Annotated in this window: 106 protein-coding genes, 2 tRNA genes and 1 pseudogene (2 of these 109 cut by a window edge); 55 read left to right on the top strand and 54 right to left on the bottom strand. The window is 69.9% G+C overall.

From position 1 onward, the window contains the following. The 3 genes from AB0K11_RS11930 to alc all read left to right on the top strand — a co-directional run. A protein-coding gene (locus AB0K11_RS11930) for an inorganic diphosphatase (protein ID WP_364976272.1) crosses the window boundary here: on the top strand, nt 1-401 show its 3' portion. 88 nt of this gene lie to the left of the window's left edge; the window shows 401 of its 489 coding nt (coding positions 89-489); its start codon lies off the left edge, out of view; its stop codon occupies nt 399-401. 80 nt (nt 402-481) lie between these two features. Then, nucleotides 482-1,003 carry a 2-oxo-4-hydroxy-4-carboxy-5-ureidoimidazoline decarboxylase gene (locus tag AB0K11_RS11935; protein WP_364976275.1) on the top strand — a complete coding sequence of 174 codons (522 nt, stop codon included), beginning with the start codon at nt 482-484 and terminating at the stop codon, nt 1,001-1,003. Between the two features lie 67 nt (nt 1,004-1,070). Beyond that, complete coding sequence (alc, locus tag AB0K11_RS11940) at nt 1,071-2,057, top strand: allantoicase (RefSeq protein ID WP_364976782.1); 987 nt, start codon at nt 1,071-1,073, stop codon at nt 2,055-2,057. A gap of 1 nt (nt 2,058) precedes the next feature. Here alc and AB0K11_RS11945 read toward each other — a convergent pair whose 3' ends face one another. From AB0K11_RS11945 to AB0K11_RS11985, 9 genes are all read right to left on the bottom strand, one after another. Next, nucleotides 2,059-3,024 carry a 2-hydroxyacid dehydrogenase gene (locus AB0K11_RS11945; RefSeq protein WP_364976278.1) on the bottom strand — a complete coding sequence of 322 codons (966 nt, stop codon included), beginning with the start codon at nt 3,022-3,024 and terminating at the stop codon, nt 2,059-2,061. 7 nt (nt 3,025-3,031) lie between these two features. Continuing rightward, nucleotides 3,032-4,378: a glucarate dehydratase gene (gene gudD / locus AB0K11_RS11950; protein WP_364976281.1), complete on the bottom strand. Its 1,347-nt coding sequence runs from the start codon at nt 4,376-4,378 to the stop codon at nt 3,032-3,034. Between the two features lie 87 nt (nt 4,379-4,465). Next, a complete protein-coding gene (locus AB0K11_RS11955) occupies nt 4,466-5,275 on the bottom strand; it encodes an IclR family transcriptional regulator (protein ID WP_364976284.1) in 810 nt (269 codons plus the stop codon). 11 nt (nt 5,276-5,286) lie between these two features. Then, nucleotides 5,287-6,006 carry a sulfite exporter TauE/SafE family protein gene (locus tag AB0K11_RS11960; protein WP_364976286.1) on the bottom strand — a complete coding sequence of 240 codons (720 nt, stop codon included), beginning with the start codon at nt 6,004-6,006 and terminating at the stop codon, nt 5,287-5,289. Continuing rightward, on the bottom strand, nt 6,003-7,022 hold the full coding sequence (locus AB0K11_RS11965) for an oligopeptide/dipeptide ABC transporter ATP-binding protein (protein WP_364976288.1): 1,020 nt from the start codon (nt 7,020-7,022) through the stop codon (nt 6,003-6,005). The genes AB0K11_RS11960 and AB0K11_RS11965 overlap by 4 nt, the downstream gene beginning before the upstream one ends. Further along, a complete protein-coding gene (locus tag AB0K11_RS11970; protein WP_364976291.1) occupies nt 7,015-8,037 on the bottom strand; it encodes an ABC transporter ATP-binding protein in 1,023 nt (340 codons plus the stop codon). Before AB0K11_RS11970 ends, AB0K11_RS11965 begins: the two co-directional genes overlap by 8 nt. Nucleotides 8,038-8,051: 14 nt before the next feature. Further along, entirely contained in the window at nt 8,052-9,038 is a 987-nt protein-coding gene (locus tag AB0K11_RS11975; protein WP_364976294.1) for an ABC transporter permease, read from the bottom strand. 10 nt (nt 9,039-9,048) lie between these two features. Next, nucleotides 9,049-9,978: an ABC transporter permease gene (locus AB0K11_RS11980; protein WP_364976296.1), complete on the bottom strand. Its 930-nt coding sequence runs from the start codon at nt 9,976-9,978 to the stop codon at nt 9,049-9,051. Between the two features lie 14 nt (nt 9,979-9,992). Then, nucleotides 9,993-11,585: an ABC transporter substrate-binding protein gene (locus tag AB0K11_RS11985; protein ID WP_364976298.1), complete on the bottom strand. Its 1,593-nt coding sequence runs from the start codon at nt 11,583-11,585 to the stop codon at nt 9,993-9,995. A gap of 325 nt (nt 11,586-11,910) precedes the next feature. On the opposite strand from AB0K11_RS11985, the gene AB0K11_RS11990 reads away from it, so the two are divergent. Then, complete coding sequence (locus AB0K11_RS11990) at nt 11,911-12,918, top strand: 2-hydroxyacid dehydrogenase (protein WP_364976301.1); 1,008 nt, start codon at nt 11,911-11,913, stop codon at nt 12,916-12,918. Here the strand turns inward: AB0K11_RS11990 and AB0K11_RS11995 are convergent, their stop codons facing one another. Further along, a complete protein-coding gene (locus AB0K11_RS11995) occupies nt 12,919-14,361 on the bottom strand; it encodes a carotenoid oxygenase family protein (protein WP_364976304.1) in 1,443 nt (480 codons plus the stop codon). 70 nt (nt 14,362-14,431) lie between these two features. Between AB0K11_RS11995 and AB0K11_RS12000 the strand changes: the two genes are divergently transcribed. Both AB0K11_RS12000 and AB0K11_RS12005 read left to right on the top strand, forming a co-directional pair. Next, nucleotides 14,432-15,085: a WHG domain-containing protein gene (locus AB0K11_RS12000; RefSeq protein WP_364976307.1), complete on the top strand. Its 654-nt coding sequence runs from the start codon at nt 14,432-14,434 to the stop codon at nt 15,083-15,085. A 68-nt stretch (nt 15,086-15,153) separates the two neighbouring features. Next, nucleotides 15,154-15,444 carry a hypothetical protein gene (locus tag AB0K11_RS12005; RefSeq protein WP_364976309.1) on the top strand — a complete coding sequence of 97 codons (291 nt, stop codon included), beginning with the start codon at nt 15,154-15,156 and terminating at the stop codon, nt 15,442-15,444. Between the two features lie 11 nt (nt 15,445-15,455). Here the strand turns inward: AB0K11_RS12005 and AB0K11_RS12010 are convergent, their stop codons facing one another. From AB0K11_RS12010 to AB0K11_RS12035, 6 genes are all read right to left on the bottom strand, one after another. Then, nucleotides 15,456-16,385: a LysR substrate-binding domain-containing protein gene (locus AB0K11_RS12010; RefSeq protein WP_364976311.1), complete on the bottom strand. Its 930-nt coding sequence runs from the start codon at nt 16,383-16,385 to the stop codon at nt 15,456-15,458. A gap of 67 nt (nt 16,386-16,452) precedes the next feature. After that, complete coding sequence (locus AB0K11_RS12015; RefSeq protein ID WP_364976313.1) at nt 16,453-17,718, bottom strand: glucarate dehydratase family protein; 1,266 nt, start codon at nt 17,716-17,718, stop codon at nt 16,453-16,455. Continuing rightward, complete coding sequence (locus tag AB0K11_RS12020; RefSeq protein WP_364976315.1) at nt 17,718-18,653, bottom strand: 5-dehydro-4-deoxyglucarate dehydratase; 936 nt, start codon at nt 18,651-18,653, stop codon at nt 17,718-17,720. The genes AB0K11_RS12015 and AB0K11_RS12020 overlap by 1 nt, the downstream gene beginning before the upstream one ends. A 29-nt stretch (nt 18,654-18,682) precedes the next feature. Then, nucleotides 18,683-20,278 carry an aldehyde dehydrogenase (NADP(+)) gene (locus tag AB0K11_RS12025; RefSeq protein WP_364976317.1) on the bottom strand — a complete coding sequence of 532 codons (1,596 nt, stop codon included), beginning with the start codon at nt 20,276-20,278 and terminating at the stop codon, nt 18,683-18,685. 174 nt (nt 20,279-20,452) lie between these two features. Continuing rightward, nucleotides 20,453-20,857, bottom strand: coding sequence for a hypothetical protein (locus tag AB0K11_RS12030; protein WP_364976319.1), 405 nt, complete (start codon nt 20,855-20,857; stop codon nt 20,453-20,455). A gap of 36 nt (nt 20,858-20,893) precedes the next feature. Next, the gene (locus AB0K11_RS12035) at nt 20,894-21,973 is read right to left on the bottom strand and encodes a TerC family protein (protein WP_364976321.1); all 1,080 of its coding nucleotides are present in this window, start codon (nt 21,971-21,973) and stop codon (nt 20,894-20,896) included. Between the two features lie 291 nt (nt 21,974-22,264). On the opposite strand from AB0K11_RS12035, the gene AB0K11_RS12040 reads away from it, so the two are divergent. Genes AB0K11_RS12040 through AB0K11_RS12050 form a run of 3 tightly spaced genes read left to right on the top strand, consistent with a single transcriptional unit; the run spans nt 22,265 to nt 28,772 of the window. Beyond that, entirely contained in the window at nt 22,265-26,179 is a 3,915-nt protein-coding gene (locus AB0K11_RS12040; RefSeq protein ID WP_364976323.1) for a Pls/PosA family non-ribosomal peptide synthetase, read from the top strand. After that, the gene (locus AB0K11_RS12045; RefSeq protein ID WP_364976325.1) at nt 26,176-27,510 is read left to right on the top strand and encodes a M1 family metallopeptidase; all 1,335 of its coding nucleotides are present in this window, start codon (nt 26,176-26,178) and stop codon (nt 27,508-27,510) included. The genes AB0K11_RS12040 and AB0K11_RS12045 overlap by 4 nt, the downstream gene beginning before the upstream one ends. Next, nucleotides 27,507-28,772: a hypothetical protein gene (locus AB0K11_RS12050; RefSeq protein WP_364976327.1), complete on the top strand. Its 1,266-nt coding sequence runs from the start codon at nt 27,507-27,509 to the stop codon at nt 28,770-28,772. The genes AB0K11_RS12045 and AB0K11_RS12050 overlap by 4 nt, the downstream gene beginning before the upstream one ends. Here AB0K11_RS12050 and AB0K11_RS12055 read toward each other — a convergent pair. After that, nucleotides 28,750-29,343, bottom strand: coding sequence for a TetR/AcrR family transcriptional regulator (locus tag AB0K11_RS12055; protein ID WP_364976330.1), 594 nt, complete (start codon nt 29,341-29,343; stop codon nt 28,750-28,752). The genes AB0K11_RS12050 and AB0K11_RS12055 overlap by 23 nt on opposite strands. Before the next feature lies 1 nt (nt 29,344). Next, on the bottom strand, nt 29,345-31,132 hold the full coding sequence (locus tag AB0K11_RS12060; RefSeq protein ID WP_364976333.1) for an amidohydrolase family protein: 1,788 nt from the start codon (nt 31,130-31,132) through the stop codon (nt 29,345-29,347). An 89-nt stretch (nt 31,133-31,221) separates the two neighbouring features. On the opposite strand from AB0K11_RS12060, the gene galE reads away from it, so the two are divergent. From galE to AB0K11_RS12095, 7 genes are all read left to right on the top strand, one after another. Further along, nucleotides 31,222-32,214: a UDP-glucose 4-epimerase GalE gene (galE, locus tag AB0K11_RS12065; protein ID WP_364976336.1), complete on the top strand. Its 993-nt coding sequence runs from the start codon at nt 31,222-31,224 to the stop codon at nt 32,212-32,214. After that, nucleotides 32,211-33,962, top strand: a complete 1,752-nt coding sequence (locus AB0K11_RS12070; protein WP_364976784.1) for a hypothetical protein — start codon at nt 32,211-32,213, stop codon at nt 33,960-33,962. The genes galE and AB0K11_RS12070 overlap by 4 nt, the downstream gene beginning before the upstream one ends. Before the next feature lie 56 nt (nt 33,963-34,018). Next, nucleotides 34,019-36,379 (top strand): EspA/EspE family type VII secretion system effector, encoded by a 2,361-nt coding sequence (locus AB0K11_RS12075; RefSeq protein WP_364976339.1) that lies wholly within the window; start codon nt 34,019-34,021, stop codon nt 36,377-36,379. Between the two features lie 163 nt (nt 36,380-36,542). Beyond that, complete coding sequence (locus tag AB0K11_RS12080) at nt 36,543-37,079, top strand: hypothetical protein (RefSeq protein WP_364976342.1); 537 nt, start codon at nt 36,543-36,545, stop codon at nt 37,077-37,079. Nucleotides 37,080-37,188: 109 nt separating this feature from the next. Continuing rightward, nucleotides 37,189-39,366: an EspA/EspE family type VII secretion system effector gene (locus AB0K11_RS12085; protein WP_364976345.1), complete on the top strand. Its 2,178-nt coding sequence runs from the start codon at nt 37,189-37,191 to the stop codon at nt 39,364-39,366. Between the two features lie 149 nt (nt 39,367-39,515). Beyond that, entirely contained in the window at nt 39,516-40,148 is a 633-nt protein-coding gene (locus tag AB0K11_RS12090; RefSeq protein ID WP_364976348.1) for a hypothetical protein, read from the top strand. A gap of 51 nt (nt 40,149-40,199) precedes the next feature. Further along, a complete protein-coding gene (locus AB0K11_RS12095; protein ID WP_364976351.1) occupies nt 40,200-41,075 on the top strand; it encodes an alpha/beta hydrolase in 876 nt (291 codons plus the stop codon). A 66-nt stretch (nt 41,076-41,141) separates the two neighbouring features. Here AB0K11_RS12095 and AB0K11_RS12100 read toward each other — a convergent pair. Both AB0K11_RS12100 and AB0K11_RS12105 read right to left on the bottom strand, forming a co-directional pair. Further along, a tRNA-Thr gene (locus AB0K11_RS12100) sits at nt 41,142-41,214 on the bottom strand. Between the two features lie 65 nt (nt 41,215-41,279). Continuing rightward, nucleotides 41,280-42,488, bottom strand: coding sequence for a DNA polymerase III subunit delta' (locus AB0K11_RS12105; protein ID WP_364976354.1), 1,209 nt, complete (start codon nt 42,486-42,488; stop codon nt 41,280-41,282). An 81-nt stretch (nt 42,489-42,569) separates the two neighbouring features. Here AB0K11_RS12105 and AB0K11_RS12110 point away from each other — a divergent pair, with 81 nt between their 5' ends. Both AB0K11_RS12110 and AB0K11_RS12115 read left to right on the top strand, forming a co-directional pair. Next, a complete protein-coding gene (locus AB0K11_RS12110; RefSeq protein WP_364976357.1) occupies nt 42,570-44,159 on the top strand; it encodes an adenylate/guanylate cyclase domain-containing protein in 1,590 nt (529 codons plus the stop codon). Nucleotides 44,160-44,209: 50 nt separating this feature from the next. Beyond that, nucleotides 44,210-46,963 carry an AAA family ATPase gene (locus AB0K11_RS12115; protein WP_364976360.1) on the top strand — a complete coding sequence of 918 codons (2,754 nt, stop codon included), beginning with the start codon at nt 44,210-44,212 and terminating at the stop codon, nt 46,961-46,963. Between the two features lie 8 nt (nt 46,964-46,971). On the opposite strand, the gene topA is transcribed toward AB0K11_RS12115, so the two are convergent. The 3 genes from topA to AB0K11_RS12130 form a co-directional block, all read right to left on the bottom strand. Continuing rightward, nucleotides 46,972-49,785 (bottom strand): type I DNA topoisomerase, encoded by a 2,814-nt coding sequence (gene topA / locus AB0K11_RS12120; protein ID WP_364976363.1) that lies wholly within the window; start codon nt 49,783-49,785, stop codon nt 46,972-46,974. A gap of 135 nt (nt 49,786-49,920) precedes the next feature. After that, the gene (locus tag AB0K11_RS12125) at nt 49,921-50,511 is read right to left on the bottom strand and encodes a hypothetical protein (protein ID WP_364976365.1); all 591 of its coding nucleotides are present in this window, start codon (nt 50,509-50,511) and stop codon (nt 49,921-49,923) included. A 114-nt stretch (nt 50,512-50,625) separates the two neighbouring features. After that, nucleotides 50,626-50,829 (bottom strand): cold-shock protein, encoded by a 204-nt coding sequence (locus tag AB0K11_RS12130; RefSeq protein WP_006243848.1) that lies wholly within the window; start codon nt 50,827-50,829, stop codon nt 50,626-50,628. A gap of 308 nt (nt 50,830-51,137) precedes the next feature. Between AB0K11_RS12130 and AB0K11_RS12135 the strand changes: the two genes are divergently transcribed. Both AB0K11_RS12135 and AB0K11_RS12140 read left to right on the top strand, forming a co-directional pair. Beyond that, entirely contained in the window at nt 51,138-53,486 is a 2,349-nt protein-coding gene (locus AB0K11_RS12135; protein ID WP_364976373.1) for a DEAD/DEAH box helicase, read from the top strand. 299 nt (nt 53,487-53,785) lie between these two features. Beyond that, nucleotides 53,786-54,796 carry a PAS domain-containing protein gene (locus AB0K11_RS12140; RefSeq protein ID WP_364976376.1) on the top strand — a complete coding sequence of 337 codons (1,011 nt, stop codon included), beginning with the start codon at nt 53,786-53,788 and terminating at the stop codon, nt 54,794-54,796. Nucleotides 54,797-54,861: 65 nt separating this feature from the next. Here the strand turns inward: AB0K11_RS12140 and AB0K11_RS12145 are convergent. The 7 genes and pseudogenes from AB0K11_RS12145 to ssd all read right to left on the bottom strand — a co-directional run. Further along, nucleotides 54,862-55,101 (bottom strand): annotated as a pseudogene (locus tag AB0K11_RS12145) (Rv3654c family TadE-like protein); the annotation flags it as partial. A gap of 25 nt (nt 55,102-55,126) precedes the next feature. Then, entirely contained in the window at nt 55,127-55,432 is a 306-nt protein-coding gene (locus tag AB0K11_RS12150) for a TadE family type IV pilus minor pilin (protein ID WP_364976379.1), read from the bottom strand. Nucleotides 55,433-55,467: 35 nt separating this feature from the next. Then, on the bottom strand, nt 55,468-55,671 hold the full coding sequence (locus AB0K11_RS12155) for a DUF4244 domain-containing protein (protein ID WP_364976786.1): 204 nt from the start codon (nt 55,669-55,671) through the stop codon (nt 55,468-55,470). Nucleotides 55,672-55,728: 57 nt separating this feature from the next. Next, nucleotides 55,729-56,310, bottom strand: coding sequence for a type II secretion system F family protein (locus tag AB0K11_RS12160; protein ID WP_364976382.1), 582 nt, complete (start codon nt 56,308-56,310; stop codon nt 55,729-55,731). After that, on the bottom strand, nt 56,307-57,092 hold the full coding sequence (locus AB0K11_RS12165; RefSeq protein WP_364976384.1) for a type II secretion system F family protein: 786 nt from the start codon (nt 57,090-57,092) through the stop codon (nt 56,307-56,309). The genes AB0K11_RS12160 and AB0K11_RS12165 overlap by 4 nt, the downstream gene beginning before the upstream one ends. Beyond that, on the bottom strand, nt 57,089-58,255 hold the full coding sequence (locus AB0K11_RS12170) for a TadA family conjugal transfer-associated ATPase (protein ID WP_364976386.1): 1,167 nt from the start codon (nt 58,253-58,255) through the stop codon (nt 57,089-57,091). Before AB0K11_RS12170 ends, AB0K11_RS12165 begins: the two co-directional genes overlap by 4 nt. Next, a complete protein-coding gene (ssd, locus tag AB0K11_RS12175; RefSeq protein WP_364976388.1) occupies nt 58,252-59,316 on the bottom strand; it encodes a septum site-determining protein Ssd in 1,065 nt (354 codons plus the stop codon). Before ssd ends, AB0K11_RS12170 begins: the two co-directional genes overlap by 4 nt. 425 nt (nt 59,317-59,741) lie before the next feature. Here ssd and AB0K11_RS12180 point away from each other — a divergent pair, with 425 nt between their 5' ends. Next, the gene (locus AB0K11_RS12180; RefSeq protein ID WP_364976390.1) at nt 59,742-60,599 is read left to right on the top strand and encodes an HAD-IB family hydrolase; all 858 of its coding nucleotides are present in this window, start codon (nt 59,742-59,744) and stop codon (nt 60,597-60,599) included. Nucleotides 60,600-61,056: 457 nt separating this feature from the next. Here the strand turns inward: AB0K11_RS12180 and AB0K11_RS12185 are convergent, their stop codons facing one another. Continuing rightward, entirely contained in the window at nt 61,057-61,806 is a 750-nt protein-coding gene (locus AB0K11_RS12185) for an oxidoreductase (RefSeq protein WP_364976392.1), read from the bottom strand. A gap of 126 nt (nt 61,807-61,932) precedes the next feature. Between AB0K11_RS12185 and acs the strand changes: the two genes are divergently transcribed. After that, on the top strand, nt 61,933-63,885 hold the full coding sequence (gene acs / locus AB0K11_RS12190) for an acetate--CoA ligase (protein ID WP_364976394.1): 1,953 nt from the start codon (nt 61,933-61,935) through the stop codon (nt 63,883-63,885). Nucleotides 63,886-63,895: 10 nt separating this feature from the next. Here the strand turns inward: acs and AB0K11_RS12195 are convergent, their stop codons facing one another. Next, nucleotides 63,896-64,570: a serine protease gene (locus AB0K11_RS12195; protein ID WP_364976396.1), complete on the bottom strand. Its 675-nt coding sequence runs from the start codon at nt 64,568-64,570 to the stop codon at nt 63,896-63,898. A gap of 170 nt (nt 64,571-64,740) precedes the next feature. On the opposite strand from AB0K11_RS12195, the gene AB0K11_RS12200 reads away from it, so the two are divergent. Then, complete coding sequence (locus AB0K11_RS12200) at nt 64,741-65,250, top strand: phage holin family protein (RefSeq protein ID WP_364976399.1); 510 nt, start codon at nt 64,741-64,743, stop codon at nt 65,248-65,250. Then, a complete protein-coding gene (locus AB0K11_RS12205; protein ID WP_364976402.1) occupies nt 65,250-66,230 on the top strand; it encodes an alpha/beta hydrolase in 981 nt (326 codons plus the stop codon). Before AB0K11_RS12200 ends, AB0K11_RS12205 begins: the two co-directional genes overlap by 1 nt. A gap of 4 nt (nt 66,231-66,234) precedes the next feature. Here AB0K11_RS12205 and marP read toward each other — a convergent pair whose 3' ends face one another. From marP to nth, 4 genes are read right to left on the bottom strand one after another with little or no spacing between them, the layout of a single operon-like run. Next, nucleotides 66,235-67,422, bottom strand: coding sequence for an acid resistance serine protease MarP (gene marP, locus AB0K11_RS12210; RefSeq protein WP_364976405.1), 1,188 nt, complete (start codon nt 67,420-67,422; stop codon nt 66,235-66,237). Further along, complete coding sequence (locus tag AB0K11_RS12215) at nt 67,419-68,213, bottom strand: CoA pyrophosphatase (protein WP_364976408.1); 795 nt, start codon at nt 68,211-68,213, stop codon at nt 67,419-67,421. Before AB0K11_RS12215 ends, marP begins: the two co-directional genes overlap by 4 nt. Then, the gene (locus AB0K11_RS12220) at nt 68,210-68,869 is read right to left on the bottom strand and encodes a TlpA disulfide reductase family protein (RefSeq protein ID WP_364976410.1); all 660 of its coding nucleotides are present in this window, start codon (nt 68,867-68,869) and stop codon (nt 68,210-68,212) included. Before AB0K11_RS12220 ends, AB0K11_RS12215 begins: the two co-directional genes overlap by 4 nt. A gap of 19 nt (nt 68,870-68,888) precedes the next feature. Further along, nucleotides 68,889-69,569, bottom strand: a complete 681-nt coding sequence (gene nth, locus AB0K11_RS12225) for an endonuclease III (protein WP_364976788.1) — start codon at nt 69,567-69,569, stop codon at nt 68,889-68,891. A gap of 294 nt (nt 69,570-69,863) precedes the next feature. Between nth and AB0K11_RS12230 the strand changes: the two genes are divergently transcribed. After that, a complete protein-coding gene (locus tag AB0K11_RS12230; RefSeq protein ID WP_364976790.1) occupies nt 69,864-70,157 on the top strand; it encodes a hypothetical protein in 294 nt (97 codons plus the stop codon). A 101-nt stretch (nt 70,158-70,258) separates the two neighbouring features. After that, on the top strand, nt 70,259-70,933 hold the full coding sequence (gene crp / locus AB0K11_RS12235; protein WP_005063269.1) for a cAMP-activated global transcriptional regulator CRP: 675 nt from the start codon (nt 70,259-70,261) through the stop codon (nt 70,931-70,933). Between the two features lie 52 nt (nt 70,934-70,985). On the opposite strand, the gene AB0K11_RS12240 is transcribed toward crp, so the two are convergent. From AB0K11_RS12240 to AB0K11_RS12250, 3 genes are read right to left on the bottom strand one after another with little or no spacing between them, the layout of a single operon-like run. Continuing rightward, nucleotides 70,986-71,777 (bottom strand): MBL fold metallo-hydrolase, encoded by a 792-nt coding sequence (locus tag AB0K11_RS12240; RefSeq protein ID WP_364976482.1) that lies wholly within the window; start codon nt 71,775-71,777, stop codon nt 70,986-70,988. Continuing rightward, nucleotides 71,774-72,229 (bottom strand): RidA family protein, encoded by a 456-nt coding sequence (locus AB0K11_RS12245; RefSeq protein WP_364976485.1) that lies wholly within the window; start codon nt 72,227-72,229, stop codon nt 71,774-71,776. The genes AB0K11_RS12240 and AB0K11_RS12245 overlap by 4 nt, the downstream gene beginning before the upstream one ends. After that, the gene (locus AB0K11_RS12250) at nt 72,226-72,387 is read right to left on the bottom strand and encodes a DUF4177 domain-containing protein (RefSeq protein WP_109860180.1); all 162 of its coding nucleotides are present in this window, start codon (nt 72,385-72,387) and stop codon (nt 72,226-72,228) included. The genes AB0K11_RS12245 and AB0K11_RS12250 overlap by 4 nt, the downstream gene beginning before the upstream one ends. A 60-nt stretch (nt 72,388-72,447) precedes the next feature. Between AB0K11_RS12250 and AB0K11_RS12255 the strand changes: the two genes are divergently transcribed. Further along, nucleotides 72,448-73,467: an ArsA family ATPase gene (locus AB0K11_RS12255; RefSeq protein ID WP_364976490.1), complete on the top strand. Its 1,020-nt coding sequence runs from the start codon at nt 72,448-72,450 to the stop codon at nt 73,465-73,467. A 34-nt stretch (nt 73,468-73,501) separates the two neighbouring features. Next, nucleotides 73,502-74,644 carry an ArsA family ATPase gene (locus AB0K11_RS12260; RefSeq protein WP_364976493.1) on the top strand — a complete coding sequence of 381 codons (1,143 nt, stop codon included), beginning with the start codon at nt 73,502-73,504 and terminating at the stop codon, nt 74,642-74,644. Between the two features lie 9 nt (nt 74,645-74,653). On the opposite strand, the gene AB0K11_RS12265 is transcribed toward AB0K11_RS12260, so the two are convergent. Further along, complete coding sequence (locus tag AB0K11_RS12265) at nt 74,654-74,971, bottom strand: WhiB family transcriptional regulator (protein ID WP_364976792.1); 318 nt, start codon at nt 74,969-74,971, stop codon at nt 74,654-74,656. Between the two features lie 323 nt (nt 74,972-75,294). Here AB0K11_RS12265 and ponA2 point away from each other — a divergent pair, with 323 nt between their 5' ends. The 5 genes from ponA2 (at nt 75,295) to AB0K11_RS12290 (ending at nt 80,900) form a co-directional block, all read left to right on the top strand. Next, the gene (gene ponA2 / locus AB0K11_RS12270) at nt 75,295-77,742 is read left to right on the top strand and encodes a transglycosylase/D,D-transpeptidase PonA2 (RefSeq protein ID WP_364976497.1); all 2,448 of its coding nucleotides are present in this window, start codon (nt 75,295-75,297) and stop codon (nt 77,740-77,742) included. Between the two features lie 74 nt (nt 77,743-77,816). Next, nucleotides 77,817-78,776: a metallophosphoesterase gene (locus tag AB0K11_RS12275; RefSeq protein WP_364976500.1), complete on the top strand. Its 960-nt coding sequence runs from the start codon at nt 77,817-77,819 to the stop codon at nt 78,774-78,776. Beyond that, entirely contained in the window at nt 78,773-79,876 is a 1,104-nt protein-coding gene (locus AB0K11_RS12280) for a PLP-dependent cysteine synthase family protein (RefSeq protein WP_364976503.1), read from the top strand. Before AB0K11_RS12275 ends, AB0K11_RS12280 begins: the two co-directional genes overlap by 4 nt. A gap of 268 nt (nt 79,877-80,144) precedes the next feature. Beyond that, nucleotides 80,145-80,218 (top strand) — tRNA-Pro (locus tag AB0K11_RS12285). 121 nt (nt 80,219-80,339) lie between these two features. Next, nucleotides 80,340-80,900 (top strand): hypothetical protein, encoded by a 561-nt coding sequence (locus AB0K11_RS12290; protein ID WP_364976506.1) that lies wholly within the window; start codon nt 80,340-80,342, stop codon nt 80,898-80,900. Nucleotides 80,901-80,928: 28 nt separating this feature from the next. Here the strand turns inward: AB0K11_RS12290 and AB0K11_RS12295 are convergent, their stop codons facing one another. Beyond that, nucleotides 80,929-81,348 (bottom strand): nuclear transport factor 2 family protein, encoded by a 420-nt coding sequence (locus AB0K11_RS12295; protein WP_364976509.1) that lies wholly within the window; start codon nt 81,346-81,348, stop codon nt 80,929-80,931. A 76-nt stretch (nt 81,349-81,424) separates the two neighbouring features. Further along, a complete protein-coding gene (locus tag AB0K11_RS12300) occupies nt 81,425-82,189 on the bottom strand; it encodes a lytic transglycosylase domain-containing protein (protein ID WP_364976512.1) in 765 nt (254 codons plus the stop codon). Between the two features lie 239 nt (nt 82,190-82,428). On the opposite strand from AB0K11_RS12300, the gene AB0K11_RS12305 reads away from it, so the two are divergent. Further along, entirely contained in the window at nt 82,429-83,256 is an 828-nt protein-coding gene (locus AB0K11_RS12305) for an acyl-CoA thioesterase domain-containing protein (protein ID WP_364976515.1), read from the top strand. Nucleotides 83,257-83,306: 50 nt separating this feature from the next. Continuing rightward, on the top strand, nt 83,307-84,326 hold the full coding sequence (locus tag AB0K11_RS12310) for an iron-containing redox enzyme family protein (protein WP_364976518.1): 1,020 nt from the start codon (nt 83,307-83,309) through the stop codon (nt 84,324-84,326). On the opposite strand, the gene AB0K11_RS12315 is transcribed toward AB0K11_RS12310, so the two are convergent. Together AB0K11_RS12315 and AB0K11_RS12320 are read right to left on the bottom strand one after the other, a co-directional pair. Further along, nucleotides 84,306-84,491 carry a CDGSH iron-sulfur domain-containing protein gene (locus AB0K11_RS12315; RefSeq protein ID WP_364976794.1) on the bottom strand — a complete coding sequence of 62 codons (186 nt, stop codon included), beginning with the start codon at nt 84,489-84,491 and terminating at the stop codon, nt 84,306-84,308. The two genes, AB0K11_RS12310 and AB0K11_RS12315, sit on opposite strands and share 21 nt — an antisense overlap. 44 nt (nt 84,492-84,535) lie before the next feature. Continuing rightward, nucleotides 84,536-85,234 (bottom strand): HemK2/MTQ2 family protein methyltransferase, encoded by a 699-nt coding sequence (locus AB0K11_RS12320; protein ID WP_364976520.1) that lies wholly within the window; start codon nt 85,232-85,234, stop codon nt 84,536-84,538. A 117-nt stretch (nt 85,235-85,351) separates the two neighbouring features. Here AB0K11_RS12320 and AB0K11_RS12325 point away from each other — a divergent pair, with 117 nt between their 5' ends. Continuing rightward, a complete protein-coding gene (locus AB0K11_RS12325) occupies nt 85,352-86,026 on the top strand; it encodes a phosphodiesterase (RefSeq protein WP_364976523.1) in 675 nt (224 codons plus the stop codon). On the opposite strand, the gene AB0K11_RS12330 is transcribed toward AB0K11_RS12325, so the two are convergent. Beyond that, the gene (locus tag AB0K11_RS12330) at nt 86,023-86,181 is read right to left on the bottom strand and encodes a hypothetical protein (RefSeq protein ID WP_264015798.1); all 159 of its coding nucleotides are present in this window, start codon (nt 86,179-86,181) and stop codon (nt 86,023-86,025) included. The two genes, AB0K11_RS12325 and AB0K11_RS12330, sit on opposite strands and share 4 nt — an antisense overlap. A 173-nt stretch (nt 86,182-86,354) precedes the next feature. Between AB0K11_RS12330 and AB0K11_RS12335 the strand changes: the two genes are divergently transcribed. After that, nucleotides 86,355-86,567 (top strand): three-helix bundle dimerization domain-containing protein, encoded by a 213-nt coding sequence (locus tag AB0K11_RS12335; protein ID WP_364976526.1) that lies wholly within the window; start codon nt 86,355-86,357, stop codon nt 86,565-86,567. 2 nt (nt 86,568-86,569) lie between these two features. On the opposite strand, the gene AB0K11_RS12340 is transcribed toward AB0K11_RS12335, so the two are convergent. Further along, a complete protein-coding gene (locus AB0K11_RS12340; RefSeq protein WP_364976529.1) occupies nt 86,570-87,556 on the bottom strand; it encodes an LLM class F420-dependent oxidoreductase in 987 nt (328 codons plus the stop codon). A 64-nt stretch (nt 87,557-87,620) separates the two neighbouring features. Next, nucleotides 87,621-88,085, bottom strand: a complete 465-nt coding sequence (locus AB0K11_RS12345; RefSeq protein ID WP_364976532.1) for a GatB/YqeY domain-containing protein — start codon at nt 88,083-88,085, stop codon at nt 87,621-87,623. Nucleotides 88,086-88,248: 163 nt separating this feature from the next. Between AB0K11_RS12345 and AB0K11_RS12350 the strand changes: the two genes are divergently transcribed. The 5 genes from AB0K11_RS12350 to AB0K11_RS12370 are packed head-to-tail and all read left to right on the top strand — an operon-like array spanning nt 88,249 to nt 93,595. After that, nucleotides 88,249-89,496 carry a glycerophosphoryl diester phosphodiesterase membrane domain-containing protein gene (locus AB0K11_RS12350; RefSeq protein ID WP_364976796.1) on the top strand — a complete coding sequence of 416 codons (1,248 nt, stop codon included), beginning with the start codon at nt 88,249-88,251 and terminating at the stop codon, nt 89,494-89,496. A 1-nt stretch (nt 89,497) separates the two neighbouring features. After that, nucleotides 89,498-90,151: a DUF4129 domain-containing protein gene (locus tag AB0K11_RS12355; RefSeq protein ID WP_364976535.1), complete on the top strand. Its 654-nt coding sequence runs from the start codon at nt 89,498-89,500 to the stop codon at nt 90,149-90,151. Then, entirely contained in the window at nt 90,148-91,281 is a 1,134-nt protein-coding gene (locus AB0K11_RS12360) for a DUF4350 domain-containing protein (protein ID WP_364976539.1), read from the top strand. The genes AB0K11_RS12355 and AB0K11_RS12360 overlap by 4 nt, the downstream gene beginning before the upstream one ends. After that, nucleotides 91,278-92,273, top strand: coding sequence for a MoxR family ATPase (locus AB0K11_RS12365; protein ID WP_364976542.1), 996 nt, complete (start codon nt 91,278-91,280; stop codon nt 92,271-92,273). The genes AB0K11_RS12360 and AB0K11_RS12365 overlap by 4 nt, the downstream gene beginning before the upstream one ends. Then, complete coding sequence (locus AB0K11_RS12370) at nt 92,273-93,595, top strand: DUF58 domain-containing protein (protein WP_364976545.1); 1,323 nt, start codon at nt 92,273-92,275, stop codon at nt 93,593-93,595. Before AB0K11_RS12365 ends, AB0K11_RS12370 begins: the two co-directional genes overlap by 1 nt. Before the next feature lie 16 nt (nt 93,596-93,611). Here the strand turns inward: AB0K11_RS12370 and AB0K11_RS12375 are convergent, their stop codons facing one another. Further along, nucleotides 93,612-94,604 carry a stage II sporulation protein M gene (locus AB0K11_RS12375; RefSeq protein WP_364976548.1) on the bottom strand — a complete coding sequence of 331 codons (993 nt, stop codon included), beginning with the start codon at nt 94,602-94,604 and terminating at the stop codon, nt 93,612-93,614. A 26-nt stretch (nt 94,605-94,630) separates the two neighbouring features. Between AB0K11_RS12375 and AB0K11_RS12380 the strand changes: the two genes are divergently transcribed. Further along, nucleotides 94,631-95,533 carry an RDD family protein gene (locus AB0K11_RS12380; protein ID WP_364976551.1) on the top strand — a complete coding sequence of 301 codons (903 nt, stop codon included), beginning with the start codon at nt 94,631-94,633 and terminating at the stop codon, nt 95,531-95,533. A gap of 10 nt (nt 95,534-95,543) precedes the next feature. On the opposite strand, the gene AB0K11_RS12385 is transcribed toward AB0K11_RS12380, so the two are convergent. From AB0K11_RS12385 to AB0K11_RS12395, 3 genes are read right to left on the bottom strand one after another with little or no spacing between them, the layout of a single operon-like run. Next, a complete protein-coding gene (locus AB0K11_RS12385) occupies nt 95,544-96,914 on the bottom strand; it encodes a DUF4253 domain-containing protein (protein WP_364976554.1) in 1,371 nt (456 codons plus the stop codon). 48 nt (nt 96,915-96,962) lie between these two features. After that, the gene (locus tag AB0K11_RS12390; RefSeq protein ID WP_364976557.1) at nt 96,963-98,279 is read right to left on the bottom strand and encodes a carotenoid oxygenase family protein; all 1,317 of its coding nucleotides are present in this window, start codon (nt 98,277-98,279) and stop codon (nt 96,963-96,965) included. Nucleotides 98,280-98,335: 56 nt separating this feature from the next. Then, complete coding sequence (locus AB0K11_RS12395; protein WP_364976560.1) at nt 98,336-99,112, bottom strand: SDR family oxidoreductase; 777 nt, start codon at nt 99,110-99,112, stop codon at nt 98,336-98,338. Nucleotides 99,113-99,266: 154 nt separating this feature from the next. Here AB0K11_RS12395 and AB0K11_RS12400 point away from each other — a divergent pair, with 154 nt between their 5' ends. The 6 genes from AB0K11_RS12400 to AB0K11_RS12425 all read left to right on the top strand — a co-directional run bounded on the left by AB0K11_RS12400 (nt 99,267) and on the right by AB0K11_RS12425 (nt 105,075). Beyond that, nucleotides 99,267-100,139 (top strand): helix-turn-helix transcriptional regulator, encoded by an 873-nt coding sequence (locus AB0K11_RS12400; protein ID WP_364976563.1) that lies wholly within the window; start codon nt 99,267-99,269, stop codon nt 100,137-100,139. Then, nucleotides 100,136-100,567 (top strand): ester cyclase, encoded by a 432-nt coding sequence (locus tag AB0K11_RS12405; RefSeq protein WP_364976566.1) that lies wholly within the window; start codon nt 100,136-100,138, stop codon nt 100,565-100,567. The genes AB0K11_RS12400 and AB0K11_RS12405 overlap by 4 nt, the downstream gene beginning before the upstream one ends. A gap of 109 nt (nt 100,568-100,676) precedes the next feature. After that, a complete protein-coding gene (locus AB0K11_RS12410; RefSeq protein WP_364976569.1) occupies nt 100,677-102,230 on the top strand; it encodes an NCS1 family nucleobase:cation symporter-1 in 1,554 nt (517 codons plus the stop codon). 105 nt (nt 102,231-102,335) lie between these two features. Next, on the top strand, nt 102,336-103,055 hold the full coding sequence (locus AB0K11_RS12415; RefSeq protein WP_364976572.1) for a PadR family transcriptional regulator: 720 nt from the start codon (nt 102,336-102,338) through the stop codon (nt 103,053-103,055). Between the two features lie 107 nt (nt 103,056-103,162). Continuing rightward, on the top strand, nt 103,163-104,206 hold the full coding sequence (locus AB0K11_RS12420; protein ID WP_364976575.1) for an NADP-dependent oxidoreductase: 1,044 nt from the start codon (nt 103,163-103,165) through the stop codon (nt 104,204-104,206). 14 nt (nt 104,207-104,220) lie between these two features. After that, nucleotides 104,221-105,075: an oxidoreductase gene (locus AB0K11_RS12425; RefSeq protein WP_364976577.1), complete on the top strand. Its 855-nt coding sequence runs from the start codon at nt 104,221-104,223 to the stop codon at nt 105,073-105,075. A 48-nt stretch (nt 105,076-105,123) separates the two neighbouring features. On the opposite strand, the gene glpK is transcribed toward AB0K11_RS12425, so the two are convergent. Together glpK and AB0K11_RS12435 are read right to left on the bottom strand one after the other, a co-directional pair. Next, nucleotides 105,124-106,641: a glycerol kinase GlpK gene (gene glpK / locus AB0K11_RS12430; protein ID WP_364976580.1), complete on the bottom strand. Its 1,518-nt coding sequence runs from the start codon at nt 106,639-106,641 to the stop codon at nt 105,124-105,126. A 36-nt stretch (nt 106,642-106,677) separates the two neighbouring features. Further along, complete coding sequence (locus tag AB0K11_RS12435) at nt 106,678-108,210, bottom strand: TIR domain-containing protein (RefSeq protein WP_364976583.1); 1,533 nt, start codon at nt 108,208-108,210, stop codon at nt 106,678-106,680. Nucleotides 108,211-108,256: 46 nt separating this feature from the next. On the opposite strand from AB0K11_RS12435, the gene AB0K11_RS12440 reads away from it, so the two are divergent. The 4 genes from AB0K11_RS12440 to AB0K11_RS12455 are packed head-to-tail and all read left to right on the top strand — an operon-like array spanning nt 108,257 to nt 111,637. After that, a complete protein-coding gene (locus AB0K11_RS12440; RefSeq protein ID WP_364976798.1) occupies nt 108,257-109,021 on the top strand; it encodes a class I SAM-dependent methyltransferase in 765 nt (254 codons plus the stop codon). 57 nt (nt 109,022-109,078) lie between these two features. Beyond that, complete coding sequence (locus AB0K11_RS12445; RefSeq protein WP_364976586.1) at nt 109,079-109,660, top strand: CDP-alcohol phosphatidyltransferase family protein; 582 nt, start codon at nt 109,079-109,081, stop codon at nt 109,658-109,660. Next, nucleotides 109,660-110,265, top strand: coding sequence for a lysophospholipid acyltransferase family protein (locus tag AB0K11_RS12450; RefSeq protein WP_364976589.1), 606 nt, complete (start codon nt 109,660-109,662; stop codon nt 110,263-110,265). The genes AB0K11_RS12445 and AB0K11_RS12450 overlap by 1 nt, the downstream gene beginning before the upstream one ends. A gap of 55 nt (nt 110,266-110,320) precedes the next feature. Further along, nucleotides 110,321-111,637 (top strand): MFS transporter, encoded by a 1,317-nt coding sequence (locus AB0K11_RS12455; RefSeq protein WP_364976593.1) that lies wholly within the window; start codon nt 110,321-110,323, stop codon nt 111,635-111,637. 9 nt (nt 111,638-111,646) lie between these two features. On the opposite strand, the gene AB0K11_RS12460 is transcribed toward AB0K11_RS12455, so the two are convergent. Continuing rightward, nucleotides 111,647-112,450 (bottom strand): MBL fold metallo-hydrolase, encoded by an 804-nt coding sequence (locus AB0K11_RS12460; protein ID WP_364976596.1) that lies wholly within the window; start codon nt 112,448-112,450, stop codon nt 111,647-111,649. Nucleotides 112,451-112,534: 84 nt separating this feature from the next. On the opposite strand from AB0K11_RS12460, the gene AB0K11_RS12465 reads away from it, so the two are divergent. Together AB0K11_RS12465 and AB0K11_RS12470 are read left to right on the top strand one after the other, a co-directional pair. Then, on the top strand, nt 112,535-114,028 hold the full coding sequence (locus tag AB0K11_RS12465) for a glutamate--cysteine ligase (protein ID WP_364976599.1): 1,494 nt from the start codon (nt 112,535-112,537) through the stop codon (nt 114,026-114,028). Nucleotides 114,029-114,038: 10 nt separating this feature from the next. Further along, nucleotides 114,039-114,580 carry the 5' portion of a class I SAM-dependent methyltransferase gene (locus AB0K11_RS12470; protein WP_364976602.1) on the top strand. Its footprint extends 130 nt past the window's final position, so the window shows 542 of its 672 coding nt (coding positions 1-542); the start codon lies at nt 114,039-114,041; its stop codon lies off the right edge, out of view.

The raw sequence follows: 114,580 nt of genomic DNA on the forward strand, positions 1-114,580 counted from the left end.
GCTATCTCTACACCGCCTTCGGCTACCCCACCGACTACGGGTTCATCGAGGACACCCTCGGCGAGGACGGCGACCCGCTCGACGCGCTGGTGCTGCTGCCCGAGTCGCTGTTCCCCGGCGCGGCGCTGGACGCCCGGCCGGTCGCGATGTTCCAGATGACCGACGAGGCCGGCGGAGACGACAAGGTGCTGTGCGTGCCCGCGGGCGATCCGCGGTGGGAGCACATCCGCGACCTCGGTGACATCGACGACTTCGAGCTCAAGGCGATCGAGCACTTCTTCGTGCACTACAAGGACCTCGAGCCGGGCAAGTTCGTGAAGGGTTCCAACTGGGTGGGCCGCGAGGAAGCCGAGGCCGAGGTGCAGCGGTCGGTGGAGCGCTTCAAGTCTCAGGGCCACTGACCGGCGCCGTCGCCGCGGAATTTGCCTGCCCGTAACACGGCGTAACGTCACCGTCCCATCGCCGCTGGACCATGGGGCACATGCTGATGCACCAGGGCATCGGACTCGACGCCTACAACGCGATGCCGCAGCGCCGGGCGGTGCACGCGGTCTACGAGTGCTGCGGCAGCGTGTCGCTGGCCGCCGACCTGGCCCGCGACCGGCCCTACCGCGACCACGACGCACTGTTCCGCCAGGCCGACGCGCTGCTGTTCGCGATGGCCGAGGTGTCGATCGACGCGATCCTGCAGGCGTATCCGAGCGTCGGCCGGCGGCCGCGAAGCACCCGGTCACAGTGCGAGCAGTGCGCGGTGTGGGACGAGCGGCCCGAGGTGATGGCCCGGCTGGACGCGCAGGCGCGCACCTACGAGCAGCAGTTCGGCTTCAGCTTCGTGATGTACGTCAACGGCTACGGCGCGACAGAGGTGCTGGCCGCGCTGACCGACCGGCTGCACAACGACGTCGACACCGAGCGCAAAGTGGTGCGCAACGAGCTGGCCCGCATCAACCGCAGCCGCCTGGAACGGATGCTGGGACCCGAAGGCGGCTACCACAACTGGTAGGTCACTGGCCTAGTCTCGGTGCGTGAGCACCCCGGCAGGCCCCGTGTCGCAGGCACACTTCCTCTCGCTGCCCGATCTGGCCGTCCGCTCTGCGGGCGGGGCGGTGGTGTGGGCCAACGACGACCTGTTCGCCGAGAAGGAGAACCTGATCACCCCCGGCCCGGCGTCGTACCGGCCCGCCACGTTCGGCCACAAGGGGCAGGTCTACGACGGGTGGGAGACCCGCAGGCGCCGAGGCGCGGGGCCCGACGCGCACGACGCGGCGATCGTGCGGCTCGGGGTCCCCGGGATCGTGCGCGGAGTGGTGGTCGACACGGCGTGCTTCACCGGCAACTATCCGCCCGAGGTCTCGGTCGAGGCGGCGTTCGTCTACGGCCATCCGCCGGTGTCCGAACTCGTCGAGAACACGCACTGGACCACGATCGTCGAACGCACCGGGGTCGACGGCGACACCCGAAATCTGTTCCCGGTGGCGACATCCCGGCGGTGGACGCACGTGCGGTTGTCGATCTACCCCGACGGCGGGGTGGCGCGGCTGCGGGTGCACGGCGAGGGCCTGCTCGACCCGCAGTACGCGGAGTTGCCGCTCGACCTGGCGGCGCTGGAGAACGGCGGGCGGATCACCGCGTGTTCCAACATGTTCTACAGCTCGCCGAACAACCTGCTGCTGCCCGGCACCGCCCGGCACATGGGCGACGGCTGGGAGACCTCACGCCGCCGCGACTCCGGCAACGACTGGGTGCAGGTCCAGCTCGGCGGCCACGGGGTGCTCGACTTCGCCGAACTCGACACGTCCTACTTCCTCGGCAACGCCCCGGGCGCCGCCACCCTGCGGGGCCGCGACGACCCCGACGGCGACTGGTTCGAACTGCTGCCGCGCACCGAGTTGCAGCCCGACACCCGGCACCGGTTCGTCATCGGCGACGACCGGCCGGTCACCCAGGCCCGGCTGGACATCTTCCCCGACGGCGGGATGGCGCGGTTGCGGCTGTTCGGCCGCCTCACCGGGCAGGGCCTGCAGCGGGTCGCCGAGAACTGGAGCCTGTCGGGCTGACTCAGCGGGCGACGAGATTGTGCAGCGCTTCGCCGCGATACAGCCTGCCGATGTTGGCGGCGATGTCGTCGGCCCGGCCGATGAAGGTGTCGCGGGTGACCCCCGACGAGTGCGGCGTCATCAGCACGTTCGGCAGGTCCGCGAACGGCAGCGCGCTCGGGGCGCCGTAACCGGTGCCATCGGGGTACCGGTACCAGACGTCGACGGCCGCGGCGGCGATCGTGCGAGACGAAAGCGCTTCGTAGAGTTCGTTTTCGACGACGAGCGGCCCGCGCCCGACGTTGATCAGCACGCCGTGCGGCCCGAGTGCGGCGAGTTCGGCGGCGCCCACCATGCCGACGGTCCGCTCGGTCAGCGGGGCCGAGACGACCACGACGTCGGACTGGGCCATCAGGTCCGCGAGCCGGTCGGTGCCCGCCGCCCATCGCAGCCCCTCGGCGGCCGCGTCGAGGTTGCCGCGGCCGGTGACGGTGGCGCCGTCTGCGCCGAACGCGCGGAACAGCTCCCAGCTGCGGCGGCCGATGTGGCCGAAGCCGACGAAGCCGATCCTGGCGCCCTGCAGCGACGCGGGCTGGGCGATCGAGCGGTCGTACACCGAGTTCGCCCACCGGCCGGCGCGCAGCGCCCGGTCCTGCTCGAGGAAGTTGCGCCGCAGCATCACCGATGCGGCGACGACGAATTCGGCCATCGACTGTTCGTGGTGGAAGGTGTTGGCCACCAGCGTGTCCGGTGACAGCGCGTCGAAGTCGATCTTGTCGGTACCCGCGCCCGCAGCGTGCACCAGGCGCAGTCTCGGCGCGGCGGCGGCCAGCTGCGCGGTGAACCGACCGCCGACGAAGACGTCGGCGTCGCCCAGTGCGTCGGCCATGGCACCGTCGGGCCAGCACACGTCGACCCCGTCGGGCAGTGCGGCGTCGAACCTGTCGCGGTGCGGGACGAGGTTGGTGTCGCCGACGACGACCTTCATCGGCGCGTCACCGGTGCAGCGCCGGGCGCTTGCTGTCGAAGGTCCAGCCCGGGACGAGGAACTGCATGGCCGCTGCATCGTCGCGGGCGCCGAGGCCTTCCTTCAGGTACAGCTCGTGGGCGGCAGCCACGGCGTCGTGGTCGATGTCGACGCCGAGGCCGGGACGGTCCGGCACCGTCAGATAGCCGTCGGCGATCGTGAACGGCTCCTTGGTGATCCGCTGGCCGTCCTGCCAGATCCAGTGGGTGTCGATCGCGGTGATCTCCCCGGGTGCGGCCGCGGCGACGTGGGTGAACATCGCCAGCGACACGTCGAAGTGGTTGTTGGAGTGCGATCCCCAGGTCAGTCCCCAGGCGTCGCACAGCTGCGCGACGCGCACCGAGCCGTTCATGGTCCAGAAGTGCGGGTCGGCCAGCGGGATGTCCACGGCGCCGGTGCGGATCGCATGGCCCATCTCGCGCCAGTCGGTGGCGATCATGTTGGTCGCGGTGGGCAGGCCGGTGGCGCGCTTGAACTCGGCCATCACCTCGCGGCCGGAGAACGTGCCCTCGGGGCCGACGGGGTCCTCGGCGTAGGCCAGCACGTCGGTCAGTTCGCGGCAGGTGCGGATGGCGTCCTGCAGCAGCCAACCACCGTTGGGGTCGAGGGTGATCCGCGCGTCGGGGAACCGGTCGGCGAGGGCGATGACGGCCTTGGCCTCGTCGGGTGCGGGCAGTACGCCGCCTTTGAGTTTGAAGTCGTGGAAGCCGTAGCGATCGCGGGCGGCCTCGGCCAGGCGGACCACCGCCTCGGGCGTCAGCGCCTCGTCGTGGCGGATGCGCAGCCACTCGTCGGCGTCGGCGTCCTCATCGGCGGCCGACCGGTAGGCGAGATCGGTGCGGGTGCGGTCCCCCACGAAGAACAGGTAGCCGAGCGCCTGCACGCGGTCTCGCTGCTGCCCGTCGCCGAGCAGCGCCGCGACCGGGACGTCGAGATACTGGCCGAGCAGGTCGAGCAGCGCCGACTCGACCGCGGTGACGGCGTGCACGGTGACGCGGAGGTCGAACGTCTGCGCTCCGCGGCCACCGCTGTCGCGGTCGGCGAAGCGGGTCCGGATCGCGGCGAGCGTCGCGTGGTAGGCGCCCAGCGACGAGCCGACCACCAGCGGGGCGGCGTCTTCGAGTGTGCGGCGGATCTGCTCGCCGCCGGGCACCTCACCGACACCGGTGTTGCCGTCGGAGTCGGTGAGCAGCACCAGGTTCCGGGTGAAGAACGGCCCGTGTGCACCGCTGAGGTTGAGCAGCATGCTGTCGTGTCCGGCGATCGGCACGACCTTCATCTCGCTGACGACGGGGGTGCGGTTCTGCGTGCTCATGATGTTCTCACCCTAGGATCGCCGTTCTATGCATGTCCAACACCAATGGGGCATGGACCAATGCCTGTATCGCATCAGTGCGCGTGCTCATCCGGCGAACCACCGATCGCCGTTGACCAGCGGCCGGACCACCCGGGACACCTTGTCGCAGACCATCCGCAGCGCGTCGACGATCTCGCGTTCCCGTTCGCCGGTGAGCCGCTCCAGCGGCACCGACGCGCTGATGGCGTCCTGCGCGGGCGTGACGTAGCGCAGCGGCACGGCGAAACACCGCACGCCCGGGGTGTTCTCCTCGTACTCGGTCGCGTACCCGCGCACCCGTGCCTCCTCCAGCGACGCGTCGAGCGCCGGCCGGTCGGTGATGGTGTGCGGGGTGAGCGGCGAGAGCGCCGCCGGGATGTGGGCGTCGCGCTCGGCACCGAACCGCTCGGCCAGCAGCGCCTTGCCCAGCGCACAGGTGTAGGCGGGCAGCCTCCGGCCGACCTTGTTCGACGTGCGGACGTACTGGCGGGATTCACGGGTCGCGAGGTAGACGACGTCACCGCCGTCGAGCCTGCCGATGTGGAAGGTCTCGTCGAGGTCGTTGCGCAGATCGTCGAGGAACGGCGCGATCACCGGCAGGTACGGGTCGGAGTCGAGGTAGCTGGTGCCGACGAGCAGCGCCCGGACGCCGATGCCGTACTGGCTGCCCGTCGGGTCCGAGCGCACCCAGCCCTGTGCGACCAGCGTGCGCAGCAGGGCATGCGCGCTGCTGCGCGGCATGTCGAGCGCGCCGCAGATGTCGCGGATGCGGGCGGGCCGGTCCGGCCGGGCGGCCAGGTATTCGAGCAGTTCGACGGTGCGCACCGCGGACTTCACCCTGCGGTCGGCCGCCCGTACCGGTTCACCCTCGCTCATCGCGTCCCCCTTCATCCCGTGATCTGACGGACGATCAGCACGACGGCGCCCACCGCGGAGACGGAGATCGCCAGCCACCGTTGCCGCTGCCGGTCGAGCACCCGGTTCATCAGCCGGGACAGCAGGTAGCCGATCACCACGGCAGGGCTCAGCAGCAGGAAGGACGTCACCGAATGCCGGTCGATCTCCCCACCGACGGCGAGCACCACGAGGGAGAGCACCGAACCCACCAGGAAGAAACCGCTCATCGTGCCGCGCAGCCTGGCGCCGGTCACCTTCTGCCACACCAGCGCCATCGGCGGGCCGCCGATGGCGGTCGCGGTGCCGAGCACGCCGGACGCCGCACCGGCGAGCACCAGGTTGCGACGGTGCGGCACCGGCGCCCAACCGACGCTGGTCAGCAGCACACCGCCGAGGACCACGCCCGCGAGTACGAGCGCGAGTGCCTTATCAGGCAACATCACCAGCAGCAGCGCCCCGGCGACCGTTCCGGGGACCCGGCCGGCCAGCGCCCAGCCGGTGCCCTGTAGATCGATCTGCTGGTGTTCGCGCGCGACCACCAGGATGGTGACGAGGGTGGCGAGCATGATCAGCGTCCCGGGGATCAGGCTCGGATCGACGAGCGCCACGAACGGCGCGGCCAGCATTCCCATCCCGAAGCCGATCGACCCCTGCATGCACGAGGCCAACAGGATCGCCGCGGCGATCACGCAGTACGCGGCGACACTCACGCCGACATCGTCGCCAACCCGCTCTGCTCGGACTGCAGCGGGTGGTGGCACAGAGCGGTGTGGCCGTCGGCCTGATGGTCGGCGGCCACCGGCGGCGTCTGCTCGGCGCAGATGTCGGTGGCCCGCCAGCACCTGGTGCGGAAGCGGCAGCCCGACGGCGGGTTCAGCGGTGAGGGCACCTCACCGGTGAGCAGGATCCGCTCGCCGCGCTGTGCGGCGTCGAGCTTCGGCGCGGCCGACATCAGCGCGGCCGTGTACGGGTGGGTGGGTCGGTCGAACACCGCCTCGGTGGGGCCGTTCTCGATGATGCGGCCGAGGTACATCACCGCGACGCGGTCGGCCACGTGGCGGACGACCGACAGGTCGTGGCTGATGAAGACGTAGGAGATGCCGAGCTGATCCTGCAGATCGTTGAGCAGGTTGAGCACCTGCGCCTGCACCGACAGGTCGAGCGCGGACACCGGTTCGTCGCAGATGATCACGTCCGGGTCGAGCGCCAGCGCCCTGGCGATGCCGATGCGCTGGCGCTGTCCGCCGGAGAACTCCTGTGGGAACTTGCCCGCGGCCTTGGCGCCAAGCCCGACGAGGTCGAGCAGGCCGCGCACCCGCATGTCGCGGTCCTTGCGGTTCGGGTGCAACGACTTGTGGGTGCGCCACGGCTCGGCGATGAGTTCGCCCGCCGACATGCGGGAGTTCAGCGACGCGTAGGGATCCTGGAACACCATCTGTACGCGGCGGCGGAACTTCAGCAGGTCCTTGCCGCGCAGCCCGAACGGGTCGACGCCGTCGAAGGTCACGGTGCCCGAGTCGGGGCGCTCGAGCATCATCAGCGTGCGCGCGAGAGTCGATTTGCCGCAGCCGGATTCGCCGACCAGGCCGAGCGTCTCCCCGCGGGCCAGGTCCAGGTTGATCCCGTCCAGCGCGGTCAGCCGGTTCTTGCCCCCGCCGGGCACGCGGAAGGACTTGCGCAGGTCGCGGACGGTCAGCAGCTGGCCGTCCGTTGCGGGGTCAGGCATTTCGGACCTCCTCTGGGAAGTGGCAGGCCGCCCGCCGGCCGGCGGTGCCGGTGGCCTCGAGTGCCGGGCGGGTGGTGACGCAGACGTCGCGGGCGATGGGGCAGCGGGCCTGGTAGACGCAGCCCTCGGGGATGGAGTGCAGGTCCGGCGGCGCCCCGCCGATCGACTTGAGCGCCTCGCCGCGGACCGCGTTGACGGGCACCGAGTCGAGCAGGCCCTTGGTGTAGGGGTGTCGCGGGTCGGCGAAAACCTCGGCGACGGGCCCGGTCTCGACGATGTTGCCGGCGTACATCACCGCCACCCGGTCGGCCTCCTCTGCCACCAGCGCGAGGTCGTGGGTGATCAGGACGACCGCCATGTGGAACTCGGCGCGCAGGTCGCGCAGCAGCGCCATGATCTGTGCCTGCACGGTCACGTCCAGCGCGGTGGTGGGTTCGTCGGCGATCAGCACGGTCGGGTTGAGCGCAACGGCCATCGCGATCAGCAGTCGCTGCCGCATCCCGCCGGAGAACTGGTGCGGGTACGAGTTCAGCCGCGACTCGGGCTGCGGGATCCCGACCCGTGTCATCAGCTCCACCGCCTTCCGCTTGGCGTCCTTGGCGCTCATCCCCTCGTGGATGCGGAACGGCTCCGACAGCTGGGTGCCGACGGTGTAGAGCGGGTTGAGCGCGGTGAGCGCGTCCTGGAAGACGATCGCCAGCTCCGTGCCCGCCAGCCTGCGCCGCGTCTTGCGGTCCACTGCCAGCAGGTCGTCGTCGCCGAGGCGGGCGGAGCCGGCCACCACCTCGGCGACGGGTTCGAGCAGGCCGACGAGCGCGGTGGCGGTCATCGACTTTCCGCAGCCGGATTCACCGAGCAGCGCCAGCGTCTCGCCGCGGTGGGCGGAGAACGTCACGTCGTCGACGGCGCGGACGGTGCCGGTGATGGTGCGGATGTCGACGGTCAGGCCGTCGACCTCCAGCGCCGGGTCGGCGTCGACCTTGTCGAGCGGCGGATGGTCTGCGACAGCGGTCATGTTGGGGCGCCCTTTCAGATTCGCGAGGTGCGCTTGGTGAAGCGGGACAGTTTCTTCTGCGGGACGGTGAGCCGCCACCGCTGGGCGGGATCGGTGGCGATGCGTGCCCACGCGGCCAGGATGGTGGCCGACACCGTGGTGATGACGATGGCGAGGCCGGGGAAGAACGACAGCCACCAGGCGCTGTGCAGATACGTCCGGCCCTGGGACACCATCAGGCCCCAGCTGATGTCGGGCGGCTGGATGCCGATGCCGAGGAAGCTCAGCGAGCTCTCGGCGAGCATCACGTAGCAGAAGTCCAGCGTCGCGACGGTCAGCAGTGTCGGCAGCACGATGGGCAGCACGTGGCGCCAGATGATGGAGTGTGCGCTGGCCCCGAATGTCCTTGCGGCGTCGACGAAGAGCCGGCTCTGCAGCTCGGCCGACTCGGCGCGGGCGGTCCGCAGGTAGACGGGGATGCGGGTGATCGCCAGCACCAGAACGATGTTCGCGGCGCTCGGTGAGAACACGTAGAGCACCACGACGGCCAGCAGCAGCGACGGGAAGCTCATGATGACGTCGGCGACGCGCATCGCGATGGTCTCGCGCCAGCCCCGGTGGTAGCCGGCCCACATGCCGACGGCCGAGCCGATCACGGCCGAGATCACCACCGCGGGGATCGCGACCGAGAGCGTGGTCTGACTGGCGACGATGAGCCGGGCCAGCATGCTGCGGCCCAGCGGGTCGGTGCCGAGGATGTTCGCCCAGCCGTGGGACAGGGTGAACGGCGCCTGGTTGGAGTTGTCCAGGTCGATGTCGGTGGCGAGATCGCCGACGAGCATCGGCCCGAACGCGGCGGTGAGGAAAACCAGGCCGAGCACGCAGGCCGCCACCGCGGCGACGCGGTCGTTGACCAGCAGCCGGAACCACGTCGACCGGTTGCGGCCCTTCGACAGCTCGGTGTCGGCCTCGCCGACGATCGCGGTGGTCGGTTTGACCGGCACCATATCGATCTGAGTCATGTTGTGCTCCTTAGACCTTCGCGGGTTCCCGGACGCGGGCGTCGAGCAGCGCGTAGCAGGCGTCGATGATGATGTTGAGCAAGAAGATGCTCACGGCGGTCAGCAGCACGGCGGCCTGCAGCACCGCGAAGTCCCGTTGCAGGATCGCGTCGATCATCAGCTTGCCGATGCCGGGCCAGCCGAAGATCGCCTCCACCACGACGGCGCCGTTGATGAGGCCGACGGCCAGGTCGCCGGCCACGGTAAGCGCCGGGGCGGCGGCGTTGCGCAGCGCGTGGTGGGTGACGACGCGGAAGTCGCCCGCGCCCTTGCTGCGGGCCAGCCGGATGTAGGGCGCCGACAGCGCGGACACCATGGCGCCGCGCACCACCTGGGTCAGCACGCCGAGCGGGCGGATCATCAGCGTGGCGATCGGCAGGATCCACGACAACATCCCCGCGTCGGTGCCCGAGGTGGGCAGCACGCCGAGCAGCACCGCGAACAGCCACACACCGGTGATCGCGAACCAGAAGTCCGGGATGCTGGCGGCGGTCATGGACAGCAGGCTGGAGAACCGGTCGGCCAGCGAGTTGGGCCGGTAGGCCGCCCAGCAGCCGATGACGACGGCGCCGACCATCGCCAGCAGCATGGTGACCAGCGCGAGCTGCAGGGTGGCGGGGAAGGCCCGCAGCGCCATCTCCGCGGCGGGTTCACCGGTGCGCAGCGAGGATCCGAAGTCGAGATGCAGCACGCCGGAGAAGTAGTCGCCGAGCTGGGTGAGCCACGGCTTGTCGAAGCCGTTGGCGGCGGCGAACTCCGCCCGCTGTTCGGGGGTCGCCGACTCCGGCAGGTAGAGGTTGGTCGGGTCGCCGGTGAGCCGGGCCAGCAGGAACACGCCCAGCAGCACGATGATCAGGGGCAGGGCGCTGGTGTACATCCGGCGCCGGACGAAAGGGAACATGGTGTCGGCCTTCCTTACTGGGCGTCGGTGCGGTCGGCGGCGCCGTCGCGGGCCGGTGTCATCTCGGCGAGCCGCATCTCGTCGCCGGTGGCGGAGTCGGGGGTGTAGTCCACGCGCGGCGACTTGCCGAGGATGCCGGTCATGTGCGCGATGTAGGCGAACTGGGCGACCTCGTCGGGTTCCTCGGCGAACAGTTCGGCGTAGGCGTCCTGGCGCTGCTGGCCGGTGAGCTGACCCGCCGCGTCGATTTTCTTGTCGAATTCAGTTGTTCCGCAGCCGTTCTGGGCGCCGTGGGTGCGCATGTACTGGTCGACGCTGAACGCGGCGTCACCGGCCTGGTTGCCGTGCATGATCAGTGCCACGAACGGGCCGGCGTTCTCCGGGAAGGGCCGTAGCTGGAACTGCAGCTGACCGGCGGTGTCCATCATTTCGATCTTGGCGTTGAGGCCGACGTCGGCGAGCTCGCTCTGGATCACCTCGACGGTCTCGACGACCTTCGGGAACTGCGCGGTGCGGCCGATCAGCCGGATCTGACGGTCCACCGGAACCCCGTCGGCCCTGGCCTCGTCGACGAGTTGCTTCGCCTTGTCCGGATCGTGCGGCCACGCGGCCAGTTCGGCGTTGTGGCCGACGACGCCGTCGGGGATCAGTTGCGCGGCCGGCTCGCCCATGTCGCGGAAGAGCGCCTTGACGATTCCGCTGCGGTTGACGGTGTAGTTGATCGCCTGCCGGACGCGGATGTCGTTGAGCGGGGCGTCGGTGCAGGTGATGCGCAGCGCGGTGGTCTCGTTGTTGGGGAACTCCACGCCGAGGTCGCCTGCGCCGTCCTCGAGGCCGAGGCCCGTCGCGATGTCGGTCTCGTCGCCGGTGATCATCGCGGCGCGGACGCTGCCCTCGCTGCGCCACTGGTATTCGGCGCGGGCGAAGGACGGCTTCTCCGCCCAGTAGTTCTCGTTGCGCTCGAGCACCAGCTTCTGTCCGTAGTCCCAGTCCGCGATGACGTAGGGGCCGGTGCCGATCGGCTCGCGCACCTTCTCGGTCATGCTGGTGGTGCGCGGCACGATCTCCACGAACGACAGCCGCAGCGGGAGAATCGGATCGGGCGTCTCGGTGGTGACCGTCAGCTTGGTGTCACTGGGGGTGTCCAGCACCAGTTCGTCGTCGCCGAACACGTAGCCGTCGACGTTGCACTGCAGGTCGGAGTTCACCGCTCGGTCGATCGAGAAGGCGGCGTCGGTGGCGGTGAACGGCGCCCCGTCGGAGAACGTCACCCCGGGCCGGATGTCGAAGCTCCAGACGTTCGGCGAGTCCTGGCGCCAGCCGGTGGCCAGCAGCGGCTCGAGGTCGCCGGTGCCCGGATCGCGTTCGATCAGCGGCTCGCTGATGTTCGAGCGGACCACGATGCCGGTGGAGGTCAGCGAGCTCTCACAGGGTTCCAGCGTCGGCGGCTCCTGCTGCAGCACGATGCGCAGGGTGTTGGGGTCGTAGCCGCCGTGGCCGCTGTTGGCCACCGTGCAGCCGGCGGCTGTCACACACGTCGCCGCGGCGGCGGCGGTGAGGGCCAGCACGCGGCGCGGCCGCCGCGTGGTCGGGGCTGTGGACCTCATGAATCCTCCGAATGTGGCGTCCACGTATGTGGATGGGCTGTGTGATCGCAACCACACGCTAAGGACGGGCCGTGACCGGGTCAACCGTCTTACAGCCCCCCGAACGGCACCGAAGTGACGCGCGGCACACGTCGCCGCGGCGGGTTAGGGCACGGTAATCATGGGCCTGAGCTGCAGAGACGTCGCGGCGGCGCGGTCGGTGATGCGCTGCCGGTTACTCCGCAAGCCGATCCATGCAGGTTCCGTATAAACCCATGCCAATTCCGAGTTGGACGGGTATCCGCGGCCCGGCCTACGGTGACACCAGACCCGACAGAGGAGAACCGTGCCCAGCACCGACGACACCGCCACCCGCCGTGATCCTTCCCGCCGCCCGGGTGTGCTGCAGGTGGGCCCGCTGAAACCCTCCCTCGCCGAGACGCTGCGCACCGACTACGACGCCCAGGTGCTGCCCGTGGATGCCGGCGAACGTGAGCGTTTCCTCGGCGCCGATGCCGCGGACGTCACCGTCGTGGTGACCTCGGGCCGCACCGGTGTGGACGCCGCACTGATGGCGGCGTTGCCGCGACTCGGCGCGGTGATCAACTTCGGCGTCGGCTACGACACCACCGACGTCGACGCCGCGGCCGAACGCGGTGTGCTGGTCAGCAATACGCCCGACGTCCTGACCGACTGCGTCGCCGACACCGCCGTCGGGCTGATGATCGACACGCTGCGCCGCTTCTCGGCCGCCGACCGCTACCTGCGCGACGGTCGCTGGCCCGTCGACGGCAACTACCCGCTCACCCGTCAGGTCAGCAACACCCGGGTCGGCATTCTCGGCATGGGCCGCATCGGCGGCGCGATCGCCAAGCGGCTCAGCGCATTCGGCTGCACCATCTCCTACCACAACCGCAACCGCGTCGAGGGCTCGCCGTACGCGTACGCGGCGTCGCCCGTCGAACTCGCCGGTGCCGTCGACGTGCTGGTCGTCGCCGCGGCGGGCGGTTCGGGCACCCGGCGGCTGGTCGGTCGCGACGTGCTCGACGCATTGGGCGCCGACGGCTACCTCGTGAACATCGCCCGTGGCAGCGTCGTCGACGAGGACGCACTGGTCGAGGCCCTGACGCACGGCCGCCTGGCCGGCGCCGGTCTCGACGTGTTCGCCGACGAACCCCATGTGCCCGAGGCGCTCATCGCCCTCGAGAACGTGGTGCTGCTGCCGCACGTGGCGAGCGGCACCGTCGAGACCCGGGCCGCCATGGAGGCCTTGACGCTGCGCAACCTCGACTCGTTCCTCGCCGACGGCACGCTCGTCACGCCGGTGCCGATGCCGGTGCCCGCCGCGGGCTGACTAGGTTCCCGTCGGCACCCAGTTGCCGTGGAAGCCCGCGGGCACCCGATGGGGCAGTCTGACCCTGGCGACATCCTCGAGGGTCTGCGCGTCCAGGATCGCCAACTCGCTGCGGTCGGTTTCGCGGTCGTAGACGTAACCCATCAGCACGCCCTCGTCCTCGTCGGCGTCCGGGGACGTCGGCTCGAACACGAACTCGCCGAGCCCCTTTCCGGTCCCGAAGGACCGGGCCAGGCTGCCGTCGCCGATCAGGTCGTGCTTGAACAGCGTGCCCTCGGGGGCGGTGCCGTCACCGACGGCGGGCGCGTAGCCGTACCGGTGCCGCTTGCCCACCAGCCGTTCGTCCACCCGCGGGAACTCCTGCCCGCGGTCGTCGATCCGGGACTCGCGCACCTTGCCGTCGGCGAGGTCGACCGTCCAGCGGTCGAGGGTGGGCGGGCCTTCGTTCGGCCCGAGGTGATCGGTGTCGAACATCTTCGGGTGACGCACCACGTCGAGGACGATCGTGTCACCGTCCTCGTAGGCGTTCATCGGGTGGAAGACGTAGCACGGTTCGACGTCGAACCACCGGACGTCGGCGCTGCCGCCGTCGCGCGGCATCACCCCGACCCGTGCCGGATAGCGCGGGTTCCAGGAGTACGGGAAGCGCCGGTCGGCGGTCATCGACCCCGGCTGCCGGGCCGCGATCGGATCGGGGATGCGGACGCGGCCGATCAACGCGGACAACAGGAGCCGGGCCGGCAGGCGCAGACCGCGCGGCACCGTCATCTCCGCGGCCTGGCGGTTGTCGAAGGTCACCGGCAGGTCGTAGAACACCACATAGCGCTCGGTGAGCGAGAAGTCGTGCATCATCGGGCTGCCGTTCACCTCGACGTCGACGGTGCGGCGGGCCCGGCCGTCGACACCGATCACCGAGTACCGCACCGTGTTTCCGCGATGCATGCTGTAGGTGACCGCGTGGAGTTCGCCGGTGTCGGGATCGCGCTTGGGATGTGCGGCGTATCCGCCGTGCAGAGTGCCGTCGAAGTCGCAGACGCCGACGGTGTCGAGTTCCTCGGTGAGTTCGTAGTTCGCCACGCCACCCTCGATCAGCGCGAGCGTCCTGCCTGCGTGCCCGATCACGTTGGTGTTCGCGCCGATCGCCGAGACGCCGGGGTCGCCGGACGGCGGGGTGTCACCGAGCATCCGGCTGGCGTGCGGCCCGCGCACCCACCTGTTGCGGTACCACTCGGCCTTCCCGTCGCGCAGTCGGATGCCGTGCACCATGCCGTCCCCGATGAACCAGTGGTAGAGCGCCGGGTCGATCTCCCCGATCGGGTTCGGCCCGTTGCGCAGGTACCGCCCGTCGAGGTGGCCGGGGATCGTGCCCTGCACCTCGAGGTCGGTCAGTGTGTACTCCTCGTCGATCGGCGCGAGAGCACCCTCGAGATAGCGATTTCCCATGCCATGCCCCTATAACAGTGTTATTTCGCGGTCGCCCTATGTATAACACCGTTATGAGACGATGGCAATGATGAACGCCGACCCGAAGCATCAGATGGTGGAGGCGGGCATCCTGATCCTCGAGCGCGACGGTTTGCCCGCCCTGAGCGCCCGCCGCGTCGCGACCGAGACCGGGACGTCCACCATGGCGGTCTACACGCACTTCAACGGCATGCCCGGGCTGATCGAGGCGATCGCCGCCGAGACGTTCACCCGCTTCACCCGGGCGCTCACCGACATCGCCCAGACCGACGACCCGGTGGCCGACTTCTTCGTGATGGGCGTGCGCTACCGCGAATTCGCGCTCGCCCATCCGCAGCGCTACCAGATGATGTTCGGCACCTCGGCGCAGTCATTGAACCGCCACCACGCCGACCTCACCGTCACCGGGAACTCCAGCAACAGGCCGGAGTTCGCGGTGTCGTTCGAGGCGCTGCTGACCGTGGTGCGCCGGATGATGGCGGCGGGCCGGATCCGCGACGACGGGGTGTCGGTGATCGCGGGGCGGTTGTGGAGCATCACTCACGGGACGGTACTGCTGGAGATGGCCGGCTTCTTCGGCCACGAAGACCACGGCCTCACGCAGATCCTCGCGCCGCTCACCATCGACACACTCGTCGGCCTAGGTGACGACCGCGAGCGCCTGGACAAGTCAATGGCCGCGGCGATCGAGGCGATCGGCTAGTACCGCCGAAACCCGGCGGCCGAGTCGGTAGCGTCGACTGTCGTCGGGTACCGCGACGGGAGGCCACCATGAAACGCTGGATCGCCGGAGGATCGGCCGCCCTGCTGATGGCCGCATCGCTGATCACCGCCGCTCCCCCGGCCGCCGCCGGCTGCCTCTACGGCGGACCTGTCATGAGCAAGTGCGACGGACCCGTCCAGCCCGGCGGGACCTGGCAGCGGTGCGTGGCGGTCGCCCAGTGGGTGCCCAGCGGCCTCAGTTCCCATCTGGTGCCCGTGAAGCACTGCAACCTCATGGGTCCCGGTCAGCCCGGCGGCGATCCCGGCTTCAACGACCCACCCGTGCGCATCGCGCCCTGAACTGCTCCCCGCTACGCCGTAGACCAGGTCACCAGCAGGTCGTCGGTGGTCCATTCACGTTGCGGCAAGACGTCTTTGAGTAACCGCAGCAGCGCTGGGTTGGAGCTGTCGCCACGCCACACCGCGTCGAGTTCGACGGGCCGCTCCCGGAACGCGCCGATCGACCGGAACACAACGCCCTCCGGATGCAGCGTCGCCGCCGAGGCGGGCACCAGCGCGATGCCGATGCCCGACCGCACCAGCACCAGCATCGTGTGCACCTGCGTCACGTACTGCACGTACCGCGGCGTCGCGCCCGCGATGGTGAACGTGCTGATCAGCAGCTCGTTGAAGTACCTGGCCTGCACGGGCGAATACATCACCACGTCCTGGCCGTCGAGATCGTTGAGGGTGAGCTGACGGCCGAGGCCGACGAGGTCGTGGCCGCTGGGCAGCGCGGCGACCAGCTGCTCGTGCAGCAGCGGCCGCGACACCAGGCCGGGCCGTTTCAGCGGCGGACGGGCCATGCCCAGGTCGAGCTCACCGGTCATCAGCCCCTCGACCTGTGCGGCGGTGACCATCTCGCGCAGGTCGAGCTTCACGTCCGGCAGTCGCTCCCTGGTGCGGTCCAGCAGCCGGGGCAGCACCGCGTGCGCCGACGCGGCAGTGAAGCCGACGACCACGGTGCCGAGATCGCCTGCGGGAATCCGCTTCACGGTCTGCGCGGCACCCTCGGCGAGCTGCAGGATGCGGCGGGCGTCGGGCAGGAACGCCACACCCGCCGGGGTCAGCGTCACCGACCGCGTGGTGCGGTCGATGAGGTGGACGCCGAGCTCGCTCTCCAGCTGCTGGATCTGCCTGCTCAGCGGCGGCTGGGTCATGTGCAGCCGTTCCGCGGCACGGCCGAAGTGCAGTTCCTCGGCCACCGCGATGAAGCACGACAACCGGGCGAGCGAGAACACCGATGCACTCCTTGAATCACCGCCGCCGCCATGGAGGCGTCAGTGCATCAGCGTAGACCCGCGGGGGTCACCAGCGCGGGCTGCCCGCCCGGAATGTCGGGTCGATGCTGCGCATGTAGCCGGTGTCGTCACGGTCCCGGATGCCGCAGCGCAGGTACTGCTCGTGCAGGGCGGCGAGGCTGTCCTCGTCGATCTGGACGCCGAGTCCGGGCGTGGTGGGAACCGGCACCGCGCCGTCGACGAACCGCAGCACGCCCTGCTCGACGACCTCCTCGGTCTTCCAGGGCCAGTGCGTGTCGCAGGCGTAGGTGAGGTTCGGCGTGGCGGCGGCGAGCTGCACCATGGCCGCCAGGCTGATGCCGAGGTGCGAGTTCGAGTGCATGGACATGCCGAGCCCGAAGGTATCGCAGATGCCGGCGAGCAGCCGTGACCGCTGCAGCCCGCCCCAGTAGTGGTGATCGGAGAGCACAACGCCGACAGAGTGTTTCGCGACCGCGGGCGCCAGCTGGTCGAACGCCACCACGCACATGTTGGTGGCCAGCGGCATCGGGGACTGCCGGGCGACCTCGGCCATGCCGTCGAGGCCGGGCGTGGGGTCCTCGAGGTACTCCAGCACGCCGGCCAGGCCCGTGGCGACCTTCACCGACGTCTCGGGCGTCCACGCCGCGTTCGGGTCGAGCCGCAGCGGGTGGTGCGGGAAGGCCGCCCGCAACGCCTCGATGGCGGCCATCTCCTCCTCGGGTGGCCGGACGCCGCCCTTGAGCTTGATGGCGGTGAAGCCGTACTCGGCGATCATCTTCTGCGCCTGGGCGACCAGCTGATCCGGGTACAGCGCCTCGCCCCAGCCGTCGGGCTCGCCGCCGGGATGGGCCGCCCACTTGTAGAACAGGTACGCCGAGAACGGCACGGCGTCGCGCACCGATCCGCCGAGCAGATCCGACACGGGCCGGCCCGTCGCGTGGCCCTGCACGTCGAGGCACGCCACCTCGAACGGCGAGAGCACCTGGTCGACCGCACTGGCCGAGGTGATCATCCCGGCCGTCCCCACCGCGGCGTCGTCGCCGCGCAGCCTGTCGGCAATGGCGGCGCGAATGGCGTTCAGCGCGAACACGTCCTGGCCGACGACGGCGCCCGCGGCCGCGCTGAGCCGCTCCAGGTGCTTGGTGTCGGCGTACGTCTCGCCCAGTCCGGTCAGGCCGGCATCGGTGTCGAGCTGGATGATCGCCCGCAGTGCGTACGGCTGGTGCACGCCGACGGTGTTCAGCAGCGGCGGGTCGGCGAACGCGACCGGGGTGATGCGCGCGCCGGTGATCCGGATCGGGCGGTCCGGCATCAGCGCACCGCGGGGGCGGCGAGTGCCTCGGCCAGCACCGCGCGGCCCGCGGCGATGATCGCGCGGAGCTCCTCGACATCCTCGGGGGCGGCGTCGATCAGCGGTGGCCGCACCGGTCCGGCGTCGAGGCCCTCGAGGGCGACGCCGGCCTTGATCAGCGCGACGGGGTAACCGGGCACCTTGTCGCGCAGCCGCACCAGCGGGTGGAAGAAGGTCCGCGACAGCGCCTCGGTGAGTGGCTCGTTCCCTGTCTCGAGCGCCTGGTAGAAGGCGAGTGCGAGATCCGGCGCGAACGCGAAGGTGGCCGACGAGTACAGCGTCACGCCGATGGCGCGGAACGCCTGCTGCGAGACCTCGGCGGTGGGCAGGCCGTTGAAGAACTGGAACGGCTTGCCCGACGGCGCCAGCGCATCGTAGACCGCGCGCACGATCCGGCCGACGCGGTCGAAGTCGCCTGTGCCGTCCTTGAATCCGACGACGTTAGGGATCTGTGCGACCTCGATGGCCGAGGCCTCGGTGTAACGGGCGTTGTTGCGGTTGTACACGATCAGCGGCAGGTCGGTGACCGCGGCGACCTCACGGGTGTAGGCCACCAGTCCGGCCTGCGGCATCTCCACCAGGTAGGGCGGCAGCAGCAGCAGTCCGTCGGCGCCCGCCTCTGCGGCGGCCCTGGCGAACGCCTTGGCCTGGGCGAGCGATCCCCCGGCGCCGGCGTACACCGGCACTCGGCCGCCGACCACGTCCACGGTGGTGCGGACCACTGTGCGCACCTCGTCGGTGTCGAGCGCGTGGAATTCGCCTGTGCCGCAGGCGGCGAACACACCGCCGGGTCCGGCGTCGACGCCGGTGGCGATGTGCTGCGCCAAGCGCTCGGTGTCCACCTCGCCTGCCGCGGTGAACGGGGTGACGGGGAAGAACAGGACGCCGTCAAGCATGGGTTGCTCCTAGATCGATCGAGAGGGGGTCAGTCGCGGGTGAGTTCGCCGTCGATGCGGCGCCAGAGCCGGTCGGGGTTGCCGTCCGCGATCGCACTGGGAAGCAACGACTTCGGTGCGTTCTGATAGCAGACCGGGCGCAGGAAGCGCTCGATCGCCCGGGACCCCACCGAGGTGGTCCGGGAGTCCGAGGTGGCCGGGAAGGGTCCGCCGTGCACCATCGCGTGGCCGACGTCGACGCCGGTGGGCCAGCCGTTGAACAGGATCCGGCCGGCCTTCAGTTCGAGCGTGGGCAGCAGTGCGCCCGCCTGCTCGACGTCGGAGTCGTCGGCCTGCACCGTGGTGGTCAGCTGGCCTTCGATGCCGGCGGCCACGCGCTGCATCTCGCCGATGTCGGCACACCGGACGATGAGCCCCGAGGCGCCGAACACCTCGGCCTGCAACGCCTCCGAGCCCAGCAGGCCGGCGGCGTCGGTGGAGAACAGCGCCGCACGGCAGGACACGCTCGGTGCGTTGTCCGACGACCCGCGGGCGATCAGGTCGGCCTCGGCGGCCAGCGCGTCGACGCCCTGGCGGTACGTGTCGGCGATCCGCGGGGTGAGCATCGCGGCGGGCGCGCTCGCGCTGAGGGCGTCACGGGCGGCGGCGATGAAAATGTCGAGGTCGGGTCCGTCGATCGCGATGACCAGTCCCGGATTGGTGCAGAACTGACCGGCGCCCATGATGAGCGAGCCGACGTACTCGCGGCCGAGATCGGCGGCGCGGGTCGCCAAGGCGCCCTCGAGCAGGAACACCGGGTTGATCGAGCTCATCTCGGCGTAGACCGGGATGGGCTCGGGCCGGCCTGCGGCCGCGGCGACCAGGGCCAGGCCGCCGGCGCGCGAGCCGGTGAAGCCGACGGCCTTGATGCGCGGGTCCTTGACGAGTGCACCACCGAGTTCCGGGCCATCGCCGAACAGCAGCGAGAAGGTGCCCGCGGGGAAGCCTGCGTCGGCGACGGCGGCGGTGATCGCCCGGCCGACCAGTTCGGAGGTGCCCGGGTGGGCGTCGTGGCCCTTGACCACCACGGGGCAGCCGGCGGCCAGCGCGGAGGCGGTGTCGCCGCCGGCGACGGAGAAGGCCAGCGGGAAATTGCTCGCGCCGAACACGGCCACCGGTCCGAGCGGGACGAAGCGCTGGCGGATGTCGGGGCGCGGCACCGCACGGTCGGGCAGTGGCGGGTCGATACGGGCGCCGTTCCAGCTGCCCTCGCGGAGCACCGCGGCGAACAGCCGGAGCTGCCCGGTGGTGCGGCCGACCTCGCCGGTGAGCCGTGCCTCGGGCAGGCCGGATTCGGCGTGCGCCCGCGCGACGAGGGTGTCCTTGACGGCCTCGATGCGCTCGGCGATCGCTTCGAGGAACTGGGCCCGCTTCTCGGCGGGCGCGCTGCGGTACTCGGCGAAGGCGTCGGCGGCCGCGGCACAGGCGGCGTCGACGTGCGACGCGTCGCCGTAGCGGTAGGCGGGCTCCAGTTCGGAACCGGTGTTGGGGTCGAAGCCGCGGATCTCCGCGCCGGAGCCGTCCACCGCCTGCCCTGCGATCAGCAGCTGGCCGGTGAGTTCACCAGCCGTCACTGTGGAAGTCATGGTCCCACGGTAGAACGCCGATAAATGCTTGTCTAAGTCCGTTTTGGGGTCGACTTATGCCTGCATTGAATCGCCGGCCGCTGTGTGGCCCTGCGACTCGCTCCTTTTTGCACCCTGGGTCGTTGCGCGGACGAGATCACGACCCTCAGCGCAAAAACGACGCCTCGACGAGCGCTACGAAGCCCTTGGCTCGTCCCGCGCCGCGAGCCGGCGCAGCACGTCGCGCCCGACCGCCCGGACGTCCTGATCCGCCGACGCAGCGATGAGGGTGACGCCGTCGGCCACGCCTGCCGTCTCGATGTCGGCCACCAGTCCGGTCAACCCGTCGACGGTGCCCGCGTACTGCAGCGTCGTCGCGGCCTCGGCGGGCCCCAGCGCGCCGCGCGCCGCCCGGAAGTCGGCGGCCACCGCGACCGTGACGTCGAGGATCACCGCGACGTCTGCCCGGTCGGCCCTGATCTGGCTCCTGGCGCGGCGCGCCTGCTGCAGATCGGTCGCGGCCACCCGCACGGCCCGCTGCTCGCCGGTCGTCAGTTCCTGCCAGTCACCGTCAACCACATATAGGCGCACGGCAGCCACCGTACGAGCGGCCTGCCACCGCGTCGAGGCTTGCGCTCAGCGCGAATCGAAGCTCTTCGAACCGCTGTCGTCGGAGCTGTCGCCCTCGGCCGTGTCGGCCGCGGGTTCGTCTGTGGTGACGAGCTTCGAATCCTGCATCCCCTCGACCTCTTCGGCGCTCTTGCCACGCGTCCGGTAGAGGCTGGCGATCGTCGTGATGATCAGCGTCACGATGATGACACCCAGGCTGAGCAGGGTCGGGATCTCCGGCACCGGCACGGGCTCGCCGCCGTTGATGAACGGCAGCTCGTTCTCGTGCAGCGCGTGCAGAACCAGCTTCACGCCGATGAAGGCCAGGATGAACGCGAGGCCGTAGGACAGGTACACCAGGCGCTTGACCAAGCCGCCGAGCAGGAAGTACAGCTGCCGCAGACCCATGAGCGCGAATACGTTGGCGGTGAACACCAGGTACGGCTCCTGGGTCAGGCCGTAGATCGCCGGGATCGAGTCGAGCGCGAAGATGAGGTCGGTGGTGCCCAGCGAGACGATCACCAGGAACATCGGCGTCATCAGCCGCTTGCCGTCCTCCTTGACCCACAGCTTGAGGCCGTCCCACTTGTCGGTGAGCGTCAGGTGGTTCCGGGCGAACTTGACCACCCGGTTGTCGCCGTCGTCCTCGTGATCACTGTCACGGGTCAAGTTGATCGCCGTGTAGACCAGGAACGCGCCGAAGATGTAGAAGATCCAGGAGAACTGCTCGATGGCCACCGCGCCGAGGGCGATGAAGATGCCGCGGAAGATCAGCGCCAGGATGATGCCGACCATCAGCGCTTCCTGCTGATACTTCTTCGGCACGTTGAAGCTGGCCATGATGATCAGGAAGATGAACAGGTTGTCCACCGAGAGGCTGTACTCCGTCAGCCAGCCTGCGAAGAACTCGATCCCGAAGTCACCGCCGTGGAAGAACCACACCCACACCCCGAAGACCACCGCCAGCGAGACGTAGACGGACAGCGCGATCGAGCATTCCTTCATGCTCGGCTCGTGCGGGTTGCGGGCAATGGCCACCACGTCGAACAGCAGCACCGCCACCGTCACCGCGATGGTGATGCCCCATTCCAGGGCGGAAACGTTCACTCGACATACCTCCGGTCGTCAAACACGCCGGAGGTCTCTTCCGCCGCCGCGCATGACACGCGGGGCCCGCAGCACCGGTCGGCCGATGACGGCCGACGTAATGACGACACCGCGGCGAAGGAATACTCCCCTCCGGAACCGATTGTGCCTGGCCGAGACGGTCGTGGCCAATCGGGGTCCTGCCGGTCGATCACTGTCGCGATCCAAGGGGGGATACCCCGCAACGGCCAAACGTCACCACACGCCGCCGCGCCGCCGACCGGGGGCCGCCGCGCTGAGTAGTTTGTACCCGTGACAGCAGCGGACCCGCGGCACGAAATACCCGCTCAATACGCGTTGTCGCCGTTCGCTCCGGAGCCGCGCACGCTGATCGACATCCTGCACGAGACGGCGGGCCGGTTCCCGGACTCGCCCGCCCTCGACGACGGCACCGTGCAGTTGACGTATGCCGAGCTCGTCGCCGACATCGACGAGAGCGTCGCGTGGTTGGCGGCCCGCGGGATCGGACGCGGTGACCGGATCGGCATCCGAATGCCGTCGGGCAGCTACGCGCTCTACGTGGCGATCCTCGCGACGCTGGCCACGGGCGCCGCCTACGTGCCGGTCGACGCCGACGACCCCGACGAGCGCGCCGCCCTGGTGTTCGGTGAGGCCGGGGTGGTGGCCGTCATCACCGAGGAGGGACTGGTGCGCGCCACCGGATCGTCGCGGGGCTGGCGCGCGGCCGCCCCGCTCAGCCGGGACGACGCCTGGATCATCTTCACCTCGGGATCGACCGGGACACCGAAGGGTGTGGCCGTCACCCACCGCAACGCGGCGGCGTTCGTCGACGCCGAGGCCCGGATGTTCCTGCAGGACAATCCGCTCGGTCCGGGTGACCGGGTGCTGGCCGGGCTGTCGGTGGCGTTCGACGCGTCCTGCGAGGAGATGTGGCTGGCCTGGCGGCACGGCGCCTGCCTGGTGCCCGCCCCGCGGTCGTTGGTGCGCAGCGGGATGGACCTCGGCCCGTGGCTGGTGTCGCGGGACATCACCGTGGTGTCGACGGTGCCGACGCTCGCCGCGCTGTGGCCTGCCGAGGCGCTGGAGGCGGTGCGGCTGCTGATCTTCGGCGGCGAGGCGTGCCCGCCGGAGCTCGCCGAACGACTCGCGGTCGACGGCCGCGAGGTGTGGAACACCTACGGCCCCACCGAGGCCACCGTCGTCGCCTGCGCGGCGCGCCTCGACGGCCGCTCGGCGGTGAGCATCGGGCTGCCGCTGGCCGGCTGGGACCTGGCCGTCGTCGACAAGAACGGTGTCCCGGTCGCCGAAGGCGAGGTCGGCGAGCTGGTGATCGGCGGCGTCGGCCTGGCCCGCTACCTCGATCCGGAGAAGGACGCCGAGAAGTACGCCCCTATGCCGACGCTCGGCTGGTCGCGCGCGTACCGCAGCGGCGACCTGGTGCGGCTGCAGGCCGACGGCCTGTACTTCGTCGGACGGGCCGACGACCAGGTCAAGGTGGGTGGGCGGCGCATCGAACTGGGCGAGGTGGACGCGGCACTGGTCAATCTGCCCGGCGTCAGCGGCGGCGCGGCAGCCGTGCGCCGGACCACCAGCGGCACTCCCCTGCTGGTCGGCTACGTTGCGAGCGCCGACCCCGCCTTCGACGTCTCGGCCGCTCGCGCCGCGCTGGCCGAGTCGCTGCCCGCGGCGCTGGTGCCGCGGTTGGTGCTGCTCGACGAGCTGCCCACCCGCACGTCGGGCAAGGTCGACCGCGACGCCCTGCCGTGGCCCCCGCCCGGTGAGCCCGCAGACGTCGCGACCGAGCTGGGCGGCACCACCGGATGGCTGGCCGGTCTGTGGCGCGACGTGCTGGGCGCACCGGTGGACGGGCCGGAGGCGGACTTCTTCGCCCTCGGTGGCGGGTCGCTGTCGGCGGCGCAGCTGGTGGCCGCACTGCGGCAGCGCTACCCGCACGTCACGGTCGCCGATCTCTACGACCACCCCCGGCTCGGGTCGCTGGCCGGCTACCTCGACGAACTCGACCCGCCGCCGGCCGTCGTCACCCGCGACGTCGCGCCGACACCCCGGCTGACGCAGCTGGTGCAGGTCGGGCTGTCACTGCCGCTGGCCACGCTGACCGGGTTGCAGTGGGTGGTGTGGCTGGCCCTGGTCAACAACCTCGCCGCCGCGGCGGACCTGGTGCCGTGGGTGACGCCGGTGAACTGGTGGTGGCTGCTGGCCGGGTTCCTGCTGTTCGTGTCGCCGCCCGGCCGGATGGCGATCGCGGTGCTGTGCGCGCGGATGCTGATCGGCAGCCTCGAACCCGGCACCTACCGCCGCGGCGGGCCGGTACACCTGCGGGTGTGGCTGGCCGAGCGGCTCGCCGAGGCCAGCGGCGCGGAGAACCTCGCCGGGGCGCCGTGGCTGGTCTACTACGCCCGAGCCCTCGGCAACACCGTCGGCAAGGGTGTCGACCTGCACTCCTCGCCGCCGGTGACCGGCCTGTTGCGACTCGGCCATCGCTGTTCGATCGAGCCCGAGGTCGACCTGTCCGGCCACTGGGTGGACGGCGACCATTTCCACGTCGGCCGGATCACCGTCGGCAACGACGCCACGATCGGCGCCCGCACCACGCTGCTGCCGGGCGCCGTGGTGGGCAAGAACGCCGACGTCGCCCCCGGGTCGGCGGTGGTCGGCAAGGTGAAGAACGGCCAGTACTGGAAGGGATCACCGGCGGTGAAGTCCGGCAAGGCCCGCCACCCCTGGCCCGATCACCGGCCGCGCCGCGCGCCGCTGTGGGTGGCGGTCTACGGCGTGACGTCGGTGTTGCTCGGCGCGCTACCGCTGGCCGCATTGGCGGTGGGCCTCACCGTGCTGGGCTGGGCTGTGCGACACACCGATTCGCTGGGAGCCGCGGTGCCGGTGGCGGCGCTGTGGACTCCGGTGGCGATGCTCGCCGCCGTGCTCACCTACGCGGCGCTGACCGTCGCCGGGGTGCGGCTGCTGTCGCTGGGTCTGCGCGAGGGCTACCACCCGGTGCGCAGCCGCACGGGCTGGCAGGTGTGGGCCACCGAGCGACTGATGGACGCCGCACGCACCTACCTGTTCCCGCTGTACGCCAGCCTGCTGACACCATCGTGGCTGCGCATCCTCGGCGCGAGAGTCGGCCGCGGCACCGAGATATCCACGGCGCTGTTCACCCCGAAGTTCACCGAAGTGCAGGACGGCGCGTTCCTGGCCGACGACACCATGGTGGCCTCCTACGAACTCGGCGGCGGCTGGATCCACATCGCGAAGGCGACCATCGGCAAGCGGGCGTTCCTCGGGAACTCGGGCATCACCCAGCCGGGCCGCAAAGTCCCCGACGACGGGCTGGTGGCGGTGCTCTCGGCCACCCCGCACAAGGCGAAGGCGGGCTCGTCATGGCTGGGCAGCCCGCCGGTGCGGTTGCGGCGCAAGCCGACCGCGGCCGACGCGCTGCGCACCTTCCACCCACCGCCGCGGCTCAAGCTGATGCGGGCCGCCGTGGAGACGTGCCGGCTGATCCCCGTCCTGGTGTCGTTCGGGATCGGAGTGGCGGTGCTGCTGACGCTGCAGGCGCTGGCGATCCGGTTCGGCTACCTGTGGACGGCGCTCGCCTGCGGCGTGGTGCTGCTGATCGCGGGCGCGGTGGCCGGGGCGATCGCGGTGCTCGCCAAATGGCTTGTGGTGGGCCGGATCACGGCCATCGAGCATCCGCTGTGGTCGTCGTTCGTGTGGCGCAACGAGGTGGCCGACACGTTCGTGGAGACCGTGGCGGCGCCGTGGTTCGCGCGGGCCGCCAGCGGTACCCCGGTGATGAACCTGTGGCTGCGTGGCCTCGGCGCGACCATCGGCCGCGGCGTGTGGTGCGAGACGTACTGGCTACCGGAGGCCGACCTGGTGACGCTGGCCGACGGCGCGACGGTCAACCGCGGCTGCGTGGTGCAGACGCACCTGTTCCACGACCGCATCATGCGGATGGACACGGTCGTGCTGGAGCGGGGTGCGACGCTGGGCACCCACTGCGTGGCGCTGCCCGCGGCCCGGCTGGGCGCCGGGTCGACCGTGGGCCCCGGCTCGCTGGTGATGCGCGGTGACGAGGTGCCCGCGTCGAGCCGCTGGCAGGGCAATCCCATTGCGCCGTGGATTCTTTCCCGCAAGAAGCGCCGGGACGCGACCGACGGTCGACAGGACAGCGCCGCGTGACGCGTGCGAAGAAGGCCGCCAAGAAGTCGTCGGCGCCGGTGATCGACCCGTACCTGCCACGCAACGGCAACTTCGGTTACCGGGTGTCGCGTTACGAACTCGACCTGGAGTACAAGGTCGCGATCAACCGGCTGTCGGGCACGGTGACCGTCACCGCGGTGACGCTCGCGGCGTTGCGCGACTTCACCCTCGACCTGTCCGACGCGCTGTCGGTGAGCAAGGTGTCGGTCAACGGGAAGCGGCCGGCCCAGTTCGGCAGTGCGCACGGCAAGTTGCGCATCGTGCTGCCTGCGGCGCTGCCCGCCGGTGCGGCGATGACCGTCGAAATCCGCTACGGCGGGAACCCGCGGCCGATCCGGTCCCACTGGGGTGACGTCGGTTTCGAGGAACTGTCCAACGGCGCACTGGTCGCGGGGCAGCCCAACGGCGCGGCGTCGTGGTTCCCGTGCGACGACCATCCCGCCGCCAAGGCCAGCTACCGCATCCAGGTCAGCGCCGACAGCCCCTACCGGGTGCTGGCCAACGGCGAGTTGGTCTCCCGGCGGACCAGGGCCGCGCACACGGTGTGGACCTACGAGCTGGCCGAGCCGACGTCGACGTACCTGGTGACGCTGCAGATCGGGATGTACGAACGGCACCGGATGGCCAAATCGCCGGTGCCCATCCACGCCGCGCTGCCGCCGCGGCTGCGCGACCACTTCGACCACGACTTCCACCATCAGCCGCAGATGATGAAATTGTTCGTCAAGCTGTTCGGGCCGTATCCGCTGTCGTCGGGCTACACCGTGGTGGTCACCGACGACGACCTCGAGATCCCGCTCGAGGCGCAGGGCATGTCGATCTTCGGCGCCAATCACTGCGACGGGCACCGCAATTCGGAACGCCTTATCGCCCACGAGCTGGCCCACCAGTGGTTCGGCAACTCGGTGACCGTGCGGCGGTGGCGCGACATCTGGCTGCACGAGGGATTCGCCTGCTACGCGGAGTGGTTGTGGTCGGAGAACTCCGGCGGCCGTTCGGCCGACGAGTGGGCACGGCACTACCACCACCGGCTGGCGGATTCGCCGGAGGACCTGCTGCTGGCCGATCCCGGTCCGCGGGACATGTTCGACGACCGGGTGTACAAGCGCGGTGCGCTGACGCTGCACGTGCTGCGCCGACATCTCGGCGACGACGCCTTCTTCGCGCTGCTGCAGGACTGGACGGCCCGGCACCGCCACAGCACCGCGTTCACCGACGACTTCACCGGCCTCGCCGCGAATTACGCGCAGGACTCGCTGCGGCCGCTGTGGGATGCGTGGCTGTACTCCGAGGATCTGCCGAAGCTGTGACCGACGTCGGCGGGGCGCCCTCGACCGGGCCCGTCACCCGGGGCAGCGTGGCCCGGGTCGGGGTGGCGACGGCGCTGACCGCCCTGTGCGGCTACACCGTGCTGTATCTGGCCGCGCGTGCACTCGAACCCGAGGGCTTCTCGGTGTTCGGCGTGTTCTGGGGCGCCTTCGGACTGGTGACCGGCGCGGCGAACGGCCTGCTGCAGGAAGCCACCCGGGAGGTCCGCTCGTCGCGGCACCTCGAGGTCACCACCGGTGAACGCACACCGCCGATGCGGGTGGCCGCGATGGTGGGAGTGGTGACGGCGCTGCTGATCGCCGGGAGTTCGCCGTTGTGGTCGGGGCACGTGTTCGTCGAGTCGGGCGGGCTGAGCGTGGCGCTGCTCAGCGTCGGCCTCGCCGGATTCTGCCTGCACGCAACGTTGCTCGGGATGCTCGCCGGGGTGAACCGCTGGACGCAGTACGGGTCGCTGATGGTGACCGACGCCGTCATCCGGGTGGTGGTCGCGGTGGCGACGTTCGTGCTCGGCTGGGGCCTGGTCGGGTTCCTGTGGGCGACGGTGGCCGGCGCGGTGGCGTGGCTGATCATGCTGGCGGCGTCGCCGTCCACCCGGGCGGCGGCCCGGCTGCTCACCCCCGGTGGAGTCGTCACTTTCCTTCGCGGTGCGGCACATTCGGTGACGGCCGCAGGCGCGAGCGCCATCCTGGTGATGGGTTTCCCGGTCCTGCTGAAGGCCACCTCGGAGGATCTCGGCGCGGCGGGTGGCGTGGTGATCCTCGCGGTGACGCTGACGCGGGCGCCGCTGCTGGTGCCGCTGACGGCCATGCAGGGCAATCTGATCGCCCACTTCGTCGACCAGCAGGATCGGCGGCTGCGTGCCCTCGTCACGCCCGCGGTGGCCGTGCTCGCACTCGGCACGGTCGGGGTGATCGCCGCCGGCCTGCTGGGACCGTGGCTGCTGCAGAACGCATTCGGGGCGGAATACCGGGCCGACGGCCCACTGTTGGCGTGGCTGACCGCGGCGGCGGTGGCGATCGCACTGCTCACGCTGACCGGTGCGGCCACCGTCGCGGCGGCACTGCACCGGGCGTACGCGGTGGGCTGGGTGGGCGCCACGGTCGCGTCGGTGCTGTTGCTGCTGCTGCCGCTGGATCTGGAGACCAGGACGGTGGTGGCGCTGCTGTGCGGACCGGTGGTGGGCATCGCCGTCCACCTGGTGGCGCTGGCCCGGTCGGACGTCAGCCCGGTGGCTGCGGACTGAGCAGGGCGGCCAGCAGCCGGATGCGTTGCGCCTCGATCTCGGGCTGCGGCAGGACGGGCCGCACCAGCGCCGCCCCGTCGAAGGTGTTGGTGAGCATGGCGACGAGCGCGCCGAACATGTCGTGCGGGAACTCGTCGGCGCCGGGCAGCGAGCGGGCGATGTCACCGATGTTGGTGGCGTACACGGTGAGGACGTCGCGCAGGGTGGCGCGCAGCTTGTCGTCGGTGCGTGCGGCGACCAGTAGTTCGTACATCACCGTGTTGGTGTCGTTGCCGGTGACGTCACGCAGGATCGTCAGCACGGCTTCGAGCGCGGGCTGGTCGGCGGGGATCTCGGCGACCTGCTTGGTGAACAGGTCGAGTTGGCGCCGCATCACCTCGTAGGCCGTCGCCGCCATGAAGTCGCCCATGGTCGGGAAGTGCCGGAACAGGGCGCCGTCGGAGACCTGTGCCCGGCTCGCGATCACCTTGGCCGACGCCCGCGCGTAGCCGACGTCGATGATCGTCTCGATGCTGGCGTCCAGGAGCCGGCTGACGGTTTCCGCCCGTCGCTGCTGCTGCGTTCTCGCCATGTCAGACAGGCGTTTTCACGCGACTGACCGGTTCTGCGCCTGCGCGCAGGAAGCGTCCCGCCCGCACCGTGGTGCCGTAGCCGTCGCAGAACTCGCCATCGCGGAACACAACGACGCCGTTTACACCGGTGGCGGCCACCGCGGCGTCGTTGCGGTTGACCATGCGGCTCAACCCGCCGTAGAAGTCGACCTCGGATTCGTGATAGCCGTCGACGGAGTCGTCGAGGCCGGCCGGGTCGATCACCACGAAGTCGGCGCGGTCGCCGTCGCGCAGGGTGCCCGCGGGAACGCCGAACCAGTCGGCGACCTCGGCGGTGAGCCGGTACACCGCACGCTGCACCGACAGGAACGGCCTGCCCGCCCGGTCGGCCTCGACCGTGCGCTTGAGCAGCCGCAGCGCGTAGTTGTAGAACGCCATGTTGCGCAGGTGCGCTCCGGCATCGGAGAAGCCCATGTGCACAGACGGTTCGGCGGCGAGGCGGTCGAGTTCGCGGGGCCGGTGGTTGGCCACGGTCGTCGTCCAGCGCACGTTGCGCTCACCGTTCTCCACGAGCACGTCGAGGAACGCGTCGAGTGGATGGCAGTCGCGTTCGTCGGCGATCTCCCCGAAGCTCTTGCCGACGAGTGACGGGTCGGGGCAGGCGACGATCTTCGCGTCGTGGAAGTCGCGGTGCCAGAGGGTGGGTCCAAGGATGCGGCGGTCGAACTCGGTGCGGAAGCGGCGGCGGTAATCGGGGTCGGCGAGCAACTCGTTGCGCTCCAGCTGTTCCCGTAGGTGCAGCGCGGCGGTGCCTGCGCCGAACTCCTCGAACACCGGCAGATCGATGCCGTCGGAGTACAACTCGAACGGCACCGGCAGATGCTGGAACCGCACGCTGGCGCCGAGGACACGGTTGAGAAGGCGGGTGCCCGGTCCGAACACGCGGGCCGCACCCGGCGCGGACTTCGCGTCGGCGGAGACCAGCAGGCTCATCCGCACCCCGGCGCGGCGGCCCAACATGCGGCTGCTGGCCAGGAAGAACAACAGCGCGGTCAGCGGGTTCTTGACGTCGGGGGCGCTCTGCAGGATGCGGCGGCGTCGGCGCAGCGCCCCGATCAGCTTGCGACGCTCCTTCCACGTGGCGAAGGTCGAGGGCAGTGCCCGGGAACGGAACCGCTCACCGTCGAGCCTGTCGATGGCGGCGTCCATCCCGGACATGCCGAGGAGGCCGGCGTCGAGGGCGTCGTCGAGCATCCCGACCATCGTGCGCATCTCGGTCCGGGTGGGCCGGGTGCGCTCGTCGGTGGCGCGGTCCAGTCCGAGCACGGCGGTGCGCAGGTCAGAGTGCCCGAGCATCGAGGCGATGTTGGGGCCGAGTGGCAGGTCGTCGATGGCGGCGACGTACTCGGCGGGCGTCGACCAGGTCTTGTGGGCCTGCAGCGCTCCGAGCACGTACTTGCGCGGCACCGCCTCCACCCGGCTGAACAGGTCGGCGGCGTCTTCGGAGTCGGCGTAGACCGTCGACAGCGAGCAGTTGCCCAGCAGCACCGTCGTCACGCCGTGGCGCACCGATTCGCGCAGGCCGGGGTCGAGCAGCACCTCGGCGTCGTAGTGGGTGTGCACGTCGATGAAGCCCGGGACCACCCACTTGCCCCTGGCGTCGATCACGTCGGTGCAGCCGGTCTCGTCGAGGCTGCCGACGGACACGGCGGCCACGACACCGTCGCGGATGCCGAGGGTGCGCACGCGCGGGGCGGCTCCCGTTCCGTCGAACCAGAGACCGTCGCGGATGATCACGTCGTAGGGCATGGCTCACCGTAGGCCAGATAGTGAGCACTTGCAATCTTTTCTGCCGGATATCCTGGCGCCCGACCGATCGACGGGACAGAGGAGGGCCGATGACCTGGCTGGTGACGGGTGGGGCCGGATACATCGGCTCGCACGTCGTGCATGCGCTGCTGGACGCCGACATGCCGGTGGTGGTCATCGACGATCTCTCGTCCGGAATCGCGCACTTCGTGCCCGACCCGGTGCCGTTCGTCCGCGGCAACCTGCTCGACGAGGACCTGGTGTTCGACACCCTGAGCCGCCACGAGGTCCGGGGCATCATCCACATCGCCGGCTACAAGTACGCCGGGGTGTCGGTGACCCGCCCGCTGCACACCTACGAGCAGAACGTGTCGGCGATGGTGACGCTGCTCAAGGCCGCCGACAGCGCGGGCGTGGACAAGGTGGTGTTCTCGTCGAGTGCGGCGACCTTCGGCACGCCCGACACCGACGTCGTCGACGAGCAGACGCCGACCCGGCCGGAATCGCCCTACGGCGAGACCAAGCTGATCGGCGAGTGGATACTGCGGGACCTCGGCCGGGCCGCCGGCCTGCAGCACACCAGCCTTCGGTATTTCAACGTGGTCGGCTCCGGGTCCGACGCGCTCTACGACGCCAGCCCGCACAACCTGTTCCCCGTCGTGTTCGAGATGCTGCACCAGGGCCGCCTCCCGCGCATCAACGGTGATGACTACCCGACGCCCGACGGCACCTGCATCCGCGACTACATCCACGTCACCGACTTGGCGCTGGCGCATGTCGCGGCGGCGCGGCGGCTGGCCGACGGCCTGCCCGTCGAACCGGTGTACAACCTCGGCAGCGGGGCGGGCACGTCGGTGCGCGAGATCATGACCGCGATCCGCGAGGTCACCGGAATCGAGTTCGAACCGGAGATCATGCCGCGGCGGCCCGGCGATCCGGCCCGCATCGTCGCGACCGGCGAACTGGCGCGCCGCGACCTGGACTGGCAGATGCGGCACTCGCTGCAGGACATGGTGTCGTCGGCGTGGCGGGCCAGCCTGTCGGCGCGGGCGGCGGCGCCGGGTGCGGAGTGGGCCGGCTGAACCGGGTCGCGCGTCTCGCCGCCGCGCTGATCGCGGCGCAGCTGGTGCTCCGCGGAGTGCTGGCTTTCGGCGGCTACTTCTACTGGGACGACCTGATCCTCATCGGACGGGCCGGGACGTCGAGCCTGTTGTCGCCGTCGTTCCTGTTCGACGACCACGACGGGCACGTGATGCCCGCGGCCTTCCTGCTCTCCGGGGCGATCACCCGGGTGGCGCCGTGGAGCTGGGTGCTTCCGGCACTGAGCCTGGTGGTGTTGCAGGCACTGGCGTCGCTGGCGCTGCTGCGGGTGCTGCACGTCATCCTCGGGTGGCGGCCGGTGTTGTTGCTGCCGTTGACGTTCGCGTTGTTCACACCGCTGGCGGTGCCGGGGTTCGCCTGGTGGGCGGCGGCGTTGAACTCGCTGCCGATGCTGGCGGCGCTGGCCTGGGTGAGCGCCGACGCCGTGCTGTTGGTGCGCACCGGGCGTGCGCGCTACGCGGTGTCGGGCGTGCTGGTGTTCTTCGGCGGACTGCTGTTCTTCGAGAAAGCGGCGGTGATCCCGTTCGTCGCGTTCGCGGTGACGGCGCTGCTGGCACACGTGCGCGGCGAGCCGGTGGCGGCGGTGTGGCGGCGCGGACAGCGGTTGTGGATCGCGTCGCTGGCGCTGGTGGCGGCGTGGATCGCGCTCTACGTGCTGGTGGTCGATCAGCAGCGGTGGAGTCTCGATCTGGCGATGACGTGGGACCTGCTGGTGCGCTCGATCACCCATGGGATCGTGCCGGGTCTGGTGGGCGGGCCGTGGGAGTGGCAGCGCTGGGCGCCCGCGTCGCCGTGGGGGACGCCGTCGGTGGCGGCGATGGTGCTGGGCTGGTTGGCACTGACCGCCGTGGTGGCGGTGTCGCTGGCCCGCAAGCAGCGGATCGCGCCGGTGTGGGCGGTGGCGGTCGGTTACGCCGTCGCGTGCCAAGTGCCGATCTACCTGATGCGCTCGTCGCAGTTCACGGCGCTGGAGCTGGCGCAGACATTGCGGTACTTCCCGGACCTGGTGGTGGTGCTGGCGATGCTGATGGCGGTGGGGCTCTGTGCGCCGAACCGGGTGTCGGCGTGGCTCGACGCGTCGCGGGTGCGGTCGGTGGTGGTGGTCGGCGCGGTGGCGGCTTTCGTTGGCAGCAGCCTGTATTCGACGGCGACGTTCTTCACGGTGTGGCGCGACAGCCCGGTGCCTGCGTATGTGGCGAACGCCCGCGCGGGGCTGGCCGCGGTGGGTCCGGGCGAGACGATGCTCGACCAGGAGGTCGATCCGCTGATCCTGCAGCGGGTGGCGTGGCCGGAGAACCTGGTGAGTCACATGTTCGCGTTGGTTCGGGACCGACCCGAATTCGCCGACGCCGCAACGGACTTGCGCATGCTGGACCGGACGGGACGAGTGGTCGACGCGCTGGTGACGTGGGTGCGGGCGATCCGGCCCGGGCCACAACCGCAGTGCGGATACCTGGTGCAGCCCGACGCCCCGGTGCGGATCCCGCTGGATGGGCCGCTGCTGCCTGCGGACTGGACGGCCGAGATCAACTACCTCGCCAACAGCGACGGGTCGTTGACGATGTCGCTGGCGGAGGGACGCGAAGCCCGGGTGCCGGTGCGGCCCGGTTTGAACCGGGTGTTCGTGCGGCTGCCCGGGGCCGGCGACGCGATCGAGGTCCGGGCGAACACCGCGGCGCTGTCGGTGTGCATCTCCCCCGGGCCGGTCGGATTCGTGGCACCGAGGTAGTCAGGGGTACGGGATACTGAGCACATGGATTTGCGACGTTGCGGGCCGGTGCGCTCGTGAGTGCACTCGACGGCTTCTACGCAACGTGGAACGACGCCCGCAACACCTTCGGTGAGGGAACGCCACAGGGCGGCGCGCAGATCGACGCCAGCGCCAAGCTCGGTCAGCTCGGAACCGACGTCCAGGCCGCGGCTCCCGGCGACACGTGGACGGGGGCGGCCTCCGAGGCCTACGGCGGAGCCAACAAGAAGCACGGTGACAACCTGACCAAGCTCGCCGACCTCGACCGACGGCTGGCCGCCCAGATGGACCAGGCGGCCGACGTGGTGACCACCGGCCGGTCGAACCTCGACGCCGTCCGCCAGTGGGTCACCGACGCGGCGAACAGCGTCCCGCCCGGCAAGCAGCGCGACGAACTGTTGATGAAGATCGCCAACAGCGGCCTCGGCCAGGTCAGCGAGATCGTGCAGACGTCCAACGACGCCAACAACACCATCCGCGACAACATGAACAAGCTCAAGCCGGAGTTCGAGTCCGTCAACTTCAGCAGTGAGGGCAGCCCGTCCGGCGACCCCGGCGACGACAAGGAAACCGAGGAGCGCGACAGGCTTCCGCGCGGCACACCGACCGGCGAGTCGGAGAGCGAGGGAGAGCAGGACGGCGAGGCGGTGGCCGAGCAAGCCGACCTGCCGCCCGATCAGCAGGATCCCGCGGTGCTCGACCAGGTGGCCGACAATCTTCCGGAGACTCAGCTCACCCAGGCCCAGATCGATGCACTCGCACGCGGCGAGGAAGTGTCCGACGTCCCGCCGGAAACGCTGGACTACTACCGCGACTTCTACCAAGCGGCGGGCAAGGACGGGCTGCTGGCGCTGGACCGACATCTCGAGGCTCAGGAGGCCGCAGGCGACACCGATGCAGGGGCGCAGCGCGACCGGCTCTCCAACGGCTTGATGATGACGAGCAACGAGAACATCGTCGAGAAGAACCCCGACGGCAGCATCGCCGCCCGCGGCGGGTACGACCAACTGCCGTCCGAACTGCGTGACTTCATCGAGTGGCGCAACGGCGACGCGATTCCCAACGAACTCGAACTCGGCACCGTCGCCGCGCAGGAGCAGAACGTCGCCGACATGACCCAGCTCGGCGAACTGTTCGGCGAGGCGAACCCCGGTTTCCAACCCGGGACCCAGTTGGGCACCGAGATGTATCAGAAGGCGGCCGACATGGTCGAACCGAACCGCGATGGCTGGGGGTTCCGCGAGACGTCGGTGGAGTCCTACGAACGTGCGGCGAACAACTACGCGGATGTCGCCGGACGCAACAACGAAGCGTCCTACCGGATCTGGTCTGGCGATGGGATGGAACCGGGGTACAACGCAGAGCACACCGTCCGGACATTGATGGGCCAGGACTGGTCCAACGCCGGTGGCGGCACGGGTGCGGCGACGCTGCTCGACTGGATGAACGAAGACATGGACCGGCCGGTCGGTGACCCGATCGGCGACCGGGCCAGGCAGGCATTCACCGAGGTGCCCCACATGCTGGCGCCGGGCGACAACGATCCGGTGTTCAACACGATGCGGGATTCGTTCGCGCACAACGATGCGGTGTCGACGGAGATGGCTCAACTCCTTGCGGAGAATACGGGCTCACTGGCAGGGCCCGGGACGTACGCGAACGGGTACCCGGAGACGACGTTCGACTCCGCTGGCAACCCCGTCCTCGCCGCGTCTGAGGCCAACCGGTTGCTGGAACTGGGCAGTTATTCAGAAGAGGGCCGGGTCACCCTCGCGCACGCCGCCGAGACGGCCCGCATCGACGAACTCGCGGCGGCCATGCGCGACAACCCGGGCAACATCCAGGACGACGTCAACAACAGTCCGGCGGGCAGCTTGTCCGGCCGCATCGACAACGCGATGCTCGATGCGATCGGCCACCACAACGAGGTGTTCCAGAACGAGATGACCGAGGAACAGCAGCGGGACGCGGTGTACCGCGCCAAGATCCTCGGCGCCGAACTGGCCGGCGTGGCCACCGACGAACTGGCGGGCAAGATCCCGGGCGCGGGCACGATCACGGATGTCACGGGTCTCGCACCTGGGGATCTGGTGGAGAATCAGATCAAGGAGGCGATCGGCACGGCCCAGTACGAGGGGATTTCGGCGCCTCACCAGGACGACTTGGGCGCGGGCGCGAATCGACAAGCGCAGCAAGCCATTCTGCAGGCCGCCTACGACGCGGGGCAGCTCCCTCCGGAATTGGCGCCCAACGGACAGCCGATCAACCTCTCCGGGCAACCGTTGGCTCCCGGCAGTCCGGAAGCCATCGCGCTGGACAACTTCCTGGACAGCCGCGGCCTGAATCCGTATGTCGAGAACTATGGACAGAGCTACAAGATCGATGTCGGCGGCTAACGCGGGCGTCGGTGGGCGTCGCATAGTCGTAGCCGTCACCGTGTTCGTGCTGTGCTCGGTTGCTCTTGTGGGCGGGTGCCGCATGCAGGACGGCACACCGTCAGCGCCGTCGACTTCCGCGCGACCGCCGTTTCCCTACCCGCCGTTCGAGATTCGGACCGACGTGGCGGTGCCGCTGGACCAGCCACTGCTGGGCGCAGCGGAGTTCGCGCTCGACATGTCCGTCGACGCGCGGTTGACCAACGATCCCGATGAGGAGCAGCTGTACCGGGAATACCGAAGCAGGCTGGCACCGGAGGCGGACAGCGAACCGCCTCGCGATCCGGGCCCGTACGTGGGCCAGACGGGCGGTGCACTGCACCGCGCCGTCGCCGTTCAGCAGCTGCCCGACGGAGCGGCCGAAGTGTCGATCTGTTTGTTCGACACCCCGGGCCTGTACGTGATGAAGGAGGATGGCGAGCTGATTGCTGCGCCGTCAACGGGCCCAATCAACCTGTGGCGACCGCGGATCCAGTGGACGAATCGCCCGGCAGCCGACGGATCGACGACTCAGGAGCCCCGTTGGCTGCTGTTGGACGTCGGCGCCGTCCAGTACATGACGAAGGAGCAGGTCGCCGGGGTGTGTGATCCGTTCAAACCCGAGCCGTTCGTTCAGAAGGCGCCCAGCCCGACGTCCTCGCCGGCGACTCCGACGAGGTAGATCCCGCCTTCGGCGACCACTCCTGGCCGGTCGGATTCGTGACACAGACGCCCTTACGGGTGCGGGATACTGAGCACGTGAGTTTGCGACGTGGCGAGTGGGGGCGCTCGTGAGTGCACTCGACGGCTTCTATGCGACGTGGAACGACGCGAGGAACACCTTCGGTGAAGGCACGCCCCAGGGTGGAGCGCTGGTCGACGCCAGCCCCACGTTCTCCAAGCTTGGCGAGGACGTCCAGGCCGCAGCACCCGGCAACACGTGGACCGGAGCGGCCTCCGAGGCCTACGGCGGAGCCAACAAGAAGCACGGCGAGAACCTGACCAAGCTCGCCGACCTCGACCGACGGCTGGCCACCCAACTCGACCAGGCCGCTGATGTGGTGACCACAGGCCGCGGCAATCTCGACGCCGTCCGGCAATGGGTGACCGACGCGGCCAACAGCGTTCCGCCCGGCAAGCAACGCGACGAACTGCTGATGAGGATCGCCAACAGCGGCCTCGGCCAGGTCAGCGAGATCGTGCAGACCTCGAACGATGCCAACAACACCATCCGCGACAACATGAACAGGCTCAAGCCGGAATTCCAGGCGATCGGGTTCAAGGAGGAGAAAGGCGACGGTATACCCGATCTGATCGAAGACAGGCGCAAGCATGCCGAGGAGGAAGAGGCTCAGCGAAAGGCGGAAGAGGACGTCCGGAACACCCTCAATGCCAGCGATCCGGCAGCAGCTGCCAAGGTGGAAAGCGTCCTCGGCGAGATCGAACCGGGCAAGCCCCTGACGCAGGAGCAGGCGCTCTACCTCGGTCAAATGCAGAGCCAGCAGAAAGGTATGAGCGTCGATCGACTTCATGAGGTCGAGCAGAAGCTGGGTGACCACAAGGACGTGATCGGCGACTCCTGGCAGCTGATGAGTAACGATGACGTGAGGTATCCGAAAGACCCGAACGCACCGTTTGACCCGAACAACGAAAACGAGACTCCGCCGGGCAGTTTCGACCGCCTGCCACAGAGCGTGCAAGACGTGCTCAACAATGCGGGTGACGTCGAGCAGATTGACGATTCGGGCATCCTCGAGAACCACAACGACCTTCGCATGATTTCGGAGATCGTTGCCGACGGCAATGACAAGCTGCAGACGGGTACGGAGATTGATCGCGGACTTCTCAGGGCGGCCGATGCCGTGATGGATAGTGATGTACCTGCGGCCCACGCGTCCGAAGTGACGCAAAAGATCTTCGAAGCAGCAGCACCTGACCACCAGATAATCCATGATCACGTATTGGGCACGCACGGAAGTGATGGGCAGGACTTCCTCCACGATGTCAACCACATGCCGTGGAACGACGACGGCAAGGCAGCTGGGTCATTGTTCAGTTGGACACACGACAACGAACTCGAGCCCGATATCGCCGCGGCGACAGCGGCCGAGTACGCGCGCTACTTGGGTGGCGATGACGACTTGATGGATATCGCTGGACAGACGCTGGGCGAATACAACCCGGAACTTGTCAAAGCTTATGCCCACGGCCTCTCGCCCTACGTGGGCGATATCGCCGGGGTGGATGGCGACGACGGGGACCTGTTCGACGACGTCGATGGAAGCAACTCCGAACGTCCAATCGCGAAGGGAGTGTTTTCGGTTCTAAGCACGCAGGAAGACGCTTATATTGAGTTCAACAGTGCCGCTGACGCCGCCGCGGTCGAACGCTCACTAAGCTGGGCCACTGACGTGAAGAATGGCGTTCCCTTGTCGGAAAATGACTCGCGAATGGCAGATGCAGCGATCCTGAAAGGACTCGTCGCTGCCGGCGCAGCGGACGCGGCGCACGAGATGCAGCAGAACGCCGCGGAGGCCCAGCAGTGGCGGGCGACAGCGTATAAAACGGGAATCGAGGCGCTGAGCGGGCTGGCCGGTCCGATCGGTGGACCCGTCGCAAGCACGTTCGGCGCCGCCATGGAGAACTCGTTCGTGGGACAGGCGATAGACACATCGACCAAGACCGTGCCCGACATGAAGCCGGACGAAGCGGCCCGTTTCGCCGCCAATGCCCTCCTGGCAACAGGGGCGTTGACGCCAGATGATGTCGACAGAACTTACTTGATTGACGATAAGCTGGCGTCTCGCGAAGAACTCGATGAAGACAAAAGACGAGTCCCCAAAGACACTGATTACAACTACTTCCTAAACAATTACATCGAGAAAGCCTTACGCGGGTCGGGTTCCAATCCGTCGGACGATTTTATGTATTGGTATAACATGATCACCAAGATTCCGGGCGGCCAGTAGCTATGCCGAGAGTTCGATTAGTCCTCGTCTTAGTTCTCTGTGCCACCTCCCTATTGAGTGCTTGCAAGACAGATCACCGCGTCGAGAGATGGCAGGGTCTTGTCGCGAACGAGAGATACTCATGGACTGCTGGGCCAGGAATCGACATCTTGACCGGCCCGGCGGTACCCATTCGCGCATTCGTCGAATCCTTCATGCTCAGTCAGCAAGCAGGGGACCTGGCCTATGCCTATCCAGGATTCGAACGAGCGGTGCCCGAGACCGATTCTGGTGTATGGATTACTAGGCCGGCTCTGGATGTGCCGAGTAAGAAGGAGGCCGTAGGCAACATTTTGCACCATATCGCGTCGGTCGAGCGCACCGACGATTCCGTCACAGCGGTGGTCTGTCGCTACACATACCGCCTCGCGTATGAGGTCGAGGATGGCTCATACCGGAGCGTCGCACGCGTCGGCCCGAAAGACGAGCGTGGGATCCATGTTGTATTGATTGGGTTGACTGGATCCTCTTCACCAATTCCTCCGCAAGCCGGTCCGCGGCCTGACCCTGTCAACGACGTATTCGGTGAATGGCACGTCCGCGGCATGCTCGACTCCCTCTTGAGTGATGCGCCGGGCTTCCGCGAGGCGTGGCCGACCTACGAGGCCGATAACACTGCTTGCGTCGAAAACGCACCCGATCCAACGCCTGTCCGGACCGCAATCATCGACGGCACGCATCCACGCAGCGAGTTCCCGACCGCGCCCGCCAGCCCTGGCTGGCCCGACGGGTCCAGCACATAGGTCGACTGCGACACCCGCAATAACACCCACCTCCCACGTGTTGCAGAAAAAGTGACCTCACCAATCACCCACCACCGCACCGTCGTCGACGACGTCGACACCTTCTACCGCCAAGCCGGTCCCGCCGACGCGCCCGTCGTCCTACTCCCCCACGGATACCCGGCGTCGTCCTACGTCTACCGCAATCTGATGGCTGCCCTCGGCGACACCTATCGCCTCATCGCACCCGACCTGCCCGGCTTCGGCTACAGCGCAACACCTTCGGCCGACGACTTCGACTACACCTTCGCCGGCTACGCGCAGTTCCTGCAGCGCTTCGTCGAGGCGCTCGAACTCGACCACTACGTCATCTGGCTGCACGACTACGGCTCGCAGTTCGGCTTCCAACTCGCGCTCGCCAAACCCGACAACGTCGCCGGCCTGATCATGCAGAACGGCGATATCTACGAGGACGCCTTCGGGCCGAAGTACGACTTCCTCAAGGAGTCCTGGAACAACCCCGGCCCGCAGTCGCGCCGCAAGATCGCCGACCACGTCACCCTCAGAGGCTTCGAGTCCGAGTTCCGCGGCGAGCTGCCCGATGATGTCGCCGACCGCATCAGCCCCGACCTGTGGACCCTGCACTGGTCGCTGATGAACACCCCCGAGCGCATCGCCAACCTCATCCGCCTGCTCGAGGACCAGCCCAACACCCTGCAGTGGTTCCCGGCCGAACAGGCCTACCTGCGCGAGCGCCGGCCCGCCGCGCTCATCGTCTGGGGACCGCACGACGGCTACATGCCCGAGAAATCCGCCCGCGCGTATCACCGAGACCTGCCCGACGCCCCGCTGCACCTGCTCGGCGGCGGCCACTGGCTGCTCGAGACCCACCTCGACGAGGTCGTGCCCCTGGTACGAGAATTCCTGGCGCGAACGTACGGAAGATGAACGCAAACGCCGAGAACACGTGCAAACAAGCGTGCACTCGGCGTGGACAACGAGACCGAAAAAGAGAGCCGCCTAGGAGAATCGAACTCCTGACCTATTCATTACGAGTGAATCGCTCTACCGACTGAGCTAAGGCGGCGTGCCCGGCGAACCAAGCGGGACGAGTCTAGCGGCAGCCACCATCGGCCGCCAAAAGCGCCCGGGTCAGCCGCGCAGCGCCTGGCCGACGGTGGCCACCATCGCGTCGACCGCGAACTTCGGCTTGACGTTGACGGCCAGCGCCTCGCGGCATTCGAGCACCGCCTCGATGCACCGCAGCAGCCGGTCGGGCGGCACGTGCTCGGCCATCGACGCCACCTTGTCGGCCATGTCCGGGTGGTTCGGCGCCACCCCGCCGACCCCTGACGACACCAGAAGCGCGTCCCGGAAGTAGGTCGCCAGGTCGATCAGCGCCCGGTCCAGTGCATCCCGCGACGCCCGCGTCTGCCGCGACTTCTGCCGTTTCTCCAGGTCGCGGATCGCACCCGTGGCGCCCCGCATTGCGCCCGCGGTGCCCTTGCCGGTGCCGCCCGCACCCAGCGCCGTCCGCAGCTCCTCGGTCTCGGACTCGTTGCGGCCCTCGGTCATGGCCCGGGCCTCGGCCTCCGCCGTCGCCACCAGCTCCTCGGCCGCCGCATACGCCCGCGACGGCGTCGCGGCGTCCCGCGCCAGCCCCAGCGCCCGCTGCCTGCGCTCCCGCGCATCGGTGTCGGTGGCCAGCCGCCGTGCCCTGCCGACATGACCGCCGCTCACCGACGCCGCCCATTGGGCGTCGGCCTCCGACAACCCGTCCCGCTCGACCAGCACCTGCGCGATCGCCTCGACAGGCGGGGTCACCAGCGCGACATGCCGGCACCGCGACCGCAGTGTCACCGCGATGTCCTCCGGATCGACCGACGGCGCGCACAGCAGGAACACCGTCGACGGTGGCGGCTCCTCCACCACCTTGAGCAGGGCGTTCGCCGCGCCCTCGGTGAGCCGGTCGGCGTCCTCGATCACCACGATCTGCCACCGCCCGGTCCCGGGCCGCCGCGACGCGATCTGCACGATGTTGCGCATCTCGTCCACGCCGATCGACAGCCCCTCGGGGATGATCCGCCGCACGTCGGCATGCGTGCCGGCCATCGTCGTGGCGCACGCCCGGCACTCGCCACACCCCGGAACGCCCTCTGACGTGCACTGCAGCGCCGCGGCGAAGCACAGCGCGGCCACCGACCGGCCGGAACCCGGCGGCCCCGTCATCAGCCACGCATGTGTCATGGTCCCGATCGCGGCCGCCGAGTGAGCCGCGTCACCGCGGGCGGCCCGTGCCGCGGCCACCAGCTCCGCCTCCACGGCGTGCTGGCCCACCAATCGGGAGAAAACACCGCTCATCGCAGCCAACAGTAGTGGTCAGGCCGACACGGGTCGCTCACACCGGCGCACGGCGTCGCCGCGGCCCGATACGGTAATCACGTGACCGCGAGCGCGCTACCGATCGGGCGAATCACCGCATTCGTCCAGTGGGTGGCGCGTACGCCGTGGCCGGTGTTCTCCCTGGGCATGCTGCAGTCCGACATCATCGGCGCTCTGTTCGTGCTGGGCTTCCTGCGGTTCGGCCTGCCCCCGGAGGACCGGGTCCAGCTGCAGGATCTGCCCGCATTCAACCTGGCGATCTTCCTGGGCTACCTGTTCGTCGCGTTCACTGTCGGCGCCTATCTGAGCCTGCGGCTGCTGCTGCCCGTCATCCGCTGGCAGCGCCGCGACACCCTGCTCACCGACGGCGACCCGACCATCACCGCGCTGGCCCGCACCCGCGCCCTGCGGATGCCGTTCTACCGCTCGCTGATCAGCGTCACCAACTGGTGTCTTGGCTCGATCGTCTTCATCGTCGCCAGCTGGCCGGTCGCCAGCCACGCCGCGCCGGTGGTGGCCGTCGCCTCCGGTCTGGGCGCCACCGCCACCGCGATCATCGGCTACCTGCAGTCCGAACGCGTGCTGCGGCCCGTCGCGGTCGCGGCCCTGCGCGGCGGCGTCCCGGCGAACTTCCGCGCGCCCGGGGTCATCCTGCGTCAGGTCCTCACCTGGGTGCTGTCCACCGGCGTGCCGCTGCTGGCCATCGTGCTGGCGCTGGTGGCCAGCCAGTTCCAGGTGCTGACGGCGCCCGCAGAGCGGCTCACCATGCCGCTGCTGCTGATGGCCGTCGCCGCCCTGTTGATCGGGCTGGCCGGCACGGTCCTGGTGGCCATGTCGATCGCCGACCCGCTGCGCCAGCTGCGGTGGGCGCTCGGGGAAGTGCAGCGCGGCAACTACAACGCCCACATGCAGATCTACGACGCCAGCGAGTTGGGCCTGCTACAGGCCGGCTTCAACGACATGGTCCGCGACCTGTCCGAACGGCAGCGCCTGCGTGACCTGTTCGGCCGCTACGTCGGCGAGGACGTGGCCCGCCGCGCCCTGGAGCGCGGCACCGAACTCGGCGGTCAGGAACGCGACGTCGCCGTGCTGTTCGTCGACCTCGTCGGCTCCACCCAGCTGGCGTCGACCATCCCCGCCTCCGAGGTGGTGAACCTGCTCAACGACTTCTTCCGCGTCGTGGTGGACGCCGTCAACCGGCACGGCGGCTTCGTCAACAAGTTCCAGGGTGACGCCGCCCTGGCCATCTTCGGCGCGCCCATCGAGCATCCCGACGCCTGCGGCGCGGCGCTGGCGGCGTCGCGCGAACTGCACGACGAGCTCATCCAGGTGCTCGGCCAGACCGAGTTCGGCATCGGGGTGTCGGCCGGGCGGGCGATCGCCGGCCACATCGGCGCGCAGGCCCGCTTCGAGTACACCGTCATCGGCGACCCGGTCAACGAGGCGGCCCGGCTGACCGAGCTCGCCAAGCTCGAGCGGGGCCACGTGCTGGCGTCCTCGATCGCCGTCAGCGGCGCCCTCGACGCCGAGGCGCTGTGCTGGGACGTCGGCGAAATCGTCGAACTCCGAGGGCGTTCCGCCCCAACACAGCTGGCCCGCCCGGTGAACCTGGTGTCACCGAGCGAGGCGCGTTCGGAGCTTTCCCGCTGATCGTCCCGCTCTAGGTGGACAGTGGTCCGCTTTGCTGAGATTCTCAGTCGGTGCCCAACCGGATGGCATCGCGGATCGCCGAGACCGCGGCCGTCGACGAGTTCCTGAACTCCGCGCGACGCGATGGCGGCGCGCTGGTGCTGGAGGGCGACGCCGGAATCGGTAAGAGCACCCTGCTGGTCGCGGCGGTGGAGCAGGCCCGCGGCCTGGGATATCAAGTGCTGGTAGCCCATCCCGCTCAGGCGGAGTCGGTACTCGCCTACGCCGCACTGACCGACCTGCTGGGTGACGTCGACGCCTCTGCGTGGGATCAGCTGCCGCCGGCGCAGCGGCACGCGGTGGACCGGGTGATGCTCTGGGACGACTCGACGGGCCCGGCCACCGATCAGCGCGCGGTGGCCGCCGGATTCCTCACCCTCGTCGAGGTCCTCGCCGACCGCGCGCCGGTGCTCCTGGTCGTCGACGACGCACAGTGGCTCGACCCGTCCAGCGCACACGTCCTCGGCTTCGTCGCGCGCAGACTTCCTGCCCGCACGCGCATGCTGTTGACCGTCCGCACCGGCGCCGACGGCAGTGCCGCCATCGACTGGCTGCAGCTGGCGGCCCCTGACGCGGTGCGCCACGTCGTCGTCCGGCCGTTGAGCCTCGGCGGTCTGCACGCTGTGTTGTCCGAACGCCTCGGCCGCTCCTTCCCCAGGCCCGTGATCGCGCGGATCAGGGACATCTCCGGTGGCAACCCGTTCTTCGCCCTCGAGCTCGCCCGGACCATGAGCGGCGGCGCGGGCGCCGCCGCTCACCTGCCCACCACGCTGGCCGAGTTGGTCCGCGGCCGGCTCGGCGATCTCGACCCGGCCTTGCACGAATGCCTGCTCGCCGCAGCATGTCTGGCCAGCCCCACCGTCGAGACGGTGGCGCGTGCCGTCGGCAGCGACCCGGCCGCCGTCGTGGACCTGATGCAGGAGGCGGAGAGCAAGGGTCTGATCGAGATCGACGGTCTCACACTGCGATTCGCTCATCCGCTGCTGTCACACGGCGTCTACACCGAGGCCGCACCCGGCAAGCGCCGCGCGATGCACCGGCGGCTGGCCGGCATCGTCGAGCAGACCGAACTGCGGGCCCGTCATCTCGCGCTGGGCGCCACCACGATCGATCAGAAGACCCTGCAGGCGCTCGACGAGGCCGCCGAGTCCGCCCGAAACCGGGGCGCACCCGCGGCCGCGGCCGAATTCATCGACCTCGCCATCAGCCTGGGCGGCGACACCCCGGAGCGCCGCGTGCGATCTGCCACAATGCATTTCAACGCCGGTGACAACGCCCGGGCCCGCGCCGCACTGGAGCGGGCCGTCGCGCAGACCGCGCCGGGCGAAGTGCGTGCCGAGGCGCTGCGGATGCTCGGCATCGTGCTCCTGTTCGCCGACAGCTTCGTCGAGTCGGCCGCGCTGTTGGAGCGGGCTCTCGCCGAGGCGTATGACAGCCTCGCCGCGAGGGTGCCGATGCTGATCACGCTGAGCTTCGCGCTCGTCAACTCCGGTCGGATGGACGACGCCATCGCCCGCGCCAGGACGGCGATCGACGAAGCGACCCTGCTCGGCGACGACCATCTACTGAGCCAGGCACTGGGCATGACTGTGGTTCTGAGTTTCATGCGTGGCGACGGCTACGACGAGCAGGCCATGGCCCGCGCGCTCGAACTGGAGGACAGCGACGCACACACGCCGGTCGCGTTCCGCCCCCGCGCCCAGTACGCCCTCCTGCAAGCCTGGATCGGCCGTCTCGACGAATCGCGCAGAGAACTCGCCGCCATCCGCAGGCAGTGCCTCGAGCGCGGCGACGAGAGCGAGCTCATCTTCGTCGCCTTCCACCAGGTGATGGCCGACGTCTGGGCCGGTGACCTCTCGGCCGCGGCGCTGATCGCCGAGGACTTCATGGAGCGGGCGCTGCAGCTGGGCACCGACCTGCCGCTGTCGGTGGCCTTGACCGCCCGGGCGTTGCTCGCCGCTTATGCGGGACGCGCCGACGCCGCGCGTGCCGACGCCCTCGAGGCGCTGGCCGCAGGCCGGCGGTGCGGTTCGACCCGGTTGATGGAGTGGCCGGTCACCGCCGTCGGCTTCCTCGAGGTGTCACTCGGCAATCACCGGGCCGCGCTCGACACCATCGCGCCACTGCTCGTCATGCCGGAGATGGCGCCGGACGCGACCGAGGTCATCGGTGCCACGTTCATCCCCGACGCCGTCGAGGCGATGATCGGCCTCGGCGAACTCGAACCCGCCGATCGCCTGGCAACCCTGTTGGAGCGCAACGGCGATCGGCTCGACCGGCCCTGGGCGTCGGCGGTGGGCGCCCGGTGCCGCGCGATGCTGCTGGCCGCCCGCGGCGACGTGGACGACGCCGCGCGCAGCGCCGAAATCGCCATGGGTCACCACGATCGCGTGCCCATGCCGTTCGAACGCGCCCGCACCCAGCTGCTGCTCGGCCAGCTGCACCGCAGGCGCCGCCACAAGGACGCGGCGGCCGCCACCATCAAGGAGGCGCTGGTCACCTTCGAGCAACTCGGTGTCCCGCTGTGGGCCGACCGCGCCCGGGCGGAGCTGGGTCGCGCCAACGTGGCGCCGCGGCGCACCGGCGGTCTCACCCCGTCCGAGCGGCGGGTGGCCGAACTGGCCGCCACCGGGATGACCAACCGTGAGGTCGCCGCGGCGTTGTTCATCAGCCCGAAGACGGTGGAGGCCAACCTCGCCAGGATCTACCGCAAGCTCGGCATCCGGTCGCGCGCCGAACTGGGCCGGCTGACGCCGCCCGAGTAGCGGACACCTCAGCTGCGCTTGGCGGCCTTCTTCGCCGGTGCCTTCTTCTTCGCGGGCGCCTTCTTGGCCGCCTTCTTCGCGACCTTCTTCACCGGGCCGCGGGCCCGCCGGTCGGCGAGCAGTTCCGACGCGCGCTCGTCGGTGATCGACAGCACGTCGTCGCCCTTGCGCAGGCTCGCGTTGGTCTCCCCGTCGGTGACGTAGGGCCCGAACCGGCCGTCCTTGATCACCATCGGATTGCCCGACGCGGAGTCGTTGCCGAGTTCGCGCAGCGGCGGCGCGGCGGCGGCCTGCCTGCCCCGGCGCTTGGGCTCGGCGTAGATCTTGAGCGCCTCGTCGAGGGTGATGGTGAACATCTGCTCCTCGTTGGCCAACGATCGGGAATCGGTGCCGCGCTTCAGATATGGGCCGTAGCGGCCGTTCTGCGCGGTGATCTCCTCGTTGGTCGCCGGGTCCACACCGACGACGCGGGGCAGCGACAGCAGCCGCAACGCATCCTCGAGGGTGACCGTCTCGAGGTCCATGGTGCGCAGCAGCGAACCGGTCCTCGGCTTGGGTCCGGTCGGCTTCTTGCCCTTCTTCGCCGTCGACCCGGCGTCGGGGTCCTCGGGCGGTTCGGGCAGCACCTCGGTGACGTACGGTCCGTACCGCCCGTCCTTGGCGACGATCTCGTGTCCGCTCTCCGGGTCGACGCCCAGCGAGCGGCCCTCCTGCGGTGTGGAGAAAAGCTTTTCGGCCAGCTCCAGCGTCAGCTCGTCGGGGGTGAGCTCGTCCTTGAGGTTGGCCCGCTGCGGCTTGAGTTCACCGTCGGGGCTGTCCGGGTCGACGATCATGCGTTCCAGATAGGGGCCGTTGCGGCCGACCCGGACGTTGATGGCGCGACCCTGGTCGTCGTCGAAGAGCTTGATGGAGTTGACGACTCGGGCGTCGATCTCCTCGAGATTGCCGCCGACGAGCTTCTTGAGGCCACCGGATCGCGCGATGGAGTCCTCGACGCCGTGGTCGCCGCCGAAGTAGAAGTTGCTGAGCCAGTTGGTGCGTCGCTCGTGGCCCGCGGCGATCTCGTCGAGTTCGTCTTCCATCGCGGCGGTGAAGCCGTAGTCCACCAGACGGCCGAAGTGCTGCTCGAGCAGTCCGATCACCGCGAACGCCACCCAGGACGGCACCAGCGCGCTGCCCTTCTTGTGCACGTAGCCGCGGTCCTGGATGGTCTTGATGATCGACGAGTACGTCGAGGGCCTGCCGATGCCGAGATCCTCGAGCGCCTTGATCAGCGACGCCTCGGTGTAGCGGGCCGGCGGGCTGGTCTGGTGGCCGTCGGCGGTGAGGTCCGCGGCGTCGACGCGCTGGCCCTGGGTGAGGTTGGGCAGCCGGCTCTCGGCGTCGTCGGCCTCGCCGCCGGCCTGCTCGTCGAGGCTCTCGACGTAGGCCTTGAGGAAGCCGGCGAAGGTGATGGTGCGGCCGCTGGCGCTGAAGACGACCTGCTCGCCCGAGGACGCCTGGCCACCGATCCGCAGGCTCAGCGTGGTGCCGCGCGCGTCGGCCATCTGCGAGGCGACGGTGCGCTGCCAGATCAGTTCGTAGAGCCGGAACTCGTCGGTGTCGAGCGCGGCATGCAGCTGGCCCGGCGTCTGGAACACGTCGCCGGCCGGCCGGATCGCCTCGTGGGCCTCCTGCGCGTTCTTCACCTTGCGGGTGTACTGCCGCGGCGTCGGGTGGACGTACTCCTCGCCGTAGAGCTGGCGGGCCTGGTTGCGTGCGGCTTCGACAGCGCTGGTCGACAGCGTCGTCGAGTCGGTGCGCATATAGGTGATGTAGCCGTTCTCGTACAGCCGCTGCGCGATGCTCATCGTGCGCTCCGAGGAGAACCGGAGCTTGCGACCGGCCTCCTGCTGCAACGTGGAGGTCATGAACGGCGGATACGGCCTGCGGGTGTAGGGCTTCTGTTCCACCGACGTGACGGCCAGCTGGGCGCCCCGCAAGCCGGTCGCCAGTGCGCCGGCGGCGGCCGCGTCGAGCACCCGCACCTCGTCGGGCTTGCGGACCTGGCCCAGCGAGTCGAAATCACGGCCGGTGGCCACCCGGAGGCCGTCGACCGAGTTGAGCTTCGCGGTGAACCGGGGCGGGGACGCCTGCGGGTCGGACACGCTGGCGTCCAGCTCGGCGGTGACGTCCCAGTAGCCGGCGCTGCGGAAGGCCATCCGCTCGCGTTCGCGCTGCACGATGATGCGAGTCGCGACCGACTGCACCCGGCCGGCGGACAGCTTCGGGGCCACCTTCTTCCACAGCACGGGACTGACCTCGTAGCCGTAGAGGCGGTCCAGGATGCGCCGGGTCTCCTGCGCGTCGACCAGGTCGATGTCCAGGTCACGGGGGCTTTCGGCGGCCGCGCGGATGGCCGGTTCGGTGATCTCGTGGAACACCATCCGCTTGACGGGGATGCGCGGCTTGAGCGTCTCGAGCAGATGCCAGGCGATGGCCTCGCCCTCGCGGTCGCCGTCCGTCGCGAGATAGAGCTCGTCGACGTCCTTGAGCAGGCTCTTGAGCTCGGTGACCGTGCCCTTCTTGTCCGGGCTGACGATGTAGAGCGGCTCGAAGTCCGCGTCGACGTTGACCCCGAGGCGCGCCCAGGGCTCCGATTTGTACTTCGCGGGCACGTCAGCGGCCGCTCGGGGCAGGTCACGGATGTGCCCGCGGGATGATTCGACGATGTAATTGGAGCCGAGGTATCCGGCGATCTTGCGCGCCTTGGTCGGCGACTCGACGATCACGAGTCGCCGAATCGATCCGTTGCCTCCGCTGCCGCGGTCCCGGTCAGCCAACTGTGCGCACGCTCCACTTCTTGAGTTGCCTGACCGTGCCGAAACCGCTCACCGGCTTGCCAGGCAACTGACAATTTCGCACCCCGGGCCTGCCGACGCAAACTGACTCAGGCCGTTCCACGTCGTCGCGGGCCGTCAGAGGTGAGGCCATTGAGACAACGCCTCGGCGCCGTCCGGAGGTTCCCCCACGTTCTCTACCAGGCGCGACAGCCTCCGGCGGCCACTGATTCGCAGCGCCGGCCGGGAGCCCCGGGTGCCGATCAGAGTGGGTGCGATGCCGACCCGCATCATGGCCGACGCCAGCGCCGTGTGGGTGTCCGGCGCGTGCGGATCGAGGCCGAGCAGATAGCGGTCGTCCTCCGGGGTGCCTGAGGCCAACGTCCAGGCCCGCAGCTCGCGTGGGCCGGGTAGCCACTGCGGCGGGACGGTCTTGACCGCGCCACGGGTCCATTCGGCGGCGATGGCGACCAACCGGGGGTCCGGCGCCGTGCGCACCAGCGGATTGTTCTCGTCGGTGCGGGCGATCTCCGAGGTCAGCCCGACCTCGTCGATCATCTCGGCCAGCGCCTCGGCCCGCCACGACCGGTCCACGACGATGGACAGCCGAGCGGCCTGGCCGCCGGCGGCACCGGACAGCACGACCTGCCCCGGCGCGGCCAGCAAGCCCGTCAGGTCGGCGACAGCCGGCGGTACCGACTCTGCCGAGAAGAACGACAGCTGGCTCACGCATCGACAGTAAGGCAGTCCGGTGCCGTCGATGCGCGCGCCGGGCCGCCAGGACGAGAAAACCCCCCGGCTGTCCGCTGACGGACGTGCCGAGGGGTGTTTCTCAGTCGGTGATCAGACTGCGCGAACGCCGGTCGCCTGGGGCCCCTTGGGGCTCTGGCCGACCTCGAACTCGACCTTCTGGTTCTCTTCCAGCGTGCGGAAGCCCGAACCCTGGATCTCCGTGTAGTGGACAAAGACATCGGCGGAGCCGTCCTCGGGAGCGATAAAGCCGAAGCCCTTCTCCGCGTTGAACCACTTCACAGTTCCCTGTGGCATCTCTCGTACTTTCCTTCTGTTATACCGGGTGCGGCCCGCCGACTTCCGGCGCACCGGGCCCGTTCCGACCGCCATACCTCGTGGAGTCGTCGGAACTTGACCCGACTCACAACCTCGCAGGAACCGCGATCGCAACGTCGATCCTGCGAGTGTTGGAACACGAACACAGAAGCTGCGACCGCCATCAGTCAATCACGTTTCTGGCCAGCCGCAACAGTCCCGGCGCAGTTCCGTGGGGAACAATTCAACTGATGGCTGACGGCCGGTATCCGGCGGGTTGTCCCAGGGGTGGTCGAGGAGGGCTGACGGTGGCGGATCGGGGGTCGGACTTCGGCCGCGAACTGCTCGCCTGCGCGGTGGAGGGCACACCCCCCAACGAGCACCCGCTGCGTCACGTCGCGGATCTGCCGCCGCGCCGGGGCAGGACTGAGGAGTGGCCGTCGTGGGCCGAGCCGGACGTGGTGAAGGCGTTCGTCGATCGCGGCATCTCGGCGCCGTGGTCGCATCAGGCCGCGGCCGCCGACCTCGCCCACGGCGGGCGCCACGTGGTGCTGAGTACGGGCACCGCGTCGGGCAAGTCGCTGGCCTATCAATTGCCGATCCTGTCGACGATGGCCGTCGACCGCCGGGCGCGGGCGCTGTACCTGTCGCCGACCAAGGCGCTCGGCCACGACCAGTTGCGCACGGCGCAGGCGCTCACCGACGCGGTGCCCGCCCTTCGGGACGTGGCGCCGTCGTCCTACGACGGTGACAGCCCGACCGAGGTGCGCCGATTCGCGCGGGAACGCTCGCGGTGGATCTTCTCCAACCCCGACATGATCCATCTCTCGCTGCTGCGCAACCATGCCCGCTGGGCGGTCTTCCTGCGTCATCTGCGATTCATCGTGGTCGACGAATGCCACTACTACCGCGGCATCTTCGGTTCCAACGTGGCGATGGTGCTGCGCAGGCTGCTGCGGCTGTGCACCCGTTATCACGCCAGCCCGACCGTCATCTTCGCCAGCGCCACCACCGCCGCCCCGGCCGCCACCGCGGCCGAGCTGATCGGCGAGACGGTGACCGAGGTGACCGATGACGGCTCGCCGCACGGCGCCCGCACGGTGGCGCTGTGGGAGCCGGCGCTGCGCACCGATCTGGTCGGCGAGAACGGTGCTCCGGTGCGGCGGGCCGCGGGCGCCGAGGCGGCGCGGGTGATGGCCGATTTGATCGCCGAGGGTGCGCGCACGCTGACCTTCGTACGGTCACGGCGCGGCGCCGAACTCACCGCACTGGCCGCCCGCGCCAGGCTGGAGGACGTCGCGCCCGAGTTGGCCGGCCTGGTGGCCTCCTACCGCGCGGGCTACCTGTCGGAGGACCGGCGCGAACTGGAACGGGCCCTTGCCGAGGGCGAACTGCGTGGCATGGCCACCACCAACGCACTCGAGCTCGGCGTCGACATCGCCGGCCTCGACGCGGTGGTGCTCGCGGGGTTCCCGGGCACCGTCACGTCGTTCTGGCAGCAGGCCGGGCGGTCCGGGCGGCGCGGTCAGGGCGCGCTGATCGTGCTGGTCGCGCGGGACGACCCGCTGGACACCTACCTCGTGCACCACCCGGAGGCGCTGCTCGACAAGCCGATCGAGCGGGTGGTCATCGACCCGGCCAACCCGTTCGTGCTGGGTCCTCAGCTGTTGTGCGCGGCGACCGAACTGCCCCTGACCGATGCCGAGGTGCGGATGTGGAACGCGGAGTCGGTGGCGGCGGCGCTCGTCGACGACGGGCTGCTGCGCCGGCGGCCTGCGGGCTACTTCCCTGTGCCCGGCATCGACCCGCACCCGGCGGTCGACATCAGGGGGTCCTCCGGCGGCCAGATCGCGATCCTGGAGGCGGGCACGGGCCGGATGCTGGGCAGTGCGGACGCAGGCCGGGCGCCGGCGACGGTGCATCCGGGCGCGGTCTATCTGCACCAGGGTGAGAGCTTCGTCGTCGACTCGCTGGACTTTGAGGACGGGGTGGCGTTCGTGCACGCCGAGGACCCCGGCTACACCACTTTCGCCCGGGAACTGACCGACATCACGGTCACCGGTGAGGGCGAGCGGTTGTCGTACGGCCCGGTGACCGTCGGACGGGTCCCGGTGTGCGTGAGCAACACCGTCGTCGGTTACCTGCGGCGGCGGCTCACCGGAGAGGTGATCGACTTTGTCGAACTCGATATGCCCACACGGTCGCTGGACACCATGGCAGTGATGTGCACGATCACACCGGAAGCGTTGCAGCGCAGCGGGATCGAGATGCTGCGGGTGCCGGGCTCACTGCATGCGGCCGAACACGCGGCGATCGGGTTGCTGCCGCTGGTGGCCAGCTGCGACCGCGGCGACATCGGCGGGGTGTCGACGGCGGTGGGGCCGGTCGACGGGCTGCCCGCGATCTTCGTCTACGACGGCTATCCCGGCGGTGCGGGCTTCGCCGACCGCGGTTTCCGCCGGCTCGCCACGTGGTGGGGTGCGACGGCCTCGGCCATCGAGGCGTGTGAATGCCCGCAGGGCTGCCCGTCGTGCGTGCAATCGCCGAAGTGCGGAAACGGCAATGATCCGCTGGACAAGGCGGGGGCGGTGCGCGTGCTGCGTCTGGTGCTCGAGGAGTTGGCAGCCGGTCGAGGGGAATCCGCGAGGCGCTCGTAGTCGCTGACGGCGTGGTGACGACCGACCCCTCGACGGTCGACTCCACGGGGTCAAGGCGAATGGCGGTGTCCCGGGCATGCCGGTCACACAGACGCTGCGACGAACGGTCGGACAACGCGATCCGTTCCAAGCCCCGGAAGCTGGGCGCGAACCGAAAAATACCTTGTCCCCGTATATGCGTGCAACTCATGCGCCACGGTTTGAGGGCGCTCGCAAGCTGACGGCCGTCAAGTGACGACGGATTCCGTCGGCGGTTGCTGCGCGTCGGCCGGCGAGTGCCCCTGGCTAAAATCACAGCCATGAGCCACGACTGGCTGCTCGTGGAGACCCTGGGTGACGAGCCCGTCGTGGTCGCGCGTGGCCGCCAGACCAAGAATCTGGTGCCGATCAGCGCTTTTCTGCGACGAAATCCGCACCTGATGGCGGTGCAGAGTGCCATTGGTGAGACGGTCCGGGTCGGCAAGGGCCTGAGCAGCATCACCCCCAAACACGACCGCGTGATCCGCACCGAGGTGGTGCAGATGTCCGACGGGCGGATCCACGGGGTGCACGTGTGGATCGGACCGCCCGACGAGGAACCCCCGGAGCGGCCGCTGCCCGGGCCGTTGACGTGGGACCTGTCCAGCGGGGTCGCGACGGATACCAAGCAGTCGCTGATCAACAGCGGCCGCGACGCCGACAACGAGGACACCCACGGCCGGGCGTTCGCCGAGGACCTGCCGATGCGCGACCTCAATGCCGACGAGACGAAGGTGCTGTCGCTGGCGATCAAGCCCGAGCCCGGCCGGACGCTGTGCAGCACGTGGGACGTCACGGACTTCCGCGGCGAGCAGATCACGGTCGGCTTCGCTGCGCGGGCGGTGCTGGAGGACGGCGAGGACGGCAAAGAACGGCTGATCTGCCGGGCGATGAACTGGCGCGGCGAGCGGGACAGCCCGGTGACGCCGCCCGACTACCTGGCGCAGCGGATCCTCAATGGCCTGGCCCAGCCCGGCGTGCACCGGGCGCTGGTCGATTTGGAGTCGTGGAAGCTGCTCAAGTGGCTCGACGAGCCCGCCGACTTCTACGACTGGCGCACCAGCGAGGTGCACCCCGACGACGCGGCGCACATGGACCAGATGACGCGGGAGTTCACCACCGGCACCACCGTCGCGGTGCTGCGTCTCAAGGCCGTCGACGGCCAGTGGGCGCCGGTGCACATGACGATCAACCGGATCGAACTCGAACCGGGGACGTTCGCCGGTCTGATCGCGTTGCGGCGGGCCACATCCGAGGAAGTCGCCGCGGCCGGGCTGCCCATCGCCGATTGATCGGCGGGTCCGGCGCGCGCCACCGCCCGCGCCGGGCCGACCCGCCACGCGCCCAGCGCCACCGCGGCGTCGACGGTGACCAGCACGTCGAGGCCGTGCACCGCGCAGTCGGTGAGCGCAGTGTCCATTGCCGTCGCGATGCGCGACGCGGCGACGCAGGCCGCGTCGCCACCCGCGGGCAACATGCCCGCGGCCGCCAGCGACGCGAGGTCCGCGGCGGCCTGGGCGCGGTGCCGGGCGATCACCGCCGCACCGACATAGAGGGCCGCGCCGGTGACGGCGATCAGCACCGCGATCGCCACCACCGCGACCAGAGTCGCCGACCCGTCGTCAAGGCCCGCCGGGTTCGGCCGCCGAGACCGCCTCGGCGGTGACGGTGACGCCCGGCAGCAGCACCGGGCGTGCGGTGACCCGCGCGACCACCAGGTCGCCGTCGCGGCGCACCTCGACGCCCGCTCCGTCGGGCCCGATGCGGCGAGCGATGTCCGACGCCGAGCGGTCGTCGCCGCGCGCGGCCAGCCGCGCCGCCTCACGCGCTGCGTCGAGGCAGCGCACCTGCATCGCCACGGCGGACACGCCCGCCGCACACAGCACCAGTACCGCGACCACGGCGGCGATGGCGAACGCCGCCTCCACGGTGACCGCACCCGCCTCGCCACCACACCGGCCGGCTAGACGTTGGTGTTCAGCGCGCGGCTGATGATGTTGGTGAGCGCGCTGACGATGGAGTCGCCGGTGACGACCGTGTACAGGATCGCGCCGAACGCCGCGGCGGCAATCGTGCCGATCGCATACTCGACTGTCGACATCCCCTCCTCGTCGATCACCAGCAGCGTCGCCCGAACCTGTAGATCGCGAATCATGTTCTCCAGCATCGTTTCCCCTTCTTGGATCACCATCGGCATCCGTGGCCGGTCCACGCACCGCCGTCGTCACAGCACGCCCGTCTGCAGGACGTCGCCGGCCAGTCCGGCCACCACGGGCACGATGCCCAGGCACAGGAAGGCCGGCAGGTAACACAGCCCCAGCGGAGCGGCGATGAGCACCGAGGCCCGCTCGGCGGCCGCGCCGGCGGCATCGGCCGCTGCGCTCCGCGACTCGACAGCCAGTTCGGCGACGCCCTGGGCGAGGGCGGCACCCGACGACGCCGACCGTCGCGCCAGTCGAAGCAGCGCCCTCGTGTGCGGATCGGGTTCGGCGCCGGGGTGCGACCAGGCTGTCGCCGGATCGGCGCCGAGCGCCAGGAGATCCGACGCCCGGGTGAGGACGGCCGCCAGCGTGGGCGGTGCGGTCGGCGCTGTGGCCGCCGCGGCGGTCGACACCGCCATACCCGACGACAGACACGCCGCGAGCACGTCGAACGCCGATGCCGCCGCGAGTGGGTCGGCCGTGGGGCTCGACGAGGCGTGACGCCGTGGGGTGCGCGGCGCCGCGACACCCGCACGGACGCGGACCCGCAGCGGATCGGCCGCAATCAAGACGGCGACCGCGAGCAGCATCGCCGCCCAGCTCACGCGACGACCCCGGCGGTGATGCGGTCCGACCACAGCAGGCCCGCGCAGCCCAGCGAGACCCCGACCACCAGCAGCCAGCCGCCCGTCCCACCGGACAGCAGGAAGCGGACGGGCTCGGCGCCGATCAGCTGGCCGAGGCCGATGCCGAGAACGGGCAGACAGGCCAGCATCGTCGCGGTGGTGCGCGCGCCGGCCATACCGGCGTTCACCCGTGCCGAGAACCGTTGCCGCTCAGCGACATCGCGCTGGGCAGCCCGCATCAGCGTGCCGATGGCGAGACCGTGTGTCTGCGCCAGCCGCCAGCTGACCGCGACGCGTTCCCAGTGCCCGGGCAGCGACGAGCGGGCGGCGACGCTGCGCAGTCCGGCGGCGACGTCGGCGCCGAGACGGGCCCGGGCCGCCACTGCACGAAGCGCGGGTGCCACTGCCTCGTCCGCCTCCGAGGCCGCGACCCCGAACGCGGCGACAGGGTGAGCACCGGCCCGTAGTTCACCGGCGAGCACGTCCAGCGCCGCCTGCAGCGCAGCAGATTCCGCGACCCGCAGGCGCTGGGCGCCGCGCCGGCGACGACGGAGCACCAGCGTCCCGCCCACGATCGCCCCTGCGATGGCCACCGTGACGGGGACGAGCATCGCGATCGCGGCCGCAGCCACCGCGAGACACCACGCCGGCCGGACGCGCCGCGGACCGACCGGCCGGGCGCGCAGCGCCACCAACCGCCGCCGCGGTGACACCGGCGCGATCAGCACGGCTGCCGCCAGCGCGAGCGCCGCCGCCGTCACGCTCTCCCCCGCCCGTCGACGAGCTGACGCAACCGCGCTGCGCCGCTACCGAATCCGGAGTCGACTCGCCACGCGGACTCGGCTCGGACCCGGCCGTCGTCGGCCGACTGCAGGACGGCGATCTCGGTCAGCCGGCGAGTACCGGAGCGGTCACGGCCGACATGCAGCAGCACCTGGACGGCCGCCGCCAGCTGACTGTGCAGCGCGGCCCGGTCGAGCCCGCCGAGAGCGCCGAGCGCCTCGAGCCGGGCGGGGACCTCGGCCGGATTGTTCGCGTGCACGGTGCCCGCGCCTCCGTCGTGGCCGGTGTTCAGTGCCGCGAGCAGGTCGACGACCTCGGCCCCGCGGACCTCGCCGACCACGATCCGGTCCGGCCGCATCCGTAGTGCCTGGCGGACCAGGTCGCGCAGGGTGACCTCGCCGACGCCCTCCACGTTCGCGCACCGGGCGACCAGATTCACCAGATGCGGGTGGTGTGGGGCGAGTTCCGCGGCGTCCTCGACGCAGACGATCCGCTCCTCGGCGGCGACCGCCCCGAGCATCGCCGCCAGCAACGTCGTCTTGCCCGCGCCGGTGCCGCCGGAGACCAGGAAGGCCAGCCGGGCGTCGATGACGTCGCGCAGCAGCGCGGCCGCGGGCGCGGCGATGGCGCCGGTCTCCGTCAGCGCCGCGAGGTCCTGCGTCGCGGGGCGAAGCACCCGCAGCGACAGGCACGTGCCCCCGGCGGCGATCGGCGGCAGCACGGCATGCAGCCGGACGGTGAACCGCCCCGCGCCGAGGCCGGACAGCTGACCGTCGACCCACGGCTGCGCCTCGTCGAGCCTACGGCCCGCGGCCAGTGCCAGCCGCTGCGCCAGCCGGCGCACCGCCGCGTCGTCGGCGAAGCGGACAGCGCTGCGCCGCAATCCCTTTCCGTCGTCGACCCACACCGCGTCGGGTGCGGTGACGAGCACGTCGGTGGTGCCCTCCGCGCAGAGCAGCGGCTCCAGGATGCCCGCACCGGTCAGCTCGGTCTGCAGCAGCCGCAGATTGCGCAGCACCTCGGTGTCACCGAGCACGCCCCCGGACTCCGCACGGATGGCGGCGGCGACCACAGTGGGGTGCAGTGGGCCCGACTCCGTCGCCAGCCGTTCACGGACCCGGTCGAGCAGCGAGGCCGTCATGCCGCCTCCGCCGCCGGGTGGTGGTGCAGCACAGCGAGAACCCGGCCGGCGGCGACGGCCAGCGGCGACCGGCGGTTCAGCCGCAGCGCACCCTGCTCGAGTCGCTCGGCCACGCCTGGCTGCGGCCGCATCGCCGAGAGCAGCGGCAGACCGGCTGCCCGCGCGACCTCCCGTGGCCGCAGGCCGCCGGGCGCCGGACCGCGCACGACCACCCCGACGTTCGGGTTCATCCCCGTCAGCCAGGGCGTGACGGCCGCCGCCGCCGCGCACGCCCGCACGTCGGCGGTGACCACGAGCACCACCAGATCCGCGGCGTCCAGCACCACCTCGACGGCGGCGGTCGGACGGCGTGGCACGTCGCAGATCACGGTCGCGCCACCACGACAGCCGGCATCGACGACCGCCGCGAGCGCCGCGGCGTCGATCTCGGTTCCGGCCCGGCCACTCGAGAGCACGCTGACGCCGTTCGAACGCGGCAGCGCCTCGCGCAGCGCCGGGAAGTCGAGGCGGCCACCCTCGAGTGAGAGGTCCGACCACCGCAGGCCCGGTTGCGATTCGGCGCCCAGCACCATGTCGATGCCGCCACTCCACGGGTCGGCGTCGACGAGCAGGGCGTCCGGCGCGACGTGCGCCAGCGCCGCCGCGAACAGCGAGGCACCGGCCCCGCCGCGGCCGGCCATCACAGCGATCGCCGTTCCGCGGCGGGTGTCGCCGCGGCGCGATTCGGCGGCGTCGGCGAGCTCGGCGGCCAGCGCCCGGTCCTGCGCGGGCAGCGTGATCACATGCTGGGCCCCGACGGAGATGGCGGCCTGCCAATCGCCTTCCTGCGGATCTGCCCGCCCGATCAGGACGACCCGGCCCCGGCGCGGCAGTGCGCGCTGCGCGCACCGGCGGGCGCTCGGCGTGTCGAGCAGCACGGCCGCCGCGGCGGTCCACGCCTTGCGCGACGACGGCTCACCTGCGTGCACCACGGTCACGCCTGCCGCGGCGGCGACGCGGTCGACGTCGTCACGCAGGGACGGATCGGTCAGCAGCGCAAGCACCCCGGTCGTCGTGGTCACGACCTCAGCATCGGGCGCGGAGCTACGGCGCCGCCATCGCAATTGCACCGAATGTGGATGAACTGGCAACTGTGGACAACGTGGGGCTGCCGTCACGGCGCGGTCCGGATATTTACGCGGAGGACGCCGTCGGGCGAAAGAAGAGTTGTCCTGAATGCGAAAGGACCGGAAAAAGGGACGACCCCCGCCAGGGGGGGAGGAGGCGGAGGTCGTCGTGTATCAGCCCCGGGGGGTCGGGCTGATACACACCCGGCATAAGCCGAGTAATGCTCACTATACACACGGATCTGCCGAGGATGGCAAGTAGTGCTTGCCCGGGAAACAACCAGATAGGAGGAAAATTTGCAGTCACAGTCAGCTGTCTAGATCTGCCAATTCACACACTCATCCGAATAGTGACGCAGTCGGGCCTTTATGCTGGCGATGTGACCGCATCCGAGCGGTCCGCAGAGCCGGCGACGGCTGCGCGGGCCGAGCCCGAAAGCGACCGCCCGGTGCGTACCGCAGCCTTCTTCGATCTGGACAAGACGGTGATCGCGAAGTCATCCACGCTCGCGTTCAGCAAACCTTTCTTCGATCAGGGCCTGATCAACCGGCGCGCGGTGCTCAAGTCCACCTACGCCCAGTTCCTGTTCATGATGTCCGGTGCCGACCATGAACAGATGGACCGGATGCGCTCCTACGTCACCACGATGTGCGCCGGATGGGATGTCGAGCAGATCAAGTCGATCGTCGGGGAGACACTGCACGACATCGTCGACCCACTGGTGTTCGCCGAGGCCGCCGACCTGATCGCCGACCACAAACTGTGCGGCCGCGACGTGGTGGTGGTGTCGGCTTCCGGTGAGGAGATCGTCGCGCCCATCGCCCGGGCGCTCGGCGCGACGCACGCGATGGCCACCCGAATGGTGGTGGAGGACGGCCGCTACACCGGTGAGATCGCCTTCTACTGCTACGGCGAGGGCAAGGTCGAGGCGATCAAGGCGCTCGCCGCACGCGAGGGTTACGCGCTCGAGCACTGCTATGCCTACTCCGACTCGGCGACCGACGTGCCGATGCTGGAGACCGTCGGCCACCCGGCCGTGGTGAACCCCGACCGCACGCTGCGCCGGGAGGCCGCGAGCCGCGGGTGGCCGGTGCTGACGTTCACCCGGCCGGTGTCTCTGCGCGACCGGATACCCGCGCCGTCGGGCGCCGCGGTCGCCACCACCGCCGTGGTGGGGATGAGCGCGCTGGCCGCAGGCGCACTGACGTACTCCCTGTTGCGCCGCTTCGCGCTCTGACACGCACACACCGCAAAGAATCGCCGCGCACCGCTACGCCGTGTAGTAGCTGGACGCGAGGCGTAACGATCCGGAATCGCCGAGAATCAGCCCTTGATGTGACGCTGGTCACGGAGTACAAAGGAAGGCACGGAAGCCCGGAGAGGCCAAGACCCAGTCGGAAGAGAAGGCTGGATCTCCCGAACCAGGCTACCCAGCACGGATCCCGGCACCCACGCGGAGCACATGCCGCGAAATAGGCAAAAGTGTTGCGGGCCTGCGTAATAGCGAGAAGCGGACGACCACGACGACTCCTTGGGTGGGGTTGCAGGCGAAGCGCATCGCCAAGACGCCGAGGCCAACCCACGCAGCCATACCGAGCACGCTTGGTAACCGGTCTCCGTGCTAGCGGGCGGCGAGCCGAACTCTGTTCGGAGCGCCGCCCGCTTCATTTTGCTGGCAGCCCTCCGGCGCGCCGCTACCCCGACGCCCCGGCAGCGATCTGCAGCGCCTCCCGCGCCCCCGCGTGCAAACCGGTGCAGTGCAACACGAGCCAGGCCGTCAGCCCGTCGGGCGTGCCCGAGGAGAACCCGCGCGCGGCCGCCCGGTAGTCGCCGGATCGGCGCATCCAGTACACCTCCGGTACGCCTAGCCCGTGCGGGTCGAGGCCGGTGGCGATGGTGACCAGTCGCGCCACCCCGCGCGCGACCACCCCGTCGGCGGACCCGAACGGCGCCAGCGTGAGCAGCTCGCCGTGCGCGACGGCGGCGAGCACCGGCGCGGGCACCTTCGATCCGCCGGTGAGCACGCCGGCCAGCAGTTCGAGCCGTGGTCCGACCTCCGGGTCCGCCCGCGGACGGCCCAGGTGCTCGTCGTCGGTGAGGTCGGCCGCGGCCAGCGAGTGCAGCCGCGCCAGCGCCTGCAGCGGTGCCCGCTGCCACACCCCGACCAGGGTGGTGGCGCCCCCTTCCAGCGCCTCGGACACGCGCAGCGCACCCGCGAGTACCGGGTCGGGCTCGCCGTCCTCGGCGATCGCCAGCGCGCCGCCGTCGAGCACCGCGGACGCGCGGGCTGACCGCACGGCGGCCTCGGCGGCGGTGGCCGGCCAGCCGCGCAGATTCGTGCGGTGCCGATGCGCCCGCCCGAGCGCCTCGCGGGCCTCCTCGGCGGCCTCCGCGACGCCCGGAAGTGCGGCCAGCGGCGCCAGCGGATCGCGTGCCCCTGTCATGGCAGCCCACGCTAGCCGACCGTTGACCTACCGTTCCGCGACGCTCGGCGCGCCGGATCCGCCGCCCGCAGCCGAGGATGTGAGGTCAGCCCGTGAGCGGCGCGTGTGGTGACTACGCTCACACCTATGTCCGAGACGCACACCGACATTCCCTCCGCCTACCCGCCGCCCGACGAGTTCGCCGCGCAGGCGAATGCGACCGACGAGCTGTACCGCGACGCCGAAGCCGACCGGTTGGCGTTCTGGGCGACGCAGGCCGAGCGGCTGTCGTGGGACACCGCGTTCGACGAGGTGCTGGACTGGTCGGAGGCCCCGGTCGCGAAGTGGTTCGTCGGCGGCAAGCTCAACGTCGCCTACAACTGCGTCGACCGCCATGTCGAGGCCGGCAACGGCGACCGGGTCGCAATCCATTGGGAGGGTGAGCCGGTCGGCGATCAGCGGACCATCACCTACGCCGAACTCAAGGACGAGGTGTGCAAGGCGGCGAACGCGCTGACCGATCTCGGGTTGTCCGCCGGCGACCGGGTGGCGATCTACATGCCGATGGTGCCCGAGGCGATCGTCGCGATGCTGGCGTGCGCCCGGCTGGGCGTGATGCACTCGGTCGTGTTCGCCGGCTACTCCGCGTCTGCCCTGAGGGCGCGCATCGAGGACGCCGAGGCGAAGATCGTCATCACCACCGACGGGCAGTACCGCCGCGGCAAGGCAGCGTCGCTCAAGGAAGCCGTGGACGAGGCCGTCGAGGGCGAGACCACCGTCACCAACGTTCTGGTGGTGCGCCGCACCGGGATCGACGTCGAGTGGACCGAAGGTCGCGACCTGTGGTGGGACGAGGTCGTCGATCGCGCGTCCACCGACCACGCCTACGAGGCGTTCGACGCCGAACACCCGCTGTTCCTGCTCTACACCTCGGGCACGACCGGCAAGCCCAAGGGCATCATGCACACGACCGGCGGCTACCTGACGCAGTCGTCGTACACCCACTACAACGTCTTCGACGTCAAGCCCGAGACCGACGTCTACTGGTGCACCGCCGACATCGGCTGGGTGACCGGGCACACCTACATCGTGTACGGCCCGCTGTCGAACGGCGTGACGCAGGTGGTCTATGAGGGCACGCCCACGTCACCGACCGAGCACCGGCACTTCGAGGTCATCGAAAAGTACGGCGTGACAATCTATTACACGGCGCCGACCCTGGTCCGCACGTTCATGAAGCTGGGCAGGCAGATCGCCGCCGAGCACGACCTGTCGAGCCTGCGCCTGTTGGGCTCGGTGGGCGAGCCGATCAACCCCGAGGCGTGGCGCTGGTACCGCACGGTGTTCGGTGCCGACAAGACGCCGATCGTCGACACGTGGTGGCAGACCGAGACCGGCGCCATCATGATCTCGCCGCTGCCCGGCGTCACCGACGCCAAGCCGGGTTCGGCCATGACGCCGCTGCCGGGCATCTCGGCCAAGATCGTCGACGACGACGGCAACCAGCTAGAGCCGGGCACCGATCACGGCGAGCAGGCCAACGGCTACCTGGTGCTCGACAAGCCGTGGCCGTCGATGCTGCGCGGCATCTGGGGTGACTCGGAGCGGTTCAAGGAGACCTACTGGTCGCGGTTCGCCGAACAGGGCTGGTACTTCGCCGGTGACGGCGCCCGGTACGGCAAGGACGGCGAGATCTGGGTGCTCGGCCGTATCGACGACGTCATGAACATCTCCGGGCACCGCATCTCGACCGCCGAGGTCGAGTCGGCACTCGTCGGGCACTCGGGCGTTGCCGAGGCTGCCGTCGTGGGCGCGACCGACGAGCAGACCGGTCAGGCCATCTGCGCGTTCGTCATCCTGAAGGCCAGCGCCAAGGGTGGCGCCGAGGACATGGTCGACGAGCTGCGCGCCGAGGTGGCCAAGGAGATCTCGCCGATCGCCCGGCCGCGCGAGATCCACGTGGTGCCCGAGCTGCCCAAGACCCGCAGCGGCAAGATCATGCGCCGGTTGCTGCGCGACGTCGCCGAGGGTCGCGAACTCGGCGACACCTCGACGCTGGTGGACCCCAGCGTCTTCGAGGCGATCCGAGCCAGCAAGTAGCTCGAAGGAGTCAGGCCGCTCGGGCGCCCACCGGGACGAACCCGGAGCCCGGCCGGTTCTTGCTGACGATGTCGGCGAGTTGGGCGTTGATCGACATCGTGACGGCCGGGGTGTGCAACGGGATGTACTGCACGACGCATGTCGGCAGGCCCTGGGTGAAGGCGCCGTGGATCATGCCGACCAGCTTGTTGTTCACGGTGACCGGTGCCCCGGAGTCACCGGGCTGACCACACACCTGGTTGACGATGGTGCCGGGGTCCTCCCCCGGGCCCCACGTCACCCCGCACGACTGGCCGGTGGTGCGGCCCAGCTTGCAGGCGATCTCGCCGAACGCCGGGTCGGGGCCGATGCCGTCGATCTGGAAGCCGTTGACGTTGTTGGTCGGCGTCACCTTGGCCGGATCGAACTCGATCACGGCGTAGTCGAGCGCCTCGTTGCCGGCGACCATGGTGCCCACGACTCCCGCCGCCTCGACTCCCTCGACGCCCACGGTGGCGCCCGGCCCGCCGCAGTGTGCGGAGGTGAATCCGACCAGAGCGCCGCGGTTGTCGTTGCCGATCGCGGTGAGCGTGCACAGCGACTCACCGTTGACCACGATGCCTGAGCCGCCCCCGAGCACCACCGGGGACTGGGCCTGCGCCGGTACCGCCGCTGCGGCCAGTGCGAGCACGGCGGTGATCACCACGACGAAAACGTGGCGGCGGTGTCTGGAGTACAAACCAATCCCCTGTCGATGCGGCCCGACCCGCCAACGCTGCTGAACTGACACCAGTCTATGGCGGCCGGGATCGTTTAGCCGGTCACAGCATGGCAACATGAAGCGCGACCGAGAATCAAAGCGCAGAGGATGTCACCGTGAGCGACCGCAAGAACGGCGTGCCCACCACCGTCGCCTCGATCCCCCTGGTGGATCCGCACGCGCCGAAGCCCGACCCGTCCATCGGCGACCTGGTCAAGGACGCCACCTCCCAGGTGTCGACGCTGGTGCGCGCCGAGGTCGAGCTGGCCAAGGCGGAGATCACCCGCGACGTCAAGAAGGGGCTCACCGGCAGCGTCTTCTTCATCCTCGCTCTGGTCGTGCTGTTCTACTCCACGTTCTTCTTCTTCTTCTTCGTCGCCGAACTGCTCGACACCTGGATCTGGCGCTGGGCCGCCTTCCTCATCGTCTTCGGGATCATGGTGCTGGTCACCGGGGTGCTGGCGCTGTTCGGATACCTCAAGGTGCGCCGCATCCGCGGACCGCAGAAGACGATCGAGTCGGTCAAGGAGACCCGCGAGGCGCTCACCCCCGGACACGACAAGAATCCGGCCAAGGCGCTCACATCTCCGAACGGTCAGCCGACCACCGACCCGTCGGGCTGGTAGTGCCCCGCCGCCGCGGCGGCGACGTCCGGCCCCCGCCTGATCCGTCGGTCACCAGGATCGACGGCCCGTGGCGGCATCTCGAGGTGCACGCCAACGGCATCCGGTTCCATGTCGTGGAAGCCGACGACGCGGCACCGTCACCGGTGCCGATGAGCGAGCGGCCGCTGGTGATCCTGCTGCACGGCTTCGGCTGCTTCTGGTGGTCATGGCGCCATCAACTCCGGGGTCTGACCGGGGCCCGTGTCGTCGCGGTGGACCTGCGCGGATACGGCGGCAGCGACAAGCCTCCGCGCGGCTACGACGGCTGGACGCTGGCCGGCGACACCGCAGGCCTGGTGCGGGCGCTCGGCCACAAGAACGCCACGCTCGTCGGCCACGCCGACGGCGGGCTGGTGTGCTGGGCGACGGCCGTGCTGCATCCGCGGGCGGTGCGGGCGATCGCGGTGGTCAGCTCGCCGCATCCGGTGGCGCTGCGCAGTTCGGCGATGCGGCGCCGCGACCAGGGCCGCGCGCTGCTGCCCTCGATGCTGAGCTACCAGGTGCCGGTGTGGCCGGAACGGTCGCTGACCCGTCACGACGCCGACGAACTCGAAGCGTTGGTGCGTCGCCGTTCCGCCGCCCACTGGCAGACGTCGGAGGATTTCGCGGAGACCGTCACCCACCTGCGCCGCGCCATCCAGATCCCATCGGCGGCCCACTCGGCGCTGGAGTACCAGCGCTGGGCGGTGCGCAGTCAGCTGCGCGGTGAGGGCAGGCGGTTCATGCGTTCGATGAAGCGCCCGATCGCCGTGCCCGTACTGCATCTGCGCGGCGATGCCGATCCCTATGTGCTGGCCGACCCGGTGTACCGCACGCAGCGGTACGCCCCGCACGGCCGGTACGTATCCATCGCCGGCGCAGGGCACTTCGCCCACGAGGAGGCGCCGGAAGAGGTCAACGAACAGCTGTCGCGCTTCCTGGCGCAGGTCTACGGGACCTGACGGGTCAGCCGACGCAGGCGCCGGTGGTCACCGGCGCGGTGTTGTTCACGTTCATCAGCTGACGCGCGATCTCGCTGTAGCGCAACACGAATCCGGTGTCGGGATCGTCGACGGCAGCGCCGAAGACCACGCCGAGCACCCGGCCTTCGCGGTCGATCATCGGGCCACCGGAGTTGCCCTGCCGCACCTGTCCTCTGATCGTGTAGACGTGCCGCGACACGGTCGACTTCTGGTAGATGTCGGGGCCGTTCAGCTCGATCCGCTCGCGCACCCGTGCAGCGGTCGGGGTGAAGTCGCCACCACCGGGATAGCCCAGCACCACCGCGTCGGTGCCGTCGGGGGCGTCCTCGGTGACGAACTCGAGCGCCGGTGCGGGCAGGTCGGGCACGTCGAGGATGGAGATGTCGGCGGCCGGGTCGTAGGACACCACGAACGCCTCGTACTCCTGCCCGCCTGCGTCGACGGTGACGGTCTCGGAGCCGGCGACCACGTGCGCGTTCGACATCACCCGGCCGGGTGAGATCACGAATCCGCTGCCCTCGAGCACCTTCTGGCAGCCCGGCGCGAACCCGCGGATCTTCACGACGCTGGGCTTGACCCGCTCCACCACCGGATCGGTGATCAGCGCGACGTCGGGGGCCTCGACGTCCGCGATCGGGGTGCGGCCGAACGGCTGCCACACGTTCGGCAGGCCGGAGGTGTTGAGCAGCGCCTTGAGCCGGCCGGGCACCGTCCGCAGCTGCTCCGGGACCACCTGGTCGACTTCGGTCCACACCTTGGAACCGGTGACCGCCGAGACCAGCTTCGGCTGGTCCGAGGACTGCACGAGGAAGCCGAGCATCCAGGCCGCCAGCAGCACCGCGACCAGCTGGAGGCTGGAACCGACCACCGAGTCGAAGAGGCGCATCGGGCCGTTGCGGATCGCGCTGCGGACCGCCCGGCCGAGCACCACGCCGGCGATCTCGCCGATCACCACCAGCGCCAGGATCAGGAACAGGGTGACGAACAGCTTCTGGCGGGGGCCGGGGAACGCCTCGACGAGGTGGGGAGCCAGCAGCACGCCGGCCACCGCGCCGAGCACGACGCCGAGCAACGCCATCAGCGACCCGAGTGCACCGGAGCGCCAGCCGGAGACGGCTGCGACGAACGCGATGCCCAGGATGGCGAGGTCGAGCCACTGTGACGAAGTCATGATTGGCCTTCACCGTAGCCGTCGGCGGCGCCGTCGTGGTCTCCGACAAGCGCCATCGCTTCGTCGAGTTCGCGGACGTCGTCGGTGTTCCACGGCTCCGCCCACCCGGCGACGTCGAGGATCGCCGAGACGACCTGCCCGGTGAAGCCCCACACCAGCATCTCGTTCAGCAGGAACGCCGGCCCGGAGAACCGCCGGGTGTTGGCCTGGCGGTACACCATCAGCCGGTTCTGCGGATTGACGAACGCGCGCAGCGGGACCCGGGCCACCACCGCGGTCTCCGACTCGTCGACCACGGTCACCCGGCCGGGGTCCGGGGAGTAGGCCAGCACCGGGACGACGTGGAAGCCCGAGGGCGGGATGAACATCTTGTCGAGGGTGACCAGCGGGGTGATCCGGGCGGTGTCGATGCCGGTCTCCTCGGTGGCCTCCCGGAACGCCGTGCCGACCGGGCCGTCGTCGCCGGGATCGGTGGCGCCGCCGGGGAAGGCGGCCTGGCCGGCGTGGTGACGCAGCGTGGACGCCCGGACGGTCAGCAGCAGGTCGGCGTCGTCGGGCAGTCCGCCCGCCGGGTGGTCCTGCGGACCGGAGAACAGCACGAGCACGGCGGCGTCGCGTTTGGATCCCGTCAGAGTCGCGGCGGCATTGGCCGCGGTGATGGTGGCGAGGACGTCGGCCGGGACGCGCCTGCGGTACGCGCTGGGCACCCGGCCCACGTTGTCGACGAGCGGGCGCAGCCAGCCGGGCGCGGCATCAGGGCGCAGCACACCCTGGTCGCGCGCGGTGCTCACCCCGGCCCTCCTCCTGTCTCCCGGCCGATCACCGGGTCCACCGCCGCCGCGATCTCGTCGGCGTCGGCGAAGGATCTGGGCAGGATTTCGGCAACGCTACCGTCCCTGCGCAGCACCACCGTTGCGGGCATGACGTTGGGCACGCGCAGGGCCGCCGCGACGAGTCGGCGGCCGTCCTGCAGGGTCGGTAGGTGCACGCCGAGCTCGGCGAGGCGCAACAACGCCGCCGTCTCGTTCTCGTCCTGGTGCACGGTCAGGACCGTCACCCGGTCGCCGGCGCGCCGCTGGTATTCGGCCATGGCGGGCAGCTCGTCGGCGCACGGCCCGCACCAGTACGCCCAGAGGTTGAGCACCACCGTGCGACCGGCGAGCGCGGCGGCGACGTCGACCGGCATGCCGTCGCCCGCGCATTCGAGGGTGACGCCCCGCAGCGGAGCCGGGCCGGGCGACCCGGACGGCGCCGGACAGGGCCTCAGGTCGGCGCGCGATCGCGGACCGGCGAGGGCCTCTGCGGTGTCGGCGTCCCGGCGGTCCCGGGCCGCCGCGGGACCGGCACCGGGCGCGGTGTCGTCGTCCTGCAGTTGCAGCCACAGCGCGCCGATGAGTGCCGCGACGACGACGAGCACCACGACGGTCCAGCGGGTCGACGTGCTCACGGTAATTCCGGCAGAACCGCTAGAGGCCGGCCAGCGCCAGCAGGTGCTCGGTCTCCGGACCGCGGACCAGCGCGGCGGCCGTCGGCGGATCGGTGGGTCCGGTGCCGTAGGACGGGCAGTCCTTGGCCAGCACGCAGATGCCGCACGCCGGCTTGCGGGCGTGGCAGACGCGGCGCCCGTGGAAGATCACCCGGTGACTCAGCAGAGTCCACTCGCTGCGGTCGATGAGTTCGCCGACCGCGTGCTCGACCTTGACCGGATCCTCCTCGGCCGTCCACCGCCAGCGGCGCACCAGGCGGCCGAAGTGGGTGTCGACCGTGATGCCGGGGACGTCGAACGCGTTGCCCAGGATCACGTTGGCGGTCTTGCGGCCCACGCCCGGCAGCGTCACCAGTTCCTCGAGGGTGGCGGGCACCTCGCCGTCGAACCGCGCCACCAGTTCCTGACCCAGCCGCATCAGCGAGTTGGCCTTGTTGCGGTAGAAGCCGGTGGTGCGGACCAGCTCCTCGAGTTCGGTGCGATCGGCCTGCGCGTAGTCCTGTGCAGTGCGGTACGTCGCGAACAGTGCCGGCGTGGCGAGGTTGACCCCTTTGTCGGTGCTCTGCGCCGACAAGATGGTCGCGACCGTCAGCTCGAGTGGATTGGTGAAGTCCAGTTCGCAGTAGACGTGCGGAAAGGCAACGGCCAGTTCACGATTCATTCGGCGGGCGCGCCGCACCAGGCCGAGACGGGTTTCGTTGTCCCACTTCTTGGCCGACGGGCGCCGAGACGGCGCGGACCGCGTCGGCTTCTCGGCCGACGACGCACCTGTAGTCACGACGGCAAGCCTACTGACCGTCACCGACACGGCCGCGTCCGAAGCGCTTCCCGGCCTGCTCGGAGCCTGTTTCGGGGCGGTTCGTACCGGTGACAAACCGTGATCCTGCTGAGACCTTCGGCAGGTTTACTTCTCCGTGTGTCCTGGTTGCTCGTGGCCTTCATCCCGGCGTTGCTGATGCTGGCGACGTTCGGGCTCGAGCGGCTGGAGTCCGGACTCAGTCGAGATACGGTGTCAGCCACCGATGTCGCCGAATTCCTGGCCCAGGCCAAGGCCGCCGACGTCAACACGCTGGCCCGCGACGGGATGAGTGAGGCGATCAACGGCCAGCAGCGGCGGCGTCACGACCGCGAGCCGTCGGTCGAGACCCTGCCGACCCGGCTCGCCCCGACGGGTTTGCCGACACGCCTTCATCTGACGCATCGGCCCAATCCGCAATTTCAGCCGACTCGCCACGCCAATCCTGTGTAGCGTTGGCACGTTGCGAGAGCGCGTACCTCTACACTGAGCTCGCTATTCAGTACGAGGGTTCGATAGCGCATGTCATATCACCGAACAGCTTAAGGGGCAACGTGGACGAGATCCTGGCCAGGGCCGGAATCTTCCAGGGAGTCGAGCCCAGCGCCGTATCCGCGCTGACCAAGCAGCTTCAGCCCGTCGACTTCCCGCGCGGGCACACCGTGTTCGCCGAGGGTGAGCCCGGCGACCGGCTGTACATCATCATCACGGGCAAGGTGAAGATCGGCCGTCGCTCGCCGGACGGCAGGGAGAACCTGCTGACCATCATGGGCCCGTCGGACATGTTCGGTGAGTTGTCCATCTTCGACCCCGGTCCGCGGACGTCCAGCGCCACCACCATCACCGAGGTGCGCGCCGTCTCGATGGACCGTGACGCGCTGCGCGCCTGGATCGCCGACCGCCCCGAGATCGCCGAGCAGCTGCTGCGCGTGCTGGCCCGCCGGTTGCGCCGCACCAACAACAACCTGGCCGACCTCATCTTCACCGACGTCCCGGGCCGGGTGGCCAAGCAGCTGCTGCAACTCGCGCAGCGCTTCGGCACCCAGGAGGGCGGCGCGCTGCGCGTCACCCACGACCTCACGCAGGAAGAGATCGCGCAGCTCGTCGGGGCATCCCGCGAGACCGTCAACAAGGCGCTCGCCGATTTCGCCCACCGCGGCTGGATCCGCCTGGAGGGCAAGAGCGTGCTGATCAGCGACTCCGAACGGCTGGCCCGCCGAGCTCGATAGTTCTGCGATTTCGGCGCGCTGACGTTCACCAAGCGATCGTTTGCGCGCCGAATCACGAACGCAGGTAGTCCAGCTGGGCCTGCACGCTCCACTCCGCGGCTTCCCACAGCTTCTCGTCGACGTCGGTGTAGACGTGTTCGACGACCTGACGCGCGGTGGCGTCGTCGCCCAGCGTGCGCAGCGCCTCGCGGACCTGGTTGAGCCGGTCCTCACGGTGGGCGAGGTACATCGCGGTCACCGACGCGAGGTCCTCGAGATCGGGGCCGTGGCCCGGTAGCACCGCGCGCCCGCCGAGCCCCTGCAGGCGGCGCAGCGATTCGAGGTAGTCGCGCAGGCTGCCGTCCTCGTGGTCGATCACCGTCGTCCCGCGGCCGAGCACCGTGTCGGCGGTCAGCACCGCGTCGTCGAGGACGAACGACAGCGAGTCGGCGGTGTGCCCCGGTGTCGCCATCACCGTGATGCGCAGGCCCGCGGCGTCGATCACCTCGCCGTCGGTCAGCGGTCCGCCGAGTCCGCGCAGGAATCCGCTGCCCACCGAGCGCACCACCGCGCCGGTGCGCTCGACGAGCTTGTCGATCGCATCGGTGTGGTCGCCGTGTTTGTGGCTGATGAGCACCAGCGGGATGCGGCCGAGCTCGGCCAGCCGGCCGACGTGCTCGTCGTCGTCGGGACCGGGGTCGACGATCACCATCTCGGTGCTACCGGGACCGCGCAGCACCCAGGTGTTGGTGCCGTCGAGCGTCATGATGCCCGGGTTGTCGCAGAGCAGGACCGACGCCGTCGCCGTCACCGGGCGCAGCTGCCCGTATGCCGGATGCGCGAGCGCGGCGGCCCCGTCGCTCACGCGACCTCGACGACGATCTCGACCTCCACCGGTGCGTTGCGCGGCAGTTCGGAGACCCCGACCGCGGACCTGGCGTGCGCGCCGGCCTCGCCGAAGACCTCGCCGAACAGTTCCGAGGCACCGTTGATCACACCGGGTTGGCCGTGGAAACCCGGCGCGGACGCCACGAAGCCGACCACCTTGACGACCCGCACCACCGCGTCGATCCCGACGAGGGCGTGCACGGCGGCCAGCGCGTTGAGCCCGCACAACCGGGCCAGCGCCTTGGCCTGCTCCGGGCTGACCTCGGCGCCCACCTTGCCGGTCGCGGTCAGCTCACCGGCCACGATCGGCAGCTGGCCGGCCGTGTAGACGAGGCTGCCGGTCCGCACCGCGGGGACGTACGCCGCCAGCGGCGTCACCACCTCGGGCAGCTCGATCCCGAGTTCGGCGAGCTTCTCGGAGTGGGTCACTTGGGCCGTTTCAGATACGCGACATGCTGCTCACCGGTCGGGCCCGTGAGCACCGACACCAGCTCCCAGCCGTCTTCCCCCCACTGATCGAGGATCTGTTTGGTGGCGTGCGTCAGCAACGGCACCGTGGCGTATTCCCAGCGGGTCGGTTCGCTCATGTGCCGAGCTTATCGGTCCGTGCCCTCGGTCCGGGATGCCCGCATGGCTAGCATGCAGGAGTGGCATCCACTACCAACGGCGGTAGACCCGTCGGCTGGCCCTCGCGGCTGACCAAGGCGCGGCTGCATTTCGTGACCGGCAAGGGCGGCACCGGCAAATCGACCATCGCGGCGTCGCTGGCGCTGGCCCTCGCGGCAGGCGGACGCAAGGTGCTGCTCGTCGAAGTCGAAGGGCGACAAGGCATCGCGCAGCTCTTCGACGTGCCGCCGCTGCCCTACAAAGAGGTCAAGATCGCCACCGCCGACGGCGGCGGACAGGTCAATGCGCTGGCCATCGACACCGAGGCCGCGTTCCTCGAGTACCTCGACATGTTCTACAACCTCGGGCTGGCCGGGCGGGCGATGCGCCGGATCGGCGCCGTGGAGTTCGCCACCACGATCGCCCCCGGCCTGCGCGACGTGCTGCTCACCGGCAAGATCCGCGAGATCGTCACCCGTGCCGAGAAGGGCAAGCAGCCGGTGTACGACGCGGTGGTGGTCGATTCACCGCCGACCGGCCGGATCGCCCGCTTCCTCGACGTCACCAAGGCGGTGTCCGACCTTGCCAAGGGCGGCCCGGTGCACTCGCAGGCCGAGAGCGTGGTCAAGGTGCTGCACTCCGAACTCACCGCGATCCATCTGGTCACGCTGCTGGAGGCGCTGCCGATCCAGGAGACGCTGGAGGCCATCGACGAGCTCAAGGCGCTCGACCTGCCGATCGGCAGCGTCATCGTCAACCGCAACATCCCGACGTACCTGGATGCCGATGACCTGACCAGGGCCGCCGAGGGCGGCATCGACGCCGACGCCGTCCGGTCCGGGCTTGCCGATGCCGGAATCACGCTGTCCGACAACGAGTTCGCCGGCCTGCTCACGGAGACCATCCAGCACGCGACCCGCATCGCCGCACGTGCGGAGAGCGCCGAGCAGCTCGACGGGCTCGACATCCCGCGGCTCGAACTGCCCGCACTGCCCGACGGCGTCGATCTCGGCAGCCTCTACGAACTGGCCGAAGAGCTCGCCCAGCAAGGCGTGCGATGAACGAAGAGAAGAGCACCATGGAGGTCAGTCGATAGTGAGCACCACCCCGCCCGTCCTCGACCTGGGCGCCATCCTGTCCGACCGGGCCAACCGCGTCGTGGTGTGTTGCGGCGCGGGCGGTGTCGGCAAGACCACCACCGCCGCCGCGATGGCGTTGCGGGCCGCGGAGTACGGCCGCACCGTCGTGGTGCTGACCATCGACCCGGCCAAGCGGCTGGCTCAGGCGCTGGGGATCAAGGACCTTGGAAACACGCCACAGCGGGTGCCGCTGGCGCCGGAAGTGACCGGCGAACTGCACGCGATGATGCTCGACATGCGCCGGACATTCGACGAGATGGTGATGCAGTACTCGGGACCCGAACGCGGAGAAGCGATCCTGGACAACCAGTTCTATCAGACGGTCGCGACGTCACTGGCGGGCACGCAGGAGTACATGGCCATGGAGAAGCTGGGTCAGCTTCTCGGACAGGACAAGTGGGACCTGGTGGTGGTCGACACCCCACCCTCCCGCAATGCACTGGACTTCCTGGACGCACCGAAGCGGTTGGGCAGCTTCATGGACAGCCGGCTGTGGCGGATGCTGCTGGCGCCCGGCCGCGGCATCGGCAAGCTGGTGACCGGCGCCGTCGGCCTGGCGATGAAGGCGATGTCGACGATCCTCGGCTCACAGATGCTGTCGGACGCGGCGGGTTTCGTGCAGATGCTCGACACGACGTTCGGCGGTTTCCGGGAGAAGGCCGACCGCACCTACGCGCTGCTCAAACGGCGGGGCACTCAGTTCGTGGTGGTGTCGGCGGCCGAGCCGGACGCACTGCGTGAGGCGTCGTTCTTCGTCGACCGGCTGTCCCAGGAGAAGATGCCGCTCGCAGGCCTGATCCTCAACCGCACCCATCCGATGCTGTGCGACCTGCATGCCGACAAGGCGTCCGAGGCCGCCGAGGAGCTGCTGGCAAAGGATTCGGGTTCGCTGCCCGCGGCGGTGCTGCAGGTGCACGCCGCGAGGGCGTCGACCGCCAAGCGGGAGATCCGGCTGCTGTCGCGCTTCACCGGCGCCAACCCGCACGTGGCGATCGTCGGTGTGCCGTCACTGCCGTTCGACGTGTCGGATCTCGACGCGCTGCGCGCGATCGCCGATCAGATCACCGGCTCGGTGAACCAGCAGGCCGAACAGGCCTGAGGGCAGGCGTCAGACGGCGCTGCGGTGTTTGCGCTGAGCGGAGAAGAACTCGGCCCAGGAGTTGACCTCGGGATGCTGCTTGAGCAGGGCGCGGCGCTGCCGTTCGGTCAGTCCACCCCAGACACCGAACTCCACGCGGTTGTCGAGTGCATCGGCTCCGCACTCGAGGATCACCGGGCAGTGCCTGCAGATGACGGCGGCTTTGCGCTGGGCGGCGCCACGAACGAAGAGCTCATCGGGATCGGCCTGACGACAGCGTGCCTGCGATACCCAGGCGATCCGCGCCTCGGCTTCGGCGCCCGGTAAAGGTGTCGGGGAGGAGAGAATAGTGGTAGTTCGTTGCGCCGCGAGCCCATTTTTTGACACCAGCGATCCCTTCGTTCTGCCGCCGCCCCGGTCGGCGAGTCCACCCGAGTAGATCACTGCTGCGATCTACGCCACACTGCGCCAGAAAGTGTGTCCTGGATCGCACTGTGTGTCCAAGCTAGGTGGTCAGCGGGTATTTACGCAACAGTTTGTCGGGCACTTTTTTGGCACTCCCGTGCCGACACGCCCGCTTTGCCAGGTCGAGCGGATTCCGCTGACGTGGTCCGAACGGGCAATCATGCCGGTCAGGGGATGTCCTCCGACGGCCTCGTTACTCTGTACCCATGCCGGAGCGCCCCCCCAGAGCCGTCACGCTCATCAAGCTCGCCTGGTGCTGCCTGCTGGCCAGTGTGCTGACGGCGGCGCTGCTGTTTCCCGTGGTCGGCGGCATCGGGCTGATGTCCAACCGGGCGTCCGACGTGGTTGCCAACGGCTCAGCCGCGCTCGTCGAGGGCGAGATCCCGCAGGTCTCGACGATGGTCGACGCCAAGGGCAACACGATTGCCTGGCTGTATTCGCAGCGCCGGTTCGAGGTGCCGAGCGAGCAGATCGCCAACACCATGAAGCTGGCGATCGTCTCCATCGAGGACAAGAGGTTTGCCGAGCACAACGGTGTCGACTGGCAGGGCACCCTGACCGGCCTCGCCGGCTACATGCGCGGCGACTCCGACACCCGCGGTGGATCGACCCTCGAGCAGCAGTACGTGAAGAACTATCAGCTGCTGGTGGTCGCGCAGACCGACTCCGAGCGGCGCGCGGCGATCGAGACCACGCCCGCCCGCAAGCTGCGTGAGATCCGGATGGCGCTCACGCTGGACAAGACGTTCACCAAGCCGGAGATCCTCACCCGCTACCTGAACCTGGTGTCCTTCGGCAACGGCGCGTTCGGCATCCAGAACGCCGCCCAGACCTACTTCGGGGTGAACGCCGCCGAGCTGAACTGGCAGCAGTCCGCGCTGCTGGCGGGCATGGTGCAGTCGACGAGCACGCTGAACCCCTACACCAATCCCGACGGTGCGCTGGCGCGGCGGAACCTGGTGCTGGACACCATGATCGACAACATCCCGGCCGAGGCAGAAGCGTTGCGGGCGGCCAAGGAGCAGCCGCTCGGCATCCTGCCGGTGCCAAACGAACTCCCGCGCGGCTGCATCGCCGCGGGTGACCGGGCGTTCTTCTGCGACTACGCGCTGGACTACCTGGCGCGCGCCGGGATCAGCAAGGAGCAGGTGGCCCGCGGCGGCTATCTGATCAGGACGACGCTCGACCCCGACGTGCAGGCCCCGGTGAAGTCGGCGATCAACCAGTTCGCCAGCCCCGACCTCGAGGGCGTGGCCAGCGTGATGAGCGTGATCAAGCCGGGCAGGGAGTCGCACCCGGTGCTGGCGATGGCGTCCAACCGCACCTACGGCCTCAACACCGAGGCGGGCGAGACCATGCAGCCCCAGCCGTTCTCACTGGCCGGCAACGGCGCGGGGTCGGTGTTCAAGATCTTCACCGTCGCCGCCGCGATGGACATGGGCATGGGCATCAACACCCAGCTGTCCGTCCCCGGGCAGTTCCAGGCCAAGGGCCTGGGCAGCAGCGACCGGCCGGGCTGCCCCGCGGCGACCTGGTGCGTCAGCAACGCCGGCGGGTACCGCGGCACGATGAACGTGACCGACGCGCTGGCCACGTCCCCCAACACCGCGTTCGCCAAGCTGATCTCGCAGGTCGGCGTGCAGCGGGCAGTCGACATGTCCGTGCGGCTGGGCCTGCGGTCCTACGCGCTGCCCGGCACCGCCCGCGACTACGACCCGGAGAGCAACGAGAGCCTCGCCGACTTCGTCAAGCGGCAGAACATCGGCTCGTTCACGCTCGGCCCCATCGAGGTCAACGGCCTCGAACTGTCCAACGTCGGCGCCACCATCGCCTCCGGCGGCATGTGGTGCCCGCCCAACCCGATCGCCCAGGTCCTCGACCGCGTGGGCAACGAGGTCTCGGTCACCACGGAGACCTGTGAGCAGGCGGTGCCGGAAGGCCTGGCCAACACGTTGGCCAACGCGCTGAGCAAGGACGACAGCGGTTCGGGCACCGCGGCAGGCGCCGCCGGTTCGGTCGGCTGGGACCTGCCGATGTCGGGCAAGACCGGCACCACCGAGTCCAACCGATCCTCGGCGTTCCTCGGCTTCACGAATCAGTACGCGGCGGCCAACTACATCTACGACGACTCGACCGAGCCCAGCGAGCTGTGCTCGTTCCCGCTGCGCCAGTGCGGGTCGGGCGGCCTGTTCGGCGGCAACGAACCGGCGCGCACCTGGTTCGCGGCGATGAAGCCGATCGCCACCAACTTCGGTGACGTCGCGCTGCCGCCGACCGACCCGCGCTACGTCGACGGCGGCCCGGGGTCGCAGGTGCCCAGCGTGACCGGCCTGACCACCGACGGCGCCCGGCAGCGGATCAAGGACGCCGGATTCCAGGTGGCCGACCAGATCAGCTCGGTGAACAGCAACTCCCGGTCGGGCACCGTGGTGGGCACCTCGCCGAGCGGGCAGACCATCCCGGGATCGATCGTCACCATCCAGGTCAGCAATGGCATCCCGCCGGCACCGCCGCCACCGCCGGTCGGCATCCCGGGTGTGCCCGGCGGTCCGCCGGCGCCGGTCGGCCAGACCGTCGTCCAGATCCCCGGACTGCCGCCGATCACCGTGCCGGTGCTCGGGCCGCCCCCACCGCCACCGCCGCCGCCACCGTGATCGACCTGTGCGATTGCTTACGACCGCGGGGCGCGGAGCAGTGAGCGGGCACGACTCGCAGTAGGCTGCGAGTCATGCCCGACCCTTCGACGGTTCTGAAGAACGCCGCCGCCGTGTCCGTCGGCAGCCTGGCCGCCGGCATCGGCTACGCGTCGTTGATCGAGCGCAATGCGTTCGTGATGCGCGAGGTGACCATGCCGGTGTTGACGCCGGGCTCGTCGCCGCTGCGGGTGCTGCACCTGTCCGACCTGCACATGCGCCCGGGTCAACGGCGCAAGCAGGGGTGGCTGCGGGACCTGGCGCGGCTGCAGCCGGACTTCGTGGTGAACACCGGCGACAACCTCGCCCATCCCCGGGCGGTGCCCGCGGTGGTGCAGGCACTCGGCGATCTGCTGTCGGTGCCCGGCGTGTTCGTGTTCGGCAGCAACGACTACTTCGCGCCGCGGCTGAAGAACCCGCTGAACTACATCACCAACCCCTCGCACCGCGTGCACGGTCAGCCGCTGCCCTGGCAGGACCTGCGCGCCGCCTTCACCGAGCGCGGCTGGGTGGACATGACGCACGTCCGGCGCGAGCTCGAGGTGTCCGGCCTGAAGATTGCCCTCGGCGGGGTCGACGACCCGCACCTCAAGCGGGACCGCTACGACGCGATCGCCGGCGCGGCCGACCCGACGGCGAACCTGACCCTCGGGCTGACGCACTCCCCGGAGCCGCGAGTGCTCGATCGCTTCGCTGCCGACGGATACCAGTTGGTGCTGGCGGGGCACACGCACGGCGGACAGCTGTGCCTGCCGTTCTACGGCGCCATCGTGACGAACTGCGAACTGGACCGGTCACGGGCCAAGGGCGCCTCGCGGTGGGGCGCCCGCATGCAGCTGCACGTCTCGGCGGGCATCGGCACGTCGCCGTTCGCCCCGCTGCGGTTCTGCTGCCGGCCCGAGGCCACGATGCTGACACTGGTGGCGGCGCCGATCGGCGGCAAGGACGTGGGCAGCCGCGCCGGCCAGTCGCACCCCGCCGTGTCGGCGCGGTGATCGACCGGGCCGCGACCGCGGCCCGCAGCCAGCCGCGCGAGTGGCTGGACAACGCCATCCGGCTGATCGAGGCCGACTCCCGCCGCAGTGCGGACACCCACCTGCTGCGGTACCCCCTGCCGTCGGCCTGGTGCGGCGACGCCGACGTCGCGCTGTACCTGAAGGACGAGTCGACTCACATCACGGGCAGCCTCAAGCACCGGCTGGCGCGCTCGCTGTTCCTCTACGCGCTGTGCAACGGCTGGATCGGCGAGAACACCACGGTGATCGAGGCGTCGTCGGGGTCGACGGCGGTGTCCGAGGCGTACTTCGCGGCGCTGCTCAACCTCCCCTTCATCGCCGTGATGCCGTCGTCGACCAGCCCGTCGAAGATCGCGCTCATCGAATCCCAGGGCGGGCGTTGCCATTTCGTGGCCGAATCGTCGCAGGTGTACGCGGAGGCGGAGCGGCTCGCCGAGGAGACGGGCGGGCACTATCTCGACCAGTTCACCAACGCCGAACGGGCCACCGACTGGCGCGGCAACAACAACATCGCCGAGTCGATCTACGAGCAGATGCGCGACGAGGCCCACCCGATCCCGGAATGGATCGTGGTGGGTGCGGGCACCGGCGGCACCAGCGCGACGATCGGTCGCTACATCCGCTACCGCAGGCACGCCACCCGGTTGTGCGTCGTGGATCCGGAGAACTCGGCCTTCTTCCCGGCCTACGCCCAGGATCGCGACGACGTGACCGGTTCGTCGTCACGCATCGAAGGCATCGGCCGGCCCCGCGTGGAACCGTCGTTCCTGCCCGGTGTGGTGGACCGGATGACGGTGGTGCCGGATGCGGCATCGGTTGCGGCGGCGCGCCATGTCAGCGCGGTACTCGGCCGACGCGTCGGGCCGTCGACGGGAACGAATCTGTGGGGCGCGTTCGGGTTACTGGCGGAGATGACCGCGGCGGGGCGAAGCGGGTCGGTGGTGACGTTGATCGCCGACAGCGGCGACCGCTATGCCGACACCTACTTCTGCGACGACTGGCTGACCAGCCAGGGCATCGACCCGTCGAAGTCCGCCTCGGAATTGGTGGAGTTCGAGCGGTCCTGCCGCTGGGCCTGATCGTCGGAGCCCTTGATCAGCGGGCCGTCTGAGGTCAGGAACAGCCATACTGCCGCGAGGACGAAGAACCCCAGATAGATGGACGCTCCCAACCCGGTCATGTCGTGCCTCGATTCTGCCTCTCGGTCGGCGCTCTGCCGTCACCGTGGTTAACGTCTGGGGTACCCACTTCCTTCCCGCGTCCGGAAGTGATCTGCGCCGCTTGGCCGGTCGCGGTATCCGTTTGGCTTAACGGCCTGCCGGTGCGATACCCTGTCAAAGCTTCACGCGGGGTGTGGCGCAGCTTGGTAGCGTGCTTCGTTCGGGACGAAGAGGTCGTGGGTTCGAATCCCGCCACCCCGACTCGGTGCAGTCGAGAGACCCTGACCATTGACTTCTGGTCAGGGTCTTTTTCTGTGTGGGTCAGGTGTCGTGAACAGCGGCGTAGTGTCCGCTTCATCAGCTTCGAGAAGAGGAGCCCGACATGCCCGCGACCGATCATGACTGGACCAAGCCGGCGGCACTCGCCATCCCCGAAGTGGGGTATTTCGCGATGGAGCGGGGCAGGTATGGACCGGTGTTTCCGCGCACGCCGGCCTGTTACGGCTTCACCATCATCGCCAAGGTCATACCGGGCCGCGAGGAGGCGATCCGCGAGCACGGGAGGACGATTCAAGCTGCAGTCGAGAAGGATCCAGAGGTTCTCGCTCCGCTGAAGCTGCATTATCTGCGGTGGCAGCTGTTCGATATCGGCGAGGACCTGTACTTCCAGTACCAGGGCATCTTCGACACCGACTTCGACAAATACACCGAGGATGCGGTGGCGTTGTTCAGCCAGTCAGGCATCGCGACCACGTTCGAGAATCTCGAAGGTTTCCCGAAGGACTGGCGAGAGCGTCCCGAGGGATTCGTCCAGTTCGTTCGTGAGCACCACGTACCGAGCTTCCTCGAGTACGGCGAATATCCCTTCGTGACGGCTGATGAGATCAAGAAGGCGCTGACACTCAAGGCGTCCTTCTCGACCATGCTCGACCAGATGCAATAGTCCAGGGCGTTTCGAGCGGCGGCTCCGGCTATCGCGCTGTGGGGCGGGCAGCGCCTTTGGCCCATGCCCAGGCTGCCAGACGCCAGTCCGCGCCAATTCTTTGAAGCGCGACCGTGTAAGAAGCTCCCGTCTGTGTGACCTTCTGACCGCGAAGGTCGAACGTCATGGTCGCGGGGACAACGACATAGCAGTGGTCGTCGGCGACATCGACGTGTTGTGGCTCGCCGAGCGCGATGTGGTACTGCGAAGCCCCTAGGTGGGCACCCTCTACGAGCACGTCTCGCCACCAGTCTGCAGCGGCTGTCGGCCCGTGCCAGACATGAGGCGGCATCCCATCGAGGATCTGCATGGGGTCTGCGCATTCAGCGGACATGGCGCTCGAGTCGCCGTGATTGAAGGCTTCTACGTACCGCAGCACCGCGGCCATCGGATCGTCAGAGTCAGCCACGTCGGAACTCCACTCTCTGGGCGCACTCCTACGGTAGTCGCCCACCAAGGAAACGAAAGGTGCAGTTCGGGGGCCCCTACTGTGGATGGGTCGCCAGGTACTCCCCGACGGGGACCGGCGATGTCGCGGAGTATCCGACGGGCAGCAGCACGTCACCGGCCGTCGTTCGGTAGTAGACCTCCCACCGGTGGTAGCCGTTGAACGCGGCGGGGTCGGCGGCGAGCACGGCCGCGTAGTCCGTGATGCCCTGCACGTAATCGTCGGAGTTGTTGTACCGGAACAGCGCACGTGCGGGATCGGCGGCGAAGCCGTTGGCGGCGAGGTGGCGCCCGGCGGCCAGGATGCTGTCGCGCGGGGCGTAGATGTCACCTCCGGCGCCGTACGCGGCGAACGTCGAGGGCAGGAACTGCATCGGACCCTGCGCTCCCGCGGTGCTGGTGCCCACGATGCTGCCGAGCCGGGTCTCGACCAGGTTGATCGCGGCCAGGTAGTTCCAGCCCACGCCGGACGCCGCCTCGGCCTCCCGGTAGTGGCTCAGCAGTTCCTGCGCCGGTCGCGGCGGATCGATCCGCCAGGCGGGCAACGTGTCCTTCGCCTCGCCGTGCAGGAGCGCGTCCAGCGCGCGTCGCGCGGAGACGTTGAGGTCGAAGACCGCCAGCAGTGACGGCGGGACACGGGGACGGGTGACGGCGTCCCATTCGGGATGCCTGCCGATGGCGCGGTAGGCCGCCTGCTGGCGCCGCGCCGCCGCCCGCAGCACATCCTCGGGCAGCGACGGGTCGCGCAGCGCCTGCTCGTCGGCGACGAGGTCGTCGGCCAATGCGGCGGGGTCGGCAGTCAAGCGCGGCTGCGCGGGCTCGGGCGCAGCCGGAGTCCGAGTCGGCTCGGCCGTCGGCGCCGGTGATCGAGCCGGCGTCGGGGTCACCGGATCCGGCGCGGTCGGCTCCGAACACCCGGCGAGGACGAGCGCGGTCACGACCGCCGCGAGGGACCGCGAGCAGCGTGTGGCAGCGATGCGGCGACGATAGCAACACCTCCCCGGCCCGCCGCCCAACCAAGCGGTGGATAGGCTCACCGGTGATGACCGCTCTCGACGACGACAAGACAGACGCCGCCACGGCCGCAGGCCGCAGCTGGATCGCTGAGCTGCTGCAGTACCGCCGCGACGGTGACACCTTCGTCGCGCCGCAGGTCAGCACCGGTCCGGAGTACAGGCTGTTCGGCGGGCTCGTCGCCGCCCAGGCACTCGGCGCCGCAGGCGCGACCGTCGAGCCGGACAAGCTGCCGCAGTCGCTGCACGCCTACTTCGTGCGCGGCGGCCGCTACGGCGTCGACGTCGAACTGCACGTCGAGCGCACCCGCGACGGCCGGTCGTTCGACACCCGCCGCGTCACGGCCGTCCAGCAGGGCACCGCCATCCTCGAGATGATCGCGTCGTTCCACCGGCCCGAGGCGGGCACCGACTGGCATCCGCCGCGCACTCCCGGCATCGCCTTCGCCGACGCGGTGCCGAAGTCCCCGGACCTGGAGTCGGTCGAGCACTTCGAGATCCGCACGCACCCCGACGACGACTCCCCCTTCGCGGTGCCGCCGTTCTGGATCCGCACCGTCGAGCACATCGAGGACGACCCCCTGATCAGGGCCTGCGCGCTGACCTACATGTCCGACTTCGGCCCGGTGCCGTCCGCCCGCCCGCCCGGGGCGCCTGCGGTGCCCGGTGCCGGCATGGCGGCCAGCCTCGACCACTCGGTGTGGTTCCACCGGCCGTTCGTCCCGCACCAGTGGCACCGCTACGAGGTGAACGGCGTCAACAACAGCGACGCCAGGGGGCTGGCCGTCGGCTCGCTGTACGACATGTCCGGCGCTCTGGTGGCCAGCACCACCCAAGAAGCCCTCTGGCGCTTCTGATCTCGCCGCGCCGGGTGTTTGCCCACGTCGTGACGGGGTAAAAGACACGCGTGACACTTGCTCCTCTGTTGATCGAACCGACGCTTCCCGACGCCCGCGGCCCGCTGTCCCTCGCGGTGGTGAACCTGCTGTCGGAGCGTGCTCCGCGCAATCACCTGTCCCGTGTCGAGGCATCCGTCGGCGACTCCGATCCGTACGGTCTCGACCTGCACCTGGCGCTCTACACCTGCTATGAGCTGCACTATCGCGGCTTCGCGGGCGTCGACGCGGCGTGGGAGTGGAATGCCGGACTGCTGCATCTGCGCGGTCAGCTGGAGCACGCGTTCCTCACCGCGGTGCGCAATGACGTGGGCGAGATCTCCGAGGACGAGAAGGCTGCCGCGGAGATGGACGCGCTGGCCGTCGAGCCGGTCGACGGCTCCGGTCCGTCCTACTACCTGCGCGACGAGGGCACCTGGGAGCAGATGCAGGAGTACTTCGTGCACCGCTCGCTGTACCACCTCAAGGAGGGCGACCCGCACGCCTTCGCAATCCCGCGGCTGACCGGCCAGGCCAAGGCGTCGTTCGTCGCCGTCGAGTTCGACGAGTTCGGTGGCGGCCGTGGTCCCCGTCTGCATCAGCAGCTGTTCGCCGATCTGATGGCGGCGGCGGGCCTGGACAACACCTATCTCGGGTACATCGATCACGTGCCCGCCGAGGCGCTGGCCGCGGTGAACCTGATGTCGATGTTCGGTCTGCACCGAGCGCTGCGTGGCGCGGCCGTCGGCCACTTCGCGTCCACCGAGATCACGTCCTCGCCCGGATCACGCAGGCTGGTCGACGCACTCGAGCGGATGGCCGCCCCGGAGGCGTGCGTGGCGTTCTACCGCGAGCACGTGGAGGCCGACGCAGTGCACGAACAGGTGGTGCGCACCGACGTGGTCGGCGACCTGGTCGCGCGGGAACCGCATCTCGACGCCGACGTCGTATTCGGGATCAGGGCACACGCGCTCGTCGAGGACCGCCTCGCCGACCACGTGATGCGCAGCTGGGCTGCGGGCGAGAGCTCGCTACGCCGGCCGCTGGACTGAGTTCTCGACCTTCTCCCCGGCGCCGCTCCTGCGGCGGCGCCGGTGACTGGTGTCGCACAGCGGGTAGTTCTTCGAGCGTTTGCACACACACAGCGCGACCATGAAGCGGTCGGATTCCACGACGCTGCCGTCGGGCATCTCGATGCGGACCGGGCCCTGCACCATCACAGGCCCGTTCGGCACCACCCTGACGAGACGGGCTTCCTCACTCACGGCTTGTCGGCTCTGATCACGACGAGCTCCTCCTCGCGGCGGCCCGGTTCGAGCAGCCCGGCCTCCTCGAGCCACGCGGCCCGCGCCGACAGCACCGGGCCGAACGGAATCCACTGGTAGGCAATGATCTCCGCGTCGAGACCGGCCGCCGCCAAACCGGCGAGAGTCTGCCGGGGCCCGGAGAACTCCGAGTGCACGATCAGCATGGATCCGCCGTCGGCGAGCAGGTTGGGTGCCGCGGCGCAGAGCGGGTCGAGCACCAGCCGGCCGTCGGGTCCGGCGTTCCACGCCCGCGGCGGGCCGGCATGGGCCGGAATGGTCGCATCGTCGGCGAGGTCGGGATCGTGCGGCACGTACGGCGGATTGCTGACGATGAGGTCGAACGGGCCGAACTCGACGGCCCGTGCCCACGAGCCGAGATGCACGTCCACCGCGGCGCGGGCCGCGGCGGCGTTGACGCGCGCCGTGCGCACGGCCCTGGGACAGATGTCGAAGGCCGCAACGGCCGATGCGCCCTGCAGCGCCGCGCCGATGGCGACGAATCCGCTACCGGTACACAGGTCGGCGACCCGGCTGCCGACTGCCAGCCCCGTCTTCTCCATCACGTCGACGAGTAGCTGGGAATCCTCCTGCGGGGCGTACACGCCCTCCGGCACGACAACGGTGTCGCGTTCGTCGGTGTATGCGGTGGTCACTTCGGCCTTTCGACGTGCTTCGCTGTGTGTCACAGCACTGCGGTGATTAATGCCCGCCGTGCGATTCGTTAAACCCCCGCCGCGTTTGCGCGGGGCCGGTCCGGGCACCCGGATCCGATGAAGATCTCGGACATCGCCGCACTTCCCGTCCAGGCCGGCGCCGCGCTACGGCACGCCCGGCTGTTCCATCCCTCCGGTGTGCTGTCCACCGGGACGATCGAACGGCTCGCCCCGCCGAACGAGGGACTGCCGATGCCGTCCGGCGACGTCATCGGCAGGGTGTCCAAGGCCGTCGGCCTGCCCGACTCCTGGCCGGACATCGTCGGGCTCGCCTGGCGGATGACAGATCCGGAGTCCGGGAGGCCCTGGGACGTGCTGCTCGCCTCGACCTTCGGCGAGGGAATCGGCCGGCTGCTGCTACGGCCGGTGGCCGGCTGGTCCGACGTGTCGTTCACCAGCCTGATGCCGCTGCGGTACGGCGACGGCCTGTGGTGGGTCCGTGCCCGCATGACGACCGTGCTCGATGTCGCGGGCCTGCCGCTGTCTGCGGCCGAGGACCGGATCGCCGGTGGTGGGCTGGCATTCGACATCGAGCAGGCGGCGGGCACCGGCGAGTTCCACCCACTGGCCACACTGACGCTGCAGGCGCGCGCTCCGAAGGGCGAGGATGTGTCCTTCGACCCCACCCGCAACAGTGCGCCGGGTGTGCGGCTGTTCCCCGGCTGGCTGACCGACTTCCGGGAGGCCGCCTACCGGCGTAGCCGCGAAGGCCGCGACGCCGAGCAGGGCTAGTCCGACGACTCCGGGGCGTCTTCGGGCGTGGTGACCTCGGGGGCGACCTCCCGGGTCGCCATCCCACCCTCCTTGCCCTCGTCGGTCGGGCCTGGCCGGCCGCCCTTGGGCTCGTCGGCGAGTTCGTCGTCGTAGATCCCCTGTCCGCGTGGCATGGCTGCCCCTTTCTCGTCGCGGACCGGCTACCCGTCGCCGTCACGGCCCAACCGTTCCGGCGACGGCCATACACCCGCTTGACGGCTGTCAAGTCGTGTGATGCAGCAAACGTTGACTGTCGACTGAACCGGGCCTGACCATAGATAGCGTGTCAAAGAAAAGTGAGCGCGAAATGATCGACGACGTCGAGCACCGGCTCGTCGAGAAGTTCGCTGAGATTCCCGCCGGTCTGGTGGCCACCACGGTGGACGACGCCTACCGCCGGTTCGAGCACAGCGTGATCCGCGACTTCATCCCGCTCCTCGTCGAGCGCAAGGTCAGCGACGAGCTGGCCCTGGTGGCCGCCGCGCAGCCCGACCGCTCTTTCGCCTTCGCCGGGGTCTGACCTCAGCCGGCTGCGCTGCGCAACTTCTCCAGGAGCGGCCCCGCCGCCTCGTCCAGGAATCGCTCCTGCCCCTCGTCGCCCACCTGCACCAGCGCGATGTCGGTGAACCCGGCCTTCCAGTACTCGCTGACCGCCTCGACGATCGCGTCGAGGTCGGGTCCGCACGCGATGGCGTCGGCGGTGTCCTCGGGGCGGACGAACTGCGTCGCGCCGGCGAAGCCCGCGGTGGTCGGCAGGTCACTGTTGACCGCCCAGCCGCCGGCGAACCAGCGGAACTGTTCGTGGGCCCGTGCGACCGCCGCGTCGCGGTCGGGATCCCAGCAGATGGGGATCTGACCGATCACCCGCACGTCACCTGACAGCCCGGTCCCGCGCCGCGCATGATGCCAGGCGTCGACGACGTCGCGGTCGGGCTGCACCGCGATGAGATGGTCGACGAGCGGGGCAAAGGTCTCCACCGAACGGTCGCCCGACACCGCCGCGGCGAGAGCCACCGGGACGTCCGGCAGGTCCCACAACCGGGCCGAATCGACCTCGAAGTACTCACCCTTCCAATCGACGACCTCGCCGGTGAAAAGCTCGCGGATGATCTGGATGGCCTCACGCATCATGTCGTGCCTGCGGGCGATCGTCGGCCAGCCCTGACCCACCACGTGTTCATTGAGATTTTCGCCGCTGCCGAGGCCGAGCGTGAACCGCCCGTCGGCGAGGATCTGCAGCGTCGCCGCCTGCTGGGCGACGATCGCCGGGTGGTACCGCATGGTCGGGCAGGTGACGTAGGTGAAGAGTTCGACGCGTTCGGTGGCGTGCGCCACCGCCCCCAGCACCGTCCACGCGTTCGGTGCATGGCCCTGGGCGGCGAGCCACGGCGAGAAGTGGTCGCTGGACACCTCGAAGTCGAATCCCGCCTGCTCCGCCGAAACGGCGTAACGGACAAGCTCTTTAGGGCCGCTCTGTTCTGTCATCAGGGTGTAGCCGAAGCGCGTCATGCGCACCGGGTAGCCCGTCACCGACACCGGCAAACGGCCGCCGAGCAGCCGTGAGGCACCGCCGCTACAGGCGGGCCTTCACCGCGGCCGACAGCCGGGAACCGTCGGCCTTGCCCGCCGCGATCGCGGTGGCCGCCTTCATCACCTGACCCATCTGACGCATCCCGGGGCGCTCCCCGATCTCCTCGGCGATCTGGGCGATCGCGGTGTCGACGACGTCGGCCACTTCGGCCTCCGTCAGCGGGGTGGGCAGGTACTCGTCGATGACCCGCGCCTCGGCGTGCTCGTTGGCGGCGAGCTCGCCACGGCCGTTCTGTGTGTAGACCTCGGCCGCCTCGGCGCGCTTACGCGCTTCCCGCGCCAGCACCTTGAGCACCTCGTCGTCGGACAGCTCGCGCGCCTGCTTGCCTGCCACCTCCTCGTTCTGGACGGCCGCCAACAGCATTCGCAGCGTCCCCGTGCGCAGCTTGTCCTGTGACTTCATCGCCGAGGTGAGATCTGCGCGAAGGCGCTGCTTGAGTTCCGCCATGCCGCCAACCTACGCCCGCCGCCCGTCATGATCGACAGGTTCGGCGTTCACCACCGGAACACGTTGGGCAGCAACATCTTCGATCGGTTGACGGCGCCCGGGCCGAGTGCAGGCCGCGCCGGGCCGGGCGGACACGTTGCCGATTCCTGCGCCGCTCGACAGGATGGTGGGCATGAGCAACGACGCCGACGGGTTCGGTCAGACCGGCCCGCCGCCGCCGCACCAGGGTCATCCGCCACCCGGGTATCAGACGCCCGGCTATCCGCCACCTGGATACCAGACTCCCGGCTATCCGCCACCCGGCTATGCACCGCCGGGCTATCCACCGCCGGGTAACCCGCCGCCTGGCTACGGCGCGCCCGGATACCCGCCGCCGGGCTACGCACCTCCCGGCTACGGCCCGCCACCGGGCTACCCGTACGGCGGTCCGGCGCAGGCGTTGCAGCCGGGGGTCATCCCGCTGCGACCGCTGACCCTGTCGGACATCTTCAACGGCGCGGTCGCCTACATCCGGCGCAATCCCAAGGCGACGCTCGGCCTCACCACGATCGTCGTGGTGGTCTCCCAGATCTTGGCGCTGATCCTGCAGATCGGCCCGCTGGCGGCCAGCGGTGGACTGCTCTCGACGGTGCAGGGCGAACCGACGACGTTCGGCGACTTCGTGGCCCTCACCGGTTCGTCGCTGGTGGGTGGGGTCACCACCATGCTGGCGTCGATCGTGCTGAGCGGCATGCTGACGGTGGTGATCGGCCGGGCGGTGTTCGGGGCCTCGATCACCGTCGGTGAAACGTGGGAGCGGCTGCGCCACAGGCTGCTCGCGCTGATCGGGTTCACCGTTCTGGAGATCGCGGTCTTCCTGCTCGCGGCCGCACTGATCGTCATCATCATCGCCCTCGCCGCCGGCGCCGGGGGTGCCGTCGCCGGATTCCTGGTGGGCGCTCCGCTGGTGCTGCTGGCCGTCGCCGGTCTGATCTACGCCGCGACCGTGTTGATCTTCGCGCCGCCGTTGATCGTGCTGGAACGGCTTCCCGTCTTCCCGGCCATCTCACGGTCCTTCGATCTGGTGAAGAAGGACTTCTGGCGGGTGCTCGGTATCTGGATGCTCGCCACGATCGTCACGGCGTTGATCGCCGGCGCGGTGTCGGTGCCGTTCAGTCTGATCGGCCAGGTGCTGACGACGACGGCCGACGAGTCCTCGAGCGCGATCCTCGGACTGGTGCTCGTGTCGATCGGCAGTGTGTTCGGCCAGATCCTCACCGCACCGTTCTCCGCGGGTGTCATCGTCCTGCTCTACACCGACCGGCGTATCCGCGGCGAGGCGTTCGACCTCGTGCTGCAGACCGGCGCGGCGGCGGTGCCCGGCGCACCGCAGGACTCCACGGACCACCTGTGGCTGACGCGGCAACGGTGACGTGCCTGCGCTAGACATCGGCCGCGACGCCGCGCACGACGCCGCGCAGCGGGAACTCGGCAAGCCGATCTACCCGCGGCCCTCGCTCACCGAACGGCTCAGCGAGTGGTTCGACGAACTGCTGTACCGCATCGCCGCCGAGGGTTCCACGGTCCCCGGCGGCTGGTTCACCATCTCGGTGCTGATCCTGATGCTGCTCGTCGCGCTGGTCGTCGCGTTCCGGATCGCCCGGCGCACCCTGCGCACCGACCGCGGCGGCCAGGGTGCGCTGTTCACCGGAAAGGAACTCAGCGCCGCGGAACACCGGGCCACGGCCGAGCAGTTCGCCGCCGCGGGCGACTGGGCGTCGGCCATCAGGCACCGTCTGCGGGCCGTCGCGCGCCACCTCGAGCAGACCGGCGTGCTCGCGCCGGTCCCGGGCCGCACGGCCACCGAGCTCGCCCGCGACGCCGGCGCTACGCTTCCCGGCCTCGACTCCGAATTCCAGTCGTCGGCAACCGCTTTCAACGATGTCACCTACGGCGAACGGCCGGGGACCGAAGCCGGGTACCGCCTGATCGCCGGCCTCGACGATCATCTGCGCTCGCGCACGCACGCCGCCTCGTCCACCGGTGGCGGACCCGCGCAGGCCGGCGGCTGGGCCGAGGTCCGATGACGTCCACCGCGACGGGCCCTACCCTTCGGCAGCGCTGGGGCACCGGCCGCTGGGTGGTGCTCGCCCTGGTGGTGATCGTGGCAGTCGCCACGATCGGGACGTACCTCACCGCACCCCGGCCGGGTGGCCGGATGGATGCCGGGTCGACGTCACCCGACGGCGCCCGCGCCCTCGTCACGCTGCTGCGCGACCACGGGGTCGACGTCACGGTCGCCGACTCGGTGGCCGACGTGGAGCGTGCCGCCACACCCGACACCCTGCTCGTGACGGCGCAGACCTTCCAGGTCGGTGACGAGCTGCTGGACCGGCTCGCCGAGGTGCCCGGTGACCGATTGCTCGTCGAGCCCGGCTCGCGGGTGCGGAAGGCCCTCGCCCCCGGCGTCGAGCCCGGCGAAGACACCTCGTTCGGTGGCGAACCCGACTGCGATCTGCGTGAGGCGGTCACGGCGGGTGACGTGCAGCTCGGGGTGAGCGACACCTACGACGCCGGCGACGGGGTCTCGTTGACGCGCTGCTACGACGGCGCCGTCGTGCGGTATCGCGACGGCGGACGCGTCGTCACCGTGGTCGGCACCGCCGAGTTCATGATCAACGGCGCACTCCCCGACCGCGGTAACGCTGCGCTGGCGATGAACCTCGCCGGCTCCCGGCCGCAGGTCATCTGGTACGCCCGGCAACAACCCGAGGGCGAGTCATCCGGCGCCGCAACGATCTTCGAGCTCATCCCGGACGCCGTCATCTGGATCGTGCTGCAGCTGTGCCTGGCCGTGGCACTGGTCGCGGTGTGGCGGGGCCGCCGCATCGGGCCGCTCGTCGCCGAGCGGATGCCCGTCGTGGTGCGGGCGTCGGAGACCGTCGAAGGCCGCGGCCGGCTGTACCGCTCGCGACGCGCCCGCGACCGGGCCGCCGACGCGCTGCGCACCGCCACCCTGGGGCGCCTGCTGCCCAGACTCGGGTTGTCGGCCACGGCGGCGCCACCCGCCGTCGTGGCCGCCGTCGCGGCGCGGACGGGGGCGGACCCGCAACGGGTCGGTCACACGCTGTTCGGCCCACCCCCTGAGACCGACGACGACCTGCTCCATCTCGCCCATCACCTCGACGACACCGAAAGGCAGGTCGCCCAGTCGTGACTCAGCCGGCCGCACACACCTCCGACCCGTCCGCCGCATCGGCATCGTCGGACTCCGCCCGTAACGCGTTGCTGGCGTTGCGCACCGAGATCGCCAAGGCGGTGGTGGGGCAGGACGCGGTGGTGAGCGGGCTGGTGGTGGCCCTGCTGTGCCGCGGACACGTGCTGCTCGAAGGTGTGCCCGGCGTGGCCAAGACGCTGCTGGTGCGCACCCTGGCGGCGGCGCTGCAATTGGAGTTCAAGCGCGTGCAGTTCACGCCCGACCTGATGCCCGGCGACGTCACCGGATCGCTGGTCTACGACGCCCGCAGCGCGGAGTTCGAGTTCCACGCCGGCCCGGTGTTCACCAATCTGCTGCTGGCCGACGAGATCAACCGGACGCCGCCCAAGACCCAGGCCGCCCTGCTGGAGGCGATGGAGGAACGTCAGGTCAGCGTCGAGGGCCATCCCCGGCCGCTGCCCGACCCGTTCATCGTCGCGGCCACCCAGAATCCGATCGAGTACGAGGGCACCTACCAGCTGCCGGAGGCCCAGCTCGACCGGTTCCTGCTGAAGCTCACCGTGCCGCTGCCGCCGCGCGACCAGGAGATCGCCATCCTGGCCCGGCACGCCCGCGGCTTCGACCCGCGGGATCTGTCGGCCGTTCGACCGGTGGCAGGGCCCGCCGACCTCGCGGCCGCCCGGGACGCGGTGCGTCAGGTGCTGGTGGGTGACGAGGTGCTGGGCTACATCGTCGACATCGTCGGCGCCACAAGGCATTCGCCCTCGCTGCAGCTCGGTGTGTCACCACGCGGCGCGACGGCGTTGCTCGCCACGGCGCGGTCGTGGGCCTGGCTGTCCGGGCGCAACTACGTCACCCCCGACGACGTCAAGGCGATGGCGCGGCCGACGCTGCGGCACCGCGTGGCGATGCGCCCGGAGGCCGAACTGGAGGGCGCCGATCCCGACGGTGTGCTCGACGGCATCCTGGCGGCCGTTCCGGTCCCGCGGTAGTGGTCCTCACCGGGCGTGCCGGCCTGGTCGCGCTGGCCTTCGTGTTGCCGATCGCCCTGTCGCCATGGCCCGCAGCGGCTTTCGTGGTGTTGTTCGGCGCGCTGGTGGCCGTGCTCGCGCTGGACGTCGCACTGGCGGCGAGCACCCGTGGTCTCCGGATGCACCGCTCCGGGGAGGCGTCAGCGCGGCTCGGCCAGCCGGTGGACGCGGTGCTGACCGTCGAGCATCCTGGGCGGCGCCGCTTCCGCGGCCGGGTCCGCGACGCCTGGCCGCCGAGCGCGCGCGGCGAGCCGCGCGCTCATCAGCTGGAAATCGCTGCTGGACAGTCGGTTCGGGTGGTCACCCAGCTGCGCCCGAGCCGCCGCGGCGACCTGCGCGCGGAGTTCGTCACCGCGCGGTCGATCGGCCCGCTCGGCCTCGCCGGGCGGCAGAGCAGCCACCGGGTGGCCGGGTCGATACGCATCCTGCCGCCGTTCCTGTCCCGCAAGCATCTGCCGTCGCGGCTGGCCAGGCTGCGCGAACTCGACGGCATGGTGCCGGTGCTGATCCGCGGCCAGGGCACCGAATTCGACTCCCTGCGCGAGTATGTCGTCGGCGACGACGTCCGGTCGATCGACTGGCGCGCGACCGCGCGGCGCGGTGACGTGGTGGTGCGCACCTGGCGTCCCGAGCGCGACCGCAGGGTGGTGATCGTGCTCGACACCGGGCGGACGTCGGCGGGTCGTGTCGGCGTCGACCCGACGTCGAGCGAACCCTCCGGGTGGCCACGGCTGGACTGGTCGATGGACGCGGCACTGCTGCTGGCGGCGCTGGCCGCGCGGGCCGGTGACCACGTCGACTTCCTGGCCCACGACCGGGTGACCCGGGCCGGTGTGTTCGGCGCCTCGCGCACCGAAGTGCTGGCGCAGCTGGTGACGGCGATGGCGCCGCTGGAACCCGCACTCGTGGAATCCGACGCCGCCGCGATGGTGGCCGCCATAGCGCGCCGTGTGCGCCGCCGCGCCTTGGTGGTGCTGCTGACCGACCTGAACGCATCGGCGCTCGACGAGGGCCTGATGGCGGTGCTGCCGCAGCTGACGGGCCGCCACCAGGTGCTGCTGGCCGCGGTGGCCGATCCCCGTGTCGACTCCCTGGCCGCCGGGCGCTCCGACGCCGCTGCGGTGTACGACGCCGCGGCGGCCGAGCGGTCCCGCAACGACCGCCGCGCGATCGCGTCGCGGCTGCGGCGGCACGGCGTCGACGTCGTCGATGCGCCGCCCGACGACCTCGCTCCCGCGCTGGCCGACCACTACCTGGCGATGAAGGCCACCGGCCGCCTCTAGCTTGTTCGGCGGAGACCTAGCGGGTGGGCACCACGTCGGGGGCGTCGTCGACGTCGCCGGTCTCGCCCGCCCGTACCGCCTTCCGGCCGAAATGCACGATGTAGGCGAGGAACGCGACCTCCGCGGCGACCCCGATCGCGATGCGCACGAAGGTGGGGAACGGCGCGGGCGTCACCAGCGCCTCGATCAGACCGGACACCAGCAGCACCGCGACCAGTCCGATGGCCACCGACATCACCGCCCGGCCCTGTTCGGCGAGTACCTGGCCGCGGGGCCGGTCACCCGGCGACACCACGGTCCAGCCCAGCCGCATCCCGGCCGCCGCCGCGAGGAACACCGCCGTGAGCTCAAGCAGGCCGTGCGGCGCCAGCAGGCCGAGGAACACGTCGCCCTTCCCGGCGTCGAACATCAGCCCCGCCGCGACGCCGAGGTTGGCCGCGTTCTGAAAGAGGATGTACGGGATCGGCAGGCCGAGCAGGATCGCGAAGACGATGCACTGGGCGGCCACCCACGCGTTGTTCACCCACACCTGCAGCGCGAACGACCCCGCAGGGTTCTCGCTGTAGTAGGCGGCGAACTCCTCGTTGACGAGCTTGGCGATCTCCTCCGGCGTGCCGATCGTGGCCTGCACCTCCGGGTTGCCCGCCACCCACAGCGCGATCACCGCCGCGACGGCGAAGAATGCGACCGCCGAACCCAGCCACCAGCGCCACGAGCGGTAGGCCACCACCGGGAACGACACCGTCCAGAACCGGACGAACTCCGACCACAGCGGCGCATGGGCCGCGGTGACGGCCGAGCGGGCCCGCGCCACCAGCCCCGACAGCCGGCCCACCAGCATCGCGTCGGCCGAGGCGCTGCGCACCATCGACAGGTGCGTCGACACCCGCTGGTACAGGTCGACCAGCTCGTCGATCTCGGCCCCGGACAGCTTGCGGCGGCGCTTGATCAACTCATCGAGCCGGTCCCAGCTGCGTCGGTGGGCCAGCACGAACGCGTCGACATCCACGCGTCCGAGCCTAGTAGCGTGGCGACATGGTCTCCCAGCCCGAGCCGGTGGTGACCGGGGACGCGGTCGTCCTCGACGTACAGATCGCGCAGCTGCCGGTGCGTGTCCTGGCGGCGGCCATCGACGTGATCGTGGTGCTGACCGGCTACCTCGTCGGGGTGCTGCTGTGGGCGTTGACGCTGACCGACCGCGATCCCGCCTTCGTCGCGGCGGTGCTCATCATCTTCACCGTCGTGACCATCGTGGGCTATCCCGTCGTCTTCGAAACAGCCACGCGCGGAAAGTCACTGGGCAAGATGGCACTCGGCCTGCGGGTGGTGTCCGAGGACGGCAGCCCGGAACGGTTCCGCCAGGCGCTGTTTCGCGGCCTGTCCGGCTTCATCGAGCTCTGGACGTTCACCGGCGGGCCCGCGGTCATCTGCAGCCTGCTCTCGGCGAAGGGCAAGCGCATCGGCGACATCTTCGCCGGCACCGTGGTGATCAGCGAGCGGGCGCCGAAGATGAGTCCGCCGCCCGCGATGCCGCCGTCCATGGCGTGGTGGGCCGGCACCCTGCAGCTGTCCGGGCTGCGTGCCGAGACGATCGAGCTGGCCCGCCAGTTCCTCAACCGCGCACCACAACTCGACCCGCGGATCCGTGAGGTGATGGGGCACCGGATCGCCGCCGACGTGGTCGCACAGATCTCGCCGCCGCCACCGCCGGGCGCACCGCCGCAGTACGTGCTCGCCGCCGTCCTCGCCGAGCGTCATCGCAGGGAGTTGGTGCGGCTCGGCGCGCAGACCGCACCGCCGCTCCCTCAGGCCCCTCCGTATGCACCCGCTCCCGCGCCCCTCACCGCGCCCCCGCCGTTCGCACCCGCTCCCCCGACGTACGCCGTCGCGCCGCAGCCGGCCCCGCAGAGGGACACCGGATTCACTCCCCCGAACTGAGCCCGAGGGTTCAGTCCCACCAGAAGTTCCAGATGTCGTAGCCCAGCCGGTTGGCCAACGCGTCGATCGAACCCGACCCCTGGAGCACGGAGTCGACGCAGTAGAGGAACGCCTCCAGTGCCGCCGAGCGCATCGCGGGTGGTAGCCGCGGCGGCTGGTTGACGCGCAGCACCATCGACTCGTCGTCGAGTGCTGCGACGTGCGCGTCGAACGTGCCCGCCCAGCGCCGCAGGACCGCGGTGTGGTCGCGGCCGGTGATGTCGTAGTTGACGGCGCCGGACCACTGCAGCAGCGCGGGCACGTACCAGGAGGCGGGAGTGGGCACCAGCGCCAGCCGGTCGAACCGCCCGGTGTCGTCCATCCCGGTCCAGGTCTGTCTCCAGTGGGTGCGTTGCAGACCGATCAGCTCGACACGCTCGGCCCGCGGGAGGTCGTCGTTGTGCTCGATGTAGGAGCGGTATTCGCGGTCCAGCCAGGCCGCCCCGTCGAGGCCGCCGGTCCACAGCGCGGGATCTTCGACGCCCTCGACACCGATGCGGTGCCAGGTGCGCGCGGTGATGAGCACCGGCCACAGGCCAGTCTCCGGGAACAGGATCCGGGTCTGCGCCCACAATCGCGCCGCCTCGTCACCGGGTGTGACCGGCACCGTCCACAGCGGCCCGCCGTGCGCCAGCACCCCGTCGTGGCGGCTCACCTCGGCGAGTTCGACGCCGTGCGCGGCGAAGGCGGCGACGGGGTCGGCGGACGGCTGCACGGCCGCGGGGGCCTGGACCGCCGGGTCGGGTTCGAACGGCGGCGCGCCGAGGGCCGGGTAATCGGGTGCCGGCTTTTGGGCGCCAGGCAGCAGATCGCTCCAGAATGCGAGTGACACATCGGCGTTCACCGGCTCCGCCGGACCTCCGCAGAGGCGGGCGACGAAGTCGTGCAGGTCCCCACCCGCGTGGGACACGTCGGCGCCGTCGAGCAGCCACACCGGCGAACCCGTCCCGCCCCTGCCCGCGGGCAGGTAGCACTGCCGGAACACGGGCACCATCCGCGGCGCCGTGCCGAGCATCCGGCTCACCGCGTGTATCCGCAGGTACTCCGAATGCGGTCGCTCACCCCAGGCGACACCCCAGAATTCGTCCTCCTTGACCGCGCGCAGCAGATCGCGGGCCGGCCAGCCGACGTGGAAGATCAGCGCGGTGTCGTCACCGCGCCAGTCCGGCCAGCCGCGGCCGGTCGGCAGGCCGGCGGCCAGGAAGGCGCGGTGGTCGTCGTCGAATTCGAAACGGAAGCGCGCCTCCACGGCGCTGATCTCGGCGTCGGTGAGGCCCGCCGCGATGGGCACCTGCCCGCTGTCCGCCAGCACCCTGGCCGCCGCCCGCCCGATCTTGGTCACCCCGGTGAGTTTATGGCCGTTCGGAGAGGCCGCTGTGCGGCAATTTCGTCAGTCGGCGATCCAGTTGCCGTGGAAGCCGTACGGAACACGTTGCGGCAAGGCGATCTTCGCGACCGGTGCGGCCGCGAAGTCGGCGGCGTCGAGGATCACCAGGTCACTTCCGTCGCGGACCGGGTCGTAGACGTAGGCGAGGTAGTAGCCGTTGCTCTCGTCGGCAGCGCCTGCCGACGGCACGAACACCGCCTCGCCGGGACCGCCGTCGCCGAAGGAGTGCTCGACGGCCGCACCGGTGGTCAGGTCGTAGCGCAGCAGGCTGTGGTCGGCGACGGTCACCGTGTACCGGGCGGGCAGGGTGGCCAGCCGGTCGTCGATCCTCGGGAACTCGACCGCGCGGTCGTCGAGCGGACGCTCGGACACGGTGCCCGCGGCAAGGTCCAGCGTCCAGCTCCACAGCACACCGTCGGGGTCGGAAGCACCGTTGCCACGCCACAGGCTCGGGTAGCGCACCGCCTGCAGGACGAGCGAACCGCCGTCGTCGTAGCTGTTGACGACGTGGAACACGTAGCAGGGATCGATGTCGAACCAGCGCACTTTCCCGAACGGGTCGTCGCGCCGCAGCACACCGAAGCGCGCGCCGTAGGCGTCATCCCAGCGGAACGGCATGTCGCCCCTGATCGCGATGTCGAGGTCGAACACGACGGGCAGGTCCATGAACACGACGTGCTCGGCGGTCAGGGCGAAGTCGTGCATCATCGTCAGCGCCGGCACATCGACCGGGCGGTTCACCGTCAGCACGCCGTCGGCGTCGGCCCGGTGATAGGTGACGTGCGGGGCGATGAGGCTGCCGTAGCCGAAGAAGTGCAGCTCCCCGGTAGCCGGGCAGATCTTCGGATGCGCGGTCATCGAGTCGTCCAGCCTGCCGCCGAAGTCGTACGCCCCGAGGGTCTGCAGGTCGTTCGAGATCTCGTACGGCAGCGACGATTCGACCAGCGCCAGCGTTTTGCCCGCGTGGTTGACGACGTGGGTGTTGGCGACGCTGGATCGCAGGTTGCGGGTGCCGTCGTCGTTGAACACCGGGAAGTCGTTCTCGAAGCTCTCGGTGCGCACCCACCGGTTGCGGTACCAGGCGACGCGACCGTTCTCGATGCGGACGCCGTGGATCATCCCGTCGCCGGTGAACCAGTGGCCGGTGGGCTGCCGCGGATTCGGCCCGTTGCGCAGGTACCAGCCGCACAGGTCCGGCGGGATGGCGCCCTCGACGGGAAGGTCGAACGCGGTCAGTTCGTCCGGGACGGGTGCGTAGTTCCCGCGCTCGAAGAACTGTTCGGTGCCGGACAGGGCCGAGGCGTCGGCGGTGTCGGTCATTGATGCTCCTGCCGTCCGGAGGGGCGCGGCACGCCCCTCCGGATCGATCATGCGCCTCAGATCGCCTGCCCGGTGGGCAGGATGGTGATCTCGGTGAGATTGACGTGCCGGGGCACCGACGCGATGAACGCCACGGTCTCGGCGACGTCGGCCGGGGAGAGCACCTCGATCTCGCGGATCAGGTCCGCCATCAGCGTGCTGGCATCGGGGTCGGTGACGTGCGAGGGCAGTTCCGTGTCGACCATTCCCGGTTCGATCGTGGACACCCGGACCATCTTGCGGCCGAGTTCCACCCGCAGCAGCCGCGTCAGGTGGCTGATGTAGGCCTTGGTACCCGAGTAGACGGAGAACTTCTCCAGCACGCGGGTGGCCGCGATCGACGACGTGCTGATCAGGTCGGCGGGCCTGCCCGCTGCGGCCGCCTCGACCAGCTGCGGGACGAACGCGCCGATCACGTTCATCACGCCGGTGACGTTGAGGTCGATCTGGCGCTGCCAGTCGTCGACGCGGAGATCGTCGATCGGCGAGATCAGCTGAACCCCGGCGTTGTTGAACACCAGGTCGACGGGACCGAGTTCGGCGGCCACCCGGTCGGCGGCGGTCGCGACGGCGGTCCGGTCGGTGACGTCGAGGGGAAGGACGAGCGCGGTGCCACCGGCCGACCGGATGCGGCCGGCGAGCGTCTCGAGCCGGTCGGCCCGGCGGGCCGCGACGGCGACGCGTGCGCCCAGCGCCGCCAGCCGTTCCGCCGTGGCTTCGCCGATGCCGCTCGACGCTCCGGTGACCACCGCGACGCGGCCGTCCAGCGGGGTGCCGGTGATGAGTGAGGACATGGTGGGTTCCTTTCGGGTGTGCTCACGTGGTCGTGCACTCGACACAACCGCGATCGCGGCCGCCGTTTCGCGGTCAGCCTGGCCGCACCTATCGGGGGACAAGATGGGCCACCTTGACGCCGCGGCGCCGGCCGCCTCGCGGCAGAATGTCGTCGTGAGTGATCGCACCGGCTCCGAACTCGCGGAGTTCCTCAGCGCCCGCCGGGCCAGGCTCACCCCCGAGCAGGCCGGCCTGAGCGGTGACTACGTCCGCCGCCGCGTGCCCGGTCTGCGACGCGAGGAACTCGCCCGGCTGGCCGGGGTCAGCGTCGACTACTACACCCGCCTCGAGCAGGGCCGCAGCCGCAGCGCATCCACCGACGTCCTCGACGCGCTGGCCACCGCGCTGCAACTCGACGACGCCGAACGCCAGCACCTGCACCAGCTCGGACGTCCACGGCCGGCGGGGCGCAGGCGCCGCCCCCGCCCGCAGATCGTGGAACCGGCCACGCTGCGGCTGCTCGACCTGCTCGACCAGGTGTGTTCACCGGCGTTCGTGCTCGGTCGCCGTCTCGACGTGCTGGCCCACAACCGCATCGCCGGCGCGCTGATCACCGAGTTCCGCGAGCTGCCCGCGGCGCAACGCAACCAGGCGCGATTCGTCTTCTTCGACCCGCACGCCCGCGAGCTGTACTCCGATTGGGCGCAAGTGGCCGCCGACACTGTGGCGATGCTCCGCCTCGATGCGGGCCGCTACCCGAGCGACGACAAGCTGACCGCCCTGATCGGCGAGCTCTCCATCCAGTCCGAGGACTTCCGCAGATGGTGGTCCGATCACGATGTACAGCGCCGCACCACCGGCACGAAGGCCTACCACCACCCGCTCGTCGGCGACCTGACGGTGCAGTACCAGGCCCTGAACTCGTCGGGCGATCCCGACCAGATCCTGTTCGTGTACACCACCGAGCCGGGATCGACCTCCGAGACCGCACTCCGGCTGCTGGCCAGCTGGCACGAACACTCCCACGAGAGGACACCACACCGATGAGTCGCACCGACGAGCAGAAGGCGATGATGGCGATCGTGCGTCGCAACACCGAAGTGGTGCAGGGGCAGGGCGACTTCGCCCTCTTCGACGAGCTGTTCGCCGACGACTTCGTCGATCGCACCCCGCAGCCGGGAACCACGCCCGACAAGGCGGGGGTGCTCGTGCTGTACCGCCGGCTGCGCGACGCATTCCCCGACTTCCGCCCCGAGATCCATTGGCAGACAATCGAAGATGACATCGTCACCACTTACAAGACCTATCACGGCACGCATCGCGGACCGCTGTTCGACATCGCCCCGACCGGCCGCACCGTGTCGTTCGAGACCGTCGACGCGATGAGGGTGCGCGACGGCAGGATCGTCGAGCACTGGGGGGTGGCCAACCTGTTCTCGCTGGTGCATCAACTCGGCGCGCACATCGAGAGCTGACCGCACGGACCGTCGCCGCGAGAACATATTCTGCGCGCAACGGCGGTGAAACATCGCGTCGTTAGCTTTCCTGCATCGAATTCGCCCGGACTTCTTGCAGGGAGCGGACATGACGGACACCCGAGACCTACCGCCCAGCGCCGTGATCGGCGCGGGCGACATCGTCGAGGCCTCGGGCCACCCGGTGGGCGGCGGTCTGATCAAGGACCACTACGACCCCCGGCTGACCAACGAGGATCTCGCACCGCTGGCCAAGCAGTCCTGGTCGTCGTACAACATCTTCGCGTTCTGGATGTCGGACGTGCACAGCGTGGGCGGTTACGTCACGGCGGGCAGCCTGTTCGCCCTCGGCCTGGCGAGCTGGCAGGTGCTGATCGCGCTGCTGGTCGGCATCGTGATCGTGTACCTGTTGTGCAACCTCGTCGCGAAACCCAGTCAACAGGCCGGTGTGCCCTATCCCGTGGTGTGCCGCAGCTCCTTCGGCGTGCTGGGCGCCAACATCCCCGCGATCATCCGCGGCCTGATCGCCGTGGCCTGGTACGGCATCCAGACCTATCTGGCCTCGGCGGCCCTGGACGTGGTGCTGCTCAAGCTCTTTCCCGGCCTCGCGCCGTACGCCGACGTCGACCAGTACGGGTTCACCGGGCTGTCCCTGCTGGGATGGTGCAGCTTCACCCTGCTGTGGGTGGTGCAGGCCGCGGTGTTCTGGCGCGGCATGGAGGCGATCCGCAAGTTCATCGACTTCTGCGGTCCCGCCGTCTACGTCGTGATGTTCATCCTGTGCGGATACCTGCTGTGGAAGTCCGGCTGGCACGTCAGCCTGTCCCTCGGCGGCGAGAAGCAGGGCAATTCGCTGGTGATCATGCTCGGCGCGATCGCGCTAGTGGTGTCGTACTTCTCCGGCCCGATGCTGAACTTCGGCGACTTCGCCCGGTACGGCAAGAGCTTTCAGGCCGTCAAGAAGGGCAACTTCCTCGGCCTGCCGGTCAACTTCCTGGTGTTCTCGCTGCTGGTCGTCGTCACGGCGGCGGCGACGGTGCCGGTGTTCGGCGAACTGCTCACCGACCCGGTGGCGACGGTGGCCCGCATCGACAGCGTGACCGCAATCGTGCTGGGCGCGTTGACCTTCTCGATCGCCACCATCGGCATCAACATCGTCGCCAACTTCATCTCGCCGGCGTTCGACTTCTCGAACGTCAGCCCGCAGAGGATCAGCTGGCGGATGGGCGGCATGATCGCCGCGGTCGGTTCAGTGCTGCTCACCCCGTGGAATCTCTACAGCAATCCCGAGGTCATCCACTACACGCTGGAGACGCTCGGCGCGTTCATCGGCCCGCTGTTCGGCGTGCTCATCGCCGACTTCTATCTGGTGCGCAAGCAGAAGATCGTCGTCGACGACCTGTTCACGATGTCCAAGACCGCCAACTACTGGTACGCCAAGGGCTACAACCCGGTGGCGGTGGCCGCGACGCTGGTCGGCGCCGTCCTCGCGATGATCCCCGTGCTGCTCGGGGGCAAGGTGTTCGGCATGGCCGGCGCCGCGCAGTACAGCTGGTTCATCGGATGCGGTGTCGCGTTCGCCATCTACTACGTGCTGGCCACGCGTGGCCCGTGGCGGATGACCGCGCTGCGGGTGGCCGAGGGAGCGACGTTGGTCTCGTAGGATCGTCGGCCCGAGCGGTCGACGTTGCATCTCGATAGTTTCCGATATATCGTTAATGTATCGGAAGCGCACATCGTGCTTCCTCGCACACGAAGGAAACACACCATGAACACCCCATTCACCCCTCAAGACAGCCCGTTCGGCGGGCATCCCGGCGGATTCGGTCCGGGCGGTTTCGGCTTCGGCTTCAGCCCCGAGGACCGGCGAGCCCTGCACGAACGTCGGCGGCAGGCCCGCCGCGAATTCCGTGGCCACGTCCGTGAGCACGGCCGCGGCGACCGCGGCTTCGGTCCGGGTTTCGGCCCCGGCGGCTTCGGCCCCGGCTTCGGTCCCGGCTTCGGCTTCGGTCCCGGCGGACGGCGCGGCGGCCCGCGTGGCGGCGGTCGCGGCAGGCGCGGCGACGTCCGCGCCGCGATCCTCAAGCTGCTCACCGAGCGGCCGATGCACGGCTACGAGATGATCCAGGAAATCGCCGCACGCAGCCAGGACCTGTGGAAACCCAGCCCCGGCTCGGTCTACCCGACGCTGCAGCTGCTCGTCGACGAGGGCCTGCTGATCGCCACCGAGACCGACGGCAGCAAGAAGCTGTTCGATCTGACCGACGACGGTCGCACCGCCGCCGACAAGATCGAGACGGCGCCGTGGGACGACATCACCGCGGACGCCGATCCCGGGGCGATGAACCTGCGCAATGCGGTCGGCCAGCTCATGGGCGCGGTCGCCCAGTCCGCTCACGCGGCGACGGGCGAGCAGCAGCAGCGCATCGTCGACATCCTCAACAACGCCCGCCGGGAGATCTACGGCATCCTCGGCGAATCCGACTGAACTCGTGACTTCGGCGCGGTTTCGTTCGCTCAGCGGATGAAACCGCGCCGAAATCGCGTCGCGTGCGGTGGGATCGGTGAGCAGGCGCCGATCGAGAGGCAGCGGAGATGACGGACACCAATCGTCGGTGGGTACTCGCCGAGCGCCCGAGTGGCGTGGTCGGTCGGGAACACTTCGAATGGCGGGAAGATCCGGTGCCGACCGTCGGCGACGGCGAATTCCTCATCCGGAACCTGTGGCTCAGCTGCGACGCCGCCCAGCGGAGCTGGATGTCGATCGACACCTACATCCCCCGCATTCCGCTGGGTGAGGTGATGGCGTCCGCGTCCGTCGGTGTGGTGGTGGAGTCGAAGCACCCGTCGTTCAGTGTGGGTGATCTCGTCTCGGGGGCGTTCGGCTGGCAGGACTTCGCCGTCAGCGACGGGTCGGCGTTCGGCGGCCTCGTCGCACCCCTCAAGCTCCCAGCCGGAGTCGACCCCGCGACCGCGTTGTCGCTGTTCGGCATCACGGGACTCACCGCATACTTCGGCCTGCTCGACGTAGGCAGCCCCGAGGCCGGAGAGACAGTGGTCGTCTCCGCCGCCGCAGGCGCGGTCGGGGCGCTCGTCTGCCAGATCGCCAAGCTCAAGGGATGTCGCGTGGTCGGCATCGCCGGCGGCGCCCGCAAGTGCGAATGGCTGCGCGACGAGGTCGGTGCCGACGAGGCCGTCGACTACAAGGCCGACGACTTCCCCGCCCGACTCCGTGCCGCCTGTCCCGGCGGCGTCGACGTGTTCTTCGACAACGTCGGCGGTCAGGTGCTCGACGCGGTGCTCGCGAATCTCGCGTCGGGCGCGCGCATCGCGCTGTGCGGCGCCGTCGCCGGTTATAGCGACCCCGGCGCGCAGGACGGCATCCGCAACCTCACCAATCTCGTGCTGCAGCGGGGCACCATGCGCGGCTTCCTGATCTTCGACTACTTCGGCCGGGTGGGCGAGGCCGTCGGCGACCTCGCCGGCTGGGCAGCCGAGGGCAAGATCAAGGACCACATCGACGTGGTGGACGGCCTGGAGAACGCTCCTGACGCGCTACGACGGCTGTTCGCAGGGCAGAACTTCGGCAAGCAACTCGTACGGATCTCGGACCGGGCGGATGAAATCGCGCCCGAATAACGTCAGTACCTGACATGACGACCTTCCATATCGGCTCCTATCCCGTGCACCGCGTCGGCTTCGGCGCCATGCAGCTTCCCGGCCCCGGCGTGTTCGGCCCGCCCCGTGACCACGACGCCGCCGTCGCGGTGCTGCGGCGGGCGGTGGAGCTCGGCGTCGACCACATCGACACCGCGCAGTTCTACGGCCCGAATGTCTCCAACGAACTCATCCGCGAAGCGCTGCACCCGTATCCGGACAACCTGGTGCTGGTCAGCAAGGTCGGCGCACGCCGCGACGACCAAGGCAACTGGACCGCCGCGCAACAGCCCGACGAGCTACGCGCCGACATCGAAGAGAACCTCCGCACGCTGGGCACCGACCGGCTGGCCGCGGTCAACCTGCGCATCCACTCCGGCGATCCCACCGCCGTGGGCGACGTCGACCGCGAGCTGTTCGGACGCCAGCTCGACGCGATGATCGCCGCCCGCGACGAGGGGTTGATCGGCGGCATCGGGCTGTCCAGCATCTCGGTCGATCATCTGCGATTCGCCCTCGAGCGCACCGAGATCGTCACCGTGCAGAACGCCTACAACCTGGTCGACCGGACCTCACAGCCGGTGCTCGACCTGTGCGTCGAGCGCGACATCTCCTTCGTGCCATTCTTCCCGTTGGGTTCGGGCTTCTCCGCCGACAATCCGGTGCTGGGCAATCCCGCCGTCAAGCAGGCCGCTGCCGACCTCGGCCGCAGCCCGGCCCAGGTCGCGCTGGCGTGGACGCTGTCGGTGGCGCCGAACGTGCTGCTCATCCCCGGCACGTCGTCGGTCGCCCACCTCGAGGAGAACCTCGCCGTCGACGACATCGAGCTGCCCGCCGGCTTCGCCCCGTAGCGATTTGTGGAGCCGCAACCGCGGTGAGAGCGGCTGCGGCTCCACAGATCAGTCGACGTCGACCCAGTCGAGGGTGCGTTGCACGGCCTTCTGCCAGCCGGCGTACCCCTCCTGGCGCTGGTCGTCGCTCCAGTCCGGCGACCAGCGCCTGCCCTCCTGCCAGTTGGCACGCAGGTCGTCGGTGTTCTCCCAGAACCCGGTGGCCAGCCCGGCGGCATACGCGGCGCCGAGCGCGGTGGTCTCGGCGACGACGGGTTTGACGACGTCGACGCCGAGCACGTCGGCCTGGATCTGCATGCACAGATCGTTGGCGGTGATGCCGCCGTCGACCTTGAGCACCTCCATGTGCACGCCCGAGTCGGCCTCCATCGCGTCGACGACGTCGCGGCTCTGGTAGCAGATCGCCTCGAGGGTGGCCCGTGCGACGTGGGCGTTGGTGTTGTACCGCGACAGCCCGACGATCGCGCCCCTGGCGTCGGACCGCCAGTAGGGTGCGAACAGCCCCGAGAAGGCGGGCACGAAGTACACCCCGCCGTTGTCGTCGACCTGCTTCGCCAGAGCCTCGCTCTGCGCGGCTCCGCTGATGATGCCCAGCTGATCGCGCAGCCACTGCACGGCCGAGCCGGTGACGGCGATCGAACCCTCCAGCGCATAAACGGGTTTGGAGTCTCCGAACTGGTAGCAGACCGTCGTCAGCAGGCCGTTCTCCGAACGGACGATCTTCTCCCCGGTGTTGAGCAGCAGGAAATTGCCTGTGCCATAGGTGTTCTTGGCCTCACCGGCGTCCAGGCACACCTGGCCGACCATGGCCGCCTGCTGGTCGCCCAAGATTCCGGTGAGCGCCACCTCGCCGCCGACGGGCCCGTCGGCCAGCGTCGTACCGTACGCCTGCGGGTACGACGATGGCTTGATCTCCGGCAGCATCTGACGCGGAATCCCGAAGAACGACAACAGCTCGTCGTCCCAGTCCAGGGTCTCGAGATCCATCAGCATGGTGCGGCTGGCATTGGTGACGTCGGTGACGTGCACGCCGCCGCGCGGCCCGCCGGTGAGGTTCCACACCACCCAGCTGTCGGCTGTGCCGAAGAGTGCGTCGCCCTTCTCCGCGGCGTCACGCACCCCGTCGACGTTGTCGAGGATCCACTGCACCTTGCCCGCCGAGAAGTACGTGGCAGGCGGCAGTCCCGCCTTGCGCCGGATGACGTCGCCGCGCTCGTCGCGGTCGAGTGCGGAGGCGATCCGGTCGGTGCGGGTGTCCTGCCACACGATCGCGTTGTAGTAGGGCCTGCCGGTCCGCCGGTTCCAGACCAGTGCCGTCTCACGCTGATTGGTGATGCCCAGCCCGGCCAGGTCGCCTGCCGACAGGTCGGTGCGGTTGAGCGCCGACATGATGACCGACGCGGTGCGTTCCCAGATCTCGACGGGGTTGTGCTCCACCCAGCCGGCCTTCGGCATGATCTGCTCGTGCTCGAGCTGGTGGCGGCCCACCTCGGCGCCGTCGTGGTCGAAGATCATGCAGCGGGTGCTGGTGGTGCCCTGGTCGATCGCGGCGACGAAATCGGCCATCTCGCAACTCCTTCGGTGATGTGATGCGGGCTGAGGCTACCGGATGAGCGCGTCGACCCAGCCGGGCTGAATGTCGACCTCGACACCGTCGTCGTACACCGCAGGCACGCCGTCGCCGCCCAGGCCTTCGAACGTGCTCAGCGCCGCGGCGGTGCGCCGAGCCGCCGCGCTGGCGTCGCTGCCCGACGTGATGCAGTCGGCCGCCGAACTGGACGCTCGCGATTCGGTGGCCAGGTCGGCGAGATCGTCGTCGGTGTGGTCGCTGGTACCGCCCTCCTCGGGCTGGAAGACCGGATCAAACAGCGCCGAGTAGAAGTTCTCGAAGGTGTCGACGTCGGCGTCCTGGGCGACGCAGTACACGGCGGCGGCCGCTCTCGACGAGTAGTCGCCGCTGGACGAGTAGTCGTCGAGAATCGCGACCACGTGGTAATGCACCTGGATCTCGTTGTCCAGCACGGCGCTTCGGATGTCATCGCCGTACAGGCTGATGAACCGGCCGCAGGCCGGGCACATCGCGTCGTTGAAGACGTCGATGGTCACCGGCGCCACCCGGCTGCCGACGGAGATGCCGTCAGCGAGCAGCTGGACGGCCGGATCGTCGGTGTCCGGCGACGACGTGCCCGGCTCGGAAGTACCTGAGCCCGAGGCGTCGGACGAGTCGGCGGAGCCGCCGTCCGAGCGGGTCAGCAGGACGATGCCGACCACCAGCGCGATGATCACCACGACGGCCACCGCGCCGATGACGGCGAGCGCCCGCCCGCTGGTCGAGCGGGTGGGCGGCGGTGGATATCCCGGAAAGCCCTGCGGCGCATAACCTTGCGGACCATAACCCTGCGGCGGGTAGCCCTGGGCCGGATAGCTCTGCGGCGGAAAGCCCTGCTGAGCCTGGGCCTGGAACACCGGCGGTCCCGGAGGCGCCCAGTACTGCTGCGGCGCAGCTTGTTCGGGCACAGGCGCCAGTGCGTCCAGCTGCGGGCGCAGCGCCGGATCGAGATCGGGGCGCGTGCGCAGTCCGGCGACGATCGCCGCCACCTCGTCGCGGACGACGGGATACTGCCCGTCCTCACCTGAGGCGGCCTGCAGCCGGGTGAGCAGTTGCTGCTGCTCGTATCCGGGAAGCGCGGGTGCGGCGGCGAAATCCCGAAGCGAGCCCAGGTAGCCGAACGGCCACGGCGGCGGCGGAGCCTGCGTGCTCGGCCACGGGCCGGTCTGCTGAGCCATCGCCTGCACCGTCGAAGCCAGCGCGCCGTCACCGAATTCGAGGACCTTGACCGTCGGCCCGAAACCAGGCCGGTCCACCTGCCCGAACCGCACGGCCAGCACGGGCCTGCCGAGGGCGTCTGCATGCTGCAGCAGCGCCGTCGCGGGTCTGGCCGCCGCCAGATTGGCCGTCCACAACGTGAGGAACACGTCGGCGTCGCGGACCCCGTCGATGCACCGCCGCCACCACTGCTCGGCGCCGCTGATGTCGCCGTCGAACCAGACACTGTGCCCGGCGTGGGACAGCTCGCGGCTGACCTGTTCGGCGAGAGCGCGGTCGGCGGGCGCGCAACTGACGAAGACCCTCATGACCACCTCCGTGCGTTGGACCTGCGCGCCGGTTCAGCATGCCATGATGGCGGTTGTGGGCGGGCGGACGACCGGTATCGAGAAGATGCCGCGCGGCGGACCGGATGCGTCGTGCCTGGACCGCCTGCTGCAGACCGACCGGCCCGAGTACCTCGACCGCGACGACGTCGACGACCGGACCAAGCGCAGCGTGATCCGCGCGCTGGACCGCACCGGGGAGATCTTCGGCAACCACCAGAGGTTCGCGGGCATCGCCCTGGCCGAACTCGCCGACGTGCCGGACCCGAAGGTGCTCGAACTCGGTGCCGGACACGGCGGCCTGTCGCGCGAGATCCTCCAGCAGCATCCGAGCGCGGAGCTCACCGTCACCGACGTCGACCCGGATTCGGTCGCCGCCATCGCCGCCGGTGACCTCGGCGCCGACCCCCGCGTCACCGTCCGCGAGATGGACGCCACCGCGATCGACGCGCCGGACCGGGCGTTCGACCTCGCCCTGTTCGTGCTGTCGTTCCACCACCTGCCGCCGACGGCGGCCGCACGGGTGCTCGCCGAGGGCACCAGGGCCGCCGACACGCTGCTCATCATCGACCTCCCGCGACCGCCCGCCCCGCTGCACCTGCTGCGGCTGGCGACCATGCTGCCGCTCGCGCCGTTCGTGCCGTTCGTCCACGACGGGGTGATCAGCTCGCTGCGCACCTACAGCCCGTCGGCGCTCCGCGCGCTGGCCGCGTACGCGGACCCGGCGATCGAACTCGATCTGCGCAGCGGCCTACTGAGCCCGCAGGTGGTGGTGGCGCGCCGCGCCGCCTGAGCGATCCAGGTAGAACTACGGTGTCGGACACCGCGTCGACCGGGCGACGATGAATGTGTGCAAGGCCTCTACGCACTCAAGCCCTGGTACGCCCGGCAACTGCGGGGCACCGTGGGACACGCTGTGGTGCACCGCATCTCGCCCGATGTCTACACCGCTGTCGGGGTGGCCGCCGCGGCGTGCGCGGCGGTGGCCGTGGCGAACGGGTGGTGGCCGGCGGCCCTGGCGTTCCTCGCGGTGCGACTGGCGGGCGCCAACCTGGACGGGGCGGTCGCCCGCGCCCGCGGCATCAGCGCGCCGTGGGGCTTCGTGGTCAACGAACTGGGCGACCGCGCCTCCGATGTGCTGATGTTCGCCGGCCTCTCGGTGTGGGCGGGCGCCAACGGCACACCCGTCGCATGGGTGTTGACGGCCGCGCTCGCGGCCACCCAACCCACCTTCGCGGCCCTGGCGGGTGCGGGCGCCGGTGCCGCCCGGCGCAACGGCGGTCCGTTCGGCAAGACCGAGCGCTGCCTGGCCGTCGTGATCGCGACGGCGCTGCCGCAGGCCATTCCGCACATCTGCGTCGTCGTCGTCGCCGGATCGATGCTCACCGCGAGCGCGCGGCTGCGGGCGGCCCGTCGGGAACTGGCGGGCTGATGTCGTTCGCCGTGCGCACCGCGTGCCTGCTGCGTCACCGGCTGTGGCGGACGGTCTGCCGGCTGTCGGGCGGCCTGACGGTCGTCGGTCGGTGGCGCCGTCCCGGCGGCTGCGTGGTGGTGGCCAATCACGGCTCGCACGCCGACACCGCCGCCCTGATGGCCGCCCTGCCCGCATCGGCGCAGCCGGTGTTCGCCGCGGCATCCGATTACTGGTTCGACGATCCGGTGCGGCGGGTGCTGATCACCGCGCTCGCCGGCGGGCTTCCGGTGCGCCGCACCACCGGCAGCACCTACCCGGCGCTGCTCGCGGCCGCGCGGCCCGCACTGGCCCGGGGCCGCACCGTCGTCGTCTACCCCGAGGGCACTCGCAGCCGGGACGGGTCGGTCGGTGAGTTCCGTTCCGGCGCGATCCATCTCGCGCGGGACTGCGGGGTTCCCCTGGTGCCGGTGGCGCTGCTGGGCACCCGCGAGGTGCTGCCCAAGCACGGCGGATTCCACCGCACCGCGATGCAGGTGCGCATCGGCGAACCGGTCGACCCCGGCTCCGTCGACGCCGCCGCCCTGCGCTCACTCGTGGTCGCAGTCCGCGCCCGCGACTTCTGATCGTCACGCGCACAACCCTTGTCGGGCCCACCGCCGTCGGGTCTCATTGCGCAGCGTGAGCGTCACCGACACGCCGTCCGCCGAGGCGCCGGCCCCCGACCCCGCCACCGCGCGCACGGCCCTGCTGGCCAGCCTGGTGGGGACGACGATCGAGTGGTACGACTTCTTCCTCTACGCGACCGCGGCCAGCCTGATCTTCAACCAGGCGTTCTTCCCCGACCAGAGTTCACTCGTCGGCACGCTGCTGTCCTTCGCGACGTTCGCGGTCGGCTTCGTCGTCCGGCCGATCGGCGGGTTCGTGTTCGGCCACATCGGCGACCGGATCGGCCGCAAACGCACGCTGGCGCTGACGATGGTGCTGATGGGCGGCGCCACCGCGCTGATGGGGCTGCTGCCCACCGCCGCGCAGATCGGCGTGCTGGCGCCGATCCTGTTGCTCCTGCTGCGCATCGTCCAGGGCTTCGCGCTCGGCGGTGAATGGGCCGGTGCCGTGCTGCTCGCGGTCGAGCACAGCGCACCGCGGCGGCGCGGGTTGTCCGGCAGCGTGCCGCAGGTCGGTCTCGCGCTCGGGCTCGCGCTGGGCACCGGGGTGTTCGCGCTGCTGCAGATCGCGCTGCCCGAGGACGCGTTCGAGTCCTACGGCTGGCGCATCGCCTTCCTCATCAGCGTCGTGCTGGTGGTCTTCGGGGTGGTGGTGCGGTTGAAGGCCGCCGAGACGCCGGCCTTCGAGAAGGTCCGCGCCGACGGCGACCGCTCGGCGGTGCCCGTCAAGGAGGTCTTCCGTCCTCCGTCGCTGCGGCCGACGGTGCTCGGCCTGCTCAGCCGGTGGGGTGAGGGCGCCGCATTCAACACCTGGGGCGTGTTCGCCATCTCCTACGCCACCGCCACCCTGCACCTGGAGAAGGTTCCGGTGCTGTTCGCGGTGACCGCGTCGGCGCTGCTGATGGCCGCACTGCTGCCGGTGTCGGGCCTGCTGGCCGACCGCTACGGCCCCCGGCTGGTCTATGCGAGCGGTATCGCGGCCTACGCAGTTGCGGTGTTCCCGGCGTTCGCGTTGTTCGGCACGGGCACCGTCACCGCGTTCACGATCGCGCTGCTGATCGTGTTCGGGGTGATCCACGCCTGGTTCTACGGCGCTCAGGGCACGCTCTACACATCGCTGTACCCGGCCCGCATCCGCTACACCGGACTGTCGACGGTCTATCAGCTGTCCGGGGTGTACGCCTCAGGGCTGACACCGCTCATCCTCACCGCGCTGATCGCCGCGGCGGGCGGTACACCGTGGCTGGCGTGCGGATACCTCGTCACCACGGCGGTGATCAGCGTCGTCGCCACGCTGCTGCTGAAACCGACCCCGCTGCGCCAGCTGTAGCGACGTGGCTCAGACCGTCACCGACTCGCCGCGGCCGACCTCGACAACCCGCTCGGCCAGACCCCGCCGCGCCATCTCCTTGTGGAAGTCCGACAGCGGCGAGGCGAAGACGCCGTAGTCGTTGAAGTGCACCGGGATCACCTTCGGCAGGTCCAGCAGTTCGGTCAGACCCGCACCCTGCGCACCGTCCATGGTGACCGTCAGGCCGATCGGCAGGTGGCGGCCGAACGGCAGCCGGGTGCCGCCCAGGTGCAGCAGCCCGGCGTCGATCGCGGGGTACCGGCGCGGTATCTCACGCAGCTCCTCCACCAGCAGCGTGTCACCGGAGATGTACAGCCGCCGCGTCGCGTCGCCGGTGCGGGAGAACTCCAGCATCGAGCCCATCACCGGCGGCAGGAACCGGTCGATCGGCGTCGGTGCGTGCCGCCCGGGCAGCGCGGTCACCGCGACGGTGGTCTCGCCCTTGGTCAGGGTGTGCTGCTGCCAGGTGGGCAGTCCGACGGCATGTCCGAAGCCGCGGTGGTGCAGCCGCTTCGCCGCGTGGGGGGTGGTGAACACGGGCAGCCGCTTGTCGAGGCGGGCCTGGGCGACGCGGTCCCAGTGATCGCCGTGCATGTGTGAGAGCACCACCGCGTCCAGCGGAGGCAGCCGGTCGACGTCGAGTGCGGGGTCGTGCAGCCGCTTGGACACCAGGCCGTAGCCCAGGTAGGCGCGCTGGCCGCGGTGCAGGAAGTTCGGGTCGGTCAGCAGCGTGATGCCGTCGGCGGTGATCAGCGTGGTCGCGTTGCCGAGGAAGGTCACCGTGATGTCCATGGCGCGCGGCTACCCGGCTCGCCACGGGTCAACCGCACCCGCGATCCGCGGTTCACCTACGCGCGCGTCACTAGCATCGGCGGTGTGGGCGAAGAACTGAAGCGGACAGAGTTCAGCCGCGAGCATCGCCGTGAGTACCGGCGCAAGGTCCAGCTCTGCCTGGACGTGTTCGAGACGATGCTGTCGCAGTCCAGTTTCGAGTTCGAACGTCCGCTGACCGGCATGGAGATCGAGTGCAACCTGGTCGACGGTGACTACCAGCCGGCGATGAGCAACACCGAGGTGCTGGCGTCCATCGCCGACCCGGCGTACCAGACCGAGCTGGGCGCCTACAACATCGAGTTCAACGTGCCGCCGCGGCCGCTGCCGGGCAGGGCCGGCCTCGATCTGGAGGCCGACGTGCGCGCCAGCCTCAACGCCGCCGAGCGCAAGGCCGGCTCGAGCGGCTCGCACATCGTGATGATCGGCATCCTGCCCACTTTGATGCCCGAACACCTCGTCTCCGGGGACTGGATGAGCGAGTCGACGCGTTACCAGGCGCTCAACGACTCGATCTTCACCGCGCGCGGCGAAGACATCGCAATCGACATCAGCGGGCCCGAACGGCTCAGCCTTCAGACCCCGAACATCGCCCCTGAGTCGGCCTGCACCAGCATGCAGCTGCATCTGCAGGTGTCGCCGGCCGATTTCGCCGACAACTGGAACGCCGCCCAGGTGCTGGCGGGCCCGCAGCTGGCCCTCGGCGCCAACTCGCCGTACTTCTTCGGCCACGAGCTGTGGGCCGAGACCCGCATCGAACTGTTCACCCAGGCCACCGACACCCGGCCGGAGGAACTGAAGACCCAGGGCGTGCGGCCCCGGGTGTGGTTCGGCGAGCGGTGGATCACCTCGATCTTCGACCTGTTCGAGGAGAACGTCCGCTACTTCCCGTCGCTGCTGCCCGACCTCTCCGACGAGGACCCGGTGGCGGAACTCGCCGCAGGCCGCACCCCGAAGCTCTCGGAGCTGCGTCTGCACAACGGCACCGTGTACCGGTGGAACCGGCCGGTGTACGACATCGTCGGGAGTGGCGCGGACGCCAAACCCCACCTGCGGGTGGAGAACCGGGTGCTGCCCGCGGGTCCGACGGTGCTCGACATGATGGCCAACTCGGCGTTCTACTACGGCATGCTGCGCACCTTGTCCGAGGAGGACCGGCCGCTGTGGACGAAGATGAGCTTCGCCGCGGCGCACCACAACTTCTCCGAGGCCGCGCAGCACGGCATGGACGCACGGCTGTACTGGCCGGGGCTCGGCGAGGTGACACCCGACGAACTGGTGCTGCGCCAGCTGCTGCCGATGGCCGAGGAGGGGCTGCGCCGGTGGGGCGTCGCCGCGGAGGTGCGTGACCGCTACCTCGGTGTGATCGAAGGGCGTGCCAAGACGGGCCGCAACGGCGCGGTGTGGCAGACCGAAACCGTGCGTGCGCTGCAGGAACGCGGCCTCGCCCGGCCCGCGGCGCTGGCAGAGATGCTGCGGTTGTACTGCCAGCGGATGCACAGCAACGAGCCTGTGCACACCTGGGACGGCCCCGACTAGTTTGGTTCGCATGTCTGCTGAAGTGATGGACTGGGACGACGCGTACCGGGGACAGGGCGGGTTCGAGGGCCCACCGCCGTGGAACATCGGAGAACCGCAGCCCGAGCTGGCGGCGCTGCACCGGGCCGGCGCGTTCCGCAGCGACGTGCTCGACGCGGGCTGCGGGCACGCCGAACTGTCCCTGGCCCTGGCGGCCGATGGCTACACGGTGGTCGGCATCGACCTGAGCCCGACAGCGATCGCCGCGGCGAACCAGGCCGCCCAGCTGCGCGGGCTGGCCACCGCCAGTTTCGCCCAGGCCGACATCACGGCGTTCAAGGGCTATGACGGCCGGTTCAACACGGTGGTCGACAGCACGCTGTTCCACTCCCTGCCGGTCGAGGGCCGCGACGGCTACCTGCGTTCGGTGCACCGCGCCGCCGCTCCGGGCGCACGCCTCTACGTGCTGGTCTTCGCCACGAGCGCGTTCCCGGCCGAGGCCGAGATGAAGCCGAACGCGGTCGACGAGGATGAGCTGCGGGCGGCGGTGTCGGCGCACTGGGAGGTCGACGA

It is taken from the genome of Mycobacterium sp. NPDC050551 (assembly GCF_040674075.1).
Taxonomy (GTDB): Bacteria; Actinomycetota; Actinomycetes; order Mycobacteriales; family Mycobacteriaceae; genus Mycobacterium.

What these genes read in the sequence shown, in the direction of transcription:
- AB0K11_RS12460 (WP_364976596.1), bottom strand. Translation starts at nt 112,450, where the DNA reads ATGGACATCACGGTGACCTTCCTCGGCAACGCGACCACGCTGATCACC.
- AB0K11_RS12060 (WP_364976333.1), bottom strand. Translation starts at nt 31,132, where the DNA reads ATGCCCTACGACGTGATCATCCGCGACGGTCTCTGGTTCGACGGAACG.
- AB0K11_RS12325 (WP_364976523.1), top strand. Translation starts at nt 85,352, where the DNA reads ATGAAGATCTCGGACATCGCCGCACTTCCCGTCCAGGCCGGCGCCGCG.
- AB0K11_RS12055 (WP_364976330.1), bottom strand. Translation starts at nt 29,343, where the DNA reads ATGGCGAGAACGCAGCAGCAGCGACGGGCGGAAACCGTCAGCCGGCTC.
- AB0K11_RS12315 (WP_364976794.1), bottom strand. Translation starts at nt 84,491, where the DNA reads ATGGTGCAGGGCCCGGTCCGCATCGAGATGCCCGACGGCAGCGTCGTG.
- AB0K11_RS12340 (WP_364976529.1), bottom strand. Translation starts at nt 87,556, where the DNA reads ATGACGCGCTTCGGCTACACCCTGATGACAGAACAGAGCGGCCCTAAA.
- AB0K11_RS12230 (WP_364976790.1), top strand. Translation starts at nt 69,864, where the DNA reads ATGCTGGCGACGTTCGGGCTCGAGCGGCTGGAGTCCGGACTCAGTCGA.
- AB0K11_RS12155 (WP_364976786.1), bottom strand. Translation starts at nt 55,671, where the DNA reads ATGCTGGAGAACATGATTCGCGATCTACAGGTTCGGGCGACGCTGCTG.
- AB0K11_RS12000 (WP_364976307.1), top strand. Translation starts at nt 14,432, where the DNA reads ATGAACGCCGACCCGAAGCATCAGATGGTGGAGGCGGGCATCCTGATC.
- ponA2 (WP_364976497.1), top strand. Translation starts at nt 75,295, where the DNA reads ATGCCGGAGCGCCCCCCCAGAGCCGTCACGCTCATCAAGCTCGCCTGG.
- AB0K11_RS12380 (WP_364976551.1), top strand. Translation starts at nt 94,631, where the DNA reads ATGGTCTCCCAGCCCGAGCCGGTGGTGACCGGGGACGCGGTCGTCCTC.
- AB0K11_RS12170 (WP_364976386.1), bottom strand. Translation starts at nt 58,255, where the DNA reads ATGACGGCCTCGCTGCTCGACCGGGTCCGTGAACGGCTGGCGACGGAG.
- AB0K11_RS12105 (WP_364976354.1), bottom strand. Translation starts at nt 42,488, where the DNA reads ATGAGCGGTGTTTTCTCCCGATTGGTGGGCCAGCACGCCGTGGAGGCG.
- AB0K11_RS12275 (WP_364976500.1), top strand. Translation starts at nt 77,817, where the DNA reads ATGCCCGACCCTTCGACGGTTCTGAAGAACGCCGCCGCCGTGTCCGTC.
- AB0K11_RS12305 (WP_364976515.1), top strand. Translation starts at nt 82,429, where the DNA reads ATGACCGCTCTCGACGACGACAAGACAGACGCCGCCACGGCCGCAGGC.
- nth (WP_364976788.1), bottom strand. Translation starts at nt 69,569, where the DNA reads ATGAATCGTGAACTGGCCGTTGCCTTTCCGCACGTCTACTGCGAACTG.
- AB0K11_RS12350 (WP_364976796.1), top strand. Translation starts at nt 88,249, where the DNA reads ATGGTGGGCATGAGCAACGACGCCGACGGGTTCGGTCAGACCGGCCCG.
- AB0K11_RS12185 (WP_364976392.1), bottom strand. Translation starts at nt 61,806, where the DNA reads ATGACAGGGGCACGCGATCCGCTGGCGCCGCTGGCCGCACTTCCGGGC.
- AB0K11_RS12390 (WP_364976557.1), bottom strand. Translation starts at nt 98,279, where the DNA reads ATGACCGACACCGCCGACGCCTCGGCCCTGTCCGGCACCGAACAGTTC.
- glpK (WP_364976580.1), bottom strand. Translation starts at nt 106,641, where the DNA reads ATGGCCGATTTCGTCGCCGCGATCGACCAGGGCACCACCAGCACCCGC.
- AB0K11_RS12015 (WP_364976313.1), bottom strand. Translation starts at nt 17,718, where the DNA reads ATGCCGGACCGCCCGATCCGGATCACCGGCGCGCGCATCACCCCGGTC.
- AB0K11_RS12025 (WP_364976317.1), bottom strand. Translation starts at nt 20,278, where the DNA reads ATGACTTCCACAGTGACGGCTGGTGAACTCACCGGCCAGCTGCTGATC.
- AB0K11_RS12005 (WP_364976309.1), top strand. Translation starts at nt 15,154, where the DNA reads ATGAAACGCTGGATCGCCGGAGGATCGGCCGCCCTGCTGATGGCCGCA.
- AB0K11_RS11975 (WP_364976294.1), bottom strand. Translation starts at nt 9,038, where the DNA reads ATGACTCAGATCGATATGGTGCCGGTCAAACCGACCACCGCGATCGTC.
- AB0K11_RS12440 (WP_364976798.1), top strand. Translation starts at nt 108,257, where the DNA reads ATGGCGGTTGTGGGCGGGCGGACGACCGGTATCGAGAAGATGCCGCGC.
- AB0K11_RS12405 (WP_364976566.1), top strand. Translation starts at nt 100,136, where the DNA reads ATGAGTCGCACCGACGAGCAGAAGGCGATGATGGCGATCGTGCGTCGC.
- AB0K11_RS11985 (WP_364976298.1), bottom strand. Translation starts at nt 11,585, where the DNA reads ATGAGGTCCACAGCCCCGACCACGCGGCGGCCGCGCCGCGTGCTGGCC.
- AB0K11_RS12335 (WP_364976526.1), top strand. Translation starts at nt 86,355, where the DNA reads ATGATCGACGACGTCGAGCACCGGCTCGTCGAGAAGTTCGCTGAGATT.
- AB0K11_RS12415 (WP_364976572.1), top strand. Translation starts at nt 102,336, where the DNA reads ATGAACACCCCATTCACCCCTCAAGACAGCCCGTTCGGCGGGCATCCC.
- AB0K11_RS12410 (WP_364976569.1), top strand. Translation starts at nt 100,677, where the DNA reads ATGACGGACACCCGAGACCTACCGCCCAGCGCCGTGATCGGCGCGGGC.
- AB0K11_RS12435 (WP_364976583.1), bottom strand. Translation starts at nt 108,210, where the DNA reads ATGAGGGTCTTCGTCAGTTGCGCGCCCGCCGACCGCGCTCTCGCCGAA.
- marP (WP_364976405.1), bottom strand. Translation starts at nt 67,422, where the DNA reads ATGACTTCGTCACAGTGGCTCGACCTCGCCATCCTGGGCATCGCGTTC.
- AB0K11_RS12420 (WP_364976575.1), top strand. Translation starts at nt 103,163, where the DNA reads ATGACGGACACCAATCGTCGGTGGGTACTCGCCGAGCGCCCGAGTGGC.
- AB0K11_RS11995 (WP_364976304.1), bottom strand. Translation starts at nt 14,361, where the DNA reads ATGGGAAATCGCTATCTCGAGGGTGCTCTCGCGCCGATCGACGAGGAG.
- AB0K11_RS12395 (WP_364976560.1), bottom strand. Translation starts at nt 99,112, where the DNA reads ATGTCCTCACTCATCACCGGCACCCCGCTGGACGGCCGCGTCGCGGTG.
- AB0K11_RS11980 (WP_364976296.1), bottom strand. Translation starts at nt 9,978, where the DNA reads ATGTTCCCTTTCGTCCGGCGCCGGATGTACACCAGCGCCCTGCCCCTG.
- AB0K11_RS11935 (WP_364976275.1), top strand. Translation starts at nt 482, where the DNA reads ATGCTGATGCACCAGGGCATCGGACTCGACGCCTACAACGCGATGCCG.
- AB0K11_RS12425 (WP_364976577.1), top strand. Translation starts at nt 104,221, where the DNA reads ATGACGACCTTCCATATCGGCTCCTATCCCGTGCACCGCGTCGGCTTC.
- galE (WP_364976336.1), top strand. Translation starts at nt 31,222, where the DNA reads ATGACCTGGCTGGTGACGGGTGGGGCCGGATACATCGGCTCGCACGTC.
- AB0K11_RS12360 (WP_364976539.1), top strand. Translation starts at nt 90,148, where the DNA reads ATGACGTCCACCGCGACGGGCCCTACCCTTCGGCAGCGCTGGGGCACC.
- AB0K11_RS11965 (WP_364976288.1), bottom strand. Translation starts at nt 7,022, where the DNA reads ATGCCTGACCCCGCAACGGACGGCCAGCTGCTGACCGTCCGCGACCTG.
- AB0K11_RS12345 (WP_364976532.1), bottom strand. Translation starts at nt 88,085, where the DNA reads ATGGCGGAACTCAAGCAGCGCCTTCGCGCAGATCTCACCTCGGCGATG.
- AB0K11_RS12290 (WP_364976506.1), top strand. Translation starts at nt 80,340, where the DNA reads ATGCCCGCGACCGATCATGACTGGACCAAGCCGGCGGCACTCGCCATC.
- AB0K11_RS11945 (WP_364976278.1), bottom strand. Translation starts at nt 3,024, where the DNA reads ATGAAGGTCGTCGTCGGCGACACCAACCTCGTCCCGCACCGCGACAGG.
- AB0K11_RS12130 (WP_006243848.1), bottom strand. Translation starts at nt 50,829, where the DNA reads ATGCCACAGGGAACTGTGAAGTGGTTCAACGCGGAGAAGGGCTTCGGC.
- AB0K11_RS12140 (WP_364976376.1), top strand. Translation starts at nt 53,786, where the DNA reads ATGAGCCACGACTGGCTGCTCGTGGAGACCCTGGGTGACGAGCCCGTC.
- AB0K11_RS12450 (WP_364976589.1), top strand. Translation starts at nt 109,660, where the DNA reads ATGTCGTTCGCCGTGCGCACCGCGTGCCTGCTGCGTCACCGGCTGTGG.
- acs (WP_364976394.1), top strand. Translation starts at nt 61,933, where the DNA reads ATGTCCGAGACGCACACCGACATTCCCTCCGCCTACCCGCCGCCCGAC.
- gudD (WP_364976281.1), bottom strand. Translation starts at nt 4,378, where the DNA reads ATGAGCACGCAGAACCGCACCCCCGTCGTCAGCGAGATGAAGGTCGTG.
- AB0K11_RS12330 (WP_264015798.1), bottom strand. Translation starts at nt 86,181, where the DNA reads ATGCCACGCGGACAGGGGATCTACGACGACGAACTCGCCGACGAGCCC.
- AB0K11_RS12020 (WP_364976315.1), bottom strand. Translation starts at nt 18,653, where the DNA reads ATGCTTGACGGCGTCCTGTTCTTCCCCGTCACCCCGTTCACCGCGGCA.
- AB0K11_RS11955 (WP_364976284.1), bottom strand. Translation starts at nt 5,275, where the DNA reads ATGAGCGAGGGTGAACCGGTACGGGCGGCCGACCGCAGGGTGAAGTCC.
- AB0K11_RS11970 (WP_364976291.1), bottom strand. Translation starts at nt 8,037, where the DNA reads ATGACCGCTGTCGCAGACCATCCGCCGCTCGACAAGGTCGACGCCGAC.
- AB0K11_RS12250 (WP_109860180.1), bottom strand. Translation starts at nt 72,387, where the DNA reads ATGAGCGAACCGACCCGCTGGGAATACGCCACGGTGCCGTTGCTGACG.